Origin of the sequence: Chelativorans multitrophicus, assembly GCF_011317445.1 — a bacterium.
Lineage (GTDB): Bacteria > Pseudomonadota > Alphaproteobacteria > Rhizobiales > Rhizobiaceae > Chelativorans > Chelativorans multitrophicus.
In genome coordinates this window covers 341,902-453,189 of record NZ_JAAAPL010000003.1, presented here as the reverse complement: position 1 = coordinate 453,189, position 111,288 = coordinate 341,902, and the positions used below count along the sequence as shown (strand labels likewise).

The following is a 111,288-nucleotide window of genomic DNA, read 5'->3' as shown; positions in this document are numbered from 1 at the left end:
GCCCGGTCATCCATTTTCCGCGCTGATCTCATAGCGATCAATGAGATCACGATCCAGCAGCTTTGCATGAAACATAAGCAGGATAAGCTCCGCATCCTGGCCCTCGCCCGCTTCCAGCGCCAGTTCAAGCCGTTTTATCGCGCTCTCCAGCCGAGCCTCGCCGTTGTGCCTAGCAAATTCTTCCCGGCCGACCATGCAGAAAGCCATGAGGTCGCCCACGGATGGATAGGCTTCCGCCGGCGGCTCGGTGCCGTTCTGGGCCATTAGACTAACGGTCGCGAGTTTGACGCCTTCCGGCACACTGCCCGGATGAATGCCTGACCGCCGCAACGCCTCGTCCAGCCGGCGCATATCCTCCGACCGGCCAAAAATGCCGAAAAGGCCTATGGACGCTCCGCGCTTGACCATCAGGTTGAGCCAAGACATCCGACATAGCCGCCGGCCCGCTGCGCGCGAGCCTCGACGACGGAAGCAAGCCGCCTCAAAGCAGCTGAGGGCTGGGCGGGATTGCGCTCGCTCGGGTTTGGCAGCGTTACGGCAAGAAGAGCTGCCTCACGCCTTGACAGATCCCTGGACGGGCGGCCGAAATAATGTTGCGCTGCCGCCTCCACTCCATAGATGCCCGGCCCCCACTCGGCGATGTTGAGGTAAATTTCCATGATCCTGTGTTTGGGCATAACGGCGTCGAGGTAAATGGCAAGGGGAGCCTCGATTGCCTTTCGCAGAAACGATCGGCCGGGCCAAAGATAGAGGTTTTTCACCGTCTGCATGGGGATTGTAGAGGCGCCGCGAGTTCTTTCGCCCGAAAGAGCTTCATTGATGGCTGCTTTCAGTTCGCCCAAATCGATGCCCCGGTGGCTGCAAAACTGCCCGTCTTCCGACATCATTACAGAATGGATGACGTTCCTGCCCGCCTCCTCGAGCGGTGTCCATTGCCGCTCATAGCCGCGAAGCGTCGCAAGATCGGCAAGCATCAAAGTGGAAACGGGGTGCACGAACGGCAGACAATAAATAAGCGTGAGAACCAGCGGGACAATAGCGACAAGAACCGCCGCGCGGACGAGCCGGTTCGCAAAGCGCCCCGCCAACCCCGACCGCCGGCGCCGCCGGACTGGACCAGGCCGCCTTTCCGCTTCCACTGCCGGTGCCTCCAAGCCGTGCTCCTGCATTTTCTTCGTTCCGGCATACCGGCAGCCCATTCCACTGGCAACTATAAACAACCCGGAGCATCTTGACCGCCTCGCAGAATGCGGTCATCGCTCCGGAATGGAAGAGATGACAATCCCCACCTTCGAAAGCCTGCTGGCCTTGAACGCGCAATCGGTCGAGGACCTTCTGCGCCACCTCCTTGACGAGCGCGTGCGCGAGGGGGAAATTCTGCGTCCCAGCCACTTGTTGGCGGCGATGCGCCATGGCGTACTGAACGGGGGCAAGCGGCTCCGGCCATTCCTTGTACTGGAAAGCGCGGCGCTCTTCGAAGCACAAGGGATGGCCTCCCTGCGCGTCGCGGCAGCGCTTGAATGCGTGCACTGCTATTCATTGATTCATGACGACCTGCCGGCGATGGACGATGATGACCTCCGCCGGGGCCAGCCCACCGTGCACCGCGCCTTCGATGAAGCAACGGCCATCCTCGCGGGTGACAGTCTGCTCACATACGCCTTTGACATCATCGCCGACGCGGAAACGGATCTTCGGCCGGAAATAAGGGCGGATTTGGTGGTGAAATTGGCCACAGCGGCGGGCATGGGCGGCATGGCAGGCGGGCAGGCACTTGATCTGCTGGCCGAGAAGGTCCCGCCCGACGAAGTCGGGATTGTGCAGCTCCAGGCCATGAAGACGGGAGCGCTGTTTCGGTTCGCTTGCGAAGCGGGTGCAATTGTTGCTGATGCCAGCAGCGCCGATCGCGAGCGGATGTCCTCTTTCGGCGCGGCGATCGGTCTCGCATTTCAGCTGGCCGACGATCTGCTGGACCTTACGGCAAGTGCCGATGCCGTGGGCAAGGCGACCGGGAAGGACGCCGCAGCCGGCAAGGCCACTCTCGCTGCCCTGCACGGTGAGGAGTGGGTACGCGCGCAGCTTGTAGGCTTGGTGGCACAGGCGGAAGGTCTGCTTGAGCCCTATGGAGAAAGAGCGGCCGTGCTGCGCCACGCCGCACGCTTCGTAGCCCAGCGAAACCGATGAACCCAGCCGTTGAGAGACGTTATTGCAGCACTAACTCGCCTGTGACATTGCGCCATTCCGTCGGAGAGATAAGCTGGCGGTGCGTGTAGATTACTGAGTGTAACGGCCCGTCAAGCGTATCGCGCCAGAACGAGATAAACCGGTGCAGTGCGGGAAATTTGGGAGCCACATCATAGTGCTGCCAGACGAACATCTGGAGCAGATGTGGATGATCGGGAAGGTGATACAGAAACTTCGCGGTTGTCAGGCCGTAGCCTTCCAGCATCAATTCGGTCTCGCGTGTGTTCCGCATTTCTTTCCTTTCAAATGCAGTTACGTCTCAAGTGTGTATCGTGACGGGTTGACCGTCCAGTGGAAAAATGCTTCACGAAACCGAATGTTCCTTGCATTTCAGCATGTTAGCAGCACATGCACTAGAGTGCTACTAGGCGTTCTGCACTGCGGAAGCGCAACAATCCTGTCAAATCGACGAATATTGCCCTCTCACGCAGTATGGTAATAATGCGCCCGACGAAACGAGGAGGCGCGGCGTCCAATCAGGACGAAGCTGTGGTCCGAGACCTTACCGGAGGAAACAGATGTCCGATGTGCATATTCACCGTGTGAAAGCGGCGTGGAAGAAGCGCGCGCTGATCGACGGCGAAACCTATAGGAAGTGGTACCGGGACAGCATCAAGGATCCAGATAAGTTCTGGGGCAAGCACGGCAAGCGTATCGACTGGTTCAAGCCTTACACCAAGGTGAAGAACGCTTCCTTCGGGGGCAAGGTGTCGATCAAATGGTTCGAGGATGGCCTCACCAATGTCGCCCATAATTGTATTGATCGGCACCTGAAGAAACGCGGAGACCAGGTGGCCATCATCTGGGAAGGCGATAACCCGTACGACGACCGGAAGATCACCTATCGGCAACTTTATGAGCATGTCTGCCGGCTTGCCAATGTGCTGAAGGAGCGCGGCGTCAAGAAGGGTGACCGCGTGACCATCTATATGCCGATGATCCCGGAGGCAGCCTATGCCATGCTCGCCTGCGCACGCATCGGCGCAGTCCACTCGGTCGTCTTCGGCGGCTTCTCGCCCGATTCGCTTGCCGGCCGCATTGAGGACGGCAAATCGGATTTCGTCATCACCGCGGATCAGGGCCTGCGCGGCGGCAAGACGATCCCGCTCAAGGAAAACACGGACAAGGCGATCGCCATCGCCGAGAAGGCAGGCGCCAAGGTGCGCCACGTGCTGGTGGTGCGGCGCACGGGCGGAAAGATCAATTGGGTCGAAGGCCGCGACCTCTGGTACCATGAGGAAATTCGCGACGCGAAGACCCAGTGCAAGCCAGAACCGATGAATGCTGAAGACCCGCTCTTCATTCTCTACACTTCGGGCTCCACGGGAAAACCCAAAGGCGTGCTCCACACGACGGGCGGGTACCTCGTCTTTGCGTCCATGACGCACCAATACGTGTTCGACTATCAGGATGGCGACATTTATTGGTGCACGGCCGATGTGGGCTGGGTGACCGGCCATAGCTACATCGTCTACGGTCCGCTTGCCAACGGTGCCACGACACTGATGTTCGAGGGTGTGCCGAACTATCCGGATGCTTCCCGCTTATGGGAGGTGGTGGACAAGCACCAGGTCAACATCTTTTACACCGCGCCGACCGCAATCCGCGCACTCATGGGCGCCGGCGATCATTTCGTCACCAGAACTTCGCGCAAATCCTTGCGCTTGCTCGGCTCCGTTGGAGAGCCGATCAATCCGGAAGCCTGGGAATGGTATTACAACGTGGTGGGGGAGAAACGCTCTCCTGTGGTGGACACCTGGTGGCAAACCGAAACGGGCGGCATAATGATCACGCCGTTGCCAGGAGCGATCGACCTCAAAGCAGGCTCCGCGACGCTTCCCTTTTTCGGCGTCCAGCCGCAGCTTGTCGACGGCGACGGGAAGCCGATCGAAGGTGCCGGTTCCGGCAATCTCTGTATCGCCGAATCCTGGCCGGGGCAGATGCGCACGGTCTATGGCGATCATGAGCGCTTCGTGCAGACCTATTTTTCCACCTATAAGGGGAAATACTTTACGGGAGACGGCTGCCGGCGCGATGAGGACGGGTATTACTGGATCACCGGCCGAGTCGACGACGTTCTCAACGTCTCCGGCCACAGGCTGGGGACAGCCGAGGTGGAATCGGCCCTTGTCTCACATCAGAAAGTGTCAGAGGCGGCGGTCGTGGGCTATCCGCATGACATCAAGGGGCAGGGCATCTACTGCTATGTCACGCTGATGGCAGGCGAGAAGGGGTCCGACGCGCTCAAGAAAGAGCTGGTCGAACACGTGCGTCGTGAGATCGGACCCATCGCCACCCCGGACAAGATTCAGTTTGCGCCCGGCCTGCCCAAGACGCGCTCCGGCAAGATCATGCGCCGCATCCTGCGCAAGATTGCCGAAGACGATTTCGGCGCTCTGGGCGATACCTCGACGCTCGCCGATCCGGCTGTGGTAGAAGATCTCGTCGAGAACCGGCAAAACAAGAGAACGGTGGAAGCCTAGCGCAGGCAGCTAGTCAAATTTCACGTCCCGGCCCCTTGCACATTCTTTTGCTGCCATCCACATTGGGCGCAACTGCAACAACATGAAAGGAGGTGATCCGATGTCGAGTGATTTCAATTCCAGCGTGGCCTCGGCGGATTGCCTTTTCCGGGAGCAGCCTCTCGGTTGAAGCGCATGACGCGCGGCGCGGCGTGATTGCTCAAGCCGCTGGCCGCGTCAAGGAATGGAATGCACGGGGCTGTCCGAAAGGGCAGCCCTTTTCCTTGGGCGTTGCAGCCTACCCGTGCCCATTGCCGCCGATCTCGTGCATTTCCATGCGGCGGTAAAAATCGGCCAGTTGCTTGCCTCGCTCAGGCTTGAACCCACGGCCGGCGTCCCCCATCGCGACAATCCGATCAAGGCGGAAGGTGCGGAAATCATCGCGCAGCTCGCAGCAGGCGACAAGCGTCCAGACCTTTCCCCAGAACCAGAGCCCCAGCGGGCGCACATCGCGCTGGGTAACCTGGCCCACCTCATCGCGGTAATCGAGCGAAAGCGCGCGGCGCTGCTCCACGGCTCGTTCCATCACGTCGATCGCCTGGCGTTCCGCCTCGCTGATTCCCCAATTGGGCGTGTGGATTTCCGTGCGCGAGATCCGATCACGCTCATTTTGCGGCAATACGGTGCCAATTTTGATCAGCGCCTCTTCAGCTGCGCGAGCCATCGCCGCGCCGCCAAACGCGCGCACCATGCGGGCGCCGGCGACGAGAGCAACGATCTCATCACGCGTGAACATCAGCGGCGGCAGCTCGAAGCCTTCGCGCATCAGATAGCCAACACCAGCCTCGCCGTCGATCGGCACGCCTGTCGATTGCAGGTCTGCGATGTCGCGATAGATCGTGCGTTCGGAAACTTCGAGCCGCTCCGAAAGAATGCGCGCTGTCACCAACCTGCCGCCACGCAAATGCTGGACGATCTGAAAAAGACGGTCGGCGCGCCGCATATAGGCTGCTCCTCAAGTAAAGAGCCCGAAGCTGTTGCCGTCAGGATCGAGACAATACACGAACCGTCCGGCAGGAATAGGGATGATGGGTGATACCACCCTACCGCCATTGGCGGCCACACGCTCCATGGCTTCCTCCAGTGGAGCCGCAACCGCCAGATGGATGGTCGGCCCCGTCCCTTCCGGAGCAGGCTTGCCGGGATATAGATGGCCGGCAACTGAATCCTCGTCACGCGCTGCGAAGCGCGCCATGGGATTGGGTCCGCCTTCCATGTCCGCAAGGTCGTTCTGCAACACGGCCCCGTAAAAGCGTCGGGCGCGTTCCATATCCGTCACGGGTATTTCGAACCATACGGCTGCATCATTAGGCAGGAAAGATGACATTGGAGATTCCCTCATTTTCAAAGATGATCGCACAGCGCTCCTGACAGCATTGCGTCAGGAGCCGCGGCTCCGTTCAAAGCGGCGGAGCCGCTCGGGCCAGTAGGTTTCCGAACAGCGGCTGCGAAGTGCCTGGCGCTGCCGCTACGAAAGCCGTTTCTTCATATCAGCCGCGACGCATCGGCCACCCCGGTGTCCAGTCGATGTCCCGCTGCAGGCTCGGAGGCAGTTCGTTCATTACCCGCTCCCCAAACCTGCGGCGTTTGCGCTGCCGGTAGGTTTCCGTCCAGCGCTCCAGCGTCCGCGTGATCGAATTTCTCGCAACAACCATAGCTCTACCTCCATCATTCATCGCGGAGGATTATCTCAGGTCCGTAATGACAGCGTTTCGTCAGGAGGCTTTGGCGGCGAAGGCTTAATCCTCGGACCGAACGGAGACGGTGTAGTTTAGCGGCAAGCGTCCACCATCGGCATAAATTGTCTGGCCAGTAATATAGCTTGCTTCGTCAGAGGCCAGGAATGCTGCAATAGATGCGATCTCTTGAGGATCACCAATGCGGCCAAGCGGAGTTCTCGAGAGAATGCGTTCCCGAGCATCTGGATCATCATTAACGCTCGTAAGCATGTCGGTCATGATGGAGCCGGGTCCGATCGCATTGACCCGTATGCCATGTGGCGCAAGCGCGAGCGCCATCACCTTGGTGAGCTGGTTCACGCCGCCCTTCGAGATCGAATAGGGCACCTGATCGGCGATTGCGAAAACCGCGTTGACGGAGGACATGTTGATGATTGCCCCGGCCGGCCCGCCATTTTGCACCTTCTCGACCATAAATCGGGCCGCAGCCTGTCCGACGAGAAAAGCGCCCTTGAGGTTCACGCGCAAAACGCGATCGAAATCCTCCTCCCTCAGATCGAGGAAGTCTGCGCCGTGAGCGATCCCGGCATTATTCACAAGGACATCAATGTCCCCCAGCGCATCAATGGTGAAAGCAATCAGATTATGGACATCCAGGCTCCTCCCGACGTCCGCCTTGGCAAACCAGGCTTCGCCCAGTTTCTCAAGGCTCTTCAGTGAACGGGTGCCCTTTTCTCCGTCAATATCGGCGATTACGACGCGCATGCCTTCTCGCAAAAACCGCTCCGCAACGGCATAGCCGATCCCGCCGGCCCCGCCTGTGACAACCGCCGTTTTCCCGTCCAGAGCCATGGCACCACTCCTTAGCCTTGCCCCGAGAAAACTGGTCTTGCCGCGACGCCCGGTCAAGCATTCCTTTAGGGCAACGGCGCTCTCACGTCCGCGGCAACATCAAGGGTGCCATTTTGGGCGAGCCGATCCGCGAATCCGACTTACGAGAGTAACAACGCTCTTTGACAGGGCGCTGGAAATAGGATCAAACCCCGTGATCGCTATCTGCCGGCCTACAAATGACCAAGATTCTATCACTGTTGATCGTGGCCGCCATGATTCTGCACATCATCCGGCCGCTCGGGCTGCCCGGCCTAAAACAGCGTCGCGATTTTTGGAAACTCGCGATAATCGCGCTCGCTGCGATGGCGGCAACGGTTGGCTTGAGCCATCTCCGTGGCTAGGCAGGCGGCCGGCTGCCCAGCCGCCTGCCGCGACCTTTAAGCAGCCACTTCCAGCTCTTGCTTCCAGTCACCTCGAGCGGCGAGAGCATTCATACGCGCGCGGTGCGCAAAGGCGCGCTGGCCAGCAGCGACATTCTCGCTTTTGCCGCCCCAAGCCTTGAGTGCCGCGGCCTGCAGAGCACGCCCGTAAGAGAAGGTCAGCTTCCATGGCATCGAGTGGGATGCATTCATGAGAGAGAGATGCGCCGTCGCCTCTTCGTCGGACTGGCCGCCTGAGAGGAAGGCGATACCCGGCACCGCCGCAGGAACGGTCGCCTTGAGGCAGCGAACGGTCTTTTCAGCCACCTCCTCCCGTGACGCCTTGCGCGCGTTCTTGCCGTCAATAACCATATTCGGCTTCAACACCATGCCTTCGAGCGCGACACGGGCATCGAACAGCTCGGTGAAGACCGTCTTCAGCACCCACTCGGTAACCTCGTAGCACCGATCGATGGAGTGGGTTGCGGGCGTGCCGTCCATCAGCACTTCCGGCTCCACGATCGGTACAATCCCGGCTTCCTGGCAAAGGGCGGCGTAGCGAGCCAGCGCTTGCGCGTTCTGCTTCACCGAACCCCAGGTCGGAAGATCGTCGGAAACAGCGATCACGCCGCGCCACTTTGCGAAGCGTGCGCCAAGTTCGTAATATTCCTTCAGGCGCTCGCGCAGACCATCGAGGCCCTCCGTAATGGTCTCGCCCGGGAAGCCTGCCAGCGGCTTGGCGCCTGCATCCACTTTAATCCCCGGCACCGCGCCGGAACGGCTGATGATCTCCACGAGGGGCGTTCCGTCCTTCGCCTGCTGGCGCAGGGTCTCATCGTAGAGAATAACGCCCGAAATGGAGTTCCGCATGGCCTCGTCGGCGCGAAACAACATCTCGCGATAGTCGCGGCGGTTGTCTGCGGTCGATTCGAGGCCGATCGAGTCGAAGCGCTTCTTGATCGTGCCGCTGCTTTCGTCCGCCGCGAGAATCCCTTTGCCGTCGGCCACCATCCGGGCCGCTATATCTTCCAGCCTCTCGCTCATTCTTGCCTCCTGTGTGAACACATGCCGAATATCAGATGGCTCAAAAAAACGGAATGCCGGACAAAGCTCCCTAATCGATTGAAATGTAAAGAATTATTTCCCCGGCGCAACGACTCACTTCTGAAGCGCTGCAACGCCCGGAAGGTCCTTGCCTTCCATCCACTCAAGGAAAGCGCCACCGGCGGTCGAGACATAGCTGAAGTCATCAGACACATCCGCCTGGTTGAGTGCTGCTACCGTATCGCCGCCGCCTGCGACCGACACCAGGAGGCTCTCACGGGTTCGCCGGGCGGCATACTTTGCTACCTCCATGGTAGCCTTGTCGAAAGGCGAAAGCTCGAAAGCGCCGAGAGGCCCATTCCAAACCAGCGTGTCGGCCCGGTCCAGCCACTCTTTCACCTTTTCGACCGACTTCGGCCCGACATCGAGGATCATAGCATCTTCCGGCACGGCGTCGATGTCGACCGTCTCGGTTTCCGCCCCAGCTTCGAATTTCCGTGCCACCACCGCGTCGACTGGCAGGATGATCGCACAGCCGGCCTCAGCCGCATCGATCATGATCTGTTTGGCTGTTTCCCTAAGATCGTGCTCGCATAACGACTTGCCGACGGAAGTGCCGCGCGCTGCAAGGAAGGTGTTGGCCATCCCGCCTCCGATAACGAGACAGTCGACCTTCTTCACGAGATTGGTGAGCAGATCGATTTTGGTGGAGACTTTCGCGCCGCCGACGATCGCCACCACAGGGCGTTTCGGATCTCCAAGACCGCGCTGGAGAGCTTCGAGCTCCGCCTGGATGGTGCGTCCCGCATAAGCGGGAAGGAGATGCGCCAGCCCTTCCGTCGAGGCATGCGCGCGATGGGCGGCAGAAAAGGCATCGTTGACATAGATGTCGCCATTTGCCGCGAGCGCCTTCGTAAATTCCGGGTCGTTCTTTTCCTCGCCCGCGTGAAAGCGGGTGTTTTCCAGAAGCAGGATGTCCCCGCCCGTCATTTCGTCCACGGCCTTCTTCGCCGGTTCGCCTATGCAGCTGGATGCGAAGTGGACGCGCCGATCGAGGACTGCTTCCACCGCATGTGCAATCGGCTGTAGAGAAGCCTCTGCATCCGGCTTGCCCTTGGGCCGACCGAAATGGGCAAGCAAGATAACCTTGGCACCCTTGTCGGAAAGCTCCGTAATGGTCGGCGCAACACGCTCGATGCGGGTCGTGTCCGTAACCTCCCCATCCTTTACCGGCACATTCAAGTCCACGCGCAGAAGCACACGCTTTCCCGCTACATCCTTCAAATCGTCCAATGTCTTGAAACCGGCCATGACTTGCTCTCCTCGAACTGGCAACGCGCGGGAAAATACAGCCCGCCCGGCATCACGCAAGGCGGGATTTACTCCTGAATGCCTTCCTCTGCTTTCGTGGCCGAACGACCCGGTTTTCGGCGGCGCTGAAAAAAGCCCCAAAGGCGGCTCAGCGCCTCACCGGCACTAATGAAAACCGGCACCTGAGGCGGCCGCAGCGGCGGATCGACGGAGAGGCCGATGGAGGTGATATGGCCATTTTCATCAACGTCGCGCACGATGAGTTCCACACTACCGAGCGGCACCCGGTCACCATATTCCGCGCGCCCGCCCAAGCGCATGCGCACGAAATCGCTGATAAGAAGCGCTTGGTCTTCCTCACTCAGCCCCAATGCATAAGCTGCCTCGATATCGGCCATCGGCCTTTTCGGATCCACCGCGAAAGCGCCGAAGAAATCGGCGTCCTCTGGATCGACATCGGTGGGGCTTGCGAAGAGGCGATCGAGAAGTCGCGGATAGCGGTCCGGCACAAAAATATACACGCGGTCGCCGGCCATCAGCCGGCCTGCATATTGATACGCCATCGAACGGCCGTCGCGCACCACGAGAGACGGGCGTGCCCAGCGCGGAATGCGCTCGCCGCGCTCGACAGGACTTCCCGCCACGACGCGGTAGGCGAGGAGCTCATGATGGGCCGAACCCGGCAGTTCCAATTCCACCTTGTCCACAGGGCCGATGCGCGGTGGCAGGATCATGCCGAGCCGGCGCGCAACCGGGCCGATGCTCCAGCCCTGCAGGACCAGCGACACAAGCACCACTATAAAGACGATGTTGAAGATGGCCCGCCCGTTCTCGACCTCCTGCAAGATCGGCAGGAGTGCAAGCAGGATGGAAACAGCTCCGCGCAGACCTACCCAGGAAATGAAGGCCGTCTCCGCTTTGGTGAAACGAAAGGGCGCAAGGCAGAGCGCCACCGCAACTGGACGGGCGACGAAGATAAGGAACAAGCCAATGAAAAGAGCTGGCAACAGAATATCGGCGAACTGGGATGGCGTTGCAAAAAGGCCGAGCACCAGGAACATGATGATCTGCGCCAGCCATGTCACGCCATCCTGGAAGCGCTTCAGCATCCCTGTGGAGCGCATGCGAGCATTGCCGGCGACCATACCGGCCACATAGACCGCAAGAAACCCGGAACCGCCTATGGCTCCCGTAAGCGCAAAGACAAGGAGGGACAGCGCCAGGACGAAGATAGGGAGGAGCCCCTGTTCCAGGCGAAGCCGCAGAACCAGGCGCACAATGAGATATCCGCCGAGCAGACCGACAACGAGGCCGATAACCATCTGCTGGAGAAATCCCAGAACGATTTCTCCAGCGAGTGCGCCCGGCTCGAGAACCTCACCGGAAGCGACGAGGCTCACGAGCGAAAGCGTAAGGAAGATGGCCATCGGGTCGTTGGAGCCCGACTCCACCTCAAGGGTCGAGCGGACCCGGTCTCGCACTGATATATTACCGACACGCAAGAGGAAGAACACCGCAGCCGCGTCCGTAGAGGCCACTGCCGCGCCCAGCAGGAACGACTCAAGCCAAGCGAATCCCGCCACATAGTGGCTGGCGACCGCAATAAGGCCCGTGGTTGCGATGACGCCGACCGTGGCCAAGACGATGGCTGGCGCGGATGCCGAACGGAAACTGGCAAAGCTCGTGCCGAAACCGGAATCGAATAGGATCACCGCAAGAGCAAGGGAGCCAATAAAGAAGGCGATAGGAGCGTTGTCGAAATCGATGCCGCCAAAGCCGTCCGTTCCGGCCGCCAATCCGATTCCAAGAAAGATGAGAAGGAGGGGTGCGCCAAAGCGAAACGCTATTAGGCTTGAAAAGGCCGCGATGAGGACAAGCGCGGTGCCAACGAGTGTTATCAAATAGATGGTCGGATCCATAGACCTCTCTAAGACGTGTCATGCGGCTAAAGTGCGGTAAAACTATATGATTGCGCAAGCTGTTGCAGAAATAAAAAGGCCCGGCGGAGAGCCGGGCCTCTAACAAAAAACAGTTCCGTTTATCAGCGGAGCGTATTTGCGATGACCGCCGTGACATCGGCCATGCGATTTGAGAAGCCCCACTCGTTGTCATACCAGGACATGACCCGCACCAGATCGCCATCGATTACCTTGGTTTGGTCGAGCGCGAAGGTGGAGGAGGCTGGATCGTGGTTGAAATCGGACGAGACCAGCGGCTCCTTCGTGTAGGCAAGGACGCCTTTCAGCGGACCCTCGGTGGCCGCGGCAACGAGGGCCTCATTCACCTCCTGAACCGTGACTTTGCGCTTCGGCACAAATTTGAAATCGATGACCGAGACATTCGGCGTGGGAACGCGGATCGATACGCCGTCGAGTTTTCCATTGAGTTCTGGCAGGACGAGACCGACAGCTTTTGCAGCACCGGTTGATGTTGGGATCATCGACAGGGCTGCCGCGCGGGCGCGGTAAAGATCCTTGTGCATCGTGTCCAGCGTCGGCTGATCGCCCGTATAGGAATGCACGGTGGTCATGAAGCCCTTCTCGATGCCGAAGGCGTCATTCAGCACCTTGGCCACCGGCGCCAGGCAGTTGGTGGTGCAGGAGGCGTTGGAAAGGACGACATGGTCCTTGGTAATCTTGTCGTGGTTCACGCCATAGACCACCGTAATGTCGGCGCCATCCGCCGGTGCGGAGACGAGCACACGCTTGGCACCAGCGGCAAGATGCGCAGAAGCTTTGTCCTTGGACGTGAAGAGGCCCGTGCACTCGAGCACGATGTCCACGCCGAGATCCTTCCACGGCAGCTTGGAGGGATCGCGTTCTGCGAGCACCTTGAAGGAGTCGGCGCCGATGCTGATGCTATCGCCCTCGACCTTCACTTCGCCGGGAAAGCGGCCATGCACGCTGTCATAGCGCAACAGATGGGCGTTGCTCTCAACGGGCCCGAGGTCGTTGACGGCCACAACGTCGATATCCTTGCGGCCCGACTCATAGATGGCGCGTACGATGTTGCGGCCGATGCGGCCAAATCCGTTTACGGCTACTTTGACAGTCATGAACTACCTCCGGCGAGCGTGACACGATACATGGAAGCATAGCTGGACGCCGATTTCGCGGCGGCGTCCGCTAAAAAACCGACTGCGCCTCCCGGCGCAAATTTCTCAATCGGGCAGTCGCGCCTCCACCGCCTCAACAGCAGCTTCGGCGGTGATGCCGAAATGCTGGTAGAGCTCGGGCGCGGGTCCGCTGGCACCAAAGCCGTGCATGCCGATGAAGATGCCATCGACGCCAATAAAGCGATCCCAACCCTGCCGCACGCCGGCCTCAATGGCAATCCGCACCGGAGCATCACCAAGAATCGCCCGCTGATAATCCTGCGACTGCTCTTCAAACAGCTCGAAACAGGGCACCGAGACGACGCGCGTGGGGTATCCCCGCTCTTCGAGCATGACACGAGCCTTTACGGCGATTTCCACTTCCGAGCCGCTGGCGAAGATTGTCACCTTCGCTTCGTCGCTGGCGGGCAGAAGTTCGTAAGCTCCGCGGGCACACAGGTTCTCCTCCTCGAATTCAAGGCGCACGGGCTGAAGTTTCTGGCGCGTCAAGGCGATGGTGGAGGGCGTCTTCCTCGATTCAAGGGCAAGCTGCCAGCATTCAGCGGTTTCCGTAGCATCCGCGGGACGGAAAACATTGTGATTCGGGATAGCGCGCAGGGCAGCCAGATGCTCGACCGGTTGATGCGTTGGGCCGTCCTCGCCGAGACCGATGGAATCGTGCGTCATGACGAAGATGGAACGAATATGCATCAAGGAAGCAAGCCGCATGGCCGGCCGGGCATAATCGGAGAAAGTCAGAAAGGTGCCGCCGTAAGGGATCAAACCGCCATGCAAGGCAATTCCGTTCATGGCGGCCGCCATCGCGTGCTCGCGAATGCCGAAATGTATGTAGCGGCCTGAAAAGTCCGTAGGCGTGATTGGAGTCGTCTGGCTCGTTTTGGTGTTGTTGGAGCCAGTCAGGTCGGCGGAGCCACCCACCGTCTCGGGAATACAATCGTTGATCACCTCAAGCGCCATCTCGGAAGCGTTTCGGGTAGCAACGGCGGTATTCTGCTGCGCCAGCTTTTTCTTGTAATCGACGATGACGCCCGGAAAGGCCGCCGGGAGATCGCCGCGCATGCGCCGCTCGAACTGCGCGCGCGTCTCGGTATCGGCGGCGGCAAGGCGCTTTTCCCACGAGCCACGCTCTTTGGCCGAGCGAAGGCCGGCCAGCCGCCAGTCGTCTAGAACCTCAGACGGTACAACAAAGGGGGGTGAATCCCAGCCGAGAGCTGAGCGTGTCTTGGCGATCTCGTCGGCGCCGAGAGGAGAGCCATGCACCTTGTTCGTGCCGGCTTTGCTCGGCGAGCCGTAGCCGATAGTGGTGCGGAAGGCGATCAGCGTCGGCCGATCGGACTGGCGCGCAGTCTCGATGGCCGAAGCGATCGCGTCGGGATCATGCCCGTCGGCGCGCAGCGTATTCCAGCCCGAAGCGGCAAAGCGCGCGCACTGATCGGTGGAATCGGCAAGCGAGACAGGGCCGTCAATGGAGATATGGTTATCGTCGAAGAGGACGATTAGCTTGTTGAGCCTGAGGTGGCCGGCGAGCGTCAAGGCCTCCTGGCTGATGCCTTCCATCAGACAGCCATCGCCTACCAGGGCATAGGTAAAGTGATTGACAAGGTCGTCACCGTAGCGGGCGTTGAGCAGACGCTCGGCGATCGCCATGCCCACGGCATTGCCGAAGCCCTGGCCGAGAGGGCCGGTCGTCGTCTCGATGCCGGCAGCGAAGCCATATTCGGGATGACCTGCCGTACGCGAGCCGAGCTGGCGGAAATTCTTGATTTCCTCGATTGTGATGTCCTCGTAGCCCAGCAGGTGGAGCAGCGAGTAAAGCAGCATCGAGCCGTGGCCCGCCGAAAGGACGAAGCGATCGCGATCCGGCCAATGGGGCGTCTTCGGGTCATGTTTCATGAACCGCGTGAAAAGGACTGTCGCAATGTCAGCCGTCCCCATGGGAAGGCCCGGATGTCCGGACTTGGCCTTTTCGACGGCATCCATCGAAAGGAAACGGATCGCATTCGCCATCCGGTCGTGTTTTTCGCGTGAGATCATGTGCGCTCGCTGGGTCGGCTGCGGTCTGTCGGGCACTGGCGGGGCTCGCGCCCGCAAAAGCAGGCGACACATAGCAGTTGCGTTGCTCAAGTCAATAAACAGCCGCACATCGGAAAGGTTCGCCCCTTACCAGCCTCCATTTTTCGAGAAACCTCTTCTCTTGGCCAGCAAACCGGGGGATTTGACCGTCCGGCATGTTGACGGGTGATTCACCCACCGCGTAATCTTTTGCGGGTAAAATCTTCTGATTGCGCGTTATTCGCGGGCGGGGGCGGCCGGGGATGTTTGCGATGAGTGGGGAAGCCACGCTGAGAGAAGTTCTCATACGCCTCGGAAAGGCCATCGACAGCCTGGAGGCTGCGTCTGACGCCAGGCTTGAGCGAGAACGCGATTTCTCTGAAGCCGAAGCCGAAGTGCAGCGGATGGGCGCCGATCGTGCGCGCCTGGCGCAGGAGATCGACAAATCCGAGGCGCGGGCGGAACGGCTTTCGGAAGTCAATCGCGAAGTATCGCGCAGGCTGGTAGCGGCGATGGAAACGATCCGCGCCGTTCTGGATCGGTAGAAATATGGCCCAAGTTACAGTAACGATCGACGGCAAGGCATATCGTATGGCTTGTGAAGAGGGCCAGGAAGAACACCTCGTGGACCTCGCGCAACGGTTCGACCGCTATGTCGCCCATCTGAAGGACTCCTTTGGCGAGATCGGCGATCAGCGCGTCACCGTTATGGCGGGCATCATGGTCATGGACGAGCTTTCTGAGCTGCAGAGGCGGATGCGCGGCCTCGAAAGCGAGATTGCGACGTTGCGAAAGACGCGCGACGATGCACTGCTTAAGGCAGACCAAAATGATGCTGCGCTGACGGGTGCCCTCGCTCAAATCGCCGAGCGCATCGAGGCAGTTGCTGCAAAGCTGGCAGGCTCGTAAGAATGCGCCAGAAGCAACCGGCGCGCCGCCGGTGCGATGGAAACCCACATGGCCAAGCCAAAAGCTCCAGCAGGGATCGAGAACCCGGTACAGCTCGCCGTGATCGGCGCAGCCCACGGCATCAAAGGGGAAGTCCGGGTCAAGACCTTCACAGAGGATCCGATGGCGCTCGGCAGCTATGGCCCGCTCCATATGGTGGACGGGCGGGTGCTCCAAGTGGCGGCCATACGGCCAGCGAAAGAGGTAGTCATCGTCCGTTTCAAGGGCGTTGATGGCCGCAACGCGGCCGAGGCTCTCAATGGCGAGGCGCTCTTTGTGGATCGGTCGGCACTGCCGGAAAAGCTCGAAGAGGAGGAGTTCTATTACGCCGATCTCATCGGCATGGCGGTGCTGGACGAGAAGGGCGAAAACCTAGGGCGCGTGGTGGCGGTCCACAATTTCGGCGCCGGCGATCTCCTCGAGTTCAGGGAAAATTCCGGACCGACCGTAATAATCCCCTTCACGCGAGACGCAGTGCCCGATATCGACCTTTCCAACAACACGATCCGCATCGACAGCATCACCGCCGGGCTCGACAATGCGGAACTCTCTGGGGAGGAGGATGAGGCCGAAGGGCCTGAATCAGCCCGCGGTTCGCGTCCGCGCGGACCGAAGTCGGCCGGAGAACCCCGTTGACCTTTCGCGCCACCGTCCTGACGCTCTACCCCGAGATGTTTCCCGGGCCGTTGGACATTTCGCTTGCCGGCCGCGCCCGCTCTGCCGGCACCTGGTCGCTCGAAACGGTGCAGATCCGTGATTTTGCAACCGACAAGCACCGCAGTGTCGACGACACCCCCGCCGGCGGCGGCGCCGGCATGGTGATGCGCGCGGACGTGCTTGCCCGCGCCATTGATCACGCTTCGCCGGAAGAGGATGCACGGCCCCGCCTGCTTATGAGCCCGCGCGGCAAGCCGCTGACCCAGTCCTTCGTGCGGGAACTCGCCACTGGACCGGGCGCGGTGATCGTTTGCGGGCGTTTCGAGGGCGTGGACCAGCGTGTCATCGAAGCACGCTGCCTGCTTGAGGTTTCCGTTGGCGACTACATCCTGTCGGGCGGCGAGCCGGCGGCAATCGTGCTGCTCGACGCGGTGGTGCGGCTCCTGCCAGGCGTGATGGGGAACGAATCCTCGGGGGCGGAGGAGAGTTTTGAAAGCGGGCTGCTTGAGCATCCTCAATATACACGCCCTCAGACATTCGAAGGGCGTGAAATCCCGGAAGTCCTCACTTCCGGCAACCATCGAAAGATCGCGGAGTGGCGGTCGGCGGAGGCTGAGCAGCTGACCAGGGAGCGGCGGCCAGATCTCTGGCTCGGATATCATCGAGCCAAGGGCGGGACTTGAACCTGCTGTTTTCGCAAATGGATGGATGCGCGCACCCGTTCCGCAATCGCGGTCGGCCGGGCTGGCTTTGCCGGGCGGCCGGTTGATTCCCTTGATGATCTCGTGTATGTCCGCGCCCACGGTTGCCATGGAAGGTTCGTGGCCCGGCATTAACCAAAGAACGTGAATTCGCTCCTGCGCCGCTCGGCGCACTCTTCAGGCGGTTAGATCACTGCCGACGGGACGAGCGCTCTGACGCTTCGAGAAGAACAAGAGGATACGACGATGGACCTTATCCGTCAGCTCGAGGCCGAGCAGGCCCAGAAGATTGCCGCCAAGCGCACCCTTCCCGATTTTTCGCCCGGCGACACGCTTCGCGTTCAGGTGCGCGTGACGGAAGGCAATCGCACCCGCGTGCAGGCCTTCGAAGGCGTCTGCATCGCCCGTTCCGGTTCTGGCCTGCAAGAGAATTTCACCGTTCGCAAAATCTCTTACGGTGAAGGCGTCGAGCGCGTGTTTCCCGTCTATTCGCCGCTGGTGGAGGCGGTCGAGGTGGTGCGCCGCGGCAAAGTGCGCCGGGCCAAGCTCTACTACCTGCGCGACCGCCGCGGCAAATCCGCCCGCATCAGCGAGAACACGGGCGCCCGCGCACGCAAGCTGAATGATGCCGAGCGCGAAGCTGCTGCCCAGGAGAGGGCGCGGATCGAGGCCGAGAAGGTCGCCGCCGCGGAAGCACTGGCCGCGGAGAAGGCTGCAGCCGAAGCCGCAGAGGCCAAGAGCGAATAAGCCGCAGCGCTATCAGATCCCGAAGGGAGCGCGTGCGCTCCCTTTCAAGACTCTGCATGCCACTGAAAATTGCATCGTGTCTGTAGCGGGAACCCCTTTCGCTGCGCCACGTTGCAGGCGGTATGGATATTCTCCTCGAAGAATTCTCCGCGCGCACGAGCTTGCCCTGGCAGATCATCGCGGCCCGGTTGCTCGCCGCCGTCATTCTCGGCGGCGTTCTTGGTTTTGAGCGTGAGCTTGCGGAACGACCCGCAGGCTTGAGAACACACATGCTGGTGTGCCTGGCTTCTGCCACCTTCGCCGTCGTCTCGATCGAGATCGTTTCGATGGCCGCTTTTCAGGACGATCAGGTGCGAGCGGATCCAATCCGTCTGGTGGAAGCGATCACATCCGGCGTCGCGTTCCTTGCTGCCGGGTTTATCATCTTCCGGCGCGGCACGGTGCGCGGCCTTACCACCGGTGCCGGCATGTGGCTTGCTGCTTCAACAGGTTTGGCCGCGGGCCTTGGGCTTTGGACCATCGCCCTACTTTCATGCCTGCTCGGCGCGATCGTCCTTGCCGTTTTGCGCCGGCTTGAGGTGCGCTTTTCGCTGAAGGAGCCGCCAGGCGAGGAATGACGCGCCTGCCGCGATTGCCGATTGATTGAAACGCTGATAAATATCCGGCCCATGGAAGAACTTTTTGGACACCCGGCCTACAAAGGTTTCGTGCTGCAGGACGTGAAACGCCTGCCCGGACGCTTTTTCGCGCGCATCTCCGGCGCGCTGCTCTGCCGACTTCCTTAAGCGGATAAATGGCCGCATGGGCCTTCGCTAGACCTCCGCTTTCAGGGACTTACCGACAATGACCGCACCACGCACGCTCTACGACAAGATTTTCGATGACCATCTGGTCGATCGCCAGGACGACGGAACCTGTCTCCTCTATATCGACCGGCACTTGGTCCATGAAGTAACCAGCCCGCAGGCATTCGAGGGCCTGCGCATGGCGGGACGCGCCGTGCGCCATCCCGAAAAAACGCTTGCCGTCGTTGACCATAACGTGCCCACCTCGCCCGACCGCAAATTCGGCATCAAGAACGAGGAAAGCCGTATCCAGGTCGAGGCGCTGGCCAAAAACGCGGTCGATTTCGGCATTGAGTATTACAACGAGGCCGACCGCCGGCAGGGCATCGTGCATATCGTTGGACCCGAGCAGGGCTTCACCCTGCCGGGAATGACCATCGTCTGCGGTGACAGCCATACCTCTACCCACGGTGCTTTCGGAGCTCTTGCGCACGGCATCGGCACGTCCGAAGTCGAGCATGTGCTGGCCACGCAGACGCTCATCCAGCGCAAGGCCAAGAACATGCTTGTCCAGGTGGATGGCAAGCTGCCGGATGGCGTGACGGCCAAGGACATCATTCTTGCGATCATCGGCGAGATCGGCACTGCCGGCGGAACGGGCCACGTGATCGAATATGCCGGCGAGGCGATCCGCTCGCTATCCATGGAAGGCCGCATGACGGTCTGCAACATGTCGATCGAAGGCGGCGCGCGCGCCGGCATGATCGCGCCGGACGAGACGACTTACGCCTATATCAAGGACCGGCCTCGCGCCCCGAAGGGGGCAGCCTGGGAGATGGCGCGAGCCTATTGGGAGACCCTCCACACGGATGAGGGAGCCCATTTCGACCGCGTGGTGAAGCTCGATGCGGCAAATCTCCCGCCAATCGTTACCTGGGGCTCCTCGCCGGAAGACGTGGTGTCGGTCACAGGTTACGTGCCCAATGCGGATGAAATCCAGGACGAGACGAAACGCCTTTCGAAGAAGCGGGCGCTCGAATATATGGGCCTGACCGCCGGCACCAAGATCACCGATATTGCGCTCGATCGCGTGTTCATCGGCTCCTGCACCAATGGCCGCATTGAAGACCTGCGCGCCGCGGCGAAAATCGCTGAGGGCCGCAAGGTGCATCCGCGGATCAACGCAATGATCGTGCCGGGCTCCGGCCTTGTGAAGGCGCAGGCGGAAGCGGAAGGCCTCGACAAGATATTCATTGAAGCCGGCTTTGATTGGCGCGAGCCGGGATGCTCGATGTGCCTCGCCATGAATGACGATCGCCTGAAGCCAGGCGAGCGCTGCGCCTCCACCTCGAATCGCAATTTCGAGGGCCGCCAGGGTTTCAAGGGGCGCACGCACCTGGTCTCGCCAGCCATGGCTGCCGCCGCTGCGATCGCCGGGCACTTCGTCGATATTCGAGAATGGAAGTAGAGCGGCATCATTATCTCTCCCCCGCGGGAGAGATAATGATGTAACGGCAGTTCCGCTTCGCTGCGGTCGAAAAAGGGGAGGTGTGACGCCGCTCTACCCGGCCAGGTGCCGAAAAGCCGCGACCACCTCCTCATAAACCTGTCGCTTGAACGGAACGATCAGCCTTGGCAGTTGCTCCATCGGCTTCCAAGCCCAGGCGTCGAATTCGGGTTCGTGATCGCCAGGGGGCGGATTGATGGCGATCTCGCTTTCCTCTCCCTCAAAGCGGAAGGCAAACCATTTCTGCTTCTGGCCGCGGAAACGGCCTTTGAGAGCCCTGCCGACCAAATGCTCAGGCAGGTCGTAAGTGATCCACTCGGGTGCTTCGGCAAGCAAGGAAACGCTTCGGATTCCTGTTTCCTCATAAAGTTCACGACGGGCGGCGGTAAGCGGATCTTCATTCTGATCGATACCGCCCTGCGGCATCTGCCACAGCATGGTGGTGCCATCCGTCTCGCTGGCGGTTTCGCGAATCCGCCTTCCGGCCCATACCTGCCCGGAACGGTTCAGCACCATAATGCCCACGCATGGCCTGTAAGGCAGATCCTCTGCCTTTATTTTCGCGGTCATCCCCCCTCGCCCCTTTCTGGATCAACGGCCACGGCGGAAATGGGCACGAGTTCGACGCCTCGTTTCCGGACCTCACCCGCCCAGGACGTAACAGCGTCGACTGTCGCGTTCAAAGCGATCCCGCTTCCCACCGCAAACCCTTTGGCGCGCGCGATGCGCTCCAGTTCATCGAGTTTCTTTAAGATGGCGCCGCGCTCACGCTCCTGATCGATGACATCGTCTCCGGCCACGAAGGGTACGCCCTTTGCAAGCGCGACCTCTTCGGCCAGGCTCCGCGCCGACATTCCATCGTCGAAGTAGAGTAGTCCGCGTTGGCTCAGCTCATCCATCAGCAGGTCCATGGCTTTCCGATCCGCGGTAAAGCGCGCTCCCATATAGTTCATGACGCCCGTATAGTTGGTAATGCGTGAGAGCACCCATCGCAGATTTCTGATGTTCTTGTCGGCTCCTACATTCGTAAGCAGCGTATATCGCCCCGGATTCGTCGAAGGATAGCCGGCGGGCTCCAGCGGGACTTGCATAATGACCTCATGGCCGTCCCGTCGCGCCTCTTGCATCCAGCGCATGAGGCTGTTGCCGAGCGGCGCAAAGGCCAGCGTGATTTCCGGTGGCAGTTTCTCGATCGCTTCCTGAGTGCCGGTTTGCGAAATGCCAAGGCCGCCAATCACGATGGCAATTCTCGCGCCGCGCGCACCGGACCAGGGCCGCGCATAGGCGTCGAACGGTCTCAACCCGTCAGCGGCGCGGACGGGCAGCGGCCCGAGTTCCGATTCCTCTATCAACGCGCGATCCGGCAGATGTGCCACGCGCAGATTTTGCCCGCCTTCAGCCAAACTATCACGAAAAACGAGGCCTCTACGGAGGGGACCGACGTCATCAGAATCGAGGTGAGGGATAAAGGTGCTATGCAGGCGAGAGGCGCTGGCAGCCTCAAGCTGGGGTGCCGGCTTGGCTGTGGCCGAAGGCGACCGCTCGCGGTCCGGCGACATGAAGGAGAGAGAAACGGGAGAAATCCCCTCTCTGAACGCGACTGTTCCGAAAATGCCTATCGCTGCTACTGCACAAAGGAAAAGAAAGGCGGCAATCGCAATGAGCGCTCGTCTCGGCGCTGGCGGCGGCGCGCCGTCCTGACCCAGCGGCTCGTCGAGTTCACTGCGAGCAGAGTCCATACATCCCCGCGACCGCCCCTATGTCGCCCCCGAAAAGCGGATGCGGCGCACCCTTCCTGAGATGCGCCGCTGATTGTTACTGCTGCTGGTTCATCACCGCTTTATCTGGGCTGGCAGGATATGCAGGATCCGTCTTCACGCCGCGGATGAGATCGAGTGCGTAGGAAAGCTGCACGTCCTCTTTCGGGTCCTGCGGCACATATGCGATCGAGCCGGACCCTTCTTCGTCTTCCTCCGCGCCGCGAATATGACCGCGCAGGTCGGACTCGCCGCGCGAAAGATCGACATCCTGCAGATCCTCGGGCAAAGGCTGTTCCACCTTGATATCAGGCGTGATGCCTTTGCCTTGGATCGACTCGCCCGAAGGCGTGTAGTACAGGGCGGTCGTCAAACGCAGAGCACCATTTTCGCCGAGCGGAATGATCGTCTGCACGGAGCCCTTGCCGAACGATCGCGTGCCGACCAGCGTCGCCCGGCGATGGTCTTTCAACGCACCGGCCACAATTTCAGAGGCGCTTGCAGAACCGCCATTGATCAGGACGACCAGTGGCTTGCCGCCGGTGAGGTCACCAGCCTGAGAGCTGAATCGTGCGATATCCCCAGACTCGCGGCCTCGCGTTGAGACGACTTCACCGCGCTCCAGAAAAGCGTCCGATACATTGACCGCCTGATCGAGCAGACCGCCGGGATTGAGCCGCAGGTCGAGCACATAGCCCTTCAGCTTGTCTTCAGGCACCTGCTTGCGGATGTCCTCAATGGCCGCGCGCAGGTCGTCCGTCGTCTTCTCCGTGAAGGAGGTGATCTTGAGATATCCGATATCGTCGCCTTCAACCCTCGACTTGACGGCCTTCACCTTGATCGTGTCGCGAATGATCTTGAAGGTCAGGGGCTTGCTCTGCCCCTCCCGCAGGACGGTAAGCTCGATGGGTGTGTTGACGAGACCGCGCATCTTGTCGACCGCATCATTGAGCGTCATCCCACGTACTTCCTCGCCATCGATCTTCTCGATGAGGTCGCCCGAAAGGATTCCGGCGCGCGAAGCGGGTGTGTCGTCGATCGGAGCCACGACCTTGACCAGCTCGTTCTCCATCGTGACCTCGATGCCAAGGCCCCCGAACTCGCCTTTGGTCTGCACGCGCATATCCTGCGCCGCCTCGGCATTGAGGTAGGAGGAGTGCGGATCGAGCGAGGTGAGCATGCCGTTGATGGCATTCTCGATCAATTTTTTGTCATCCGGCGGTGTCACATACTGCGCGCGCACACGTTCGAAGATGTCGCCGAAGATGGCAAGCTGTCTGTATGTGTCGGTGTCCGCCGCGATCGCTGCCGTGCCATTCGTCCCGTAGACGAGGCTCATGGCGGATGCGCCCATCAACGCACCGGCGAACAAGAGCGACAATTTACGAATCATTTCCCGTCCTTCCAGAGAATTCCCGAACCCACCAGAGCTTCGGGTCTATCGGTTTCCCGTCTTTCCTGAATTCTACATATAGTTCCGGCACCGCGCCATCCAATGTTGAAGCCGCAATACTTGCCAGGCGCGCCTCGCCCATCATTCCTACCGGCTCCCCAGCTAGGACGGATTGCCCAAGCGATACGTTCAGCCGGTCCAGCCCTGCCAGCACGATATGATAACCATCGCCCGGGTTCAGTATCAATAGCTGACCATACGACCGGAAAGGCCCCGCATAGAGCACCGTTCCATCCACTGGAGCGGTGACGATTGCGCCTGATTGTGTTCTTAGAATGTCACCTTTCAGGCTGCTTCCGGCTCCGTCGTCCTCGCCGAAGCGCTTGGCAAACTGACCGGAAACCGGCAATGGGACGAGACCTGCTCGCTTCGCAAAGGGCAGAGCCTCCGACAGCAGATCGCCTTCGTTTGCCTGCTTCCGGGCTTCAAGCACCTTGCTAAGAGACTCGATCTCCTTTTCGAGGGAGGCGATCAACTCCTGTAGATTCGTAGCGCGCTCGGCCAGTTCAGCCGCTTGCTCTCGCTCGGCCGCCATGCGCATTTCCGCCACCGCCTGAACGCGCCGTTTTTCCTCGAGCAAGAGCTTCAACCGCTCCTTTTCTTCAGCCTGTTCCGTTTGTTTCTGCTGAAGATTTTCCTCTTCCACCTCGATCGAAGTCTTCACACGCGTAAGGTCATCCAGATCGGCAATGAGCATTTCCGTCTCCGACCGCAGCTCCGGCACTACGGCGCCGAGCAGAATGGCGCTGCGAACAGAGGCAAGCGCATCCTCCGGACGAACGAGAATCGCAGGCGGCGGGTTCAGCCCCATGCGCTGCAATGCGCCGAGCACTTCGGCCAGCGTGCCCCTGCGGCTGGCGAGCGAAAGCCTGATCTTCTGCTCCTGGATCCCAAGGTTCTGCAGCCGCCGATCAATCTCAGCGATATCTTCGCCGAGCTTTCTCTCGGTCTTGACCGCTTGGATGAGGGAGGCGGTCAGGGCAGCACTGTCGTCTTTGATGGCCGCGATCTCCGCGGCGATTTCGGCCTGCCGCTTTTCTGACAGGGAGATCTCCTGCGATAAGCGGCGAAATTCCTCGACGCTCTCCCTCTGCTTCAAGTCGAGGCTGTCCACCGATTGCGCGAGACAGGGCGTGGCGAGAAAACCAGCCAGCACGAGAGCCGGGAAAAGGGCTCGCCCCACATGGCCGCTCGGTGGCACCTTCACCTCTCCATCGCAAGAATCTCACACAACCCTAAAAATAGATCGTTAACGAAGCATCAACCATGCAGAGGCGCTGCTTCAATCACATTTGACACAGAATGACGGATTCTCGAGCGGCATGCTTTCCATGCCACACACCTTGCTAGTCCCGGTGATACGGGTGGCCGGAAAGGATGGTTATCAGACGGTACAGCTGCTCGGCCAACATGACACGAACGAGCTGGTGCGGCCATGTCTGCGCACCAAAGCTGATGCTGAGGTCGGCCGCCGCCCTGACGGCATCGTCGTGTCCATCAGGCCCGCCGATCGCCATCACGATTTGCCGAAAGCCTGAATCGCGAAAAGACGCAAAGCGGTCGCCAAGCTCCCGCGAGGACAAATTCTTTCCTCGCTCGTCAAGCAATATCAACGCTCCGCCTTGTGCAAAGTCGAGGAGCTTGCGGCCCTCCTCCCTCTTTCGCTCGAGGGTGGATCTGGCGCGGCTCTCCGGTATTTCGCTCACACCGGCCAATTCCATTCCGATGGCCGGTCCGGCCTTTGCCGCGCGATCCAGATAGCGATCGGCCAGTTCCCTTTCGGGTCCAGCTTTCATACGGCCAACAGCATGTATGACGATACGAATGAAACCCTCACTCGTCAGCGTATCAGCATAACGCCTGAACAAATGACGCAGACGCTATCGGTCCCGGTAAATCGGAACCGCGAATATGGCGAATTCCATTCGCCTCAGCAGCTGCAGCGGCCTCGCCAGCCGGAGGGAGCCGGCGGGCTCTCAGCAAAGCCGCGACCGCTTAATGGAGCGTCTCGTCCTCCAGATCCGGAGTCTGCCACATCTTTTCGATGTTATAGAACTCTCGGACCTCCGGGCGAAACACGTGGACGACAATGTCACCCGCGTCGATCAACACCCAGTCGGCGCCTGACAGGCCTTCGACGCGTGCGTTGCCGAAGCCGGCATCCTTCAAGGCGCGGATAAGATGCTCCGATACCGCTGCGACATGACGGTGGGACCGGCCAGAAGCTACGATCATGTAGTCTGCCAGCGGAGACTTGCCTTGAATGTCGATGGGAACGATGTTTTCCGCCTTCGAGTCTTCCAGACTCTGGAGCGCTGTTTCTAGGGCGCGAGACAGGCTATCTTCACGTGTCCCGGCCGGCGAAGGCACAATTGCTGCCTTCTTCTGCAGTGCTGTTCTCAGTGTCTTTCCTTTCCAATAAGAACAACGAGACCGCGCAGCAATCACTGCGCGACAACCTATAGATAGTCAGACAAGCTTGTCAGTTTCAAGACAGCTTCTGCGCTGCGAAGAGGAAACTCCGGTAAAGAAAAGGTGTTCCTCTGCATTTTTCTCCCGGCCTTGCCAGAGAACTCCACCGTCGGGAGTAATCATGGCGGCCACTAAGCGCCCTTAAGGCTTAGCCGGCTCCACCGATTCGGGATCCTTCCCTCCCGCTTCGCCTCGAAGCGCTGTCGAGGACAGGGAAGAACGTGGACCATGAATGAAGGTCCAAGCCGGCGGCCAAAGTCGAGCAAGAAGCGGCGCATCCGTCTCGTCAATGCGGGCGTGGTCGAAAGTCTTGGCCATGGTGGAAGAAAGAAAGGAAAGGGTCGAGCCCGGCCGATCGATCACCGCGATCGGCACGCTGCGGACGATCTCGCGCCAGCGCTCCCATTTATGAAATGTGCGCAGGCTGTCGGCCCCCATGATCCAGACAAAGTGGATACCCCGGTTACGCTGCAGGACCAGATGAATCATATCCGCTGTGTAGCGGATATGGTGAGCCGCCTCGAAGGCCGTCACCTTTACGCGCGGATCCTTTGCGTACGCCTTCGACAGCGCAATGCGCTCGCCAAGTGGCGCAAGCTTGCTATGGTCCTTCAGCGGATTGCCGGGGGAGACGATCCACCACAGCTGATCGAGTTTCAGCCGGCGCAGCGCCGTTTCTGCCACAAGCGCGTGCCCCGCATGCGGAGGATTGAAGGAGCCGCCGAACAGGCCCACCGTCATATCCTTTTCGGCAAAGGGCATGCGCAAATAATGCGCCGCTACGTCTTCCCCGCCTGAAAGCATTCCCTCAGGGCCTCGTTTGGCCGCTGCCATGCACGCGGTATTTGAAGGAGGTGAGTTGCTCAACACCAACGGGTCCGCGCGCATGCATCTTGCCCGTCGCGATGCCGATCTCCGCGCCCATGCCGAACTCGCCACCGTCGGCAAATTGAGTGGAGGCATTGTGGAGAAGGATGGCGGAGTCGATCTCATTAAGAAAACGCTGCACAGCAACGGGATCTTCCGCCACGATCGCCTCCGTATGATGCGAGGAATAGGTCCCTATATGCTCGATCGCTTCGAAGACGCCATCCACCAGTTTAACGGAGATGATCGCATCCAGATATTCCGTGCGCCAATCTTCCTCACTTGCGGAGATCGCCGAGGGGAAGCGCGCCCGTACATCTTCGCCGCCACGGATCTCGCAGCCCGCTGCTGCCAGTGCCTCCAAAATCGGCACCAGGTGGGTACCAGCCACCGCGCGGTCGACAAGCAGCGTCTCGGCAGCTCCGCATACGCCTGTTCGCCGCATCTTTGCATTAAGGGCAAGTGCCACGGCCATGTCGAGCTTGGCAGAGCGGTCCACGTATAGATGGCAGATGCCTTCGAGATGGGCAAAGACCGGCACGCGCGCTTCATTCTGGACCCGCTCCACGAGGCTGCGCCCGCCGCGCGGGACGATCACGTCAAGATTACCGCCCAAGCCCCTCAGCATCTCGCCTACCGCTTCACGATCGGTAACCGGCACGCGCTGGATCGCATCCTCGGGAAGGCCCGCCTTTCGCAATCCTTCAACGAGACAGGAATGGATCGCCGCGGACGAAGCGGCCGAATCGGAACCGCCACGGAGGATCACCGCATTGCCTGCCTTCAGGCAGAGCGCGCCAGCATCTGCTGTCACATTGGGCCGGCTTTCATAGATAACGCCGATGACGCCGAGCGGCGTGCGCACGCGCTCGATATGGAGACCATTCGGCCGATCCCATTCGGCGATCACCGTTCCGACCGGATCATCAAGATCGGCGATGGCGCGTATTCCCTCGGCAATTGCCCTGACTCGCTTCTCGTCGAGCTTCAACCGGTCGAGAATGGCGGCGGAAAGACCGGCGGCCTCTCCCTTCTCCATGTCGGTTTTATTGGCCGCGAGAATCCTGCCCGTGTTTGCCTCAAGAGCCTCGGCCATGGCGAGGAGGGCTGCGTTTTTCCGTTCCGTGCTCGCAACGGCGAGCGGCCGGGCAGCAGCACGGCCGCGCCTGCCAAGCTCTGCCATGAGGGTAACGATATCGTGCTCCGACGGCTCACGCACCTGCAACATCGATTCCTTCCACCTTGCGATCCATGAGCTCGCCAGTAGGCCCGGAAAGGACCAGGTCGTCCCGGTGCACCATGGCCGCTCGCGCTTCGTAACCCAGGATTCCAGCAATATCGCCCGTTTTCAGCCCAGCGATCTTTACGGCATCGGCGGCATCATAGGCAACCAGCCCCCGGCCAATCTCACGCCCCGCGGAATCAACGATCGCCACGGTGTCGCCACGGGAGAAGACACCCTCGACCCGCCTCACACCTGCCGGTAGCAGGCTCTTGCCCTGAAGCAGCGCCCTCAACGCGCCGTCATCGATCCCGATACGGCCGGCGGGCTCGAGTTGACCCGCGATCCAGGTCTTGTAGGCGCGAACCGGCGTGGGGCTCGGCTTGAAGAGGGTAGCGCGCGCGCCGCGCTCGATCGCGGACAGCGGGCCGCGCTCCTTCCCCGATGCGATGATCATTGCCGTACCCGCCGCGGTGGCGATCCGCCCGGCATCGAGCTTGGTGCGCATGCCCCCTCGGGATAGCTCCGAGGCGGCAGCCCCGCCCATAGCCATAATTTCCGGCGTGATGGCATCCACGACCGGGATGAACTTTGCCGCAGGATCGCGCTCGGGCGGAGCCGTGTAAAGCCCATCCACATCGGACAGGAGTATGAGGAGGTCGCCGCCCATCATAGTGGCGACGCGCGCAGCCAACCGGTCGTTGTCCCCGTATCGGATTTCGCTGGTCGCCACGGTGTCGTTCTCATTGATGACTGGAACGGCCTTCATTTTGAGAAGCGTCGAGATCGTTGCCCGGGCGTTGAGGTAGCGGCGGCGTTCTTCCGTATCACCCAATGTAACCAGCACCTGGCCGGAGATGAGCCCGTGGCGGCCGAGCTCGCCCGACCACGCGCCCGCAAGTGCGATCTGCCCCACGGCCGCCGCGGCCTGGCTCTCCTCGAGCCTTAATGTGCGCTTTCCAAGGCCCAGCACCGTGCGTCCCAGGGCAATGGCGCCGGAGGATACAACGAGCACTTCCGTGCCAGCCGACATGAGCCGGGCAATATCGTCAACAAGGGCGGCGAGCCACTCACGCTTCAACCCTGCCGCGCGATCGACCAGCAGGGCAGAGCCGATCTTCACGGTCACGCGGCGATAAGAGGAAAGCGAAATTCCACTCATGAGTCGGCCTGTTTCTGCCAGCGTTCGTTTGCGGTCTCAGCGGCGCGCTCTTCTTCACGGGCCGCTTGCACCACACGCATCAGCGCCCGAAGCACGTCCTGAACTCCTTCTCCGGTTGCAGAGGAAAGGGGAAGGGCAGCGCGGCGCGCTGCCTTTTTGAGGGCAGCGAGTTTTTCCCTGCGCTCTTCCTCGTCCAGCAGGTCAATCTGGCTCAACGCAACCACTTCCGGCTTCTCCGAAAGGCCATGGCCATAAGCCTTGAGCTCCCGGCGCACGGTCTTGTAGGTGGCCGCGACATCTTCTTCCCGGGCGGATATCAGGTGCAGAAGCACGCCGGTGCGTTCCACATGGCCCAGGAACCGATCTCCAATGCCCACCCCCATATGCGCCCCCTCGATCAAACCTGGAATGTCCGCAAGAACGAACTCCCGCGCGTCAATCCGCACCACGCCCAGGTTGGGGTGCAGCGTCGTGAAGGGATAATCGGCGATCTTCGGTTTCGCGGCCGTAACAGTTGCAAGGAAGGTCGACTTTCCCGCATTGGGAAGACCGATCAGACCGGCGTCGGCAATCAGCTTAAGCCGGAGCCATATCCACAGCTCCTCGCCTGGTAGGCCGGGATTGGCACGGCGCGGCGCCTGGTTGGTCGAACTTTTGAAGTGCTGGTTTCCGAATCCGCCGTTTCCGCCTTTAAGAAGGAGAAAGCGCTGGCCGACTTCGGTCAGGTCACAGATCAGCGTTTCGTTGTCTTCCTCATAGACCTGCGTACCCACCGGTACTTTCAGGACCACATCGTCGCCCTTGGCGCCCGTGCGATTTCGCCCCATCCCATGTATGCCGGGTTTTGCCTTGAAGTGCTGCTGGTAGCGATAATCGATAAGCGTGTTGAGCCCCTCCACCGCTTCGATCCAGACATCGCCGCCGCGGCCGCCGTCACCACCGTCGGGCCCGCCGAACTCGATGAATTTCTCGCGGCGAAACGAAACCGCGCCGGCACCGCCATCGCCGGCGCGGATGTAAACCTTGGCTTGGTCGAGAAACTTCATCGTACAGCTCTTTCTTTGCGAGCCTCATCTAGCGCATAGCGCGCCCAAGAGCGAGAGTGCTGACGAAAACGCGCGGGTTTTGAAGCAACCCGCGCGTCTCTTGATGCCCGCATTCTATTTCCCTGCCCCCCAGCTTCTGAGGCTTACCCATGTCCTGCGGTCAAGCTGGTACCTCTCGATCGGCACCTTGCCGGCCACGAGCGAGTCCATCATCCCTTGGCCGACATACTGGAAACCGCATTTATGGATCACCCCGCGCGAGGCCTCGTTGATGACACGGCAGGCGACATTCAGCTTATCGATATCCGTCGCCCTGAAGGCGAGATCGACAAGCGCATGCGCTATCTCGGTCGCGTAACCATGTCCCCAATAGCGCTCGCCGATCCAGTAGCCCAGCTCCAGCCCGTATTCGCGGATATCCAGACCGGCGCATCCGATAAATGCACCGCTGTCGGCGAGTGCGACCGCATAATGGCAACCGGAGCGATCCCTCGACCGACTGCCGCGAACGAAGGCGGTAGCATCAGCTTCGGAATAGGGGTGCGGCATGCGCGAGAGCATTTCCGCGACGCGACGATTGTTCGCCAGGTCAGCCATCTCGGGAATATCATCCTCATGCGGCGGACGCAGGACCAACCGCTCGGTCACGAGAACGGGGCATTCGATTCTTAAACTCTCGCCCTCTGCCTCTTCAGTTTCGGCAACCATTGCTATTCCTCCGGACAAAAAATTAGGGGAGATGGCGACCCATCTCCCCTGAACCTTTTCCGGATTTTGCCGGACACCGGGCTCCCAGATGGGCCGCCGGTGTCTTGGTACGGAACCGGCTACTCCGCTGCTTCCAGAATCGGGTTTACCGACACGTAGGTTCGCCCGTTCGCCTTTTTGGCGAAGGATACGGCACCGGCTTGGAGTGCAAAGAGCGTGTGATCCTTGCCCATGCCGACATTCGCGCCGGGATGCCACTTCGTACCGCGTTGGCGAATAATGATGTTGCCGGCAAGCACAGCCTCGCCGCCGAACTTCTTCACGCCAAGGCGCTTGGATTCAGAGTCGCGACCGTTGCGCGACGAACCGCCAGCTTTTTTGTGTGCCATGACTAAAACTCCTTCGCGTCACCGGGACGCATTCGTTTGCTATATGAACGCTTGCGCGCCCAAATGCAATTCCGTTTTACTGGGGTCAAACCCCGAACTACTTCGCAACCTCTTTGGCCTGCTCGCGCCAGTCCTTGATCTGGTCGGTGCTGAAGGGCATCGCCTCGTCAATGCGTGCGATATCCTCGTCACTAAGGGCGGCCAACTGAGCGAAAGTGGTAAGCCCCTGCTCCTTAAGCTGGCCCGCGGCCACCGGGCCGATACCCTTGATGACCGTCAGGTTGTCCGGCTCACCCTCAGGCGCACTGAAGAGAGGCGCAGCTTTGGTCTCCCGTGGCGAAGCTCCCTTTTCAGCGGCTTCCTTCTTGGCCTTCGCGGGCTTTTCCTCTGCCGCCTTCTCTTCGCTCGTTGCTGGCTTGGCGGCGACCTTCTTGGAAGGCTTCGCTCCATCGAGCAGGATCTCGGCAATTCGCACGGTGGTCAAAAGCTGACGATGGCCACGCTTACGGCGCGAATTCTGCCGCCGGCGCTTCTTAAACGCGATGACCTTCGGACCGCGGCCCTGCTCCACCACTTCCGCCGCTACGCTGGCGCCCTCGACAAAGGGGGCCCCAATCGTAACATTCTCGCCCTCGCCAACGGCAAGCACGTTGCCGATCTGGACAATCTCGCCGACCTCGCCCGCGATACGCTCGATCAGGAGCGTATCGTTAGCGGCGACGCGGTATTGCTTGCCGCCGGTTTTTATGACTGCGAACATCTTTCTGCCTTTCAGTGCTCGGTCCGGCATGGCCTAAGGTGGCCTGCCGTCTTTTTATCAGTCGTTGAACAGAAGCGCCCTGCGCCCCACGAAAACAGCGGCGCGGAGACTCTCCCCACGCCGCAGGTAGCGGCTCAATACCGGAAGAGGAAAAAATGGTCAAGATGAAGCGCCAAAAATGCGCTGGTTCGGCCTTGTGTCGCGGCAACAACGCCGCTATCTAAGCGCCGCTGCATTCGGACGTGCAAGCGTCCGCGCGGAGAGGTGGCTGAGTGGTTGAAAGCACCGCACTCGAAATGCGGCATACTCGCAAGGGTATCGGGGGTTCGAATCCCTCCCTCTCCGCCATTATCTCGCTCACCGCAGTTTCGCTTCGCTCAACGCCACCGCGGGGCGGCCTGACCGGCCGACGGGCGGTCTCCCGCGATGATGAGAGTTCGAAGGTCCCCTTTCTCTCCGCACCTTTTTAGCCATGATGCGATCTCGCCGATGCCCCCCGCGCCCCTGCAGAGCCAAGGATCGGCGGCCATCACCGCGATAAAGCTCTAACGGGAACGATGTGACGGCGCTTTCCGTTCTCCGGTGAGGCGAATCCGCGAGAGCACCCAATGGCGAAGCGAGGGACAATCCGGGTCGGCATTTCGGGCTGGACGTATAAGCCCTGGCGAGGCGTCTTCTACCCTGCCGGCCTGCCCCATAAGCAGGAGCTTTCCTATGCCGCGCAGCACTTCCGCTCAGTGGAGATCAACGGGACCTTCTACAGTATGCAGTGGCCCGAAAGCTTCGCTCGCTGGAACGAACAGACTCCGGATGACTTCGTCTTTGCCGTGAAGGGCTCACGCTACATCACCCATATGAAGCGGCTCAAGGACGTGGAGACGCCGCTTGCGAATTTCCTTGCCTCCGGAGTTCTCCGGCTCGGCGCAAAGCTTGGCCCGATCCTCTGGCAGTTTCCTCCGCAGATGCGGTTCGATCCGGAGCGTTTCGAGCCGTTTTTCAAGCTTCTGCCCAAAACCTCGGAGGAGGCAGCGGAATTGGCAAAGCGGCATGACGAGCGGCTTGAAGGCCGGGAGTGGACGAGGGCTTTGGGGCGGCGGCCGCTTCGGCACGCCGTGGAAATCCGGCATGAGAGTTTCTGCACTGGGAAATTCATCGAACTTCTGCGGCGCTACAACATCGCATTGGTTTGCGCTGATACGCCGGAATGGCCGCTGCTCATGGATCTGACTGCGGATTTTGTCTATTGCCGTCTTCACGGCGCCGAACAGCTTTATTCCAGCGGCTATGACGACGACGCGCTGAACTGCTGGTCAATTCGAATGGACGCCTGGGCCAAAGGCCACGAGCCGGCGGATGCCAATCGGGTACTTGCGCCGACAAAGCCACGGGTGGGTGGCCGTGATGTCTACGTCTATTTCGATAACGACGCCAAAGTACACGCCCCATTCGACGCGGCGAATTTGGCGGCGCGATTGGGAACAGGTGAGCGTTTGCATCGCGAAAAGGCGGAAAAAGGGGAGCGGCGTAGCCGGGAACCCGCTGCCGAAGGGATCGCGCAAACGTGAGGTTGCGCAGCTTTCCCCAAATCTTGCGCGCGCGTATTCTTGGGTGGCCGGCAATTGGCTGAACCCGCCGGCCTCGAGGAGGATACAGATGATGTTACGTTCTGCAGTCTTCGCTTTTGCCTTACTTGCAACCCCTGTGGCAGCGCTCGCAAACCAATGCCCCGCGCTTATGTCAGAAATCGACGCGGCCTTGCAAACCGCCCAGCTCTCCGAGGCCGACCGGGCCAAGGTTATGGAGCTTCGCGCCAAAGGAGAACAGGAACACCAGGCGGGTGATCACGCGGCATCCGAGGCTTCCTTGGGTGAAGCAAAAGCCATTCTCGGGATTTGAGGAATCCCGCGGGCGCGTTGTGGCCAAATGGCCATAGCGCGCCTGTTTCAATCGGCTATTTGTTTCTGAAACAATAGGTTAGGGGTTCTGATGATGCGAGGCTACGGTCAAGCCGCGGCAACGCGCGCATTGCTCTCGGTTGATAAATCGCTGCTCGACCACGGAACGAGAAGGCCTCGACTAAACCGCAGCCGACCTCGAAGCTAAGTTCCGTATCGAAATTTACGGTGGCCTCGTCCATCAGTTGCCTGGTCCATGATTTGGCCCAGCCTTGACCTCGACCGGGCTTAGGATTAAGGCGCCAAGCTCGCGCTGGACAAGGGGAGGTTCGAACCCCACATGGTTCTAGGCTGCGTAATGGCAGCCATGGTTGCGCACCTTTTCTCAGTCAGGGCAAAAATCCAGAATAGTAATCCTTTAGCTCTGCACCTTTTTGAAATAGTCGATAGCCATGTTGCCAGTGTCATAGGCCGCCAAAGAGGAAGAAGAATGAGCACTGCCGCGCTGCAAAATGTTGAAGCCGCCGACAAGCTGGAGTTCCCGATCCCAGCCGGCGTCTACGCCGAGCGCGTGGTCGCGGTGAAGCATTATACGGACCGGCTCTTCTCTTTTCGTATCACTCGGCCGCAAACTTTCCGCTTCCGCTCCGGCGAGTTCGTAATGATCGGCTTGCCAAATGCGGAAAAACCGGTTTTTCGCGCCTATTCGATCGCGAGCCCCGCATGGGATGAAGAATTGGAGTTTTTCTCCATCAAGGTACCGGACGGCCCGCTCACCCAGCACCTGCAAAAGATCACGCCGGGCGATATCGTGCTGATGCGTCAAAAATCCACGGGAACGCTGGTGAACGACGCGCTTACGCCGGCAAAGCGCCTCTACATGATTTCCACGGGCACCGGCATTGCGCCTTTCGCAAGTCTTATCCGTGACCCGGAGACCTACGAAAAATTTGAGCAGGTCATTCTGACCCACACCTGCCGCGACGTGGCTGAGCTTACTTATGGTGAGGAACTGGTGGCTGCCACCCGTGAGGACCCGTTGATCGGGGAGTTCACGCTCGGGCGGCTGCACCATTTTACCTCCACAACCCGCGAAGCCTCAGATCACGTGGGCCGCATCACGACGCTTGTGGAGAATGGCAAGTTGTTCCAGGCACTCGGGACTGAGCCGTTCAATCCGGCCAATGACCGCATCATGATCTGCGGTTCCATGGCAATGCTGAAAGACGTGAAGGCGCTTGCGGAAAAGGCCGGCCTCAAAGAAGGCTCCAATGCGGAGCCGGCCGACTTTGTCGTCGAGCGCGCATTCGTCGGCTAGCAGCCTTGGATTTGTGCAGGCGCAGTGCCTGCCCGGCATCAAGTTCCAGTACGAAAGTCACGCAGCCATCGCGTGCTTGTAAGAAAGACGGCGGTCCCCGTTGATTTCACGCGGCATCGACCGTGCTGCACCCTGGCGAGGCACGTCAAGACGCCTCCAGAGCCAACCTATGCCGCCGTGCCGACTGAGCGCCGCGCCGATGAAGGCTGTGACGGATCCTGGAACCGTCGGCCTCTGAATTCAACCGATGGTCAAAGGAAATCCATCCCCGGGCTTAATCGGGATCGATCATCATTCGGGGAGGACAAAGCTCTGCCGCGTCGGAAGCGGTTTTGAAGTGCCCGCCCACAACAGCACATGGGAGACGGAAGAAGGTGGCAACCTGTATGGCCACATCACCGTGAAGTGAGCATCTTCTTTTTCAACTTCGTTTTTTGGATCGAAACCGGTTCTCCCACATTAGGATAGAGCATTGGAGGCTGTTATGGACGTCATTCGAATACTTCTCGCTATCGTCCTGCCACCGCTCGGCGTGTTCCTTCAGGTGGGTATTGGTCTGCAGTTCTGGATCAATATCCTATTGACCTTGATGGGATACATACCCGGAATTATCCATGCTATATGGGTTATCACGAGGCGCTGATGACCCGCAAAGCGGCCGATCCGCTCACCGAAGCTCGATATCTTCTCGACTCGCAATGTTGTTGCTGGAAGCGCGGTTCGGTCTGGTGTGGATGGGCGGTGTTGAACGCCATCCTGCTCGCTCGATCTCCTTTGCGGAGGGGAACAACCACCTTCTCCGTTCCCTCGGGCGTCATCTGGGACAGAAGCCTCGATCCATGGGTGGCAGAGACGATTAAGCTTGCCCACTGATTGCCGGCGCGCGATTATGGGGCGCCCCCGAAACACTGGGATTAGGTATGGCCGAGACTTTCGTCATCGCACAAGGTGGTGGTCCCACTGCCGTTATCAACCAGACCGTGGCGGGCATCGTAATGGAAACGCGAAAGCTTTATCCCGGCGCACGGGTGCTCGGCGCGCGTTATGGGATACGTGGCATCCGTGACGGGAATTTCGTTAACCTGTCCGATTTGCCGGATGAAACCCTGCTCGCCATGGCCACCACGCCCAGTGCCGCCCTCGGCAGCACGCGGGATAAGCCGGATGCAGCCTATTGCGACGCAATCCTGGAAGGCCTTCGCAATGTCGGCGCGGACGCGTTCATTAATATTGGCGGCAACGACACGGCGGGAACGCAGGCCATCCTTGCCGAAGCGTCGGGCGGCAGCATTGCCTTTATTCATGCTCCAAAGACCATTGACAACGATTTGATGGAGAACGATCACACGCCTGGCTTCATTTCCGCGGCGGAGTTCGTAGCTGGAGCGTTTCTGAGCATCGATCTCGATTTCCGCGCTTTGCCCGGCATCTATGTTGGTATCGTCATGGGTAGACATGCCGGCTTCCTGACAGCCGCCGCCTCTGCTTGGTCTTTGGACGAAGAAGGCGGCCCTCATCTAATTTATGTGCCGGAGCGCCCTTTCGAACGCGCTCGCTTTATCGAAGACGTCCGCGCGCAAATCTCGCGCCACGGGCGTTGCATAGTGGCGATGTCGGAGGGTGTTTCCGGATCAGACGGCCGATCCCTTGTCGAGCACATCGTTCCACCTGAAACGCTGGAGCGAGATCAACACGGAAATGTTCGCCTCTCCGGCACTGATCTTGGGAGGGCCATTGAACACATGCTCGCAGAAAGCCTACCAGGAACCCGCGCGCGGGTGGATACGTTCGGTTATCTCCCGCGTGGAAACATCGCCACGATTAACGAGGTGGATGCGCAGGAAGCATTCGAGGCCGGAGCCTTTGCTGTCCGCGCTGTAGAGCGGCTGGGTGGTTCAGTCGCGTTAAAATACAACGATACGGAAACCACATGCCAGCTGGTGCCGCTTGTGGACGTGGCCGGAAAGACGCGGCAAATGCCCGAAAATTTCCTTCATCCAGCGGAAAATAAGGTCTCTGGTGCTTGCCGGAACTATCTTTCCAGGCTGGTGCCCCGCAAATACAGGGTTGCACGACCATTCGTGTAGCGAGTGACCGGCAGAAGTGTCGATTACTCGGGGCTATCAGCGCTGCAACAAGCGGCAGAGCTCGTCCAGTTGCTCCAGAGAGCGGTAGGAAATACGCATCTCCCCGCCCCGATCCTTATGGCTGATCGAAACTTTCAGACCAGTGTGATCCGTGAGGAGCTTTTCAAGCGAAAGCGTGTCCGCATCCTTCTCCCTGCGCTCTTTTGGCTTTGTAACACCCACCTCCTGTGCGCTTGCCAGCGCCTCAGCCTGGCGAACGGACAATCCCTCCTCGATGATACGCTTTGCAAGGCCGGCGGGATCGGCGGCGGTTACCAGGGTTCGTGCATGGCCCGCGGTTAGCGAGCCGTCGACAATAAGATCGAGCACCGCATCAGGCAGCTTTAGAAGGCGCAGGGTGTTTGCTACATGACTGCGGCTCTTGCCGATGACCTGCGCAAGATCCGCCTGGGTGTAGTTATGTTCATCCATAAGCTGCTGGTAGCCGCGCGCCTCCTCGATTGGATTGAGATCGGCGCGCTGGACATTCTCGATAATGGCCAGTTCGAGCGCCGCCCTGTCGTCCACCTCGCGAATAATGACGGGTATTTCCGTGAGACCTGCTTTCTGCGCGGCACGCCAGCGGCGCTCTCCTGCTATGATCTCGTATCGCCCGGCAGCGGGCGCCGGTCGCACCACCACCGGCTGAACGATGCCATGCTCTCGGATCGAGTGTGCCAGCTCCGCCAGATCCCCCTCGGCAAAATTGCGCCGCGGATTGCGCGGATTCGGCGAAATAAATTCGATCGGCACCAAACGGTCCGCGCGCACGGTTTCCTGCTCGCGCATAACCGGTCTGTCGATTTCGCCAATAAGGGCGGCGAGGCCGCGGCCAAGGCGCTTGCGAGAAGGATCTTCATTCATGGCTGAGCCTGGCTCCTTTAGTTCGAACAAATCAAGCGGCGCGCAAACGCCGCTCCCTGCGGATCACTTCCGAGGCGAGTTGCAGGTATGCTTGGCTGCCCGAGCATTTGAGGTCGTAGAGAATTGCAGGCTTTCCATATGAAGGCGCCTCGGAGACCCGAACGTTCCGGGGAATGACGGTTTCATACACCGTCTCTCCCATATGAGCCCGCACATCCTCAACCACTTGATTTGCCAGGTTGTTGCGTCCATCGAACATCGTTAGCACGATGCCCTGTATGGTTAAGGCCGGGTTAATGGAGCCGCGGATCTGCTCTACCGTCTCCAGAAGCTGGCTTAGACCCTCAAGTGCAAAAAACTCACATTGCAGGGGGACCAACACGGAATCTGCCGCCGCCATTGCATTGAGCGTAAGAAGATTCAACGAAGGCGGACAATCAATCAAAACATAGGAAAAACCCTTTTTCGAGGGTGTCTCCCGTAATGCGCGACGCAGCTTCAGCACGCGATCCTGGGCGCCGGATATCTCCATCTCGATGCCGAGGAGATCGAGTGTGGAAGGAACAATGGCGAGACCGGGCACGGCTGTCTCCATTGCCGCATTGTCGATGTCTGAAGCGCCGATCAACACGTCGTAGGAAGAAATGTTTCTGATTTTTCGCTCTACACCGAGCCCTGTGCTCGCATTACCCTGAGGATCCAGATCGACGATCAGCACGCGCTCGCCGATTGCGGCGAGCGCAGTGGCCAGATTGATCGCCGTTGTGGTCTTTCCTACACCACCTTTCTGATTCGCCACGGTGATGATGCGTGAAGGCTTGCTCATAGGCCCCTGCCAATCAAAAACACCAAGAACCAGCAGTCGTTAGAGGCGGCGAAGATCGCTTATTTCAAGAATCACGCCGTCGCCCCCGACCTCATTGCCATGTTCTAACAGATTGAATCCCCAAGCGTCACGGCTTTCTTCAATTTCACGGCGGTAATCCCGGCCTTTATGAAGCAAAGCGCGCGCGCCGGCTTTCATCCATGGCTCCGCCAATCCAAAAAGCACAGGCAGGGGAGCAAGAGCCCTAGCCGTGATCACCTCAGGGGGAGGAATTTGGCCATAGCAATCCTCAATTCGTTGAGGATGGATCATACAAGGCGCTTTTAGCGACGCGAGGCTGGTCTGTAGAAACGCTGCTTTTTTGCGATTGCTCTCTACCAGATCAACTTGAGCTGGAGCATGTTCCTTCATCAAAATTGCAATAACCGCACCCGGAAAGCCTCCCCCAGATCCCAAATCCAGCCATCGCCTGGCCGCCGGCGCGATGCGAATCAGCTGAGCGCTATCGAGAATGTGACGCTCCCACAGGTGCGGCAGCGTTGAAGGGGCTGTTAAGTTGATTCGCGCAGACCACTTCCTAAACTCGCCTTCAAAAGCCACTAACCCGTCAAATGTTTCACGTGAAACCGGGCCAGCGACAGCCTGCAGGGCAGAGAACCGCTCCGCCATCATGCAGCGCCCCGAATCTTCTCACCTTGTCGAATAGCAACCAAAATGAGGGCCAGGGCGGCGGGGGTCATTCCATCGATTCGCTGCGCCTCGGCTAAGGTGCGCGGTCTGCGTTGACGAAGCTTATACTTCAACTCGTTCGACAGGCCGGGAACCGAATCGAAATCAATCCCGTCGGGAATTGACCTGCCCTCTTCGCGGCGAACTCGCTCCGCGTCGGCGACTTGGCGATCAAGGTATACCGCGTAACGAGCCTCTGTCTCCAGGCGTTCACAAGTTTTGGGGGCAATGGAACCAAGTTCCGGCCAGATCGCCTTCAGCCTTTCTATGTTGATGTCGGCGAACGAAAGCAGGTCATACGCACTTCGCCGAACCCCATCCTGATTGACGGCAATTCCGTGACGGGCTGCCTCATTGGGCGTTAGTCCGCGTGCCTTCGTAAGTTCCCGCGCATCGCTAAGTTCTTGTTCTGCTTTATAGAAACGATCGCGCCGCACCTTCGAGGCCACACCCCACTCAATCGCCCGCGGCGTGAGCCGCTCGTCAGCATTGTCGGCCCTGAGAGACAGTCGGAACTCAGCACGGGATGTGAACATGCGGTAGGGTTCGGTCACTCCCCGTGTGACCAGGTCATCGATCATGACACCGATATAGGCATCGGTTCGGCTCGGAACGACAGTCGTGCTCCCCGATGCAACGCTTGCTGCATTGATGCCGGCAATTACGCCCTGAGCGGCAGCTTCCTCGTAACCGGTCGTGCCATTGATCTGCCCGGCAAGAAATAAACCCCTGACGCGACGCGTTTCAAGCGACGGCTCAAGCTCGCGCGGATCCACGTGATCATACTCGATGGCATATCCCGGCTGCAGCACGTGCGCGTTGGCGAGTCCGGGTATTGTCTTAAGAAATGCGTGCTGAACCTCTTCAGGCAGCGAGGTCGAGAGGCCATTTGGATACACGGTGTGGTCATCGAGCCCCTCGGGCTCAAGAAAAATCTGGTGACCGTCCCTCTCCCCAAACTTCACGATCTTATCCTCGATCGAGGGACAGTAACGCGGCCCAATTCCCTCAATCTGGCCAGAATACATTGCGGATTTGTCGAGGTTCTCTTGAATGATACGGTGCGTGTCCGTTGTCGTTCGCGTTATTCCACATGTGATTTGCGGGTTTTGGATTTTTTCGCTCAGCAGTGAAAACGGAACCGGATCCTCATCTGCTTTCTGAAATCCGAGCATGTTCCATTCGATCGTCCGCCCATCGAGGCGAGGGGGCGTCCCGGTCTTCAGTCGTCCAAGTTTAAAGCCAGCCGCCTCCATGGAAGCCGAAAGACCCTTCGCAGCCGGTTCATTGACCCGGCCAGCAGGAATTTTCTTCTGGCCAATATGGATCAATCCGCGCAAAAAGGTTCCCGTCGTCAGGACTACAGCCGCGCAGTTGATCTGCGAGTCTCCGGAGAGGCCGACATGCGTGATTCGGCCATGTTCCATTCCCAGCGTATGCACTTCAGCTTCGATAACCTGAAGATTCTCTTGTTCGGAAATGACGGCCTGCATAGCCTGGCGGTAAAGTTTGCGATCCGCCTGCGTTCGTGGCCCTCGCACCGCTGGCCCCTTGCGCCGATTCAAGAGACGGAACTGGATTCCAGCTGCATCGGCAACCCGCCCCATGAGGCCATCCAAGGCATCGACTTCGCGCACCAGCTGTCCCTTGCCGATCCCGCCGATTGCGGGATTGCAGGACATTACGCCGATCGTATCGCGCCGCATTGTGACAAGCGCTGTCCTTGCGCCGGCCCGAGCAGCCGCCGCCGCTGCCTCACAACCGGCGTGGCCTCCACCAACCACAACGACATCGAATTTATGAATCATCTGGCTCTTTCCAACATTCGCTCCAGATGAGCGTATCGGTCTGTTTAGTCAAGACGGGCTCTGTTTCACGTGAAACGGCAGCGGCGCATGGATTGCTGTTTCACGTGAATCACTTTGCCGACGACCCAATGTTTCACGTGAATCATTTTCCAATGCAGAAAGTGGAGAAGATCGCATCGAGCAAATCTTCAACATCGATCTCACCGGAGATGCGGCCCAAAGCAAGCGAGCTTAAACGCAGGCATTCAGCTCTCAGCTCAAGCCCAATATTTTCGCCGTCAATTCCAGCCTCAAGCGCGTCTGCCGCCTGGCCTAAAAGTGCCACATGCCGCTCGCGAAAGGGCAAGATCTCCCCTGCGAAATTCGAGTAGCCTGCGCTGGCTTGACTTATCAGCTCCATCAGGCGGTCCAGTCCCAATCCGGTTTTGGCGGAAATCAAACAATTGTATGAAGCGGCTGGTGTATCCGTGATCAAATCGGCTTTGTTCCCTATTGTGATCACCGGCTTGCCCTGCGGCACCTCCGGTGTCGACGGATTTGTGACGTCTTCCAGAAGCAGCACCAAGTCGGCCTCATTGGCACGCCTCAGAGAACGTTCGATACCAAGCGCTTCTACTCGGCCGGCCGCCTCGCGGATGCCAGCCGTGTCGGCAAGGACTACTTTCGTCCCGTCAATGTCCAAGCTGACCTCGAGAATATCCCGCGTCGTGCCAGGCTCCTCCGTTACAATGGCTACGTCACGCCGCGCCAGCGCATTGAGAAGGCTGGACTTTCCCGCATTTGGTGCGCCCAGGATAACGATTTGGAACCCGTCCCTGATGATCTCAGCCTTGCGGTAGGAAGAAGCATGTTCAACAATTTCCTGCCGAAGCCGGCGAATGTCCTCCCACACGGTAGCGCCAGCAGAGCCAGGCACATCCGATTCATCGGCAAAATCAAGCTCTGCCTCTATCATGGCTCGGGCATGGATGAGGCGGCGGCGCCATCCGTCATAGAGGCGCTTGTGCATATCACTGCTGTTCACGAGTGCGAAGCGCCTCTGAGCTTCCGTTTCTGCAGCAATTAGATCGGAAAGCGCTTCAGCCTCGGTAAGGTTCATTTTTCCGTTCAGAAAAGCCCGTTTCGTGAACTCACCAGCCTCGGCCATCCGTAGTCCAGGAAATGCGGCAAGCTCGTTCAGCACGGCCGCCACTACGGCCCGCCCGCCATGCAAATGCAATTCCGCGCAATCCTCCCCCGTAAAGCTGGCGGGAGCAGGAAAGAAGAGGCAGAGTGCTCGGTCGAGGACCTCTCTTTCGGCGCTGTAGATGCTGGTCAGCTTGGCGAATCTGGCTTCCGAAAGGCCGCCAGCCATTCGTTCCAGGACAGCTCTCGTATCTGCACCGGAGATCCGTATCACGGCGATACCGGAAGGCAACGAGCCGCTCGAAAGCGCAAAGATTGTATCACGAACTGGTATTTGATCCGGCACGGCAAGCGCTCTAGGTTCTAAGGTTGTAAATGGCCAATATAGGAGATTGATGTGCTCTTACCCGAAAAGAACCTGCTCGGCGAGCAGGCGAGCCCTTATCTCCTTCAACACAGGGACAATCCCGTACATTGGCGTCCGTGGTCGCGCGAGGCGCTGGACGAGGCTCGCGAGCTCAACCGGCCGATCCTCCTATCCGTCGGATATGCGGCGTGTCACTGGTGCCATGTCATGGCTCACGAATGCTTTGAAGACAACGAAGTTGCCGAATTGATGAACAGCCTCTTCGTCAATATCAAGGTTGATCGGGAAGAGCGCCCCGATATCGATCAGATCTATATGACCGCGCTTTCGGCCATGGGTGAACAGGGTGGTTGGCCGTTGACGATGTTTCTCACACCCGAAGCAAAGCCCTTTTGGGGAGGGACCTATTTTCCCAAACGATCTCGCTACGGAAGGCCCGGCTTCATTGATGTTCTGAAAGCAGTACATTCCGCATGGCAGACTAAGGAAGACGAGCTGCTGCGCAGCGCCGACACCCTTTCTATACATGTCCGAACTCACCTGGCGCCGATGCAAGGTACGACCAGTAATGAGGTCCCCCTAAGGGCTCTCGCCGAGAAGATCCGCGCGGTCTTTGATCCCCAGCTCGGCGGCCTGCGCGGGGCTCCTAAATTTCCCAATGCGCCATTCCTTGATCTGCTATGGCTCAACTGGCTTGAAAATGGCGCCGAAAGCGATCGGGACACGGTGCTACTCACGCTCCGATCGATGCTTGCCGGGGGCATTTATGACCATGTAGGCGGTGGCCTTGCCCGCTATTCGGTGGACGCACAATGGTTGGTGCCTCATTTTGAAAAAATGCTCTACGACAACGCACAGCTTATTCGCCTGTGCAGCTATGCATATGGGGGTACCCACGACCGACTGTTCCGGGTGCGAATCGAAGACACCGTAAAATGGCTTCTTCGCGAGATGACTGTAGAGGGCGGAGGATTCGCTTCCAGCCTCGACGCGGATTCGGAAGGAGAGGAAGGCAAGTTCTACTTGTGGACCCGCGCAGAGATCGAGGACGTCCTCGGTGTTGGAGATGCGCGTGAGCTGCTTGCGATCTATGATCTCGCGAACCCCGAGGAATGGGAAGGAAACCCGATCCTTCATCGCCGACGCCATCCGGAAGTTCTGGACGATTCCTCAGAACAGCGGCTTCGAACGCTTCTCGACCGCCTTATGGCCGCCCGTGAAGCCCGCACTCGTCCAGGTCGGGACGACAAGGTCCTTGTGGATTGGAACGGGCTCGCAATCGCCGCTATCGCCGTAGCTGGCCGGCAGTTCGCTCGCCCGGAGTGGATTGAAGCGGCAGCTAGAGCATTTCGTTTCGTCCTCGAATCGATGGAAGAAGGGCGTCTCCCCCACAGTATTCGAGGGGAAAAGCGGCTCTTCCCCGCGCTCTCCAGCGACTATGCTGCGATGATCTCGGCGGCGATAGCGCTCTACGGCGCGACACATGACGATAGTTACGTGGATCAGGCGCGCCAATGGCTGGATAAGCTTGATGCCTGGTACTTGGACGATGCGGGAAGCGGTTATTTCCTTACGGCTTCCGACAGTGCCGACACACCGATGCGCATCCGCGGAGACATGGATGATCCAATTCCTTCAGCAACGGCTCAAATTGTCACCGCGCTGGTTCATCTCGCCGCAGTCTCCGGTAGCCATGAGCTTTACCAGCATGGGGTCCGGGTTTCGGAAGCCGCATTGGCGCGGGCTCAAAACCAAGCCTATGGTCAGTTAGGAATTATCTGCGCAGCGGCATTGGCGCAACGCCCCATGAAGCTGCTGATTAATGATCCTGCCGGAGAAACGTTCATTCCGGTCGCGAATCAAATTCCCGACCCCAGGCGCGTGGATATTATTGTCGGACTGCAGGAAAACGCTGCCGAACGTGACGCAGGCGTAAAAATTGACCGCTCGACCGCAGGTGCATGGCTCTGCACCGGTCAAATCTGCCTGCCACCCATTCATAATGCGGACAGCCTGGCAGCGACGCTGAGAACGCCGCACCAAAGTACAAACAGTAGGTAGAAGCGCTCGACAGACGGTCGCTAGCTACGTATTCATGGAATCGAAGAATTCGGCGTTGCCCTTGGTCTGCTTGAGCTTGTCGATGAGGAACTCGATGGCATCCGTTGTTCCCATCGGAGCCAGGATCCTGCGCAAAACGAAGATCTTTTGCAAATCCTGACGCGGCACGAGGAGATCCTCCTTGCGCGTGCCGGATTTCAAGATGTCCATGGCTGGATAGATGCGCTTATCAGCGACCTTGCGGTCGAGCACAATTTCCGAGTTGCCCGTACCCTTGAATTCTTCAAAGATCACCTCGTCCATACGGCTGCCCGTATCGATTAGCGCGGTGGCGATAATCGTAAGCGAGCCACCCTCCTCAATATTGCGAGCCGCGCCGAAAAAGCGCTTCGGACGCTGCAGCGCATTGGCGTCCACACCGCCGGTCAACACCTTTCCGGAGGAGGGCACCACCGTATTGTAGGCGCGGCCGAGGCGCGTGATCGAGTCAAGCAGGATCACAACGTCACGCCCATGCTCCACGAGGCGCTTTGCTTTTTCAATGACCATCTCTGCTACCTGGACATGCCGGGCAGCCGGTTCGTCAAAGGTCGAGGAAATCACTTCCCCCTTCACAGACCTCTGCATGTCGGTCACCTCTTCCGGCCGCTCGTCGATAAGCAGCACGATGAGATAGCATTCCGGGTGGTTCGTGGTGATTGAGTGGGCGATGTTCTGGAGCAGAACGGTCTTACCGGTTCGTGGCGGAGCAACGATAAGCCCGCGTTGTCCTTTTCCAAGGGGAGCCACCAAGTCGATCACCCGCGGTGAGAGATCCTTTGTAGTCGGATTCTCAATCTCCATCCTCAGCCGCTCATCCGGATAAAGCGGCGTAAGGTTATCGAAGTGGATTTTATGCCGGATCTTCTCCGGGTCCTCGAAGTTGATGGTGTTCACCTTAAGCAGGGCGAAATAACGTTCACCCTCCTTGGGGCTGCGAATGGGACCCTCTACCGTATCGCCTGTCTTCAGAGAAAACCGCCGGATCTGCGAAGGAGAAATATAAATGTCGTCCGGGCCCGGCAAGTAATTGGCGGTGGCTGAACGCAAAAAGCCAAAGCCATCCTGCAGCACCTCTACGACGCCATCCCCAACAATCTCTATGTCCTGCATTGAGAGCTTTTTGAGGATCGCAAACATCAGCTCCTGCTTGCGCATAATGCTGGCGTTCTCGACCTCGAGCGATTCAGCAAACGCGATCAGGTCGGTCGGCGATTTGCTCTTCAGCTCTTGGAGTTTCATTTCCTGCATAGGGGCGGACTCTGCTTGTAGCATATGGATACCGTGATTGATTGCTGGGCGCTCTTGCGGGCCTACAGCGTCCGAGACTTCGGTAAAGAACGGCACCGGACATGAAGGGAGGGAAAAGCCCTTTTATCGCTCTGACACGGAAAGAGCAAGGTGGGTTTTTCGTTTCCAATCAAACCGGCGTCGATGTGAGACAAGCGGGCCTCGCGCCGTCAAAAAGGCTTCACGATCACCAAAATCACAATGAGAATCATGAGAGCGGTCGGTACCTCATTCATCAAGCGCCAGTGACGCGTCGGTTTGAGATTCCGATCCGCCTGGAACATACGCTGCGAACGGGACAGATAGCCATGAAACGCTGATAACAGCAGAACCAGGCCTATCTTGGCGTGCAGCCACCCACCTGAAAAATCGAACCCCTTCCAAGCGAGCCAAAGGCCCAAAACCCAGGTGGCGATCATGGCTGGATTGATGATGAACCGTAGTAGCCGCACCTCCATCATCTTGAATGTCTCGCTTTGAGCAGAGCCTGTTTCGACTTGAGAATGGTAAACGAAAAGCCGCGGCAGATAGAGCATTCCCGCCATCCAGGAGATCACAGCGACAACATGAAAAGCCTTTATCCAAAGGTAAAGCCCGTCAGGCGCGGCCGCAAAAAGAAGCACCGTCAGCGCTGCAACGATCACCAGTGAGAGTGTGGCACGCCGCGCGACAGCCTTTCCATTAGTCCCGCTAGCCACCGTCACAGTCTGCCCTCCCGCACTTGCTGTATCATCGCCTCAACATGCCCGATAGGCGTCTCGGGCGTAATTCCATGACCAAGATTGAAGATGAAAGGCGCGCCGCCCAACGCGCTTAGGATATCCTCAACACCCTTCGAAAGCGCCTGTCCACCCGCCACCAATCGCATCGGGTCCAGGTTGCCCTGAACTGGGCCTTCGGCCTGCAGCCGGCTTGCTTCGCTGAGCGGAACTGTCCAATCAAGACCAAGCGCCGTCACCCCCGTTTGCTGCCGGTAGCGGCTGTAAAGCCATCCTGCACCCTTCGGGAAGCCAATGATCGGCACATTCGGGTGCCTTTCCCGCACTCTTCGCACGATCTCGGCAACCGGCCGGAGACACCATTGATCGAAACTCGTCTCGTCAAGGATTCCGGCCCAGGAATCGAATATCTGCACCGCGTCCGCGCCTTCATCAATCTGGCGAATGAGATAATCGGCGGACGCGGCCGAGATGGTGTCCAGAAGTTCAGAGAATTCCTTTGGATGCCTGTACCCGAACAACCTCGCCGGCGCCTGGTCAGGCGTTCCACGGCCGGCAATCATATAAGTGGCGACAGTCCAGGGCGCACCGCAAAAGCCGATCAAAGCGGTCTCTTCAGATAATTCGCTCCGTAACCGCCGGACCGTTTCATAGACGGGCTGCAGACGGTTGTGAATGAGGTTCGGATCAAGCCCCGGTATTTCATTTGCTTGGATAGGAGACATCAAGGGACCTGCGCCTTCTTCAAAGCGTAGGTCGCGGCCAAGCGCATGTGGAATGACCAAAATGTCGGAAAACAAAATAGCCGCGTCGAAGCCGAACCGCCGAATGGGCTGCAGCGTAACCTCCACCGCAAGCTCCGGATTATAGCAAAGATCGAGGAAACTTCCGGCCTTCTTCCGTGTTTCCCGATATTCCGGAAGGTATCGCCCAGCCTGACGCATCAACCAGATGGGAGGAGGAAATACCGTGCGTCCGTTCAGCGCTTCCAGGAGTTTCCGTTCTGCCACGTTCCAGGTCTCCAAATCAAATAATTAAAGAACTCTAAAGAGATTCTGATTCTACGACTCTGTTTGGAGTGTGGATTAAATCCTGTCCACTGGCTCCTGTTCCCGCAGAAGGAGCATATTGACGCGTGGCAAGCTTTTGCACTGTGGACAATTCCGGCAAGTCAGGAAAGAAGCCCTAATATCTCCATAACCTTAGCTATTTCGATCTGTGAGCAGCATGATGTGGAGTTATGTGGATATAATCCGCCTTCAACATTGTTCTGCACAGTCGAACTTCCTTTTCCCTATCCAGCTGGGATGTGGATGAATCGCCCCCTTTTTCCCGACTCCAATCTCGCCAAGCGCCATTCGCCGCGCTATCAACATTTCTCCACAGACCGGGTCTGAATTTGTGCATAAGCCGCAAAGCTTCTTTCATCTCCATCTGATTTCCGACGCCACCGGGGAAACGCTGCTGGCCGCCGGCAGGGCGGCAGCGGCTCAGTACAAGAACGCTCGCGCTATCGAGCATATCTATCCGCTGGTGCGTACCGAGAAGCAGCTCGAGAAGGTCTTTGCCTCAATCGATGAGGAACCCGGCATAGTGCTTTATACAATTGTGGATCAGAAGCTTGCGCGCCAGGTGGATGAGCGCTGTCAGGCAATGGGGCTGCCCTGTGTTTCGGTCCTCGAGCCGGTGCTGGCCGTTTTCCAGTCTTATCTTGGAACGCCCGCCGGCCGGCGCGTCGGCGCACAGCACGTGCTGGATGCGGAATATTTTCGGCGCATAGATGCGCTGAACTTCACGATGGAGCATGACGATGGCCAACTTCCACATAATGTGGAGGAAGCAGATATCGTCCTGGTCGGCGTGTCCCGAACATCAAAGACACCAACGAGCATCTATCTTGCCAATCGCGGTATAAAGACCGCAAACGTGCCCATCGTTCTTGATGCGCCGCTGCCGGAGCCGTTGTTGAACGCAAAACGGCCTTTGGTCGTTGGACTGATAGCCTCCGCGGAACGTATTTCCCAGGTACGGCAAAATCGCCTTCTCGGGGCATCTCACGTCGATTTCGACGCTTATGTCGACCGGGCGGAGATCGCCCGCGAGCTGGCCTATGCCCGCCAGCTTTGCAACCGGCACAACTGGCCTGTGATAGACGTCACGCGCCGGTCGATCGAAGAGACCGCAGCGGCCATTTTGGCCTTGCGAGGAAAGTCTTGGTAATTCCCTTTTGAGAGAATATTTTATGCCGACGGAAAGCTCCACAATCATCCTTGCTTCCAAAAGTCCCTTTCGCAGGCGGCTTATGGAGGATGCAGGACTGTCGATAATGCCCGAAGCACCTCGGGTAGACGAGCGTGCGTTGGAAGCGCCGCTGGAAGGTACCGGCGTCACGCCCGACGAAGTTGCTCTCGTTCTTGCGGAAGCGAAGGCGACGGAGGTCTCCGCGCGGTATCCCGATGTTTGGGTGATTGGCGGCGACCAGACCCTTTCGTTGGATGACCTAATTTTTCATAAGCCGAAGGATATGGATGGTGCGCGTCGGCATCTCCTGGCGCTTTCAGGCAAAACCCATTTTTTGAATAGCGCAATAGTGCTCGCCCGTGGCGGCGAAGCGGTCTGGACCCACGTTTCGATCGCAAGAATGACCATGCGGCCTGTCAAGCCAGCTTTTATTGGCCGATATCTCGCGCGCGTTGGAGAAAAAGCGCTGGAAAGCGTTGGAGCCTATCAGATCGAGGGCGAAGGGATACAGCTCTTCGAATCGATCGAAGGTGACTATTTTACTGTCGTCGGCGTGCCACTCCTGCCGCTCTTGGCAAAGCTACGCGAGTTGAAGGCAATCGATGGCTGAGTCACTTCACCGTGCCTTTATCTGCGGCCATCCGGTGGCCCACTCTCGTTCCCCGGTCATTCACAATTTTTGGCTGAAGCAGCACGGGATAGAGGGGAGTTATGAGCGTCGCGACATTGCGCCCGAGGCGTTCTCGCTTTTTATCCGGGAGTTTCCGCGTTTCTATATGGGTGGCAATGTTACCATCCCGCATAAGGAGAGCGCCTGGCGCTTGGTGGAGACCCGCGACGAAGCTGCGGAGACAATAGGCGCGGTTAACACGCTTTGGCTTCAAGACGGCAGGATTATGGGCGGCAATACCGATACCTACGGCTTTGCCGCCAACCTCGATATGGAATTAGCGGGCTGGGAGAAGAATGCGGTGGCAACCGTGCTCGGCGCCGGCGGTGCGGCTCTCGCGGTGGTGCATGCGCTTCAGAGCCGGGGAATTCGCGATATCCGGATCGTCAATCGCACGGTTTCGCGTGCCCGGGCTGTTGTGGACCGGTTCAAGGGCGGCACCAGCGCGCATGCATGGGAAGCGGTCCCAGACCTGCTTTCGGATACCTCGCTCCTTGTCAATACCACTTCGCTCGGGATGCATGGCGGGCCGGAAGGCCATATCGATCTTGCGCCGCTCCCGGATTCGGCGATCGTGACGGATATTGTCTATGTGCCCTTGCGCACGCCTCTTCTCGCTTCGGCGGCAGCAAGGGGCCTGCGTACCGTGGATGGGCTGGGCATGCTACTGCACCAGGCAGTTCCAGGGTTTGAGCGATGGTTCGGTGTGCGGCCCGAGGTCACGCCTCACCTCCGCGAAATCGTGGTTGCGGATCTCGAGGCCGGAAAATGATTATTCTCGGTCTGACCGGCTCTGTCGGCATGGGCAAATCGACCACTGCGCGCATGTTCGAGGAGGAAGGGGTGCCGGTGCATGATTCTGACGCGGCCGTGCACAGGCTCTATGAAGGCGAGGCTGTCTCCCTGGTTGAAGAACATTTCCCGGGTTCGACGGCGAACGGCAAAGTGGATCGCGGGCGCCTGGCCGAAGCAGTGGTGGGCAATCCTGAAGCGCTGAAAAAACTTGAGAGGTTGATCCACCCGCTGGTAAGGCGGGACGCGGACCGCTTCGTCGAGAAACATCGCAAGAAGGGGACGCCTCTCGTCGTCCTTGATATTCCGCTTTTGTTTGAAACGGGCGGCGTCGACCGTGTCGACAAGATCCTTGTCATTACAGCTCCGGCTAATGTGCAGCGGGAACGTGTGCTTTCCCGGCCAGGCATGACTGAGGAAAAGTTCGAGAAAATCCTTGCCCGGCAGCTGCCGGATGAGGAAAAACGAAAGCGGGCCGACTTCATCATAGACACGAGCAAAGGCATGGAGCCTGCGCGCGTGGCGGTGCGGAGCATTAAAAGGCAGCTGACGGCGGGCTGACAGCTTATTCACGAATAGCTCTTGCGAAGCTGATAATGTCGAGCCCATGCTTCGGCGCGGGGAGTGATTCGAATGCGCGAGATCATCTTCGATACGGAAACGACGGGCCTGGATCCGCGCGAGGACAGGGTTATCGAGCTCGGCTGCGTTGAGCTGGCAAACCGCTTCCCCACCGGGCGAACGCTACATTATTTCATCAACCCGCAGGGCCGCTCCGTTCATCCCGATGCCCAGGCTGTGCATGGCATTTCCGATGCCGACCTTGCCGGTAAGCCCGTTTTCGCCGAGATTCTTGATGAGTTTCTTGAGTTCATCGACGGCGCGAAGCTTGTCGCCCATAATGCCAATTTCGACATCGGTTTCATCAATGCCGAGTTTCAAAGGGTGGGTCAGCCCTATATAGATCCGGCGCGCGTGATCGATACGTTGGCAATTGCCCGGCGAAAGCATCCCATGGGGCCGAACTCGCTCGATGCGCTCTGCCGGCGTTACGGAATTGACAATTCCCATCGCACCAAGCACGGCGCGCTTCTGGACGCCGAACTCCTGGCCGAGGTTTACATTGAATTGGCCGGCGGCAAGCAGGCCAGTTTTGGGCTCGAGATTGCAACGCAAGGCGTTGCAGAAGAAACAAGCAGCAGCGTCATTGTCGCACTCCCGCCCCGGCCACGCCCGCTTCGTTCGCGGCTTACCCCCGAGGAACAACAAGCCCATGAAGCGCTCGTTGCCGGTATCGGCGAAAATGCGCTCTGGCGGAAGCTGATGCCTGCGGAAGCCGCTGAGCGCGTGGAAACTGCTTAATTCGGTTCAAAAAAAGCCGGGTCATGACCCGGCTTTCGTTTTGAGGTGAAGTATCTTCAGGAAACCTGAACTTTCCTCCGGGCTTCTTCCTCGGCCAGCCTCTGCTGGAACATGCGCGCAAAATCGATCGGGTCAATCATGAGGGGCGGGAAGCCTCCATTTCGCGTCGCATCCGCAATGATTTGCCGCGCGAACGGGAAAAGCAATCGCGGACATTCAATGAAGAGAAGCGGCAGCATATGCTCCTGGGGGAATCCCTGAATGCGAAACACGCCCCCGTAGATCAACTCGACATTGAAAAGCACCACATTGTCGGCTTCTGCCTTTGCCGTAAGCGTCAGCAAGACATCATAGTCTGTGCCGCCCAGCGGATTTGCATTGACATTCACATTGATGTTGATCGAAGGCGCTTTGTCCCGAGCACGCAAGGACTGAGGCGCTCCGGGGCTCTCGAAAGAGAGGTCCTTGATATACTGCGTCAGCACGTTCAGGCTCGCCGGAACGGTATTTCCGTTCGTTTCCGCCTGCTTTGCGTCGTTATTTCCGCTGGGCTGGTCAGCCATCCGCTTCGATCCTCTGGAATGTTGGGCTGCCCGCTTGGGCTGCAAAATCGTGGCGTTCGCTAGCACGCTGGTCCTGGCAACACAAGTTTGGATTGTCTACGAGGTCTCCCCTCTTCCTATTTGCCCCGCCACGGTGAATCCTTCCCATCGGAGCTTGTGTAGTCGCTCATATCGAGGTCAATCGTTCTGCTCGACGGCCGATGCTCGCCGGCACTTGCGTCGCCAGGCGTGACGAGGACCATATGGCTGCGGATAAAGCGCCAAACCAGATCGCGTATCGCGGGAATAAAAAGCAGCAGGCCGAGCGTGTCGGTGACGAAGCCCGGTGTCAGCAAAAGGAGACCAGCAACGAGAATCATCACGCCATGTACCAGCTCTCGCCCCGGTAGACGGTGCTGCGCGAGCTCGCGCTGCATACGCGAAAGAAGGTTAAAACCCTGTATGCGAAGCAGGATGGATCCTGCTACCGCCGTGATAAGCACCAGCGCCAATGTGGGAAAAAGCCCGATCTGTTGCCCGACCACCACAAAAACGGCGATTTCGGCAAGCGGAATGGCGAGTAGAAGGAATGGAATGATGGAGAAACGCACGGTTTTGGTCTAACCTCTTGGTACACGGAACTTGGAGCCTCGCCTTCAAAGATAGGAATGCAAGCGGACGATTTGAACGATGGCATTCTGAGTTCTATATGAGTGTAATCGCGGCAGCGTCACGTCCTTGCTTTCGGGCTGATCCCTATTAGGCTGGCGCAACACGACAGAGCGGCTTTGGCGGACATCATGGAATTCTTTGATTTTGGCACGATCTTTTTCTTAGTCGCGGCGGTCGTGATCTTCTTTCAATTGCGCAATGTGCTGGGCCGGCGGACCGGAAGTGAAAGGCCGCCTTTTGACCCCTATACGGCCGGCCGATCCCGTCCCGCGGAAGCAGAGAAGTCGGTCAAGAACGACACGGTGGTTGCCTTGCCCAGGCGTAAAGGCCTCGTGGATGAGGAACGCTACAATATCATCGACAAGGTTGCGCAGCCCGGCACCGAGCTGAACCGTGGCTTGCGAGCGATAAAGGATGCGGACCCTTCCTTCGATCCGAATACCTTTGTGGATGGCGCCAAACTGGCATACGAGATGATCGTTATGGCGTTTGCCGACGGGGACCGGCGCACGCTCAAAAATCTCCTGTCGCGCGAGGTCTATGAGGGCTTTGTCTCGGCCATAGACGAACGTGAAAGGCGATCGGAGAAGATCGAGTCTTCTTTCGTCGGCATCGACAAGGCCACCATCATCAGTGCCGAGATGAAGGGCAGTGAAGCCCACGTTACGCTTCGTATTGTAAGCGAGCTGATCTCTGCCACACGCGACAGCGGAGGCAGCATTATTGATGGCGATCCCGAGACTGTCGCTGAGGTGAAGGATATCTGGACCTTTGCCCGTGATACGCGCTCGCGCGATCCCAACTGGAAGCTGGTGGCGACCGAAGCGGAAGAGTAAGCCGTGGCTTTCCCGGTGGGCGTGGAGAGGTGCCTATGAGCCTTTCCGAAATGTTGCGCCCGGTCACCTATGATCATCTGCCCGGATGGACCGCGGATGAGGGCATTTCGGAAGCCTTTGCTGCGTTCTCGCGGTCGGCCTGCCAGGCAGCAACGCGACCTTACCGTACAGGTGGCCTTGGCATAGCATTCGAAAGTTTTGCTGCCGCCTACGCTCAGGCCCGGTCCGGGAAACCCTCTGTCCGCCCCGGAGAGGCGCGCGAATTTTTCGAACAGCACTTCCTTCCCTTTCAGGTTCGGCCTGATGCCGGCGGGCGCGGACTCGTGACCGGCTATTACGAGCCTGAGGCCGAGGCCTCGCGTGTTCGCTCCGAACGTTTCTTGGTGCCGCTCTACCGCCGCCCCGATGATCTCGTCGATGTGGACGATGAGAACCGGCCACAAGGCCTCGATCCCTACTTTGCCTTTGCCCGGCGCTCCGGCGACTCCCTAGAGCCCTATTGGGACCGGGAAGCCATTGATCGCGGCGCTCTCCAGGGCCGAGGTCTCGAGCTTTGTTGGCTGGCGGACCGTGTGGATACCTTTTTCATCCACGTTCAGGGGGCGGCTCGGCTGCGCTTTCTGGAAGGAGGTCAAATACGCGTCACCTACGCTGCCAAATCCGGCCATCGCTTCACGGGCATCGGGCGGGTGCTGGCAGATCTCGGCGAAATCCCGCTTGAGAAAGTATCTATGCAGACGATCCGCGCCTGGCTGAACCGGAACCCGCAGAGACAGGACGAGATCCTGTGGCGTAACCGCTCATATATATTCTTTCGCGAGACCCAGCTCGGTGATCCAGCCTTGGGACCAGTTGCTGCGGCCAAAGTCCAGCTTCAGCCCGCGCGGTCGATCGCAGTCGACCGCACTCTCCACACTTTTGGCACGCCTTTCTTCGTCCATGCGCCCGAACTTCGGCATGTCGACGGTGCGCCTTTCCGGCGGCTGATGATTGCGCAGGACACCGGTTCTGCCATAACAGGCACCGCGCGGGGCGATCTTTTCATCGGCACCGGCGTAGCAGCGGGCGAGATTGCCGGCACAATTCGCCATCCCGCCGACTTTTATGTGTTGCTGCCAAAATCGCTGGTGGCCGGGGCATGAGACGGGCAAAAGCAAAAGAGCTCTCGACGGAGGACAGGATCCTCTGGAGTCATGTTGCTCGCTCGGCAAGGCCCCTTCCGGGAAAGACCGTTCCTGAAGAAACTCAGTCTTCCCTCAAAGCGGATGTGCCCCAGCCACCTGCTCCGCCGTCGGCAGCGAGTTCTAAGCAGAGTTTGCCTCCGGTAGCATCCTCGCACAGGCATCCGCGCAGGCTCGATACACCGACGCGAGAGAGGCTGGCCCGTGGACGGCTCGATATAACCGGACGCGTGGACCTGCATGGCCTCACCCAGGCCGAAGCGCATGGGCTTCTCTTAGCTTTTCTGCGTCAGGCGTTCGCTGCCGACCGTCGATACGTGCTTGTGATCACCGGCAAGGGCAAGAGCATCCCAGAAGGCGTTCTCCGCGGCGCCGTGCCCCGGTGGTTTTCCACCCCGCCTTTCGCAGAGATTGTAAGCGGTTTCGAGGAAGCAGCGCGCCATCATGGTGGTGGTGGGGCACTTTATGTGCGTCTTCGTCGCAGAGAAAATCGTCGATGACTCCATTTGCTGCAAGGATACGTGCGCTCCGCCGCGCCCGTGGAGTAAGTCAAAGGGAGATGGCGGCCGCCCTGGGCGTGAGCCCGGCTTATCTATCGGCTCTTGAACATGGTCGGCGCAGTCCACCCAATTGGGCCATGGTCCAGAAAGTCATTGGCTATTTCAATGTCATCTGGGACGAGGCGGATGAACTTCAACGTCTCGCCGAACTATCTCATCCGCGCGTCGTTGTAGATACTGCGGGCCTTCCCGAAAAAGCCACGGCCATTGCCAATCTGCTGGCTCAGAATATCGCGGATCTGAATGAGCAAGAGCTTGAACAGCTTCATCGCACGCTGCACGATGTTTTGGGACGGAAGCATAAGCGGTCTGAATAGGCGCCCGGACTCGTTCAGGCACTTAGGATTCGCCGGCGAGCGCCTCCAACTCCTCCAGCTTGTCGTTAACGAGCCAGCCATAGTAATTCTCTTCCGGCAGCTTCGGCTCTAAGCCCTGCTGGCTGCGAAGACGATTTTGGGCAGCCAGCTTCTTCGCGCGGGTCTCAGGATTTCCCAGATTATACAGTGTGGCAGTCAGACCGGGATTTTTGCTGATGTCGAAGTCGGCAATCTCAGAATAAGCATCGATCGATTTCCTGATCATCGCCGCTACATAGTCGAGCGAAACGTCGGGATCCATAATTGCCCGGTAGACCTGCTGCGGGTCGCGGTGGTCGATTCTCTCGTGACCGGATATCCGGTGAACCATATCTGTCAATTGCAGTGCGGTAAGAGGATTTAGCTGGCCGATGCCGAATGTCTGTCCGGCAAAAAACGGCTGCAGAAAAACGGCGCTGAAGCGGTCCTTCGGAAAGGACTTACCTTCAACGGTCTTGCCACGGAAGCTGTTGTCCCAAATGGTTTCGCGGCAGCTCCACAGGCTGTAGCTCTCGGTGAATTTCGCACAGGGCGCAAATTGCGGGCGTTGAATAAAGTCGTCCAGCGGCTCACCTTCGAAGGAAAAGGTGAAGCTGCTGCGAAGATAGGAAACCGCCTTGACGTAATAGGTCTGGAGTTGGTCGTAAGCATCGACATTGTAGGTGTGCTCGCCAACAATCGCACCGATAATGTGGATGGGGTCTATTTTATATTGCGTTGCGGATTCGCGTATCTTGGCGCGAAGGCTTCGATCATTTTTGAGAAGCCTGTGAACCCGTTGGTACTTGGCTTCGAAAGTGGTTTTGGCTGCGCCGGTGCGCCGGGCAGAAGCGCCGGGTATAGGCGGTTGCTCAGCATTGCGGTTGCCGCTGGGTACTGTTGTGGCGGCCACGGCCGCTGGAGTCACAAGAGTCAGAATTAAGACGCAAACGATGCCACGCCGAAAAGCCATCCGCCCACTCGGTTGTAATGAGTTTTTGCGGGAACCTACGGAAAGCGGGGGCTTGAGTCGAGCGAATTAAAATTCGCCCGAAAGCGCCCGCCTTGGCCGTGTCATACAGGTCACAGAATAAAGCGCGAGAGGTCCGTGTTCTTGGCAAGATCGCCCACATGCTGGTCTACATAGGCAGCATCGATCACCATCTTGCTGCCTGAACGATCCGGCGCGTTGTAGGAAATCTCGTCAAGCACCCGTTCCATCACGGTCTGCAGCCGCCGAGCGCCGATATTCTCGACGCTTGCATTGAGGTCGACAGCGACTTCCGCCAATCTGACGATGGCATCTTCGGTGAATTCGAGTTCGACGCCCTCCGTCTCCATCAAGGCGATGTACTGCTTTATGAGGCTCGCTTCAGTTTCGGTGAGGATCCTGCGAAAATCCTCCTTCTCCAAGGCCCGCAACTCGACTCTTATAGGCAGGCGGCCCTGCAGTTCGGGAAGCAGGTCCGAGGGCTTTGCCACATGGAATGCGCCGGAGGCGATGAATAGGACATGGTCAGTCTTGACCGGTCCGTATTTGGTCGCGACCGTCGTGCCTTCGACAAGCGGCAGGAGGTCTCGCTGCACGCCTTCGCGGGACACACCGGCGCCCATGCCGCCTTCGCGCGAGGCAATTTTGTCGATCTCGTCAATGAAAACGATGCCGTCATTCTCGGCGGAAGAGAGCGCCCGCCGCACGACCTCGTCCTGGTCGAGCAGCTTGTCCGACTCATCATTGATGAGGAATTTATACGAATCCTTGACGGTGGTCTTGACGGTCTTGGTTCGCCCGCCGCCCATGGCCTTCTGCAGCATGTCGTTGATATTCAGAACACCGATATTGGCTCCGGGCATGCCGGGAATTTCGAAACTGCCCATACCGCCGCCCGCATCAGCCACTTGGATCTCGATCTCTTTGTCGTCCAGCTCGCCGCTCCTGAGCTTTTGGCGAAAGCTGTCGCGTGTGGCGGGGCTTGCGGTGCGGCCCACCAGCGCCTCCAGCACGCGTTCCTCGGCGTTCAGATGCGCACGTGCCTCCACGCCCTCGCGCATCTTCTCGCGCGTAAGCGCGATCGCCACCTCGACCAGGTCGCGCACGATCTGCTCAACATCGCGGCCCACATAGCCGACTTCAGTGAATTTGGTTGCCTCCACCTTCACGAAAGGTGCCCCGGCGAGTTTGGCCAGGCGCCTCGAGATTTCGGTCTTGCCGACGCCTGTCGGCCCGATCATCAGGATGTTCTTCGGCATCACCTCTTCGCGCAGGCCAGGCTCGAGCTGCTGGCGTCTCCAGCGGTTCCGCAGTGCAATCGCGACCGCTCGCTTCGCCTCCTTCTGGCCGATAATGTAGCGGTCGAGCTCGGAAACGATCTCACGGGGTGAAAAATTGCTCATATCGTTGTCTCGTCTGTATTGGGATCGTATTGCATGATCAGGGCGTTGCCGGAGCGCCCTTCGAGCCAAGGAACAGGCCTAAAACCTGCTTTCCGATAGGCACCAACCGCGCGAAGATTATCCGGGTCCGGATCGATCAGGATTGTCTCAAACCCATCATCGCGCAGCTTGCGGACGAATGCTGCCAGCGCCTTCGAGCCGATGCCCTTCGACAGCTTATCCGGATGCCCTATGGATAGATCGACGCCCACTGCCCCGGCGGGAAGCTCCGCAAGCCACGGGTGATCGTCGATCCATTCCGCATTCTGGTGGTGGCCTAGGAACCAGTATTGAATGTAGCCTACCGGCTCATCGCCGAGGACAATGATGAAGGGCCGTGTCGAATCTCGCCCTTCGATCATGTCGCGGATAAAGCCCAGTTCTTCCTCAGGTTCGCCCCACCATTCCCGCATATGCGGCTGCTTCAACCAGTGGCGAAGCATCGGCAGATGCTCCGCCGTGACCGGCTCGAAGCGGATGGTGGGCTCAGCCGGCATCCAGCGTTTCCACGATGATATTGCTGTTTGTGTAGACGCAGATGCTTGCGGCAATCTCCATCGCCTTGCGGGCAATCTCCTCCGCGCTCTTGTCCGTGTCGATAAGCGCGCGTGCGGCCGCGAGCGCATAATTCCCGCCCGACCCGATTGCCATCACCCCCTCTTCCGGCTCCAGCACATCGCCGGTTCCGGTGAGCGCCAGCGTCACGTTCTTGTCGGCCACGAGCATCATTGCCTCCAGCCGACGCAAATAGCGGTCCGTCCGCCAGTCCTTTGCCAGCTCCACGCTCGCCCGCATGAGCTGGTCGGGATACTGCTCCAGCTTCTTCTCCAGCCTTTCGAGCAGCGTGAAAGCATCGGCCGTCGCCCCCGCGAAGCCTGCGATCACATTGCCCTTGCCGATCCGGCGCACCTTCCGGGCGTTGCCCTTCATAACGGTTTGTCCGAGGCTCACCTGTCCGTCGCCGGCAATCACGACCTTCCCGCCCTTCCGAACGGTGACAATGGTGGTTCCGTGCATTGTCAGATTATCGCTCATGGAAATTTTGCTCCTGGACGCCTCTCGCGGGCGCCGTTTCGAGCGTTTATGTAAGAGACAGGCAAAGGAATGCAAATGCCGCGGGTTCATGATCTCCCCGCTTCTGGTATTCGCGGCCGACTTGCTCTAAAAGGCGGGCCTTCTTGGAAAGCAAAGGAAAAGCCATGGCTGCCAGCAATCCGCGCCAGGCCGAAATCAGCCGCAAGACGAACGAGACCGACATCTCCGTCACCGTCGATCTCGATGGCGAGGGACGCTCCGACATTTCGACTGGCGTGGGCTTCTTCGACCACATGCTGGATCAGCTCTCTCGCCATTCCCTGATCGACATGAAAGTGTCCGCGCTCGGCGACCTCCATATCGATGATCACCACACAGTGGAGGATTGCGGCATCGCCATCGGACAGGCCATTGCGAAAGCGCTGGGTGACCGCCGCGGCATAACCCGCTATGCCTCGCTTGACCTTGCTATGGACGAGGCGTTGACGCGCGCCGCCGTGGACGTTTCCGGCCGTCCTTTCCTAGTCTGGCAGGTCACCTTTCCCTCGCCCAAGATCGGCAGCTTCGACACGGAGCTGGTGCGCGAGTTCTTTCAGGCGCTGGCGCAAAATGCCGGCATCACCTTACATGTCACGAACCTTTATGGCGCGAACGCGCACCATATCGCCGAGACATGTTTCAAGGCGGTGGCTCGTGTCCTTCGCGCGGCCCTCTCGCCCGATCCACGGCAGCTCAACGCGATCCCCTCCACCAAGGGCACGCTGAACGGTTGAAGCACAATGGCCAGCTATATCGTTCTTGAGCCGGCGGGCAACCGGCCAGACAAGGGGGAAAAGGCGCTTGTCATTCGTGACGGCTTTTCCTTCCTGGCACTTATCATGCCGTTATTCTGGTTTCTCTGGCACCGCATGTGGCTCGAGGCGCTTGCCTTCCTGTGCATCGGTCTTCTGCTTGCCGGCCTTGGCACAATGTCAGGCTTTTCAATTACTGCGCCGCTTCTTTCCTTTATTCTTTACCTCTTCATAGGGCTTGAAGCCCAGGGGCTCAGGATCGCCTCTCTTCGCCGGCGGGGCTGGAAGGTCTGGGGCGTGGTAGAAGGAGCCAACCGAAATGAGGCTGAGCTCCGCTATTCAGCGGAGATCGCGCAGGCGCCGGTGCAGAGGCCTTCGGCAGCGGCTCTTCCCGTAGCAGTGTCCCGCGCTGCTCCCGCCAGCCAAAGACCTTCACCGACTTTTGGTCTGGTTGAATATCCACGAAAGGGCTGAGGATGCGCGTTGCCATCATCGACTACGGCTCCGGCAATCTGCGCTCCGCGACCAAGGCGTTCGAGCGCGCGGCGCGCGAATCGGGAATCGCGGCTGAGATAGATCTTACCAATGACGCTGAGCGGGTCCGCAAGGCCGATCGCATCGTTCTGCCCGGGGTGGGGGCATATGCGGATTGCCGGGCGGGGCTCGATGCAGTGCCGGGCATGGTGGAAGCAATCGAAGAAGTTGCCATTGGACGGGCACGCCCCTTCTTTGGGATTTGCGTCGGCATGCAGCTTATGTCGGAACGCGGGCTGGAGAAGACCACGACGAATGGCTTCGGCTGGATCGCGGGAGACGTGAAGGAGATCACCCCCAGCGATCCGTCACTGAAAATCCCGCAAATCGGGTGGAACACGATTCACGTGAAACATCGCCACCCGCTCTTTGAGGGTATTCCGACGGGGCGCGAGGGGCTGCACGCCTATTTCGTCCATTCCTATCATATTGATGCGACGCGAAGGGAGGATGTCCTGGCCGTAACCGACTATGGGGGCGAGATCACCGCGGCGGTGGCCCGTGGCAACCTCGCCGGAACGCAGTTCCATCCGGAAAAGAGCCAGATGCTCGGCCTTGGCCTTATCGCGAATTTCCTGAGATGGCGGCCATGATTCTTTATCCGGCCATCGATCTGAAAGACGGTGAATGCGTGCGGCTCAAGCTCGGAGAGATGAGCGAGGCCACGGTCTATAACCGCGATCCGGCCGCTCAGGCAAAAGCCTTCGAGGAGCAGGGTTTTGAGTGGTTGCACGTGGTGGACCTCAACGGCGCCTTCGCCGGTGCGAGCGTCAATGGCGCAGCCGTCGAAGCCATCCTGAAGGCTACGCGCAATCCGGTTCAGCTTGGCGGCGGCATTCGCTCGCTTGAGCAGATCGAGGCTTGGCTGGAGAGAGGGCTTGCCCGCGTAATCCTTGGTACGGTCGCGGTACGTGATCCGGCTCTGGTCCGTGAAGCCTGCGGAAAATTCCCCGGCAAGATCGCCGTTGGCATCGATGCTCGCGGCGGCAAAGTCGCGGTAGAAGGTTGGGCCGAGACGTCGGACCTTACCGCTGCCGAACTGGCCAAGCGTTTTGAGGGTGCCGGCGTAGCCGCGATCATCTATACCGATATTGACCGGGACGGCGTGCTGACCGGCATCAACTGGGAAGCGACAATCGCCCTGGCTGATGCAGTGTCGATCCCCATCATTGCCTCTGGCGGCCTTGCCTCGATGGCTGATATCGAGCGGATGGTTAAGCCTGACGCCGCAAAGCTCGAAGGCGCGATCTCCGGCCGCGCTCTCTATGACGGCCGCATCGATCCGAAAGAGGCGCTCGCAATGCTTCGGAAGGCGCGCGCATGACCCTGAAGGCCCGCGTCATCCCATGTCTGGACGTAAAAGACGGTCGCGTCGTCAAGGGCGTCCAGTTCGTTGATCTGATCGATGCCGGCGATCCCGTGGAAGCCGCAACGGCCTATGACGCGGCTGGCGCCGATGAACTTTGTTTTCTGGACATTACCGCAAGCCACGAAAACCGTGAGACCATCTTCGACGTCATCGCGCGCACCGCGGAGCAATGCTTCATGCCCCTTACGGTGGGCGGAGGCGTTCGCCAAATTCCGGATATACGCCGGCTGCTCCTGGCTGGCGCCGACAAGGTTTCGATCAACACGGCAGCGGTGAAGGAACCTGAATTTGTGGCCCGCGCGGCGGACAAATTCGGTGACCAGTGCATCGTCGTGGCGATCGATGCCAAGAAAGTTTCCCCGCCGGGCCAGGCGGACCGCTGGGAGATATTCACCCATGGCGGCCGCAATCCCACCGGTATCGATGCCGTGGAGTTCGCCCGGCGGGTGGTGGATCTCGGCGCCGGTGAGATCCTGCTCACGTCCATGGATCGTGACGGCACGAAAGCCGGCTATGACATCGCACTGACGCAGGCGGTGGCTGATGCGGTGCGCGCGCCGGTCATCGCTTCGGGCGGCGTTGGCACTCTGGACCACCTTGTGGAGGGCATTCGCGACGGGCACGCGACAGCTGTCCTTGCTGCCTCGATCTTCCATTTTGGCACTTACACGGTGGCCGAAGCAAAGCGATATATGGCCGATGCCGGTATTCCGATGCGGCTGGATGCGGCGAACGCAGAAGGGAACGCGCATGAATGAGTTCGATCTCTCTAGGCTCGAAGGCATCATCGCCGAGCGTGCAAATAGCGGCGACACGCAGTCATGGACGGCTCGGCTCATCTCAGCGGGCATGGACAAGGCGGCCAAGAAGCTCGGAGAAGAGGCGGTGGAGACGGTCATCGCCGCGGTTGCACGGGACAAGAAGGCGCTCATTGCCGAAAGTGCGGACCTTGTTTACCACTGGCTGGTGGTACTGAAAATTGCCGGCGTGCGGCTTGATGAGGTGATGTTGGAGCTTGAATCCCGAACCGGCCGTTCGGGCATCGCCGAAAAGGAATCGCGTGGCAAGCCGCCGGAGAGCGCCGCTTAGAGATGCGATGGGCCGGAAAGCAGGCACGGAAAAGACGCTGATGGACCAGTTGGTACCCGCCGAACGCTACTCCCCTTATCGCTTCTTTTCGGCGGAGGATTGGGCGAAGTTTCGCGCCGACACCCCGCTCACGCTGACTGAGGACGAGGTTCGCCGGCTGCGCTCTCTGAACGATCCCGTCAACCTGGAAGAGGTTCGGCGTATCTACCTCTCCATGTCCCGATTGCTCTCGGCCCATGTGGAGGCAAGCCAGCTTCTTTTTCAGCAGCGTCAGGTCTTCTTTGATTCCGACCATGCGGTGAAGACACCCTTCATCATCGGCATTGCTGGTTCGGTGGCGGTGGGCAAATCCACCACAGCCCGTGTGCTGAAGGAACTGCTCACACGATGGCCGTCCAGCCCGAAGGTTGATCTCATAACGACGGACGGATTTCTTCTTCCAAACGCCGTGCTGAGCCATGAAGGTTTGATGGAACGGAAAGGTTTCCCGGAAAGCTATGACGTGGGCGCCATCCTGCGCTTTCTGTCAGGCATCAAGGCTGGGCTGCCGAATATGCGAGCGCCGATTTATTCGCACCTGACCTATGATGTTGTACCCGGCGAATTCGCCGTCATCGACCGGCCTGATATCCTCATCTTCGAAGGCATCAACGTGCTGCAGACCCGGGATCTTCCGAGGGATGGCAAGGCAGTGCCCTTCGTTTCGGATTTCTTCGACTTCTCGATATATATCGATGCGCCCGAGGAACTCATTCACGAGTGGTATGTCGATCGCTTCATGCGCCTGCGCGAGACGGCGTTCCGCGACCCAAATTCCTTCTTTCACCGCTATTCCACCCTCCCCGAGGTGGAGGCGAGGACTATCGCGGAGGAGCTTTGGACAAATATCAACCTGAAGAACCTGCGTGAGAACATTCTGCCGACCCGTCCGCGCGCAGACCTCATTTTGAGAAAAGGCACAAATCATCTGGTCCAGGAAGTGGCGCTCAGGAAACTTTAAGGCAGATTCACCCGGCGCAGCGTGAGGTTGATGCGCCCGCCATTTTTCAGAAGATCGGACGTGTGGGGATAGATCCGGTCCACCCCATGGAAGGCAAGCCGCCCTTCCCCGCCGAGCACCACCACGTCCCCACTCGACAGCCGAAACGAGGCGGTGCCGCTTTCGCGATCATTGCCGCCGACGCGAAACAGGCAATCGTCGCCCAATGAGACGGAGACTACGGGTGCTGCGAAGTTTTTCTCGTCGCGATCCTGGTGTAGCCCCATCTTGGCGTCTTGCGAATAGAAATTGATGAGGCATGCCTCCGGCGAATGAGGATAACCGGACACTTCATCCCAAAGTTCTAGCAGACGCTGCGGGATCAGCGGCCATCGCTTTCCCGTGGCGGGATGCGTTTCCTGATAACGGTATCCCCTCTCCTTGTCGGTCACCCAGCCGAGCACGCCGCAATTCGTCATGCGCACGCTCATGGGCTTTCCCGTGCGTGGCATGGTCGGCACATAAAGCGGTGCCGCAATCACCACCGCGCGGATTTCGGTGAGCAAAGCCGCCTGTTCGGTGGGTGACAGGAGGCCTGGCATATGCCTTATTCCGGGAGGGAGGGAGAGCATGTGCTATCGGGTGAACCTTGCCCTAAGTCGAACTGCAATCAACGGCACAGCCTTCTTCAGTCGAAAGAGACTCTCCCGCGCATCTTCTTTACGGTGGAACGGCCAGCCTTTTCCTTGAGCCGGCGCTCGACCGCGCCCTTCGAGGGCTTGGTCTTCTTCCGTGGCTTGGGTGGAGGCTCAGATGCCTTGAGAAGGAGTTCGGTCAATCGCCGGCGGGCATCTGACCGATTCTGCTCCTGTGTGCGGAAGCGCCCCGCTTCAATGACGATCTCGCCTTCCTTGGTGGCGCGGCTCCCGGCCAGCTTCAGGGCTTGCGCTCTTACGCGCTCCGGCAGGTGCCGCGCATTCGCAACGTCGAAACGCAGCTGCACCGCCGTCGCCACCTTGTTGACGTTCTGCCCGCCAGGGCCGGAGGAGCGGATGAACTGTTCCTCCAGCTCGTCTTCCTCGACGAAAATGCCGGGCCGAATTTCGAGGCCGTCGTCCATAGCTACCCGCTCTGACGTTCCGGAGCGGCGGACTAAGCTGCCAGCCGCGATTCACATCGAAAGATGGTCCGCCAACGCCGCGGGAGCAAGCCTATTCAGCAGCCTGCCGGATCTGAGGCGATGCATTCATCACGTCTGCTTCCACGTGATTCTCGAATTTCCCGAAATTGGCGACGAACATGGAAACAAGCCGCTCGGCCTGCACATCATAGGCGGCCTTATCTGCCCAGGTTGAGCGCGGATCGAGGATGGTGCCGTCTACGCCCGGCACCGCCACGGGTACGGCAAAGCCAAAATTGGGGTCGGTACGGAACTGGGCTGTTCGAAGCGAGCCGTCGAGTGCAGCGGAGAGCAGGGCGCGTGTCACCTTGATGGGCATGCGGTGGCCAGTGCCGTAGGCGCCGCCGGTCCAACCAGTATTGACTAGCCAGCAGTCGACCTCGTGCTCTGCGATCAGGTCTCTGAGAAGATTTCCGTAGACCGAAGGATGGCGGGGCATGAAGGGTGCGCCGAAACAGGTGGAGAAGGTGGCCTCCGGCTCGGTGACGCCTTTTTCCGTTCCCGCCACTTTCGCCGTGTAGCCCGACAGGAAATGGTACATGGCCTGGGCAGGGGTAAGCTTGGCGATGGGTGGCATCACGCCAAAGGCATCCGCCGTCAGCATGATGACGTTCTTTGGCTGCCCTGCCCTGCCCGTCTCGCTGGCATTGGAGATGAAGTGCAGCGGATATGCGCAGCGCGTGTTCTCGGTCCGGCTGCCATCGTCGAAATCGGGAACGCCGTGCTCGTCGACGACCACATTTTCCAGCACCGTGCCGAAGCGTTCCGTGGTGGCGAAAATCTCCGGCTCCGCCTCCCGGCTGAGCTTGATCGTCTTGGCGTAGCACCCGCCTTCGAAATTGAAGATGCCGTGCGGCCCCCACCCGTGCTCGTCATCGCCGATAAGCGTGCGCGAAGGTTCGGCGGAAAGGGTCGTCTTTCCCGTGCCCGACAGGCCGAAGAAGATCGCAACGTCGCCCTCGGATCCCTCATTGGCCGAGCAGTGCATGGGCATCACGCCCTTGGCCGGAAGCAGGTAATTGAGCGCAGTGAAGACGGATTTTTTCATTTCCCCCGCATAGGACGTGCCGCCGATCAGCACGATCATGCGCTTCAGATCCATCGCGATAATGGTTTCCGTGCGGCAGCCATGCCGCTTCGGATCGGCGCGGAAGGACGGCAGATCGATCACCGTCATCTGCGGCACGAAGCTCTTGAGCTCCGAGCGCATCGGGCGGATCAGCAGATTGCGGATGAAGAGCGAATGCCAGGCATATTCCGTGACGACGCGCACCGGCAGCGCGTTTTCCGGATCAGCCCCGCCGACGAGATCCTGTACGAAAAGGTCAAGGCTCTCGGCGTGACGCTTGAAGTCCTCGTAGAGTGCTTCAAAATGTTCGCCCGATAGCGGCTTATTGTTGTCCCACCAGATCTCGTTTTCCGTGCTGGCATCTCGCACAATGAACTTGTCCTTGGGCGAGCGGCCGGTGTGCTGTCCCGTCTCGGCAACGAGGGCCCCGTGAGCGGAAATCCGCGCCTCGGCGCGCCGGATCGCCTCCTCATAAAGTTGCGGCTCGGTGAGATTGAAGAAAACGGTCCCGCTGGTCTTCAAACCACTGGTCTCGATGCCGTTGGTGGGGTTGCGGAGGCCGGTCTCTTGCATAAGTCACTCCAGGAACAGGCGTTAATCGGAACAAGCCGGCCTGAGGTGACCGACGGACGGGGTTAAATAGGCTATGTCTGTCTTCAGGACCAGAAAAGCAAAAAGATTTCAATTCTTTAATCGATTTAAAAAATTCAACAAATCACTAAATCGTTTAAACGCGTTCGCTCCCACTGCCCGATTGAAGCTGTTCCTCACAGCTCGCGCAGCAACTCGGCTGCGAGCTGGAACGACCTGACACGTGCGCGGTGATCATGAATCTGACCTGTGATGATCACTTCGTCCGGGCTGTAACGCTCGATGAAGCACTTGAGTTGGCCTCGCACCGTTTCCGGCGAGCCTGCTGCCGAACAGGCAAGCGCTTGATCGATGTACGGCATGATGGCCGAATCCACATGCTCGGAAATATCCTTCACCGGCCGCGGCAGCGGGCCCGGCCTGCCGGTACGCAGATTGGCAAAGGCGAGCTGCATGGAGGTTTTCAGGAAAAGCCCTTCTTCGTCCGTATCGGCTGCGAACACGTTGAGAGCCAGCATGAAATGCGGCTGCTCAAGATGCTTTGAAGGCCGGAAAGTCTCGCGATAGACCGAGAGCGCATGCTCAAGTGCTGCCGGCGCGAAATGTGAGGCGAAGGCATAGGGCAGGCCAAGATGGGCGGCGAGCTGCGCGCCATAAAGGCTTGATCCGAGAATCCACACCGGAACGCGTGTGCTCATCCCCGGTATGGCTCTTACCTGCTGTCCCGGCACAGGATCGTCGAGATAGGCGATCAGCTCGAGCACGTCCTGCGGAAAGCCTTCGCCGTTGTCGAGGCCGCGTCTCAGCGCCCGCGCAGTCCCCATGTCGGTTCCGGGAGCACGGCCAAGCCCCAAATCGATCCGGTCCGGATAAAGCGTGGCAAGTGTGCCGAACTGTTCCGCCACCATCAAAGGAGCGTGGTTGGGAAGCATGATGCCTCCGGCACCGACGCGGATGGTGGAGGTCTTTGCCGCTACCTGTCCGATAAGCACGGCGGTCGCGGCACTCGCAATGCCCGGCATGTTGTGGTGCTCCGCCAGCCAGTACCGGTGATAGCCCCAACGCTCCGCATGCTGCGCGATGTCTACGGTGTTTTGCAGCGCATTGGCCGGGGAGGCGCCCTCCGGAATGGGGGCGAGGTCAAGCACGGAAAAGGGGATCATCGCGACGCGCTCCGGGTGAATTGTTTTCGTTCATATGGTGATTTCGAGCTAGAGGAAGCTGACTGCACGCCGAATGGCGCTCCAGTTGGGCATCAGCGGTTGATGAGCCAGAGCACGAGGCTCAGCACGATGCTGATCAGGATGGACGTTGTGATTGGGATATAGACGCGGAAATTCTCGCCGCCGAAGGCGAGATCCCCCGGCAGCCTTCCAAGACCGGCCTTTTGGATCAGCGGCCAGAGAAGCCCTGCGGCGACGAGGACGATCCCGAATGTGATCAGCAGCCGGCTCATTTTACGCGCTCGAGCACCGATACATAATTGGCCACGGCCGCCCCGCCCATGTTGAAAACGCCGGCCAGCTTGGCGCCTGCGATCTGCATATCGCCGGCCTCGCCCATTAGCTGCATGGCGGCCAGGATATGCATGGAAACGCCGGTGGCGCCGATCGGATGGCCTTTGGCCTTGAGCCCGCCGGAGGGGTTGACGGGCAGTCTTCCGCCCTTGGCGGCGATCCCTTCCCGCACAACGCGAAAGCCCTCTCCAGGTTTGGCAAGCCCCATAGCCTCGTATTCGATCAGTTCGGCGATCGTAAAGCAGTCGTGGGTTTCCACGAGCGACAGGTCGTGCAGGGAGACGCCGGCATTTTCCAGCGCTCTCGCCCAGGCGCGCCGCGCGCCTTCGAAAGTGGTCGCATCCCGGCGGCTCAAGGCGAGGATGTCGTTTGCATGACTCCGGGCGCGAAACGCGATCGCCCGCTCCATCTGCGCGGCGGCGTCCTCGTCCGCCAGAATCAGCGCAGCCGCCCCATCGGAGATGAGGGAGCAGTCTGTCCGGCGTAGCGGCTCTGCCACATAGGGGTTTTTTTCAGAAACCGTGTTGCAGAAAGCGAAGCCGAAATCCCGGCGCATATGGGCGTAAGGATTAGAGACGCCGTTGGCGTGGTTCTTGGCGGCGATGAGGGCAAGCTCCTCCGAGCGGTCGCCGTAACGTTGAAAGTAACTCCGCGCAATGCGCGCGAAAAGTCCTGCAAAACCCCCGTCTATGTCCGCTTCTTCCTTACGGAAGCTCGCACCGAGCAGAATATCGCCCACCTCCGCGGTTGGGGTGCTGGTCATCTTCTCCGCACCGACGACGAGAGCGATTCGCCCTCGTCCGGATTCGATGAAGTCCATTGCCGTATAGATCGCGGCAGAGCCGGTGGCGCAGGCGTTTTCCAGACGGACGGCTGGCACATGCGCAAGATGTTCATTGTTCATGGCGAGCAGCGCGCCTTGGAAATCCTGCTTGGAAAAACCGTTATTCATGACGCCGACGAAAATCCCGTCCACTTCGCCCGCTTCGATACCGGCATGCGCCAGCGCCGGCGTCGTGACGGAGGCCATCAGCGCCTCGGTGTCTTCCAGTTCCGATTTTCCAAAGAGCGAATGCGCCCAGCCGACGATCCGTGCCTTGCCCATATGCCTTCTTCCTTTTCAGGAAACATAGGCGCAGTTTCGCCTTATCCAAGCCTACCAGATTTCCGGCGGTCGTGCGATCATCAGCCAAAAGATGCCCAGAACGGCGGCAAAGGCGGGGAAACCGAACGCAAACCAAAGCCGGAAAAGCTGGTGGTAGCGCTTCGGCAAAGTCGCTGCCCCGTCTTCGTTCGCCTTGGTTGCGAGCCGCCGCATCTCCATTTGCATCCACACGACCGGAAGCCAGAACACGCCGGTAACGAGATAGAGCAGGATTGAAAGCACGATCCAATGTTCCCATGGCGAATAGCCGATATACCACACGAGCGCGAGGCCGGTGATCGGCTGCGCCACCACAGCCGTAGCGGTGAAAAGGAAATCGGCGAGGACGACAATCTTCGCAGTGCCCGCAATCACCGCCGGGTTGCCCGTCCGATGGGCCATCAGCATGAAGAATGCGATGCCTGCGCCGGTTCCCAGAAGCACGGCCGCACCGATCACATGGAGGAATTTCAGGAAGAAGTAGAGCATTGCCTCTTACCGCTCCTTGTAAATCGCGAGCGCCACGAAATGGAGTACAAGGATCGGCCATATCTTTGCCAAGGGACCCAGCGGCTCGGCCCATAGCGACGGCAGGAGAATCGTCCCGGAGATTATATAGAAAACCGACAAAGCGATCGCCCCATATAGGCCGTGGCGGGTGGTTGGCCGGTAAGCGATGGCGAGCCCAACCAGGATATCCGCGATTGCTCCCGCCACCACACCGGAGGCTGAAAGCGGCCCCGCGCCGGTACGCAGCATCAATTCGATGCCTTCGCGATAGCCGATCGTCAGGGAGACGATGCCGGTGCCTATCCAAAACAGCGGCAGCACTATGAAAATAACTGGTTTCAAGAAGTAGAGCTGCGCAAACCAGCGATCCTGCACTGTTACAGGATCGCGGATCAATGCCATTGAAAGCGATGTGGGCAGGATCCCCGTCATCGATCGCCAGGGGCCCGGATTGCCGACGGCGCCGCGCTCGATCTCCTTTCGTGCCGTGCTGCGCACCGGCGGCCGCCAGCCGAGAAAGCTGATGAGATCGCCTGCGCGGTAGAAAAGGCTTGCCGCCTTGTCCGATAAGCTGAACCGGCGGGCAGGCTGCCAGCCGTGCCATTGCCTGTATCGTGCGACCACCTCGTCCATGGGCAGTCGTTCCGGCCCGGCCAGCTCCAATGTCACCTGGACGGGTGCGGTCGGCTGTATGAAGAATGCAACCGTGGCGGCCACATCGTCGAGCTGGACAACCTGGAGGGGGGCAGTGCGACCGAGGGAGAGCGCGAACGGCAGGGCTGACAGGCCGCGGATAAGGGCACTCGCACCAAAGACGTTTCTCCCCAGCACCACTGAGGGTCGGAGAATCACCCAGTCCAGATCCCGCTCCATCAACAAATGGTCGCCCTCAAGCTTAGTCGCGGAAAAAGCGGAGGGCTGGGCGCGGTCGACGCCAATTGCGGAAAAATGGATGACGCGTCTTATGCTCAGCCTTTCACAGGCCCGGAAAAGGGCTGCTGCCCCAGTGACATGAACGCCTTCCGTGTCCTCCCGCGCGCTGTCCTGCAGCGCGCCAACGCAGTTGACGACCGCTTCTACACCGAAAAGATGCTCCGCCCAGATTTGCACCCCGGTGGCCCGGGCCATGTCGATTTCTACGATCTGGGCCGCTCCCGAAGGGAGTGGATTGCTGCCCGGCCGCACCACGGCAATCACGTGGTGACCCTCCGACATTAGCCGGGCGCAAACTGTGCTGCCGATAAGCCCCGTTGCGCCTGTGACAAGAACCTTCATGGTCCCCCTTTTTCCAAATCCCGAATATCGCGCGGTTTCAGCGCAGAAACTGCCGGCCCCGCGATCACCTCTCCCCATTCATCGAAACGCGAGCCGTGGCACGGGCAATCCCAAGTGCGATCGATCTCGTTCCAGCCGACGATGCAGCCCATATGCGTGCATGTGGCTGATAAGGTAATTAGCGATCCGTCTTCTTGGCGGCACACGGCGAGCTGCTCACCATTGTGGGCAATAATGCCACCTTCGCCCGGCGCGATGCTGTCGAGGGGAACGGTGGCACGTTTTAGCAACCGATCCCGGATCAGGTGTCCGGCCGCCTCGACATTGCCCTTCGTAAATTCTGCTGCCCCAGCCAGCGGCTTTACGCGCGTGGCGTCGAAGAGGTCTGCGGCGGGAAGCGTGCGCCCTAAAATGCGCTCGGCAAGTATTCCGCCCCCCACCACGCCCTGGGTTATCCCCCAGGCATCGAAACCAGTGGCAACGAGGAGGTTTTCATGACGGCTGTTTGCCGGGCCGATAAAAGCTGCTCCGTCCATGGGGCGGAAATCCTCGTTTGTCCAAAGATGTGTGAGTGCGTTCATTCCGAAATGCTGCGAAAGGAAAGAGCGTAGGTCTTCCACCATTTCCCGCTCCTTGTCGGGTTCGCCGCTCTTGAACTCGCCGCCTGCCGCGATGAGATAGGTTTGTCCATCCTTCACCGCGGTTCTTAGTGAATGGGAAGGAGTGCCGGCACTGATGAACATTCCGTCCAGACCGTGACCTTCCGGCAGCGGTGCGGCGGCTACGGGATGAGCGAAGGGGAATGCCTTGGCGAAGAACTTGCCTTCGTTCACCACCGGCATTTGCGTTGCGACAACCACATGACCCGCGCTAACCGACCTTCCGTTGACGCTGAGCCGGATCGGGCCGCCGCCGGAGATGTCCGTGACGCGGCTCTGCTCGTAGATGGGGATCTCGCGCGTCACCTGCTCGGCTAGCCCGAGAAGGTATAGGTAGGGGTTGAACTGATATTGACCGTGATATTTGAGCAGTGCCGTCGTCTTGAACGGCAGCCCGGCATAGGGAACGATTTTCGCGGGCAGCCCCAGCTCTCGTGCGATTTCCCCTTCTTTTTCGAGCTGTTCCGCCTGCTTGTCGTCCGTTGCATAGATATAGGCGGACCGCGGCTCAAGCCCTGCCTGCCCTTCCATGCTCTTGGCAAGCGCCATGATTTCGCCGACTGCCGCCTGGTTCGCTTCTGCGTAAATGCGCGCCCTCTCCTCCCCGAACTTTTTCTTTAAGCTCGTATATCTTTGCCCATGCTGAGACGTGACTTTCGCGGTTGATCGTCCCGTCGCCTGCCGCCCGATCCGCCGCGCCTCCAGAATGACTACCTTTAGTCCCGAACCTGCCAGCCGATGGGCGCAGTGCAGGCCCACAATGCCACCGCCAATGATTGCCACGTCCACGGACAGGTCCTCGGCGAGCGTCGGAAAGCTTTTGGGGATCACGCCGTCGAACCAGAACGGAAAACCGGTTTTCATACGCGTCTCCTCGCGGTGATATTGTCTTCAGCATCGGCAGATGTCCCGCCGCTGAAAATGCTCTTCGAGGCACCTTCCAGCTCGTTGAGGCCCGCGGCGAGTGCGGCGCCCCAGATGACATGGGCTGCGAGCATGAGCAGATTCCGCGCGGCGGGGTGTCGCGTCGCCGGCTTCAGCATTCCCAAGGCTGGAATCCATCCGAAATAGCTGCCGGCCCAGACGGCAAGCCCGTACAGAACGCCGTTGGGCCGGCGCGGTGTCAAACACGCGTATATCCCGCCGGCCAGGGCGCCGAACCCGAAATGGGCAAGAAGCGTCTGAATCCGGCTCGCGCTCTCGCCCCCGATGGGTTTCACCTGCTCGATGATTTCACGCGGCGGCAGCGGATAGCGGGTATCCGCGCGCAGGCGCGGCCACAAATGCCTCATAGCGGCCGTCATCGCCATTGTGGCCGACAATCCGGCCAATGCGCCGCACACAAGCCTTTCCAATCCTGTCTCCTTGCCGCGATGGTGCACCCAACATGAGGGACCAGGGAAAGTTCCAGGATTTTTCTTTCTTTATGGGAACTTAACCAACCTTAGCGCGGAACGATGCTGATATTTCCGCCGATCTCCAGTACCGCAAACTTGATCTGCTCGAGCCGCTCCAACCCGTGCTGCTCTCGGGCGGCTTCCATCACCTCGTCGAGGCTTACACGAGTGCGCTTAAGCGCCTCCTTGTCTGCTTTGCCGAGGCTGATCAGCACGGTGGGCGTGCCGTCGATGAGCGTTGCCGCGCCGGGCGACCATTCCTTGAAATATGAAAGGGCAATATCCACCACGAAAAGCGTGATGATCAGAAGAACGGCGTTGATCAGCGAAAAATCGTCGCCAAGCAGGGCCTGCTGTGTGGTTTCCGCGATGATCAGCAGGAGGACGAAATCGAAGGCTGTGATCTCCGCGAGGGACCTTCGCCCCGACAGCCGGATGACAATCAGGAGGAAAAGATAGATGACGATTCCCCGAACGACGGAGTCCATCCGCATCCTCCTATGGCAAAATCAGGGTCGAGGCGTCGGTACTGGCCCCGTCAAGGGCGATGCGGTAGCTGACGCGGCCGGCGTGAAGCGAACGTGTGTAGACGATCACTTTCGCCGGAGCTCCTTCTTCGGCCGCGAACTCCATCGCCACGCCATCCGGCAGCGTCAGCATGCGTTCCGGCTCCGGCTGGATGCCCTCCACCTCGAAATATTCGAAAAAGCTGTAGCTGATATCCAGGCGGTGTTTCTCAGCGCCCCCTTCGAAGCTCACCCGCAATTCGTCCGAGGCTTCCCAGCGGGCAATGCGCGGATGCTCCACCTGGCCTGTCGAAAGTGATTGGGTTGCCGTCGAAAAGTACCCTCCTGATCCTGTGAGGCCAGCAAGCGCCAGGATGAGGATAAGAGCAAACACCACCCAAGCCACCCGCTCCACGATCCAGAAGAGGCGGTGAAAATTTCGTTTTTCCTCAAGCTGTAAGCCGTCTTTGCGGACTGGCGGGACCTGCATCGCAACCTGCTTCGCTGTTGAGCGAAGTGTCAATCCGTAAGCGCGGATAAGGTTCCCCCCGCGCCAACCCTCAGCGGATCGCCTTGAGAACTGTTATCGTTGCCGCTGCGCAGCCCAAGCGCCGGCAGCGAGCCCTATCGCCATCGCCGCAAATGCACCCGCGACTGACCGCTTGGATATTGCGAGCTCCCACCCCGGCGTTATCCGCCGGGGCAGCACGCCATAATCTAGAAGCGCGGCAAAGGCCGAGACCACCGAAGCACCGCAAAGAAGGCGTGGCAAGCTTTGCGGTTCCCTCCGCGATGCCCAAAACGCGAAAGGCAACGCCCAGAACATTGCCGAAGCCAAGTTGGTGACTGCTCCAAGTCCGGTGTGCCGCATGTCGACCGTTGCTCTCCTGGCCACCGAATCGCCATGCAGCCAATGGCTTGTCGCGTTGACCGGCTGGAGCATTCCCCGGCCTTCGCCCTTTGCCGAAGTCATAATGGAAAGAAGCGCAGCGAACCCTGCCATCGAACCGCTATAGAAAGCATATCGTACTGTATTCATGCGTTGCTCCGGATCTGCGGACGCATCAGCGAACAATCGAGAATGCCGCTGGTTCCATTGCTATTCGTCCCCGGCTTGACCAAATAAGAAGGCGGAACAAGCACCAGGAGGCAGCGTTTTGCTGCAAAACGCGCATTGTGGGCGGAGGCGTGGTTGATCGCCAAGGAGCTGCTTGTGAGTGCCCGCGAAGACATGCCGCCGGCGGAGCCGGTCGCCCCACGTTCATCGCGCATCGTCATTGTTGGCGCCGGTTTTGCCGGCCTTGAGGCGGCAAAAGAGCTTGGCAGGGCGGGCATTCCCGTCGTCTTGCTTGACCGCCAAAACCATCATCTCTTTCAGCCGCTGCTCTACCAGGTGGCAACCGCAGCACTTTCTGCCGCGGATATAGCCGAGCCGATCCGCAAAATTCTAAGGCCCTACGAAAGCGTACAGGTGCTTCTTGGCGAGGTGACGAGCATCGACATGGCCGCCCGGGTGCTGCATCTGGCGGACGGCTCATGTTTGAATTTTGACTATCTGATTCTCGCGACCGGCGCCTCGCACAGCTATTTCGGTCATCCTGATTGGGCGCGTTTTGCACCCGGCCTGAAAACGATCGCTGATGCTCGGCGAATTCGTGCCAAAGCACTGCTCGCCTTTGAGCGCGCCGAACGCACTCTCGATCCAGATGAACAGGCTCGCCAGATGACCATAGCCATCGTAGGCGGTGGGCCGACGGGCGTGGAGCTTGCAGGATCCCTGGCTGAGCTTAGCCGCCTCACGCTTGCCCGCGATTTTCGCAGCGCCCGGCCCGAGGCGGCAAGGATAATGCTGATCGAGGCGGGACCGCGCATCCTCCCTGCTTTTTCCGAAAAAATCTCTGCCTACGCGCACGAACGCCTTGAAAGGCTGGGTGTGGAGGTGCACACGAGCACTCCGGTGGAGGACATCCAAAAGGATAGCATCACTTTTGGCGGCAGCACCGTCCCCGTCGGTCTGGTTCTTTGGGCCGCGGGCGTGGCTGCCTCGCCTCTAGCCGCGCAACTCGGCGCTGAAACCGATCGGGCAGGGCGCGTGATTGTCGACGGGGCCATGCGGGTCAGGGGCCTCCGCAATGTCTTCGCCATGGGCGATGCGGCTCTGTTCGCGGGACAGGACGGGAAGCCTCTGCCGGGCCTCGCACAGGTTGCGAAGCAACAGGGCCGGCATCTCGGCCGCATGCTCGCCCGCCATCTACGCGACGGAAAGCCGCTCGACGAATTCGTCTATCACGGCCGCGGGAATACGGCCATTGTCGGCCGCCACGCCGCGGTGTTCGAGCAAGGTCGTTTCAAGCTCACCGGCTGGCTCGCCTGGCTCTCCTGGGCGATCATCCATGTCTATCTGCTGGTGGGATTTCAACATCGCCTGACGGTGTCAGTTCAATGGCTCTGGCGCTACCTCACCTTCGAACGCGGCGCGAGGCTGATAACGGACGAATCCCTGGTATCCGATCGGTCGCCAATGCTTGAAGAAGCCGAAACCGTCGCCGCTGAAGCTAAGGCGCGAACAGCCGCTTCTGTGTCTTTGCCAAAGGAACGAGCACCATGAGCCACGCGTTGTGAGGTATGCTCACCTCCGGCTCGACTATCCCGGCTCTCCGCGCTGTTGATAGCAGCCTTGCGCTTTGGCGCGAAGGCTATCTCTTCGTGACCAAACGCTGCAACGAGATCGGTGCCGATGCGTTCCGCACACGCATAATGATGCGGGAAGTGATCTTCATGCGTGGGCCGGCGGCAGCAGAGCAGTTCTACCGCCCAGGTCGCTTCACGCGCCGCGCCGCCATTCCGCGTACAGCGCTCGCCCTCCTTCAGGATTGGGGCAGCGTGCAGACCCTCGATGGCGAGGCGCACCATCATCGCAAGCAGATGTTCATGGACATGATGGATGCGGCCGGCCTTGGCCGCGCGATTTCCATCTTCCGTGCGCAGTGGCAGGCGGCGCTCCGCCGCGCACCCACGCGCGTGAGGCTGCATGACCTTGCGCGTGAGGCTCTGACATACACCGCACTTTTGTGGTGCGGCTTGCCGCTCGACCGGGCAGACCCGAAGCGGAGAACGGCTGAGCTTGCCGCCATGATCGAGGGTGCCGGAAGTTTTGGGCCAGGCCACTTGCGTGCCCGCCTGATGCGCCTGAGCTGCGAAGCATGGGCTCGGGGAATGATTGAGGCGATCCGAAGAGACGAATTACCTCTCCAAGACAACTGCCCTGCCGCGCAAATTGCCCTGCACCGGGATCTTTCGGGCGCCGAGCTTGCCCCTGAGGTAGCCGCTGTGGAGCTGATCAACCTCTTGCGTCCCATCGTGGCGGTCGCTCGATACGTCACCTTTGTCGGCCATGCGCTCCATGTTCACTCGAATGCTGCAGAGCATCTCGCGGCAGGCGCGCCAGACGCAGAAGTGGAAGCCTTCGTCCAGGAAGTTCGCCGCTATTATCCCTTTTTTCCGATGGTGGGAGGCCGGGTGCTGCAACCCTTTTCCTGGTGTGGTCACAGTTTTGGCGCCGGCGACTGGGTGCTGCTCGATCTTTATGGCACCAATCACCATCCGGATGCTTGGCAGGATGCCGAGGTCTTCGACCCCCACCGCTTTCGCGGGTGGCAGGGTGATGGCTACGGTTTTATTCCTCAGGGCGGGGGAGGATTCATAACCGGCCATCGCTGCCCTGGCGAGTGGCTCACCATCGGGCTCATGGTCGAGGCTGTCCGCCAGCTCCTCGCCACGCATTACACGGTGCCGGAGCAGGATCTGCGCATCGCGATGAATCGCCTTCCGGCGCTCCCGGAAAGCGGTTTCGTCATGGAACTGCCGCCCACGCCCTAGTTTGCCGATCCGCCAAGGAACATGCGCGCAGTCTCGCCGTTCGGCGTTCGAGGCAATACGCACTCCAAGGAGGAATTCCAATGCATCGCCGACTTCTATTGGCCACAGCGGCACTTGCGCTTGCAGTTGGCAGCCCGGCCCTATCGCAGGATTCCGGCAGCGATCCGGCATCGCCTGCCGAGCCTCAACTCTCGGAACAGAATGATCAGCCGGCTGGAAGCGAGGCCACCGCCTCCACGCCTCAGGAATTTGCCACTATGGCTGCCCAATCCAATATGTTGGAGATCGAATCGAGCCGGGTTGCCCTCGAAAAGGCGCAGAGCGACGAGGTTCGTGAATTCGCTCAAAAGATGGTGGATGACCATACCAAGGCCGGCGAAGAAATGACGCAGGCTGCGGCGGGCGATGGCGTCAACGATGTCCCGAAATCGCTCGATGCCGCGCACGAGCAGATGCTTACTCAGCTTGAGCAAGCTTCGGCCGATCAGTTCGACAGTCAGTATTTGCAAATGCAGCTGGCAGCGCATCAACGGGCTGTCGCGCTTTTCTCAAGCTACGCTGAACAGCAGGGAAGCCTGGCGGATTTTGCCGAGAAGACATTGCCGACCCTGCAAGAACATCTCGAGCAAGTGCAGCAGCTTGCTCAGCAATAGCCGTGGGAGTGAGATTGATGGCTGATATGGACGAGAGGCTGAACCAATGGCTTCGCGATGCGCACGCCATGGAGTTGCAAGCCGAGCATATGCTCAACGGCTTGGCGGGCCGTATCGAGAGTTATCCGGAGCTCGGCACCCGCATAGACCAGCATATCGTCGAGACGCAGTCACAAAAGCAACGACTGGAAGCCTGCCTGCAAAGGCGCGGGACATCTCCCTCGGGAATGAAGGATTTCGCCGGCCAATTCACGGCGCTGATGCAAACAGCAGGCGGTGTGCTGGCCGGCGACGAGGTGGTGAAAGGTTTGCTTGCGGGTTACACGTTTGAACATATGGAAATCGGCTCTTACCGTATCTTGGCGGCAGGAGCGGAAGCTGCGGGCGACATGGAGACTGCGCGCGTATGCGAAGAAATTTGTCGCGAAGAGGAGGCGATGGCTTCTTGGCTGCTGGATCATTGCCGTGAGATCACGCAGGCCCACCTCATGCGTCACGCGACCGAGTCGGAAACGGCCAAACGCTAGCATTAGCCAGCGCCCTGTGCACTGAAGAACGATTGCCGGCGCTGGCCGATTGCTTTTCCCTTTCGCCTTGGATCCCCGCTGCAGGAAGACGGGGAGCGTAGCGTTCGCGCGATGCCATTACCAGCGCTGCGCACCGCCTTTCCAAATCAGAGGCGGTGAAGCGTTACCTGAAAAATCGATTTTTCCATAAGCTCGATTGGTTCGATATGGAGTCATTTTCATTCAGAAGCTAAATTCTGATCAGGCTGAAGGATTATGCATGCTTCCTGCAAGTATTGGAAACCTTAATTCTTTATCGGTGAATTACAGAAGCACCAATATTACGCACCTTCGGCCAATCCACCAGAAAACCCTTTCCGAAAACTTTAAGGCGCCTGCTCATTATTCCCCTGATCCGCAGGCAACGGCCGAGTGGGACCGCAGGATAGAAGAAGCCAAAGAGCACTTAAAGTCGCTGTTTCCAGACTGGAGTGCAGCCGACAGCGAAACCGAAAGTCCGGCTGACAAAGAAATGTCGGGTAAGCCGAAGAAGGCCGGAGAGTCTCGCAAGGCGCGCGCTATCGGCACTTGGCTCCGGGTCGTAGGAAATGCCAACCGTCTGCTTTTAACTGCGCGTCCACACGAGGCCTATGCCGCACATTTGGACATTCTCGATGATCTACCGTTCAGGCGAGAGATCTTTTCTCGAGAACTGATCAAATCCAAACTCGATCCCGATAGGCGCATACCGATTGTCCAGACCATGCCAGGCGGAATAAAGGGGGTGCCGCCAAAGGTGGTCCATACAGAAAAATCGCTGATCGACATTTGCCTCGATAATCAGCTTTCTACCTTCCCGTTAAATTTTGCTACCTCAGAACGTGAATACTTAAAGCACTGTCCTGATAATAAAATATTCTTTGATCAGTTCCAGACATACTGGCAGAAGCAACTAAGGGAAATCGCGCAAATAGTAACCTCTCGGCTTTCAGCGCTCGGCGTCGATTTCAACACGAGCAATGCGGCGATCTATCAACCCGTTGCATGCTGCCGCTCGGTCAAGGTGCATGTTGGTGACGGACAACTCGGAGAGCCGGATTTTATCACTGAAAGAATATCGGTTGCGGCACACCGTGGCTTTATCGTCTATGTCGAGCAGGGCAAGCAAGCCTTCTCGATTTCGTTGGCGGAAGAGCGGCTGGAAATAAAAAGAGTTCCTCTGGACGATTTTCAACAGCTAGCCGGTCATCACAGTTTCACAATCCATGTTGCGCCGGGAAACCAAGCTTTCTCCATTCTGCTGGCTGAGGGCGAACTGGAGATAGAACGAATTCCAGTCGAAGAGCTCAATAAAACCCAGGCGGATTCAGGGCATAGCTGGATATCCGATAATAAAGGCAGTTTCTTTTCGAAGCAGACAATCGAGCAGCTGGAGAAAGAAAAGTTCTACGCAACGCGCATGACGGAACCCGCACCGATACGGAAGACAGTCAATGATCTTTCCAAAGCGTTGCTTATTCCCCGGGAACCTATCCTGAAACAGTATGCCTATGGCGAGACGAATGTGGAGGCCACCATTCACAGCGCCAGGGAGATGCTGGTCCCCTGCTATGTCAAGACGCGCGATGAGCTAATCGAAAAATGCGCCGTGGATATCATCTCCCTTGTCGCGGATGTGGCAGACTATTTCCGGCTCGCCAAGGGAGCAATGACGCCCGCGAAAGCAGCGGGAGGTTTGAAACAAACCATACCGTTGAAGACAAAGGCGCGTTTGCTCGACGACGGCATCGCGCCCGGCCAAACGCCGCTCGGAACTCACCAGCAGCTTGGGAGTGCACTTCCGGCGCGGGGGCGAATGCCTTTGAGCCGTGCTCAAACATCTGCAAGACCCGTGGAGCTTATCAGGAGGTTTCCGAATGGTGCAGCTATGCCTAACTCGCCGGTGGTGCGAAACGAGCTTGAAAAACTGAACCGCCTGATAAGATCCGATCATCAATTGGAACGGTTCATCTGCAAACCCGCCGATCGCTGCGCAGAATCACTCGAGCCTGTCGTTGCCGCCCTGAAAAACGCCGGATACGAAACACGCAGCCGTGCAATGTACTGGTGGGAGGATGCAGATGACTTCCTGCCGGAGAACCACTTTCTTGTATTGGCGAGGAAAGACAACGTTGAATATGCAATCGATCTAACCGCGGGGCAATATAGCGCCTACGGCATTACCGATATGATCATAGATACAGAGGCAGCCTGGGCGAAGCGTTTCCAGGAGATAGCAAAAGGTAAGCTTGTAAAGTACAAAGACTTCCAAAATCCTATTCAGGCAAAAAATGCCTTTTATTCAGGTATTCCTGTCAGGCCAAACGACATAATAAAAAATGCGGAAGATGCGGTCGTCCTATCTAAGCCCGCTTGGTACGGCAAACACAGGAGATTCAGATCAGTTTATAAATATGCGGAGCCAGAGGGCGGGATAATTGAGCGTATCGGCCGGCGCTATCTTATCAAAGCCAAGCATAATCGCCCCAGCAATGGGATCGCCCATCCCCGGCAACATACTTCACCGGTGGAGAGGGTTGCGGCCTTCGTGGAGAAGCGGGGCAATTGGAACAGTGGTGCCGGGGATCTCGCGGTACAGGCGGTTGTCAACATTCTGCGCCGCGAGATTGAGATCTTTTATCCTGACCCCAATCGAATACCCACTCGATTAATCCCGATGCCCTCGCGTGGCGGGGCGATGGGAGATCCAATTCAGCTCTATTATACGGGAAATCATTATGATGCCCTGATCGAGGGGAAGCGAATTCCGGTAGCCCCTGATGGAGATTGCCTGTTCCGCGCGGTGTTGAGGGGTCTTGGCCGCGAAGACACTCACCAGGACATACAGTACCTGCGCAAGATCGCGGCCCAGGACATTCGAAGCCATGCCGATGAATTTAGGGCTTTGTGACCTGATAGCCTCGAACGGTTGTTCGTACGGCATTGAAAATCTCAAATACTGGCAATTTTTGCTCAGATCATTAACCTGAGACCGTTATCTTGCCAGAAGATCCTGATGTCTAAAGCAGGTCTTGAACAAGATCGGCGATTATGGCCCAATCAGCGATTGCTTTGTAAATGTTCTGAAAGCAAGAACTCCGTGTAAAGAGGGTGACATGATGGATGGATGCTCGCGTCGCATGTTGCTGTTGGGCGGGATGGCAGCAGTACTGTCAGGCTGCGCAAATACGCGACAGTTGGCCCCGCAGCCGGCACCTGGCCGGGCGAATCGCATCGAAATAGACCCGCAATTCCGCCGTCAGCGCGTTCCCTATGCGGGAGGAGAAAAGCCCGGCACGATCATCGTCAATCGTGACGAGCGCTTTCTCTACTACGTCGAGGGAGACGGTTGGGCGACCCGGTATGGTGTCGGTGTCGGCAAGGAGGGGCGCACCTTATCAGGGCGAGCTGTTGTGGGACGTAAGGCTGAATGGCCTTCATGGACCCCTACCGCGAACATGATGCGGCGCGAGCCTCGGTACCTGCAATATGCGGGGGGCGTATCCGGCGGGCCCCACAATCCGCTGGGGGCGAGGGCGCTTTATCTCTACCGCAACGGTCGCGATACAATGTATCGCCTGCACGGCACCAATGAACCGTGGTCTATCGGACAGGCTGTTTCAAGTGGATGCATTCGCCTGCTTAACGACGACATCATACATCTTTATGAGAGGGTTCCTGTCGGGACGGCTGTCATGATAATCTAGGTTTTGTATTCAAATTGAATGGACGGAATGTAATAGATTGTGTGATCATTGTTGCAATTCTGCACTAGTCTCGCACGCAAGTTGACCTATTCTCATGATCGTAAGTCTCGTCTACCAGGGAGAGGGAAGGATTTTTTGATGAAAAAGGTCTTCATCACACTGGTTGCAGTTTTTGCGGCAACCACTCTTGCCGCATGCGTGGGCAAGGGCAAGGGAAAGGCTCCTCCGCCTGCCCCTGTTGTGGCTGAGGAGCCAGCTCCGGCTCCTGTCTATAAGTAGCCTTTCAATTTAGGTTTGGCGGAGGAGCGTTCCTCCGCCAAACCTATTTGGCGCTTTTCAGTCGGCGTCGCAGATGGGCAGCGCTGCTGCTTATTGGGCAGAGGAAATAAATTGATCTGGTCGCTTGGTCGGCTCGTCCTGGTATTTTGCCTGGCTCTGGTCGTGGCTTCCTGCCAAAGCACAAGTGGCACCGGCAATTCTGTCGCCGCGAGTGCGGATGGGCAGCGGTCAACCACTCTTGCCGACATTGGGCTGACGGAGCAGCCCAGTGAGCAGAAGCGCCATTTTATCGAGTTCCGTTCGCGCTATGCGCTCAGTTACGGTCATTCTTATGTGATCTTCGGGCGTCTCGATCAGGCTGGCAATATGGTCGATCCCGAAGTGGCGGGGCTTCATCCGGCCTCCGATAGCGCCGTTCCCTATATGCTTGGCCATTTCCTGCCAGTACCCGCGGAAACGGGTTGGAGCGATGGCGATTTGGAAGAAGAGTACATGTCCGCAAATTGGCGCGTCATGCTCAGCGAGGATGAATACCGAAAGGTCGTCGCCAATATTCGCAGGCTTCAGTCCAAGTCAAAAGTGTGGCACGCGGCTGTTTACAACTGCAATGCCTTTGTGGCCGATATCGCTGCTTCGATGGGGTATAAGACGCCATTCATCTGGCTTCGGCCCCAGCAGTTTATTACGCGACTGCGCGAAATGAATGGCGGCCCGAATGCGATCGGCCGCACTGCACCTTACCCTGGTTGATCAAATGCAGCCTGGGCCTTTCAGGTGTCAAACCGTGAGCCATAAGAGCAGCAGCGTTATCTTTGTGTCGCCATGGCGGGAATTGGTCGACCAGGGTGATTGAACCAGGCCTTCTCGGAAAAGTGCTTTGGGTGCTGGGCATCATAGCCTGGTATATCATCCGATATCCCTTTCAGCGTCGCGCAAAGCGCACCAAGACTGTGCATCGAATGCGCTCGGGTTCCGAAATCATTGGACTTGGCTCCGCGCTGCTTGGTCTGGGAATTCTTCCTGGATTATATGTGGCGACCGGCTTTCCCGAGGCCGCTGGTCATCCGGCCCGATACTGGCTCGTTATTCCGGGCGGCCTTGTCTTTGCAATGGGTCTGGCAACATTTCGCTGGTCTCACAAGGCGCTAGGGCGCAACTGGTCCATTACCCTTGAAATAAGGGAGAAGCACAGGGTTGTTTGTTCCGGTCCTTACCGGTTCGTTCGGCATCCCATGTATTTGTCGTTTCTGCTCATGGGTATCGGGCAGGCAATGCTGCTGCCGAACTGGATATCAGGCATGGCGGGGGTGGTTGGATGTGCGGTATTGTTCTTCCTGCGCATCAATAAAGAAGAGCGTATGATGCAGGATGGTTTTGGACCCGAATATGCGCAGTACATGAAGCGGACAAAGAGGATCATCCCTTTTATTTATTAAGGTCCATCCATGAGAGGCCGTGCCATCAAGTTGTCCGGCCCCAGACGTCTTGTCGGGGACCTGATGAAGTTCTCAATGTCGGTGCCACGGGTCACCGTGCAGCGTCACATGAACATCGCGTCGCTTCTCCAAGCCAGATCTGAGGTGAATCCCCGTCCTTCCTGGACGGCCATTTTCCTTAAGGGCTATGGGCTCCTGGGGCAGGATTTTCCCGAGCTGCGCCGGGCTTACATAAAATTTCCTCTCCCTCACCTTTATGAGTATCCGAAGAGTGTCGCTTCTGTAGCCCATGAGCGGGAGCATGAAGGTGAACGGGCAGTCCTGCTCGCCCGTATCAGGGCGCCAGAGGAGCGCAAAATTCCCGAGATCGAGCGACTGCTGCACACCTACAGGAATAAGCCGGTTCTGCAGATTAAGGAGTTTCGACGCGCGCTCCGCCTTGCCCGCCTTCCCACGCCAGTAAGGCGGGCGGCTATTTGGCTTGGCCTCAATTTGGCGCGCCAGAGGGCAAACTTCTTCGGCACGTTTCAGTTTTCCGTATACTCCGCGCTGGGAGCCGAATCCCTTAATCCCCTCACTCCGCTGACCACATTATTCAACTATGGACAGATCAGCAGCGATGGATGGGTGACGGTGCGCATTCACTACGACCATCGAGTTATGGATGGCGCCAATGTCGCCCGGGCGCTGGTTCGTTTTGAAGAGATTCTCAACACCAAAGTGGTCGGGGAACTCAGAAACATGACGGAAGAGGCCCGCTGAACATTGCCTGGAAGATGATAATGGGCTTGCGCTGCGGCGCAGGCTCGCCCAATTCTTCAGGAGCTTACCTCCAAGGCACCCGTCGTGGAACGAACTCCGATTCTTGGTCTGAAGGTACTGTGCACCTGAACCCGCCGCGCAAAATCTTGCCTGCAACCGTCATAACCGGGGCTTCGTCCGGCATCGGCCGCTCGATCGCCAATATCGCTGCGCGCGAAAAGGGCGCGATCGTCCTGGTCGGCCGCTCGCTGGAGGGGTTGCAGGAGACGGCGGCTAGCGTGGAGAAAGCGGGCGGACGGCCATACATCTTGGATTTGGATCTCACGACCGAGGATGCATTGGCAGAGCTGGACCAGCTTCTGGAGCGGAATGCGCTCTTCTGCGAGGTGCTCGTCAACAGTGCCGGTCATGGGATAAGGGGTGCAGCTATAGCGCTTCCCCTTAGGCCGCAATTGTCCATCGTTGATCTTAACATCAGTGCCCTGGCTCGGCTGACACTTCATTATCTGCCGGGGATGGTAGAGCGGAAAAAGGGTGGGGTTATCAATTTCAGTTCGGTCGCCGGCTTTACCGCCGGCCCTTATATGTCGCTTTATTATGCCAGCAAAAGCTTCGTCCGCTCTTTTTCCGCTTCGCTTTACCAGGAAGTGAAAAAATCCGGCGTGACGGTAACCTGCGTTGCGCCTGGTCCCGTCCGCACCGGCTTTTTCGAAAATGCATCTGCCGAGCAAGCCGGGCTCTTCAACTTGCTTCCGAGGCTGGAGCCGGATTTTGTGGCGGAGCGTGCGTGGGAGGGATTCAAGTCGCGCAAACGCCTGGTGGTCCCCGGAATCTCTGCGAAATTGAGCGCTCTAGCGGCGACTGTTATTCCCTCTCCCCTTATGTTGCCTCTTATTGGAAGGTTACAGCGCAGCGGCAATGACCCGTGTCCATGCGGCTCGGGAAAGAAATTCAAGAGGTGCTGCGGCAGAAAGGCCGGCGTCAAACGCCTTGCGAATTTCCGACCGGAAGCATAGGCATTGCTCATACCTCGATGGCGGGAGAACCTGCGGAGGCTTAATAGGCGCGTGGGCGTACAAAGGTTTGCACGGCGTATACCTTGCTGCCGGACTGGGCAATTCCGAAGCCGAGCCGGTCAAATCTGGGATCCAGGATATTCCGCCTGTGGCCGGAGCTGCGCATCCATCCCGCCTGAAATTCTCTCACTCTGCCTAGATCTGCCACGCAATTCAGGCAGGTCGAGATATTCTCGCCGATAACGGACCACAGACCGCCGCCATTTGCCTGATATCTGTCGCCGATATCTTGTCGCTCGGGCGAGCGATGCGCGTAAAAGCCGCGTCGCGCCATATCTTCCGCATGCGCTTGAGCCGCGGCGGTAAGTGTTGGATCGAGGCGCAGCGGCGGTACGCCGCTTTGTCTGCGCGCCTGGTTGACCAGCGACAGCGCCTCAGCGCGAAGCCTGCCCAGGTCTTGAACTCCATCAAGGCTGTTGTTCTGGAGGGGAGTGCCCGCACAGGCCGCGCAGAAAAGAAGGATGCCTAAGAGTACTGCCGCACGCATTTTGTCAGTTATCACGCAAAACCCCCGATACCGCGGCTGGTTAGCATGGAAATGAGGCACATCTAGCCCCGCTTGGGTTTTTCCGGTTCGCGTGACTCTCCGGTCCTGTTCGTCTGCCGCGCCAGCGCATCGGCCTGAGCCTCGGTTCCGTAGGGGGAAGCCTGCCCTTCGCCTATGTCGCCGGCATCAGCAATGCGCCGGGCGCTGCCGCTGGTCGCTTGCTGCGCCTCATTTTCCGCTGGGGTGCGCTCTGCGTTTTGCCAAACCTCGTCCGCGTCGCTCAGGTCGTCAGCTTCCGGTTCGGCGTTCATGCGCTCATGGGCGATGTCGGCGCGGCTCGTTCCGGTAAGGTCCGTCTCCACCTTCACATGCTTCTTTGCATCATCCTCGGCCATGGTTATCTCCCGTGCTTCCGAGGGGTGAACCTGCCGCGCCTGCCATTGTTCCAGGCTTAATGCGGAGCTATTGCGGCAGTGCATAAGCGATAATCGAATCGCCCGCCTTTGTGCCGGTGGAACCGTGGCCGCCGGCGACCACGACCAGATATTGCCGGCCATCCTCGCCCACATAGGTGGAAGGCGTGGCTTGGCCGCCGGCGGGCAGCCGCTCACGCCACAGCTCCTCGCCGGTACGCAGGTCATAGCCGCGCACATAATAGTCGAGCGTGCCCGAGAGAAAGGCTACACCGCCAGCGGTAACGATCGGCCCGCCAATTCCCGGCACGCCCATTTCAAACGGCAGGGGAATGGGCGAAAGATCCCGCACTGTGCCGTTTACTTGCTTGTAAACGGTTTCGCCCGTGGTCAGGTCCACCGCTGCGATATAGCCCCAAGGCGGCCTTTGGCAGGGAAGCTGAAGGGGCGAATAAAACGGCCCCATCTGCGCCGCGTAAGGTGCACCGAAATTCTCGTTGAAGATCGCCTCGCCCTCCTGTGTCACAACCCGGGAAAGCTCGTTCTGCCGAGGAACCTGTTTCACCTCGAAGGCAAGATAGACGGGCATCGCAAACATGATGTCGCGGTTGGGGTCCACAGCCACAGAACCCCAGTTGAACGTGCCGAAATTGCCCGGATACACAATTGTGCCTTGGAGTGAAGGCGGCGTGTATCGGCCTTCGTAGCGAAGCTGGTGGAAACGAACCCGGCAATAGAGCTGATCGATCGGCGTCGCGCCCCACATATCGGCTTCTCTGAGGGGGGCCGGGCCGAACGAAATGGCTGAATGCGGCTGGGTGGGCGCTGTCCGGTCGCCCTCCACCGCGCCCTGCGGCGTTGGCCGCTCCTCGATAGGGAAAATGGGCTCGCCGGTTGCCCGGTTGAGCACGAAGATGTCGCCTTGTTTTGTGGCCTGCACCAGCGCTGGCACTGCCTGTCCATCGACCGTGAGGTCGATCAGGACAGGCTGAGCGGGCACGTCATAGTCCCAGATGTCGTGATGCACTGTCTGGAACACCCATGCCACCTCGCCGGTGTCAGCCCGCAGCGCCAGAACCGAGGAGGAGTAGCGTTCGGTATTTTCACCCCGATTTCCGCCGAACTGGTCCGGCGATTCGTTGCCCATCGGAAAATAGGCGAGGCCGAGATTAGGGTCGTAGCTCGCCACGCTCCAGGAATTTGGTGCGTTCTGGGAATATACGCCGTCTGGCGCGATCGGCTGCGTCGCTTCGGGATTCTTGCTGTCGAAATTCCAGACAAGTGCGCCGGTGTAGAGATCGAAGGCCCGGATTACGCCGGAGGGCGAGGTGATCGCTTCGTTATCGTTTACGGCCCCGCCGATGATGACAAGCCGGCCGGCAATCAGGGGAGGCGAGGTGGAATAGTAGGAGCCGGGCGTAACGTTCGGCATATTCGCCCAGAGATTGATCGTGCCGTCGCCGCCGAAGCCGGGGCAGATCTCCCCCGTATCGGCACTTATCGTGATCAGCCGCCCATCCGACGTGGGCACGAACAGCCGCTTCATGCACTGCTGGCTGAGCGTCACGCGCGCAGGCGGCTCTTCGCGCGTAACAACAAAGCTAAGTGCGCCGGGTTCTGCCTGTCCGGTAACGATGTTCTGCGGCACAGGTGCTGCCTGCGTCGTTATCTCATCCACGCTCGTCGCGATCTCCGCCGTTTCATCCGGTGCTCCGGCTTGGCCCGTCGGCGCGGTTTCCGGTGCAGCCTGAGCCGTGGGGCTGGTCGCAGGAAGATCCCCCGGCGCTGCCTCGTGATACGAAACGCCGCGGCAGGTCATATGCTGCGTTGTCTCGGTCGGCGGCTGTCTCAGTTGCGGGTCGAAGCGCCACTTTTCCTGGCCAGTAACAGGATCAAGCGCGATCACCGTGCTGAAGGGCGTACAGATATAGAGGGTGTTGTTCACCATCAGCGGCGTCACCTCATATGTCGTCTCGCCGGGATCGTTTTCATCGCGCATCTCTCCCGTCTGATAGCTCCATGCCACTTCCAACTGCGACACGTTTTCAGGCGTGATCTGGTCCAGTGGTGAATAGCGCTGGCCAAAGGAGGTGCGGCCATAGGCTGCCCATTCGCCAGGCGGCACATCGCCTTGCTGCGGCGCCGGGGACACGGCAATCCGCTGCTCGGGGAATGCGCCATCGATATCGTGCGGCTGTTGAAACATCGAATAGATGCCAACGATGGCTGCGATGAAGATCGAGGCCGCAAGCACGCCGCTGTTCATCCCGTAGCTCGCCCGTCGGCCTTCTGGAACGCGCATGGCCCGCAATATGGGCGGCAGTAGCAAAAGAACGCCCAGGACTAGGATGAGAGCACCGCGGGGAACCAAAGCCCACCAGTCGAAGCCCACTTCCCAAACACTCCAGGCAAGAGTGAGAAGAATGGTCAGGCCGTACAGAAGAAGCCCGCTTGCGCTGCGCCTCAAAAGCAAAGCGCCGGAAAGAACGAGAAGAAGCCCAAGCAGGATGTAGAACCAGGAGCCGCCAAGAACAGCGAGCCAAACGCCGCCGGCGGCAATGACAAGGCCAAGAACAGCAATGATTACTGATAGTATGATACGAAACACGGCGGCGCCTCTACGGTTTTGGGGGCATGGGTGGTTGGGCAGTATTGCGGACTACACGACAGTCCGGGCCAGCCGACCGTGCACAACTACGCTCGCAAACTAACGTTCCGCAAAATTCGCCGAGAAAGCGCCGACTGCTATGGCAGATTGAATGTCGAGTGGTGCGTCTTCGCCAGAAAGGCGGCCGGAGGACCGCCTTTCTGGGGGTAAATCCTGCGGCTCTTCACGCCGCTTTCTTGTTGGCTTGCGACTCGGCGAGCTTGGTGAGGAGTTCGTCAGTCCTCTTCTCCTCCTCCAGATTTTGCTCGAAGAGTTTTGCTGCATCCTCCATCCCGAGCTGTCGTGCCCAAGTGCGAAGTGTGCCATAGCGGGAAATCTCGTAATGCTCGATCGATTGGTTCGCTGAAACCAGGCCTGCGTCCAGGGCATCGGAGTCGGAGAACTCTTCCATGATCTCCTGCCCCTCGGCAACGAGTCCCTGCATCGCCTCGCAAGGCTTTCCGCGCGGCGCCCGATCCATCGCCTCGAAAACCTTCTCGAGGCGTTCGATCTGGCCCTCGGTTTCCTGCCGATGCTTTTCCAGCGCCTTTTTCAGTTCATCGGATTTCGCCGCCTTGGTCATCTTCGGCAGCGTCCTCAGCACTTGCTTTTCAGCGTGATAGATGTCCTTCAGCGTCTCCAGCATCAAATTCTCAAGCGTCCGGTTCTGGGCGGGCATTGTGCTCTCCTGTGTTCTCTTGGCGAAATCCTCGAACGGTGTTGACGCTTGCTGGTTCCAATTATCCTTGGAAATTGGGGGCAGTTTTCGAGGGCGCTTTTTCGCTCGCTCCCGCGAACAAACTTCCTTTCTTCAGGTTGGGGCCTTGAGCTGGGGTGAAAGCCCGAACCCAAAGCAAGGAAGGATTGGACCATGAGCTCCACCGGCCTCGACGTCTTGGACAAGAGCATTCAGACCACGCATATTTGGCTCAACGAGATTATGGCTGAGCATGGGGACGACCGTCAGGTTGCATGGCATATTCTCGGTGCGGTGCTGCGCGCCCTGCGCGATCGCCTGCCGGCGGAACTTGCCGCCCACCTTGCGGCCGAATTGCCGCTCGTCGTCCGCGGACTTTATTACGACCAGTACGAGCCCTCAAAGCAGCCGGACGTTACCCGGTCGCTCGATGATTTCTTGGAGCGCGTGCAAGAAGGGCTGAGGATGATCCGTCCCGTGGATTCGCGGGATGCAACTCGCACGGTTTTCAAAGTGATCGCTCATCACGTCGATCTCGGCCAGTCGGCCAAGGTTCGCGATGCCCTGCCGAAAGACATCCAGGCACTTTGGCCCGAAAGCGTGGGTGTCTGACGGGGCAGCGGATGATCGATGCTGCGGTCACTCAGCAAAACCGGGCGCGCGATGCCGAAGAGGCTGCGGTTTGGATCGGTCGCGCATGCCGGTCCTTGCCGCCGCCTGAAAAATGGGATGCGTTCGGTGAGGCGTTCGACCGGTTCGCGAATGCGCGTGTGGTGCTCCTTGGGGAGGCGACCCACGGCACCTCCGAGTTCTACAGGGGCCGCGCTGCTATAACGCAACGCCTCATCGAGAGGCATGGGTTCGATATTATCGCGATCGAAGCCGATTGGCCGGATGCGGCGCGCGTCGACCGGTATGTGCGACACCGCGTTTCGGGGCGTTACGCCGAGGATACATTTTCGCGCTTTCCAAGTTGGATGTGGCGAAACCGGGAGTTCGCCGATTTCGTCGAGTGGCTGCGCGCCTACAACAAGGATCTTCCTGCGGATCGGCGGGCAGAGCTGCGCGGCCTTGATGTCTATTCGCTCAATACTTCCATTCAGGCGGTGGTCGATTATCTCGACCGGGTCGATCCCGAGGCGGCGAAGGCGGCGCGCCGGCGTTACGGCTGTCTCACGCCTTGGCAGGATGACCCGGCGCAATACGGCCGCGCCATGCTGCGCGGCGGGCGCGATACCTGCGAAGAAGAGGCGGTGCAGCAATTGAGGGAGCTTCTGGCGCATCGCCTCGACTATCTGGCCCGCGACGGAGAGGACTTTTTCGATGCATCCCAGAATGCACGGATTGTGCGGGCCGCCGAGCACTACTACCGCATCATGTATCTCGGTTCGATCGATTCGTGGAATTTGCGCGACCGGCATATGTTCGACACGCTCAAGGCGCTCCTGGCGCGGCGAGGCCCTGAGGCAAAAGCAGTCGTTTGGGCGCATAACTCGCATATTGGAAACGCAGCCGCGACCGCAATGGGCTGGCAAGGTGAATTCAATATCGGCGAGCTCTGCCGGACTGCCTTTGGCGATGATGCGGTGCTGATCGGGTTTGGCACCGATCGCGGCACCGTTGCGGCGGCCGAGGATTGGGGTGGAGCCATGCGCGTCATGAATGTCGTGCCCTCGCGCCCCGACTCCTATGAGCATGTCTTCCGGCGATCGGGTGTTGCGCGCTCTCTCACGGATTTGCGCGGCCTGGCAAATACGGAACTGCGCAATGCGCTTTCAACTCCTCGCCTGGAGCGCGCTATCGGCGTTATCTATCGGCCGGAGTCGGAGCTTTATAGCCATTACTTCGAAGCAGTCCTGCCGGAGCAGTTCGATGCTTTCGTCTGGTTCGAGGATACAAGCGCCGTAACGCCCCTGCCTGCCGAAAGGCCGCATGGCGTGCCGGACACTTATCCGTTCGCAACATAGGTCCCCACGGAGCCGCCATGCCCACTCAAATCCAGCTCGAACGAAGTGACGAGGCAGGTGCCGAGGTGGCAGGAGGGCTGGTGGAAATACGACCGGATCTTGCCTATCGGCGCCTGACCATGGTCAATGTGCTCTTCTTCGGCGAGCCCAGCAGCAAGGATTGGGTGCTGATTGATACCGGAGTGGCGGGCTCGGCCGGCGCCATCCAGGAATCAGCGGCAGCGCGGTTTGGAGATGGCAAGCCGCCGTCGGCGATTGTTCTTACTCACGGCCACTTTGATCACGTCGGCGCACTCCAGTCGCTGCTGCACCAATGGGATATTCCTGTCTATGCGCATCCTCTGGAGCATCCCTATCTCAACGGCAGCCGTTCCTACCCATCCGCTGATCCTTGGGTGGGTGGTGGATTGATGGCGCTTCTCTCGCCATTGTTCCCCACAAGTCCGATAGATGTAAGCGCGAATCTGAGGACATTGCCGGACGATGGTACCATCCCCGGCATGCCCGGGTGGTGCTGGATACACACCCCGGGCCACACACAGGGGCATGTCTCCTTGTGGCGCGAGGAAGATTCCACCATTATAGCGGGAGACGCTGTGGTCACGACTGGGCAGGAATCGGCCTACGATATCGCTGTCCAGTCGCCGGCAATGCATGGACCGCCCCGCTATTTCACGCCGGATTGGCAGGATGCCTGGGCCTCCGTGCGCAAGCTCGCGGCTCTTGAACCCGAGCTGCTGGTTACCGGGCATGGACGCGCCATGGCCGGCACGAACATGCGTGCGGGGCTTCGCCGGCTGGCGGACGAGTTCGACAGCATCGCCTTTCCGTCGGATATGCGAGCCGTATGACCGCCTAGCACATCGCACTGGAGTCCTCGCTATGTTGGGGAGAAAAGTTGAATTCAGGGATCGTCAGGAGGCGGGGCAGCGGCTGGCGGCCGAGCTGGGCCACCTGAAGGAGGAGAAGCCAGTCATTCTAGCCCTGCCGCGGGGTGGCGTGCCCGTTGCCTTCGAAATCGCTAAGGCTCTCTCTGCGCCGCTGGATCTCCTCATGGTCCGAAAACTCGGTGCGCCCGGCCATTCTGAACTGGGCATCGGGGCTGTGGTGGATGGAAGCGATCCTCAGCTCGTACTCAACGATGAAGCGATGGAGATCATCAGGCCTTCGTCGGACTATGTCCAAACCGAAATGGAGCGGCAGCTTGCCGAAATCGAGCGTCGGCGCGCATCCTATTTCGCCGACCACAGCCCCACATCCGTCACCGGCCGCACCGTGATTCTGGTGGACGACGGGATAGCAACAGGAGGCACCGTTCGCGTCGCGCTGAAGGCTTTGCGGAGGTCAAGCGCTGCTCGTATCGTGCTCGCCGTTCCGGTCGCGCCGCGTGACACGCTCGATTCCCTACACGACGATGCAGATGAGGTGGTGTGCCTCAGTACACCTACAGATTTCCATGCCGTCGGCCTGCATTACGAAAATTTCGATCAGACGACCGATTCAGATGTGATCCGCTACTTAAGGAACGCCCGCGATTGGCAGCCGGGCGAGTGAGTTGGGAAAGGGATGCTGAAATGCTGCCCCATATTTGGGTTCATCGCTATCATTCCGCCTGTGGCTATAAAATGGAGAAGAAGATGACACCTGGTGAACATGACCCCCGCCACCACACCCGGAGAATGAAAGCTAGGCTGCAGGAAATGGTGCAATTCCTTCGCGAGGACATCGAGAAGGTTGATGAGCCTCAGCTAAAGGCAATTTTCGAGACTTCCGCGGAGGTGCTAACCGGCCTTGCAACTGCCTTGGACCACTATGAGAAGAAGAGCGAAAGCGCCTGGCGTACCTGAGCGGCCGTTCGCGAGCAGAAACGATGTTGGTTCCTATTTGTTACAAGTCAGGAGACATAAATTCCTGCATACATGGTGGCGCAAATACGCTCGGACTGAAGTTGAAACTCTACCATTGAATTATGTTTACGTGTTCAATTTCTTCCGTCTCTGTCGGTTATAGAAGGGCGCGAGTGCTGCCTTGGTGCGCAAGTGGCCGTGATCAGCCATCAGCAAGCTTGACGAGCGAACTATCTGTTTATGCCCTCTTGACTGACAATTGATTGGCGCATATTCAATGCATGTCTGTGGTTCTCCGGGGCGGTTTTGCCGTTCCGGAGCTAAGAGGGAAGCCGGTGCGCGATGTTGCAAAGCCGGCGCTGCCCCCGCAACTGTAAACGGCGAGCCGAAATCCACCGGTGTCACTGAGGTGATAAGCCTTGGGAAGACGGATTGAAGCGAAGACCCGCGAGCCAGGAGACCTGCCACGGCAAGAAGAAACGTCCACAGGCGGGGTGTTCCTGTGGCTGTGGCGATGGGCTTTGTGTCCTTCTGCCACGTCCGCTACCCCGTCGCCAGCTGTCGGGGTTATATATGTTTTCTCAAAAAACTATTCCTGTCGCGACATTCGTGCGCCACATATTGTCCAGCGCCGCGAAGTGAGCTTCGTAATCCAATATTCATGACCGGACAAATCGCCGGAAGCTGAAGGTCCTGCGTCGGATTTCTCAGGCAGGCACGACCGCGTATTCGTGCCCGCCGCTACGCTCGGCCATGTTTCTAGGTTCTGTCGTCGCAGAAAGTGCCTCGCGGCCGCTGCGGCCGAGTAAGCTCGTTTAAATGGCAAAGGTCGCCATCTAGCGGTCTTGGAAAGGTCATGATGAGTGATGCTGCAGGAGTCGGGAGGGTATACCTCAAGCCATAAAATAGAACATGCAAATAGATCGCACCGTATCACTTTTAAATTCATTTTAGGTGGGGGTAAAGCTTGAAAAATCCTAAAAATGCTATTTCGACTGAGATCTATTCTCATGGTGCCGTCGAGACAGCGGTGCCGGCAAGTGCTCATCGTCCCGCGTTTCATTCAACGCTGCATATGCTTGCGCGCTCCCCAAGTCTGGCGCCTATCCGGCGTCTGCGATCCGGTGTCTCTTGTGCAGCGGTTGCGGCGGCCTGCATATTCCCGCTCCCGGCCCTGGGCGGCAGTTATTTCGTCTCCAATGAAACCGAGCTTCGCCAAGCCATTGCCGATGCGAACGCCGACGGTGATCCAGATGCAAGGATCACGCTCACCGCCGACGTAACCTTACCCACCTCCATCTCTTTTCCGTCGCTCACTAAACCCGTAACCATAGACACAGGCGAATTCGTGCTGCGGGGCGACAGCGGCACCGTTTGGGGGCAGCAGTACACACTATATTTTCCCAGCGGCCACTTGATCATCGATGGCACGGTTCAGGCGGGTAACGCCCCCGGTGGCTATTCAAGTGGAGACGGCATTGCCGGTGTCGCGGTCGCCATGGACAAGGACGGCACTATCGAAAACAACGGCACGGTCATAGGAGGCAGCGGCGCAATCATCAGCGGCACTGGCGCTTCCGGCTTCTATGGGGGCCCCGGCATCTTCGTATGGGACGACGGCGTCACTGTCATTAACAATGGCGAAGCGCGGGGCGGAAAAGGCGAAGATATCGACGTCGGCGGCGAAAACGACGATACGGTGGATACGCGCGCTGGCACAGGTGGCGCAGGGCTGGTTTTCCGGAAGAGCAGCAGCTCCGTAAACAACGGCACGCTCCTTGGCGGTGAGGGCGGAAGTATCAGAAATCCTGGTTCCAACAGGCAGTTCGGTGGCAATGGGGGCGTCGGTGCGGCATTTCTGGGCGGCGGCGTCCACGTCAACAATGGTACCATTCAAGGAGGGGCCGGCGGTCGTGGGATCAACGGTGCCGAGTCCGGCCATGGTGCAGGTGGCACAGGCGTGCGGCTCGTCGGCGGCTCGCTCACCAATAGCGCCAGCGGCCGCATCGTCGGTGCGAATGGCCAGGCGGGCGGCGGTGCCGGTGATCGCGGGGGTAGTCGGGGAGGGACTGGCCTCGTTCTGACGAACGCCAGTTTCGTCAATATGGGCGTGGTTCAGGCGGGTGATAGCGGCGCCAATGCCCAAGCCGGCACAGGTATCGTGGCCTCAAACGCCACCATAATCAACAGCGGAACAATCAGCGCCGGCACGAATGACGTGGGCACGCGCGGCGTTGCCATTGAATTCACGGAGAACACCACCAACACGCTCGAGCTGCGTGCAGGATCGAATGTTGCCGGCTTGGTCTCGGCGCGCGGAGCCGACATGCTGGTGCTCGGCGGAGAAGCCGACGCCACCTTCGACGCAGGCCGCATCGGCGGCGCATTGAATCCGGCTGGCCAGTTTCAGCAGTTCGAAAGCTTCAAAAAGACGGGAGCGAGCACCTGGACACTGACTGGGACGACCCCCGAGCTCACCCCCTGGGAACTCGACGAGGGGGTGCTGTCGGTCTCCAGCGACGGCAGTCTCGGCGCGGCCGGGGGAACGCTTACCTTCAACGGCGGGACGCTGCGGGTGACGGGTACGGAAATGGCATATACGCCGCGGAACCTGGTGTGGGGAGAAAAAGGTGGCAGTATCGACATCGCCGCCGCTGGGCATACATTCATGCTCGCGCAGCAGCTCACCGGCGGAGGTTCGTTGACAAAGCTAGGCGCGGGTACGCTGGCGCTGACCGGGGCTGGCCAACACACCGGCGGTACGACAATTGCGTCGGGTACACTGCAAATCGGCGCCGGCGGCGCCTCGGGTAGCCTTTCCGGCGATGTCGTGAATAACGGCACGCTCGCTTTCAACCGGTCGAACAATGCGATCTTCGCCGGCATCGTCTCCGGCAGCGGCGGCCTGCGCCAGATCGGCTCAGGCAGCACGAGCTTGACCGGCGCCAACAGCTATGCCGGTGCAACGAGTGTCGAGGCGGGAAGCCTGTTCGTCAACGGCGATCAATCGGCGGCAACGGGGCGCACCACCGTGCATTCCGCAGCCACGCTCGGCGGCACAGGCATACTCGGCGGGGGAGCGACGATAGCCGATGGTGGCGCGCTCGATCCGGGTGAGTTAGGCAGCGCCCCCGGCACACTGACAGTCAAGGGTGATCTCGCGCTCGCGCAGGGCTCGATCCTCAACTACAACTTTGGCCAGGCGGGCGTCGTCGGCGGTCCGCTCAACGACCTTGTCGAAATCAGCGGCGATCTCGTGCTCGATGGCACGCTCAACGTCGCCACCTCCTCTGGCGGAAGCTTCAGTCCTGGCGTCTACCGCGTCATCAATTACGGCGGCACGTTGACTGACAACGGTCTTTTGCTCGGTACCCTCCCTTCCGCCGGGGTTTCCTTGCAGCTGTCCGTTGCAAATCAGGTCAATCTCATCAATGCGGGTGACATGAAATTGAACTTCTGGGACGGCTCAGCCGGCCCGAAGGATGACGGCGCGATTGATGGCGGCGACGGAGTTTGGCAGAACTCCGCCGGCAACGATAACTGGACCGATGCCGCTGGCGCGGTCAACGCACCATTCGAGGATGGCGCCTTTGCCACCTTCATGGGCACGCCCGGCAAGGTAGTGGTGGACGAAAGCCTGGGCGCTGTTTCCGCAGCCGGCATGCAGTTTGCCACCGACGGTTATCGCATCGAGGGCGACAGGCTGACTTTGGTCGGGCCCACCTCGACCATTCGCGTCGGAGTCGGCACAGCAGCCGGTAAGGGAATGACCGCGACGATTGCATCCGAACTCTCCGGTAGCCCAGAACTCGTCAAGGAGGATGCGGGGATCCTCGTGCTGACCGGCAGCAACAGCTATAATGGCGGCACCAGGATCACCGGCGGCACGCTCAGGATTGCGAGCGACGGCAATCTGGGCGCTGCGGCGGGCGGCGTGATCCTCGACGGCGGCACTCTCAACACGACGGCGGATATCGCCACAGACCGTGCGTTTACGCTCGAGGGTGGTGGCGCGCTGTCGACGGACTTGGGCACTCGTCTGACCCTGGGCGGATCGCTCACCGGAGCCGGCAACCTCTTCAAGACAGGTGCAGGCACCCTTCTGTTGGCAGGGGACGCCAACTATACTGGCGGCACGATACTTGAGGCTGGCACGCTCAAGGCAGCAGCAGCCGACATGTTCAGCGCCGGCTCGGCCCACACGGTTCTGCAGGCCGGAACGCTCCACCTTTCTGGCTTTGATCAGACGGTGGCTTGGCTCGATAATGCGGGCGACGTGGTGATGGGCGGCGCGCCAGGCACCACGTTGAGCATAACGGGTGACTACAAAGGCAGCGGCGGCACCATCCGTTTCAATACGGCTTTAGGCGAAGATGCCTCGAAGACCGACAGGCTGGTCGTCGGCGGCGCCACCTCCGGTTCCACCAACCTCAAGGTCGTCAATGCCGGCGGCAGAGGAGCGCCAACGAGGGAAGGCATCAAGGTGGTCGACGTAGAGGGGGCATCGGAAGGCACCTTCAGCCTCGTCGGAGATTACCTCTACAAGGGCGAGCAGGCCGTGGTCGCCGGCGCCTACGCCTACCGGCTGTTCAAGAACGGCATCAGCACGCCGACGGACGGTGACTGGTATTTGCGCTCGGCTTTGGCCGGCGACCCCACCAACCCGCAGTACCAGCCGGGCGTGCCCCTCTACGAGGTCTATCCGCAGTCCCTGCAGAGCTTCAACAGCTTGGGCACGCTGCGAGAGCGCGTAGGCAACAGATCGTGGGCAGACGAAAGGGGGCAGGCTTCGGCCGGGTACGGCCTATCGCAGAGCGATGCGTTACAGAGCGACGACGTTGACCTTAGCGGCAACTGGGCTCGTATCGAGGCGGCGCACGGAGCCTTTTCACCGGAGATCACCACCGCAGGTGCCGATTACACTCTATCCACATGGAAGATTCAGGGCGGTGCCGACAGGCTGGTGCATCAGGACGGAAACGGCAAGCTGGTCGCGGGATTTTCCCTCCACGCCGGATCGATCTCGGCCGATATTACATCAGTGCATGGCGACGGCACGATCAATACCATCGGTTACGGTTTCACCGGCACACTGACTTGGTACGGCGAGAGTGGCTTCTACATTGACGGTCAGGGCCGGGCGAGTTGGTTCAACAGCGACATCAACTCCACGACGGCCAACAGAGAACTCGGTCAAGACAACACCGCCTTCGGTTACTCGGTAAGCATCGAGGGAGGCAAACGGATGGCGATTGGCGATAACTGGTCGCTCACGCCTCAGGTCCAGCTCGCCTATTCGTCGGTTGATTTCAACGCCTTCACAGATACCTTTGGTTCCGCCGTATCGCTCGATCGCAGTGACAGTCTGCTGGGCCGGCTCAGTCTTTCCGCCGACTACGAAAATACATGGATTACCGGAACAGGGCGAAAAAGCCGCGCCAACGTCTATGGTATTGCCAGCCTCTATAACGAATTTCTCAACGGCTCGACAGTCGCGGTTTCGGGGGAGAAATTCACCAGCAAGAACGAGCCGCTCTGGGGCGGCATCGGCTTTGGCGGATCATACAACTGGGCCGACGACAGCTACGCGGTTTACGGTGAGGTTTTGGCCAAAGGCAGCCTTGAGAACTTAGGTGATAATTATTCGCTCAACTGGACAGCCGGCTTCCGCGCGATATGGTAATATCGCGGCATCCTCTAGCCAGTAATATTTGACCGAGTTTGTTTACAACAGAAGATAATTAGGGCCAGCAAGCCGCTGGCCCGCCCCTCAGAAGGTCGTCCTCCGCGCGATAACAATCGAGCCGTTGTGCGGTGCTCCAGTCTACCTCATGCGGCTGTGCAGGTCGAACATGATCCAAAAACTGCCGCCCAGCATGATGAGGATGAGAATGGCCGCAAAAGCGAATGCCAGGATATTCTCACGCGGCGTAGTCGAGAAATTCATGTGCAGGAAATACCACAGATGTACGAACACCTGCACAACGGCCGCGACGGTAACTACGGCGAGGCTCTGCGCGCGGGGCGCGGCACCCGTGGCGACGATCGCGAAGGGGATTGCCGTTAGCACCAGCGCCAGCACGAAGCCCGTCAGGTACTGTGTTAAAGACCGGCCGGTGCTTGCCTGCTGTTTCATTCGATCAATCCCGGAAGGTAGACGACGGAGAAGATGCCGATCCAGATGATGTCCAGAAAGTGCCAGAACAGCCCCAGCCGCTCGAGGCGCGAAACGACCGGAACCGAGAGCCCCTTCAGCGCCACCTGGGCCATCATGACAAGGATCCAAACGAGGCCGATGCTCACGTGAAGGCCGTGCGTGCCGACAAGGGTGAAAAAGGCCGAGAGTGCGCCGCTCTGGTCCGGCCCCGCGCCCGCCGCGATCATGCTCCGAAACTCGGTCAATTCCATAAGTACGAAGCCGAGGCCAAGCGCGAAGGTGACGAGCAGCCATAGCTGAACAGCCGGGCGTCGGCCCGTCCCGATCGCCACCGTGGCGAAGCCGAAGGTAATGCTGCTCGCAAGCAGGATCATGGTTTCGGCAAAAACATGGGTGAGGTCGAATTGGCTGTGCGGCGGCGGTGCATCGGCAACATTGCCGGCCATCACCACGTAAGTGGCGAAGAGCAAGGCGAAGATGATCGCGTCGCTCATCAGATAGAGCCAGAACCCAAACGCCTTTTCTTCCCGCGGAGTGGAATGGGAATGCGCGTCGCTGGCTGCGGCGGCGGCTTCTGTCATGCAGCGCTTCCTGGAAGCGGTTCGGCGGCGGTTGAAGGTTGATCCACGCTCTTGGGCACCGCCCTGGCAAGTGCACCATAACGCGCGTTCTCGATCTCCTCGACCTCGGCGGCAGAGATGCGGAACTCAGTGTCGTCGTTGAAGGCACGCGCGATGAGCGCGGCTGCCACGCCAAGGAGCGACGCAAGCGCCAGCCACCAGATATGCCAGACGACGCCGAAGCCGAGCACGAAACCAAGGCCGCCCAGCAGGATACCGACCGCGGTGTTTTTGGGCATTTCAATATCGGCATAATGCTTGGGCCGCTTATAGGCCACGCCGCGCTTCCTCATCTCATGGAAGGCGTCGATCTCGTCCGCCCGCGGCAGAACGGCGAAATTATATGGCGCGGGCGGCGACGAGGTTAGCCATTCCAGCGTGCGCCCGTTCCACGGGTCTCCCGTAAGCTCGCGCGTCTCATGGCGCCGTCGGATGCTGACGATGAGTTGCACGATCAGGCAAACGATGCCGAGGAGGATGACCATGGCTCCAAGTGCTGCGACGATCAGGAGCGGCTGCCATTCGGGAGCGTTGTAGTGTTCCATGCGGCGCGGCATGCCCATGAAGCCCAACGCGTAGAGCGGCATGAAGGCGAGATAGAAGCCCACGAGCCAGCACCAGAAGGAGCGCGCGCCCCAACGCTCGTCGAGGGTGAAGCCGAAGGCCTTGGGGAACCAGTACATGTAGCCCGCAAGGAAGCCGAAAAGGACCCCGGGTATGAGCATGTTGTGGAAATGGGCGACCAGAAAGGTCGTGTTGTGCATCAGATAGTCGGCCGGCGGCAGAGCCAGGAGCACGCCGGTCATGCCGCCAATGACGAAGGTCACGATGAAGCCGACGGTCCACAGCATCGGCGGGGTGAACTCGATGCGCCCGCGATACATGGTGAAGAGCCAGTCGAAGACCTTCACCCCCGTCGGCACGGCGATAATCATGGTGGCCACGCCAAAGAAGGCGTTGACGCTGGCGCTGGAGCCCATGGTGAAGAAGTGGTGCAGCCACACCGTGAAGGAGAGGAGGGCGATGGCCGCAGTCGCGTAGACGAGAGAGCGATAGCCGAACAGTCGCTTGCGTGAGAAGGTTGCCACCACCTCCGAGAAGACGCCGAAAGCCGGCAGGATGAGGATATACACCTCCGGGTGTCCCCAGATCCAGAACAGGTTGATGTAGTTCATCATGTTGCCGCCCGCCTCATTGGTGAAGAAATGCATGCCGAGCAGGCGGTCGAGCGCCAGCATCGAACAGACAACCGTGAGGGCAGGAAAGGCGAAGATCATCAGGATCGAGGAGCACAGCGCCGTCCATGTGAAGAGCGGCATGCGCATCAGCTTCATGCCGGGAGCGCGGCGCTTCAGGATCGTGACGACAAAGTTGATGCCGGTGAGCGTCGATCCGACGCCGCTGATCAGCAGCGCCCAGATCCAGTAATCGACGCCCACATCCGGGCTGTAGGCGATGCCCGAATAGGGGGGATAGCCGGTCCAGCCAGCGGTGGAGAAGGTTCCGATCACCAGCGAAATCATAACCAGCCCGGCGCCGGCAGAAGTTAGCCAGAAGCTTACCGAATTGAGGAACGGGAAGGCAACGTCGCGCGCACCGATCTGCTGGGGCACGACGATATTGACGAGACCGGTCATGAACGGCATCGCCATGAAGAAGATCATGATCGTGCCATGGGAAGAGAAGATCTGGTCGAAGTGGTCGGGCGGCAGATAACCATCGGAGTTGAGCGCGAAGGCCTGTTGCGCCCGCATCATGAGGGCGTCGATGAAGCCGCGCAGCAACATTGCAAGCGCCAGCATCACATACATAACGCCGATGCGTTTATGGTCGACGCTGGTCAGCCACTCCTTCCAGACATAACGCCATGCGCCGAGCCAGGTTATGACGCCCAGAAAGAGGAGCCCGCACAGCACTGTGACAGCCGCTCCGCCCATGGCCACCCAGCTGTAGAAGGGCAGCGCGTCGATCGTCAGTTTGCCAAGCATTAAACGACCTCCCTCGGCCCTATTCGTGGCCTGAATGGCCGGCAGCGGGATGCGCGGCGTATTTTGCAATGACGCTTTCGAACAGGCCCGGCTGGACGCCCGAATAGTAGGTAACGGGATGACCGATGCTAGGCTTCGCCAGGCTTTCGTACGCTGCCGCGTCGAGGCGGCCGGGTGATTGCCTGACCCGCTGCAGCCACGCCTCGAAACCTGCCGGCGTTTCGGCCATGACGGAGAAATGCTGATCGGCGAAGCCGTCGCCGCTGTATTGCGTGTTGCGGCCCGTGAACGTGCCCGGCGCATTGGCCAGGAAATTGAGCCGTGTCTGGATCCCCGCCATGGCGTAGATCTGCCCGGCGAGCGCCGGCACGTAGAAGGAATTCATCACAGTGTCGGAGGTGATCCTGAGATTCACCGGTCTGCCACTGGGGAAGACCAATTCATTGACCGCTGCCACGCCCTGGCTGGGATAGATGAACAGCCATTTCCAATCCTGGGCGATGACCAGGACCTCCAATGGTTCGGCCTTGGCGGCAAGCGTCCTGTATGGATCGAGCTTGTGCGTGGCATTCCACAGAAGCACGCCGAGCGCGATCACAATCAGGGCGGGCACGACCCAAACGACGGTTTCGATGGCTGGAGAAAAGGACCAGTCGGGCGCGTAACGCGCCTTCTTGTTGGAGGCGCGGTAGCGGGTGACGAACAGAAAGGTCATGAGGAAGACCGGGATGACCACGATCAGCATCACCGCGAGCGCGGTGAACAGCAGATCGCGCTCGGCCAATGCGATCGGACCCTTCGGGTCGATCACCGGAGATCTGCTGAACACGCAGCCTCCGAGCGGCAACGCCGCGATGGCGGCTAGCAAACCTCTGGATCGGCTGAAGATCGCCTGCCGCTTTGTCATTCCGGCGCTGCCGCAAACTCGATATTCACTCGGATTCCGGTCAGCTACCAATCGTCACCTGAGTGCTGGGGATTCCGCTCCATACGCTCCCTTCGAAGCCCCCAAAGAAAGCGACTCAGCACCAAACTATGCCACAGAGAAGCATTCCGAAACAGCCTGCTGGTTTCCCGGTCCAGGCCTGCTCGATCATTTGCCCATCAAGCTCATCTGCTTCTCACATGTCCAATGCCGACGTCAGCTGGTTTGTGGGAGTGCTGTTACAACAATTGGCGAACATGGGGAGAGCCGCCGCGATATACAGCGATCATCGATTTCCGATCGAAATCGTTTGCCCGCTCCTCCTGGTGGATTGCTGGTTCGATGTGCGCCCGCGCGAAGTCGAAGAGGTTCTGCTCGACCGCTGGTTAACGTAACATCTCCCCGTTAAGCCTCGCGGGCTCCTTCAAGCTGATTTTTCAGGTCCGGATCGAAACGCCCGTCGATGAGAATGAAGGCGATCAAGCACGGCTCCTTGGATCGGTTCGACCATGCATGGTTCGTGCCGCATTGGACCACGATGTCTCCAGCTTTGAGATGCACGTCCTCATCGTCCAGCAGCATCGTGATTTCTCCGGAAAGAACGATCGCGTAATCTATCGTCTCGGTGCGGTGCATGAGCGGGTGGCGCGAGCCAGCCGAAACGCCGTGGGCGTTTCCAAGCTCTGTGAAGAGCTGCGTAGACTCCTGCGGTGTCATCCTCGCGATCGTCTCGGATTCCGGAGGGAAATGGTTGATACGCAGCACGGATCCGCCGGGTGTCGGACGCTGGCGCCGCGGGCCGAGTGTTGGCTCCCCGGGCTGCGCCACGATATTTGCCGGCGTCTCGAAGGTGCGCCAGACATCGACGGAGAAGAAGTCCGGATCGCGCGGATTGAGGTGAACGAATGGCGCAGGACCATCGGAAATGACGATGGCACGCCCGGCCGCATTGTGACCCGTTACCACGCGACGTACCTGCTTCTGCATTGGCTTATCCTTCAACGCTTCTCGTCTTTGGAGCCATCGTGTTGTTGTGATGCCGGAACACCCGCCGCGGCGGCGAAGGACAGGATGCGCTCGGCTCGCTTTGCGTTCGCAAGATCGACCATCATGCCTTCGAAGCGGATGGCGCCTTGCCCCCTCGCTTCTGCTTCGCGGTATGCATCCAACAACCGGCGGGCCTTCTCGATTTCGTCAGTGCTTGGCATGAAGGCGCGATTGATCACGGGGACCTGGCGCGGATGGATAGCAATCTTCCCGGTGAAGCCTAACATGCGGGCGCGGCTCACCTCTGCCTCCAGGGCATCGTCGCTCCCCAGATTCATGAAGGCTCCATCGACCAGCCATTCCGCTTTCGCCGCGCGGGCGTCACATACGAACTTGCCGCGCGCATAGGCAAGCGCATCTCCCGCCGCCGTCCAATAGCCGCCGATGTCCATCATCAGGTCGCCCTCCTCCGCGCTGGCAAGTCCAGCGCCGCGAACCCGAGGCATATTCTGCAGAATTTCGAACATGTTGCGCAGTCCGAGACACGTCTCGACCACGATCATGATCCCAATCGCACCGCTTGCGAGCCCTGCGCGCTGTTCAAACTTGGTCAACGCGCGATCCACATCGAGCAGATCCTTGGCATCATCCACCTTGGGCACCATTAGCGCTTGTGACGGATGGGGCGCCAGCACCGAAATATCCTCATCGACAAGTCCTGAGGACGGGTGGTTGATGCGAACGAATGTCAGCCGATGCGCGGACCTCGCCAACGCGTCGGCGACGTGTTGCCGGGCCTCCCCCTTCATGTCTGTGGAGACCGAATCTTCAAGGTCCAGGACGAGGGCGTCCGCTCCGGTAGCTTCCGCCTTGGCAAACAGGTCCCGTCGTGCGCCCGGCACGAACAGGATGCTGCGCAGTGTCGAAATCCGGTCCAAGGTCATCTAGTCCTCCAGCCAATCCTCATGAGGCCGAAGCCGAAAGCGGCCAGCGTCGCAAAATCGCGCGCTCGAGCCCCGAGAAAGCGGCAGTAAGGCCGTAGCCAAAGAGACCCATCACGGCCAGAAGGCCGAATACCTCCGCCGCGTTGAAGTTGCGCTGGGCCGCGATCATCAGGCTGCCGATGCCGGATTCGCCGGTGAACATCTCGACCACCAGCGTGACGACTACGCTTTGTGGAAGCGCGATTCGAATGCCCAGGAGCAGAGACGGGATGGTTGCCGGCAACACGACCTTGGACAGCGTTTCGAACCAGGTCATCCGGAGCGAGCGGGCAACGTCGAAAGTGAGGTTGTGAATCTGCGAGACCCCGGCGATCGTGTTCAACATCACGGGCCAGAACGCTGCAAAGGCAATCACCGACACCTTCATCGTCATGGTATAGCCGAGCAGCAGGACAGCAAGCGGTATGATCACCGGTGGAGGAAGCGCGCGCAGGTATTCGAGCACAAGGCTTGTCCAATGACGGAAGCCCGGCAAGGTGCCTATGACAAGGCCGAGGACAAAACCGACCAATGAGGCCGCCGCCAGGCTCAGGCCGATGAGGGAAAGCGTGGCGTTCAGCGCCGGGAAAAACGTATCCGCGGCGATGAGATCGGCAATGGCCGGCCACCAGGTTGCGGGTGGCGGAAAAAGCGCGGACTCCTTGTCTCCGGCATACTGCCAGACGCCGATAGCTATAACCAGTGGCAGGAATCCCTTCGCCGCATTCGCCAGTGCTAGCATAGCCCTCACCTCCCCATCAGCGAATTTGGCCGCCGGAACTCACCTGGCAGCAATATCTTGCTCGCGACGACGAGGAAGTGGTTGAAGAGAACGCCCAGAAGGCCGATCAGTATGATATAGGCGAACATGAGGTTGGGATTGAGAGCCTGTGCCTCGCGGACCACCGCATACCCCAGCCCTTCCGGATTGCCGATCATTTCGACGACGATGGCGAGGACCAGCGAGAGTGACATGCTCAGCCGGCAACCCACAAGAACCGAGGGAGCGGCGGCGGGAATCAGAATCTTGAAGAGAATTTCGCTGCGGTGCAGCTTCAGCGACCTCGCCACTTCCCTGAGCCGTGTCGATGTGGAGAGGACGCCGCCCATCGTGCCGACCAGGATCGGCCAGATGGCGGGGATCGCAATGACAAAAAGCTCGGTCTTCAAGGAAAAGCCGAACATCAGCAGTGCCACCGGGATGAGCGCTACGGGAGGCAGTGGCCGCAGTACCTCGATGCTTGTCATGGTATAGGTACGCAGAGACTTTGAGAGGCCGAGCGCCGCTCCCAAAACAATTCCGATCATGGCCGCGATAACCCAGGAGCCCAAAGCCGCACCGATCGTATGCATCATTTCCGCATACATCGTCGGAGTTGCTATGAGCTCGTTGAAGGCAATCGCTATCGCCGACGGCGGAGGAAGATATTGGAAGCGGATCATTCCGGACTGAATCAGAAACTCCCACGCCAGTACAAAAACCAGCAGACCTCCGATTCCCCGCAGAAGCGGACTGAGCTTCACGAATGTCCTCCAATCGCGTCATGAATCTGATGACGCAAGGCAAGGAACTCAGGCAATTCCCTCGTCGTGATCTGGTTGCGCGGCTTTGGCAGCGCAATATCGAACAGCTGCTCCACGGTACTCGGCGTCCCCCTCAGGACGGCGACGCGATCCCCGAGATAAACGGCCTCCTCGATGTCATGTGTAATAAACACGATGTTTGCGCCGGTCTTGTCGCGAATGTTCAGCAGTTCGTCCTGAAGCGACGCTTTGGTCATCGCATCAAGTGCCGCGAAAGGTTCGTCCATAAGCAGGACGGATGGCTTGAGCGCCAGTGCCCGGGCGATCTGGACGCGCTGTTGCATGCCACCCGAAAGCTGCCATGGATAATCGTTGACGTTTTTCTCAAGGCCGACCAGCCGCAGCGCGTCCATCACGCGGTCTTTCAGTTCCGTCCCCTTGAGCGTCCTCTCTATGCCCAACGCGACATTCCGGCCGACCGTTCGCCATTGCAAAAGGGCGTTGGAATAGTCCTGAAAAACGATGGCGACGTCATTAGCCGGACCATCGATGGGAGCACCGCGAAAATTCGCGGTGCCGCCCGTCTGCCTGGTCAGTCCAGCCATGATCCGCAGCAGCGACGTCTTGCCGGTGCCGGATGCCCCACAGAAAGTAAGTATTTCGCCGTCGGATACGGTGAAGCTTATATTCCGCAGGACGTTCCGGGCTCCCCCAGCGAGTTCATAGGAGAGCGAGACGTCCTCGAGTTCGAAAATGGGCACCATGCGTCTCTATTTTACGGTCGCGATAAGATTCGACGCATCGATCTGTTCTTGCAACTGATCGAGTTCGCGCAGAACCTGAGCCCACACGTCGATTTCTTGTGCTTCCAGTTTCGTTTCGAAATGAGGAAGCTCAAGGGATTGCACGACGGGGGCAGGAAGCTTGGTGTATTTGGCGAGGATCTCGCGGGCCCCATCCGGGTCATTGGCGATGAAGTCCTTCGACTGCTGCAATGCGGCATTCCATTTGGCCGCTGCCTCCTTGTTCTCCTCGGCCCAGCCACGTTCGGAAATCCAGAGTGTAGCCAATACCGGGTTCGCGATCTGCAGCAGCGGGTTTCCGAGCGACAGGTTTCCGGCAGCAAGCATGCGATCCGCAAAGGGCTGCGCGCCGACCGCTACGTCGATGCGGGCGGCCTCAAGTTGGTCGGGCATATTGGAAAAGGGTACCTCGACGGCTCGGATCGAGTTGGCAGGGATGCCTTCCTTCTTCATCCAGTGCAGGAGCGCTACGTGAAGAATGGCGCCCACAGTCGGGGTGCCGACGGTCTTACCGGATATGTCCTTGATGCTGGAAATGCCTGCGTCCTTGCGTGCCACAAGAACATTAGTCGTGCTTCCTTCGACCTCGATATGGCCCCCTGAGATGGCCACCACGTCAAGCCCGCCGGCAGACGCCTTGATCAGGTCGGGAACCGTCACCATTCCCACATCGAGCTGCTTGCCGATGGCCCCCGGCACGAGAGAAATGTTCTGCAGGGGAACGAAGGAGACATCCAGTCCTTGCTCGGCGAAAAATCCCTTATCCTGCGCCACCCATACGACAAGCCCTGGCGCGGCCGGAACGTAGGCAACTCTTAGCGGAAGCTTCTCCTGCGCCATGCTCGGCGCCGAAAGAGCCAATCCCGCGAACAGCGTCACTATCGACGCACGCAACAAGTTCCTGAACATCTGGATCCTCCCATTTCTGTCCATTCGGCGCTTCGATTCCTCGATAGAAGCGCCCTCCTCCAACGTGGTCGAAAAACCACGATTTCTATCATGAGCGCATTCTAACTCAGCAGCTGGGTTTAAATAACCCGGCCATCATAAGGTTCAGTGCATACACGGTATTCGCGCTGTGCATACTGGCATGCTCTTCAACCAACTTTTCCGCCGCCCCGAACACCGCTCACCGCCACTCGATCGCATAGGGATGCGGATAGTGGCCCATCACCTGCGCGATACGTCTGTCCACTTCGGGTTGTTCCTCCTTCGGAACACCCTCGACGGCGATCGAAATCGCGATCCCGAGATTGGCCGAGTTGAGGGCTTTGACCTCCAGCATGCCGGGCTCTGCACTCCCTTCGAAAATGTCCGACAAGACGGAGCGGAATTCTTCCTCGGCGCTGCGCCGTCGAAGCTCGGTTTTCAGAGGCTTCCCGACATCCGTCAGCGGCAACATGTCGACGATTGTGATGCTTTTGGGGAGAGCAGCACGCTCGACTATGCAGTCCTTGAGATAGGCCATCAGGCTCTCCGGCGTCGCCGATGAGCCCGGCACGAGCTGGACGTAAGCGACGGGCAGTTCACCGGCATAGCTATCGGGCTTGCCGACCGCTGCCGCATGGAGAACGGCGGGCAGCTTCAACAGCGGCTCTTCGATCAGGGCCGGATCTATGTTGTGCCCGCCGCGGATGATCACGTCCTTTGCGCGCCCCGTGACGAAAACATATCCGTCCTCATCTATGCGGCCGAGATCGCCGGTGATCAGCCAACCATCCTCCGTACGGCTTGCGGCTGCGTGAGCCGCGTTGACATAGCCTGACGCGACACCAGGTCCTCTGATTTGCAGCATGCCGACCGCTGCCGTATCGGACGGGGACGAATCGTCGGCCTTTCCATCCAAGGGAACGACACGTATCTGCGTATAGGGCAGCCGGATTCCGGAGCTCCCATCCTTTCGCGGACCATCGCGGGGATCGATGGCGATGCTCGCCGTGTTCTCGGTCATGCCGTAGGAGTTGAGGACGCGGACGCCGGAAACTCTTTCGAACTCTGCGCGAACCGATACAGGCAGGGCTGTGGATCCGGTGATGAAGTAGGGGGCGAGCGACGTTAGATTTACCCCC

General features: G+C 59.3%; 119 protein-coding genes, 1 tRNA gene and 1 riboswitch (1 of these 121 only partly in view). Of the genes, 53 read left to right on the top strand and 67 right to left on the bottom strand.

Features of this window, described 5'->3' with window-relative positions; genetic code table 11:
• Positions 1–6 precede the first annotated feature (6 nt).
• Together GNP00_RS16620 and GNP00_RS16615 are read right to left on the bottom strand one after the other, a co-directional pair.
• The gene (locus tag GNP00_RS16620; protein WP_011582739.1) at positions 7–426 is read right to left on the bottom strand and encodes a hypothetical protein; all 420 of its coding nucleotides are present in this window, start codon (positions 424–426) and stop codon (positions 7–9) included.
• Positions 408–1,169 (bottom strand): biosynthetic peptidoglycan transglycosylase, encoded by a 762-nt coding sequence (locus GNP00_RS16615; protein WP_049764841.1) that lies wholly within the window; start codon positions 1,167–1,169, stop codon positions 408–410. The genes GNP00_RS16620 and GNP00_RS16615 overlap by 19 nt, the downstream gene beginning before the upstream one ends.
• A gap of 97 nt (positions 1,170–1,266) precedes the next feature.
• Here GNP00_RS16615 and GNP00_RS16610 point away from each other — a divergent pair, with 97 nt between their 5' ends.
• A complete protein-coding gene (locus GNP00_RS16610) occupies positions 1,267–2,184 on the top strand; it encodes a polyprenyl synthetase family protein (protein WP_011582741.1) in 918 nt (305 codons plus the stop codon).
• A gap of 19 nt (positions 2,185–2,203) precedes the next feature.
• Here the strand turns inward: GNP00_RS16610 and GNP00_RS16605 are convergent, their stop codons facing one another.
• The gene (locus GNP00_RS16605; RefSeq protein ID WP_011582742.1) at positions 2,204–2,476 is read right to left on the bottom strand and encodes an usg protein; all 273 of its coding nucleotides are present in this window, start codon (positions 2,474–2,476) and stop codon (positions 2,204–2,206) included.
• A 286-nt stretch (positions 2,477–2,762) separates the two neighbouring features.
• Between GNP00_RS16605 and acs the strand changes: the two genes are divergently transcribed.
• Positions 2,763–4,727, top strand: a complete 1,965-nt coding sequence (gene acs, locus GNP00_RS16600) for an acetate--CoA ligase (protein WP_011582743.1) — start codon at positions 2,763–2,765, stop codon at positions 4,725–4,727.
• Positions 4,728–5,004: 277 nt separating this feature from the next.
• On the opposite strand, the gene GNP00_RS16595 is transcribed toward acs, so the two are convergent.
• The 4 genes from GNP00_RS16595 to GNP00_RS16580 form a co-directional block, all read right to left on the bottom strand.
• Complete coding sequence (locus tag GNP00_RS16595; protein ID WP_011582744.1) at positions 5,005–5,709, bottom strand: helix-turn-helix transcriptional regulator; 705 nt, start codon at positions 5,707–5,709, stop codon at positions 5,005–5,007.
• A 12-nt stretch (positions 5,710–5,721) separates the two neighbouring features.
• The gene (locus tag GNP00_RS16590) at positions 5,722–6,093 is read right to left on the bottom strand and encodes a VOC family protein (RefSeq protein ID WP_011582745.1); all 372 of its coding nucleotides are present in this window, start codon (positions 6,091–6,093) and stop codon (positions 5,722–5,724) included.
• A gap of 163 nt (positions 6,094–6,256) precedes the next feature.
• Positions 6,257–6,421, bottom strand: a complete 165-nt coding sequence (locus GNP00_RS16585; protein ID WP_157038122.1) for a hypothetical protein — start codon at positions 6,419–6,421, stop codon at positions 6,257–6,259.
• 84 nt (positions 6,422–6,505) lie between these two features.
• Positions 6,506–7,297: an SDR family NAD(P)-dependent oxidoreductase gene (locus GNP00_RS16580; RefSeq protein WP_011582746.1), complete on the bottom strand. Its 792-nt coding sequence runs from the start codon at positions 7,295–7,297 to the stop codon at positions 6,506–6,508.
• A gap of 218 nt (positions 7,298–7,515) precedes the next feature.
• On the opposite strand from GNP00_RS16580, the gene GNP00_RS16575 reads away from it, so the two are divergent.
• Positions 7,516–7,680 (top strand): hypothetical protein, encoded by a 165-nt coding sequence (locus GNP00_RS16575; RefSeq protein ID WP_011582747.1) that lies wholly within the window; start codon positions 7,516–7,518, stop codon positions 7,678–7,680.
• Between the two features lie 36 nt (positions 7,681–7,716).
• Here the strand turns inward: GNP00_RS16575 and GNP00_RS16570 are convergent, their stop codons facing one another.
• The 5 genes from GNP00_RS16570 to tkt form a co-directional block, all read right to left on the bottom strand.
• Positions 7,717–8,742, bottom strand: coding sequence for a class I fructose-bisphosphate aldolase (locus GNP00_RS16570; RefSeq protein WP_011582748.1), 1,026 nt, complete (start codon positions 8,740–8,742; stop codon positions 7,717–7,719).
• A gap of 114 nt (positions 8,743–8,856) precedes the next feature.
• The gene (locus GNP00_RS16565) at positions 8,857–10,053 is read right to left on the bottom strand and encodes a phosphoglycerate kinase (RefSeq protein ID WP_011582749.1); all 1,197 of its coding nucleotides are present in this window, start codon (positions 10,051–10,053) and stop codon (positions 8,857–8,859) included.
• A 68-nt stretch (positions 10,054–10,121) separates the two neighbouring features.
• Positions 10,122–11,972: a potassium/proton antiporter gene (locus GNP00_RS16560; RefSeq protein ID WP_011582750.1), complete on the bottom strand. Its 1,851-nt coding sequence runs from the start codon at positions 11,970–11,972 to the stop codon at positions 10,122–10,124.
• Positions 11,973–12,094: 122 nt separating this feature from the next.
• Positions 12,095–13,108, bottom strand: a complete 1,014-nt coding sequence (gene gap, locus GNP00_RS16555) for a type I glyceraldehyde-3-phosphate dehydrogenase (protein WP_011582751.1) — start codon at positions 13,106–13,108, stop codon at positions 12,095–12,097.
• Positions 13,109–13,213: 105 nt separating this feature from the next.
• Positions 13,214–15,202 carry a transketolase gene (gene tkt, locus GNP00_RS16550; RefSeq protein ID WP_041544858.1) on the bottom strand — a complete coding sequence of 663 codons (1,989 nt, stop codon included), beginning with the start codon at positions 15,200–15,202 and terminating at the stop codon, positions 13,214–13,216.
• 290 nt (positions 15,203–15,492) lie between these two features.
• Here tkt and GNP00_RS16545 point away from each other — a divergent pair, with 290 nt between their 5' ends.
• The 8 genes from GNP00_RS16545 (at position 15,493) to leuC (ending at position 20,526) form a co-directional block, all read left to right on the top strand.
• Positions 15,493–15,765, top strand: coding sequence for a DUF4164 domain-containing protein (locus tag GNP00_RS16545; RefSeq protein WP_011582753.1), 273 nt, complete (start codon positions 15,493–15,495; stop codon positions 15,763–15,765).
• A gap of 4 nt (positions 15,766–15,769) precedes the next feature.
• The gene (locus tag GNP00_RS16540) at positions 15,770–16,129 is read left to right on the top strand and encodes a cell division protein ZapA (RefSeq protein ID WP_011582754.1); all 360 of its coding nucleotides are present in this window, start codon (positions 15,770–15,772) and stop codon (positions 16,127–16,129) included.
• A 48-nt stretch (positions 16,130–16,177) separates the two neighbouring features.
• Positions 16,178–16,804 carry a ribosome maturation factor RimM gene (gene rimM / locus GNP00_RS16535; RefSeq protein ID WP_041544859.1) on the top strand — a complete coding sequence of 209 codons (627 nt, stop codon included), beginning with the start codon at positions 16,178–16,180 and terminating at the stop codon, positions 16,802–16,804.
• Positions 16,801–17,508: a tRNA (guanosine(37)-N1)-methyltransferase TrmD gene (gene trmD, locus GNP00_RS16530; protein WP_011582756.1), complete on the top strand. Its 708-nt coding sequence runs from the start codon at positions 16,801–16,803 to the stop codon at positions 17,506–17,508. Before rimM ends, trmD begins: the two co-directional genes overlap by 4 nt.
• A gap of 264 nt (positions 17,509–17,772) precedes the next feature.
• The gene (gene rplS, locus GNP00_RS16525; RefSeq protein WP_011582757.1) at positions 17,773–18,273 is read left to right on the top strand and encodes a 50S ribosomal protein L19; all 501 of its coding nucleotides are present in this window, start codon (positions 17,773–17,775) and stop codon (positions 18,271–18,273) included.
• A gap of 122 nt (positions 18,274–18,395) precedes the next feature.
• Positions 18,396–18,890, top strand: coding sequence for an MgtC/SapB family protein (locus tag GNP00_RS16520; protein WP_011582758.1), 495 nt, complete (start codon positions 18,396–18,398; stop codon positions 18,888–18,890).
• A gap of 21 nt (positions 18,891–18,911) precedes the next feature.
• On the top strand, positions 18,912–19,058 hold the full coding sequence (locus tag GNP00_RS16515) for a hypothetical protein (protein WP_011582759.1): 147 nt from the start codon (positions 18,912–18,914) through the stop codon (positions 19,056–19,058).
• Between the two features lie 58 nt (positions 19,059–19,116).
• Complete coding sequence (gene leuC, locus GNP00_RS16510) at positions 19,117–20,526, top strand: 3-isopropylmalate dehydratase large subunit (protein WP_011582760.1); 1,410 nt, start codon at positions 19,117–19,119, stop codon at positions 20,524–20,526.
• 93 nt (positions 20,527–20,619) lie between these two features.
• Here leuC and GNP00_RS16505 read toward each other — a convergent pair whose 3' ends face one another.
• The 13 genes from GNP00_RS16505 to GNP00_RS16445 form a co-directional block, all read right to left on the bottom strand.
• Positions 20,620–21,135 (bottom strand): RNA pyrophosphohydrolase, encoded by a 516-nt coding sequence (locus tag GNP00_RS16505; protein ID WP_011582761.1) that lies wholly within the window; start codon positions 21,133–21,135, stop codon positions 20,620–20,622.
• Complete coding sequence (locus GNP00_RS16500; protein ID WP_343034287.1) at positions 21,132–21,941, bottom strand: divergent polysaccharide deacetylase family protein; 810 nt, start codon at positions 21,939–21,941, stop codon at positions 21,132–21,134. Before GNP00_RS16500 ends, GNP00_RS16505 begins: the two co-directional genes overlap by 4 nt.
• 439 nt (positions 21,942–22,380) lie before the next feature.
• Entirely contained in the window at positions 22,381–23,715 is a 1,335-nt protein-coding gene (locus GNP00_RS16495) for a S41 family peptidase (protein WP_011582763.1), read from the bottom strand.
• Positions 23,705–24,976 carry a peptidoglycan DD-metalloendopeptidase family protein gene (locus tag GNP00_RS16490; protein ID WP_011582764.1) on the bottom strand — a complete coding sequence of 424 codons (1,272 nt, stop codon included), beginning with the start codon at positions 24,974–24,976 and terminating at the stop codon, positions 23,705–23,707. The genes GNP00_RS16495 and GNP00_RS16490 overlap by 11 nt, the downstream gene beginning before the upstream one ends.
• Before the next feature lie 145 nt (positions 24,977–25,121).
• Complete coding sequence (rlmH, locus tag GNP00_RS16485) at positions 25,122–25,601, bottom strand: 23S rRNA (pseudouridine(1915)-N(3))-methyltransferase RlmH (RefSeq protein ID WP_011582765.1); 480 nt, start codon at positions 25,599–25,601, stop codon at positions 25,122–25,124.
• Positions 25,602–25,770: 169 nt separating this feature from the next.
• Positions 25,771–26,145, bottom strand: coding sequence for a ribosome silencing factor (gene rsfS / locus GNP00_RS16480; RefSeq protein WP_041544861.1), 375 nt, complete (start codon positions 26,143–26,145; stop codon positions 25,771–25,773).
• Positions 26,146–26,388: 243 nt separating this feature from the next.
• On the bottom strand, positions 26,389–27,051 hold the full coding sequence (locus GNP00_RS16475; RefSeq protein ID WP_011582767.1) for a nicotinate-nucleotide adenylyltransferase: 663 nt from the start codon (positions 27,049–27,051) through the stop codon (positions 26,389–26,391).
• Positions 27,052–27,055: 4 nt separating this feature from the next.
• Complete coding sequence (locus GNP00_RS16470; RefSeq protein ID WP_011582768.1) at positions 27,056–28,342, bottom strand: glutamate-5-semialdehyde dehydrogenase; 1,287 nt, start codon at positions 28,340–28,342, stop codon at positions 27,056–27,058.
• Entirely contained in the window at positions 28,326–29,498 is a 1,173-nt protein-coding gene (proB, locus tag GNP00_RS16465; protein WP_011582769.1) for a glutamate 5-kinase, read from the bottom strand. Before proB ends, GNP00_RS16470 begins: the two co-directional genes overlap by 17 nt.
• Complete coding sequence (obgE, locus tag GNP00_RS16460; RefSeq protein WP_011582770.1) at positions 29,495–30,544, bottom strand: GTPase ObgE; 1,050 nt, start codon at positions 30,542–30,544, stop codon at positions 29,495–29,497. The genes proB and obgE overlap by 4 nt, the downstream gene beginning before the upstream one ends.
• Before the next feature lie 114 nt (positions 30,545–30,658).
• Positions 30,659–31,252, bottom strand: coding sequence for a GNAT family N-acetyltransferase (locus GNP00_RS16455; RefSeq protein ID WP_011582771.1), 594 nt, complete (start codon positions 31,250–31,252; stop codon positions 30,659–30,661).
• Positions 31,253–31,371: 119 nt separating this feature from the next.
• Positions 31,372–31,641, bottom strand: coding sequence for a 50S ribosomal protein L27 (gene rpmA, locus GNP00_RS16450; RefSeq protein WP_011582772.1), 270 nt, complete (start codon positions 31,639–31,641; stop codon positions 31,372–31,374).
• Positions 31,642–31,738: 97 nt separating this feature from the next.
• Complete coding sequence (locus GNP00_RS16445) at positions 31,739–32,401, bottom strand: 50S ribosomal protein L21 (protein WP_041544862.1); 663 nt, start codon at positions 32,399–32,401, stop codon at positions 31,739–31,741.
• A 258-nt stretch (positions 32,402–32,659) separates the two neighbouring features.
• On the opposite strand from GNP00_RS16445, the gene GNP00_RS16440 reads away from it, so the two are divergent.
• The 7 genes from GNP00_RS16440 (at position 32,660) to GNP00_RS16410 (ending at position 37,701) form a co-directional block, all read left to right on the top strand.
• A tRNA-Ser gene (locus GNP00_RS16440) sits at positions 32,660–32,749 on the top strand.
• Positions 32,750–33,009: 260 nt separating this feature from the next.
• Positions 33,010–33,966 (top strand): DUF72 domain-containing protein, encoded by a 957-nt coding sequence (locus GNP00_RS16435; RefSeq protein WP_011582774.1) that lies wholly within the window; start codon positions 33,010–33,012, stop codon positions 33,964–33,966.
• 88 nt (positions 33,967–34,054) lie between these two features.
• Positions 34,055–34,297, top strand: coding sequence for a hypothetical protein (locus GNP00_RS16430; protein WP_011582775.1), 243 nt, complete (start codon positions 34,055–34,057; stop codon positions 34,295–34,297).
• Between the two features lie 489 nt (positions 34,298–34,786).
• Complete coding sequence (locus GNP00_RS16425) at positions 34,787–35,614, top strand: ferredoxin--NADP reductase (protein WP_011582776.1); 828 nt, start codon at positions 34,787–34,789, stop codon at positions 35,612–35,614.
• Between the two features lie 484 nt (positions 35,615–36,098).
• Positions 36,099–36,257 carry a YqaE/Pmp3 family membrane protein gene (locus tag GNP00_RS16420; protein ID WP_011582777.1) on the top strand — a complete coding sequence of 53 codons (159 nt, stop codon included), beginning with the start codon at positions 36,099–36,101 and terminating at the stop codon, positions 36,255–36,257.
• Entirely contained in the window at positions 36,257–36,487 is a 231-nt protein-coding gene (locus tag GNP00_RS16415) for a hypothetical protein (protein ID WP_011582778.1), read from the top strand. Before GNP00_RS16420 ends, GNP00_RS16415 begins: the two co-directional genes overlap by 1 nt.
• A gap of 47 nt (positions 36,488–36,534) precedes the next feature.
• Complete coding sequence (locus GNP00_RS16410; RefSeq protein ID WP_011582779.1) at positions 36,535–37,701, top strand: 6-phosphofructokinase; 1,167 nt, start codon at positions 36,535–36,537, stop codon at positions 37,699–37,701.
• A gap of 36 nt (positions 37,702–37,737) precedes the next feature.
• On the opposite strand, the gene GNP00_RS16405 is transcribed toward GNP00_RS16410, so the two are convergent.
• The 5 genes from GNP00_RS16405 to mnmE form a co-directional block, all read right to left on the bottom strand.
• The gene (locus GNP00_RS16405; RefSeq protein ID WP_011582780.1) at positions 37,738–38,604 is read right to left on the bottom strand and encodes a ParB/RepB/Spo0J family partition protein; all 867 of its coding nucleotides are present in this window, start codon (positions 38,602–38,604) and stop codon (positions 37,738–37,740) included.
• 31 nt (positions 38,605–38,635) lie between these two features.
• On the bottom strand, positions 38,636–39,430 hold the full coding sequence (locus tag GNP00_RS16400; RefSeq protein WP_011582781.1) for a ParA family protein: 795 nt from the start codon (positions 39,428–39,430) through the stop codon (positions 38,636–38,638).
• A 39-nt stretch (positions 39,431–39,469) separates the two neighbouring features.
• A complete protein-coding gene (rsmG, locus tag GNP00_RS16395; protein WP_011582782.1) occupies positions 39,470–40,102 on the bottom strand; it encodes a 16S rRNA (guanine(527)-N(7))-methyltransferase RsmG in 633 nt (210 codons plus the stop codon).
• Complete coding sequence (mnmG, locus tag GNP00_RS16390) at positions 40,099–41,967, bottom strand: tRNA uridine-5-carboxymethylaminomethyl(34) synthesis enzyme MnmG (RefSeq protein ID WP_011582783.1); 1,869 nt, start codon at positions 41,965–41,967, stop codon at positions 40,099–40,101. The genes rsmG and mnmG overlap by 4 nt, the downstream gene beginning before the upstream one ends.
• Positions 41,968–42,109: 142 nt before the next feature.
• Positions 42,110–43,438, bottom strand: coding sequence for a tRNA uridine-5-carboxymethylaminomethyl(34) synthesis GTPase MnmE (mnmE, locus tag GNP00_RS16385; RefSeq protein ID WP_425482921.1), 1,329 nt, complete (start codon positions 43,436–43,438; stop codon positions 42,110–42,112).
• Between the two features lie 51 nt (positions 43,439–43,489).
• On the opposite strand from mnmE, the gene GNP00_RS16380 reads away from it, so the two are divergent.
• A complete protein-coding gene (locus tag GNP00_RS16380; protein ID WP_011582785.1) occupies positions 43,490–45,520 on the top strand; it encodes a DUF255 domain-containing protein in 2,031 nt (676 codons plus the stop codon).
• Positions 45,521–45,544: 24 nt separating this feature from the next.
• Here GNP00_RS16380 and rho read toward each other — a convergent pair whose 3' ends face one another.
• The 3 genes from rho to hemE form a co-directional block, all read right to left on the bottom strand.
• Positions 45,545–46,810 carry a transcription termination factor Rho gene (gene rho / locus GNP00_RS16375; RefSeq protein ID WP_085953099.1) on the bottom strand — a complete coding sequence of 422 codons (1,266 nt, stop codon included), beginning with the start codon at positions 46,808–46,810 and terminating at the stop codon, positions 45,545–45,547.
• Between the two features lie 209 nt (positions 46,811–47,019).
• Positions 47,020–47,553, bottom strand: a complete 534-nt coding sequence (gene hemJ / locus GNP00_RS16370) for a protoporphyrinogen oxidase HemJ (protein ID WP_011582787.1) — start codon at positions 47,551–47,553, stop codon at positions 47,020–47,022.
• Positions 47,550–48,578, bottom strand: a complete 1,029-nt coding sequence (gene hemE, locus GNP00_RS16365; RefSeq protein ID WP_011582788.1) for a uroporphyrinogen decarboxylase — start codon at positions 48,576–48,578, stop codon at positions 47,550–47,552. The genes hemJ and hemE overlap by 4 nt, the downstream gene beginning before the upstream one ends.
• Before the next feature lie 307 nt (positions 48,579–48,885).
• Between hemE and GNP00_RS16360 the strand changes: the two genes are divergently transcribed.
• The 5 genes from GNP00_RS16360 to dnaQ all read left to right on the top strand — a co-directional run bounded on the left by GNP00_RS16360 (position 48,886) and on the right by dnaQ (position 52,633).
• On the top strand, positions 48,886–49,788 hold the full coding sequence (locus GNP00_RS16360) for a pyruvate, water dikinase regulatory protein (protein ID WP_425482923.1): 903 nt from the start codon (positions 48,886–48,888) through the stop codon (positions 49,786–49,788).
• Positions 49,789–49,810: 22 nt separating this feature from the next.
• Positions 49,811–50,419 carry a Maf-like protein gene (locus tag GNP00_RS16355; RefSeq protein WP_011582791.1) on the top strand — a complete coding sequence of 203 codons (609 nt, stop codon included), beginning with the start codon at positions 49,811–49,813 and terminating at the stop codon, positions 50,417–50,419.
• Positions 50,412–51,251: a shikimate dehydrogenase gene (locus GNP00_RS16350; protein WP_011582792.1), complete on the top strand. Its 840-nt coding sequence runs from the start codon at positions 50,412–50,414 to the stop codon at positions 51,249–51,251. Before GNP00_RS16355 ends, GNP00_RS16350 begins: the two co-directional genes overlap by 8 nt.
• Entirely contained in the window at positions 51,248–51,832 is a 585-nt protein-coding gene (gene coaE / locus GNP00_RS16345; protein WP_011582793.1) for a dephospho-CoA kinase, read from the top strand. Before GNP00_RS16350 ends, coaE begins: the two co-directional genes overlap by 4 nt.
• A 72-nt stretch (positions 51,833–51,904) precedes the next feature.
• Positions 51,905–52,633 carry a DNA polymerase III subunit epsilon gene (dnaQ, locus tag GNP00_RS16340; protein WP_011582794.1) on the top strand — a complete coding sequence of 243 codons (729 nt, stop codon included), beginning with the start codon at positions 51,905–51,907 and terminating at the stop codon, positions 52,631–52,633.
• A gap of 56 nt (positions 52,634–52,689) precedes the next feature.
• On the opposite strand, the gene secB is transcribed toward dnaQ, so the two are convergent.
• Positions 52,690–53,196 (bottom strand): protein-export chaperone SecB, encoded by a 507-nt coding sequence (secB, locus tag GNP00_RS16335; protein WP_011582795.1) that lies wholly within the window; start codon positions 53,194–53,196, stop codon positions 52,690–52,692.
• A gap of 116 nt (positions 53,197–53,312) precedes the next feature.
• Positions 53,313–53,786, bottom strand: a complete 474-nt coding sequence (locus GNP00_RS16330; RefSeq protein WP_011582796.1) for an FxsA family protein — start codon at positions 53,784–53,786, stop codon at positions 53,313–53,315.
• A gap of 189 nt (positions 53,787–53,975) precedes the next feature.
• Here GNP00_RS16330 and GNP00_RS16325 point away from each other — a divergent pair, with 189 nt between their 5' ends.
• The 4 genes from GNP00_RS16325 to GNP00_RS16310 are packed head-to-tail and all read left to right on the top strand — an operon-like array spanning position 53,976 to position 56,741.
• Entirely contained in the window at positions 53,976–54,683 is a 708-nt protein-coding gene (locus tag GNP00_RS16325) for a Tim44/TimA family putative adaptor protein (protein WP_011582797.1), read from the top strand.
• 35 nt (positions 54,684–54,718) lie between these two features.
• Entirely contained in the window at positions 54,719–55,825 is a 1,107-nt protein-coding gene (mltA, locus tag GNP00_RS16320; protein ID WP_011582798.1) for a murein transglycosylase A, read from the top strand.
• Complete coding sequence (locus GNP00_RS16315; protein WP_011582799.1) at positions 55,822–56,364, top strand: Smr/MutS family protein; 543 nt, start codon at positions 55,822–55,824, stop codon at positions 56,362–56,364. Before mltA ends, GNP00_RS16315 begins: the two co-directional genes overlap by 4 nt.
• Positions 56,361–56,741, top strand: a complete 381-nt coding sequence (locus tag GNP00_RS16310; protein ID WP_011582800.1) for a helix-turn-helix domain-containing protein — start codon at positions 56,361–56,363, stop codon at positions 56,739–56,741. The genes GNP00_RS16315 and GNP00_RS16310 overlap by 4 nt, the downstream gene beginning before the upstream one ends.
• 22 nt (positions 56,742–56,763) lie before the next feature.
• Here the strand turns inward: GNP00_RS16310 and GNP00_RS16305 are convergent, their stop codons facing one another.
• The 4 genes from GNP00_RS16305 to hslV all read right to left on the bottom strand — a co-directional run bounded on the left by GNP00_RS16305 (position 56,764) and on the right by hslV (position 60,227).
• Positions 56,764–57,732 carry a DUF1402 family protein gene (locus GNP00_RS16305; RefSeq protein ID WP_011582801.1) on the bottom strand — a complete coding sequence of 323 codons (969 nt, stop codon included), beginning with the start codon at positions 57,730–57,732 and terminating at the stop codon, positions 56,764–56,766.
• Between the two features lie 110 nt (positions 57,733–57,842).
• A complete protein-coding gene (gene hslU, locus GNP00_RS16300; RefSeq protein WP_011582802.1) occupies positions 57,843–59,153 on the bottom strand; it encodes an ATP-dependent protease ATPase subunit HslU in 1,311 nt (436 codons plus the stop codon).
• Positions 59,150–59,689 carry a GNAT family N-acetyltransferase gene (locus GNP00_RS16295; RefSeq protein ID WP_011582803.1) on the bottom strand — a complete coding sequence of 180 codons (540 nt, stop codon included), beginning with the start codon at positions 59,687–59,689 and terminating at the stop codon, positions 59,150–59,152. Before GNP00_RS16295 ends, hslU begins: the two co-directional genes overlap by 4 nt.
• Positions 59,679–60,227, bottom strand: coding sequence for an ATP-dependent protease subunit HslV (hslV, locus tag GNP00_RS16290; RefSeq protein ID WP_011582804.1), 549 nt, complete (start codon positions 60,225–60,227; stop codon positions 59,679–59,681). The genes GNP00_RS16295 and hslV overlap by 11 nt, the downstream gene beginning before the upstream one ends.
• Before the next feature lie 164 nt (positions 60,228–60,391).
• On the opposite strand from hslV, the gene hisB reads away from it, so the two are divergent.
• Genes hisB through coaA form a run of 7 tightly spaced genes read left to right on the top strand, consistent with a single transcriptional unit; the run spans position 60,392 to position 65,010 of the window.
• The gene (gene hisB, locus GNP00_RS16285; protein ID WP_011582805.1) at positions 60,392–61,000 is read left to right on the top strand and encodes an imidazoleglycerol-phosphate dehydratase HisB; all 609 of its coding nucleotides are present in this window, start codon (positions 60,392–60,394) and stop codon (positions 60,998–61,000) included.
• Between the two features lie 6 nt (positions 61,001–61,006).
• Positions 61,007–61,492 carry a DUF2628 domain-containing protein gene (locus GNP00_RS16280; RefSeq protein ID WP_011582806.1) on the top strand — a complete coding sequence of 162 codons (486 nt, stop codon included), beginning with the start codon at positions 61,007–61,009 and terminating at the stop codon, positions 61,490–61,492.
• Positions 61,493–61,494: 2 nt separating this feature from the next.
• Positions 61,495–62,145 (top strand): imidazole glycerol phosphate synthase subunit HisH, encoded by a 651-nt coding sequence (gene hisH / locus GNP00_RS16275; RefSeq protein WP_011582807.1) that lies wholly within the window; start codon positions 61,495–61,497, stop codon positions 62,143–62,145.
• A complete protein-coding gene (hisA, locus tag GNP00_RS16270) occupies positions 62,142–62,876 on the top strand; it encodes a 1-(5-phosphoribosyl)-5-[(5-phosphoribosylamino)methylideneamino]imidazole-4-carboxamide isomerase (protein ID WP_041545668.1) in 735 nt (244 codons plus the stop codon). Before hisH ends, hisA begins: the two co-directional genes overlap by 4 nt.
• Positions 62,873–63,679, top strand: coding sequence for an imidazole glycerol phosphate synthase subunit HisF (hisF, locus tag GNP00_RS16265; protein WP_011582809.1), 807 nt, complete (start codon positions 62,873–62,875; stop codon positions 63,677–63,679). The genes hisA and hisF overlap by 4 nt, the downstream gene beginning before the upstream one ends.
• On the top strand, positions 63,672–64,010 hold the full coding sequence (locus tag GNP00_RS16260) for a phosphoribosyl-ATP diphosphatase (protein ID WP_011582810.1): 339 nt from the start codon (positions 63,672–63,674) through the stop codon (positions 64,008–64,010). Before hisF ends, GNP00_RS16260 begins: the two co-directional genes overlap by 8 nt.
• 40 nt (positions 64,011–64,050) lie before the next feature.
• Positions 64,051–65,010, top strand: a complete 960-nt coding sequence (gene coaA / locus GNP00_RS16255; RefSeq protein WP_041545670.1) for a type I pantothenate kinase — start codon at positions 64,051–64,053, stop codon at positions 65,008–65,010.
• On the opposite strand, the gene GNP00_RS16250 is transcribed toward coaA, so the two are convergent.
• The 13 genes from GNP00_RS16250 to GNP00_RS16190 form a co-directional block, all read right to left on the bottom strand.
• Positions 65,007–65,621 (bottom strand): alpha-ketoglutarate-dependent dioxygenase AlkB family protein, encoded by a 615-nt coding sequence (locus GNP00_RS16250; RefSeq protein WP_011582812.1) that lies wholly within the window; start codon positions 65,619–65,621, stop codon positions 65,007–65,009. The genes coaA and GNP00_RS16250 overlap by 4 nt on opposite strands.
• A 56-nt stretch (positions 65,622–65,677) precedes the next feature.
• On the bottom strand, positions 65,678–66,109 hold the full coding sequence (gene arfB, locus GNP00_RS16245) for an alternative ribosome rescue aminoacyl-tRNA hydrolase ArfB (protein WP_011582813.1): 432 nt from the start codon (positions 66,107–66,109) through the stop codon (positions 65,678–65,680).
• A 91-nt stretch (positions 66,110–66,200) separates the two neighbouring features.
• Positions 66,201–67,811 carry a phosphoenolpyruvate carboxykinase gene (locus tag GNP00_RS16240; RefSeq protein WP_011582814.1) on the bottom strand — a complete coding sequence of 537 codons (1,611 nt, stop codon included), beginning with the start codon at positions 67,809–67,811 and terminating at the stop codon, positions 66,201–66,203.
• A 194-nt stretch (positions 67,812–68,005) separates the two neighbouring features.
• Positions 68,006–68,992, bottom strand: coding sequence for an LLM class flavin-dependent oxidoreductase (locus GNP00_RS16235; RefSeq protein ID WP_011582815.1), 987 nt, complete (start codon positions 68,990–68,992; stop codon positions 68,006–68,008).
• 92 nt (positions 68,993–69,084) lie between these two features.
• Positions 69,085–69,285 carry a DUF2905 domain-containing protein gene (locus GNP00_RS16230; RefSeq protein ID WP_011582816.1) on the bottom strand — a complete coding sequence of 67 codons (201 nt, stop codon included), beginning with the start codon at positions 69,283–69,285 and terminating at the stop codon, positions 69,085–69,087.
• Positions 69,282–70,451 (bottom strand): acetyl-CoA acetyltransferase, encoded by a 1,170-nt coding sequence (locus GNP00_RS16225; RefSeq protein WP_011582817.1) that lies wholly within the window; start codon positions 70,449–70,451, stop codon positions 69,282–69,284. The genes GNP00_RS16230 and GNP00_RS16225 overlap by 4 nt, the downstream gene beginning before the upstream one ends.
• Positions 70,452–70,502: 51 nt before the next feature.
• The gene (locus GNP00_RS16220; protein ID WP_011582818.1) at positions 70,503–70,979 is read right to left on the bottom strand and encodes a DUF2269 family protein; all 477 of its coding nucleotides are present in this window, start codon (positions 70,977–70,979) and stop codon (positions 70,503–70,505) included.
• 6 nt (positions 70,980–70,985) lie between these two features.
• Positions 70,986–72,275 carry an SDR family oxidoreductase gene (locus GNP00_RS16215; RefSeq protein WP_011582819.1) on the bottom strand — a complete coding sequence of 430 codons (1,290 nt, stop codon included), beginning with the start codon at positions 72,273–72,275 and terminating at the stop codon, positions 70,986–70,988.
• Positions 72,272–73,798: an FAD-dependent oxidoreductase gene (locus tag GNP00_RS16210; protein ID WP_011582820.1), complete on the bottom strand. Its 1,527-nt coding sequence runs from the start codon at positions 73,796–73,798 to the stop codon at positions 72,272–72,274. The genes GNP00_RS16215 and GNP00_RS16210 overlap by 4 nt, the downstream gene beginning before the upstream one ends.
• On the bottom strand, positions 73,795–74,289 hold the full coding sequence (locus GNP00_RS16205; RefSeq protein WP_011582821.1) for a hypothetical protein: 495 nt from the start codon (positions 74,287–74,289) through the stop codon (positions 73,795–73,797). The genes GNP00_RS16210 and GNP00_RS16205 overlap by 4 nt, the downstream gene beginning before the upstream one ends.
• A gap of 89 nt (positions 74,290–74,378) precedes the next feature.
• Positions 74,379–74,819 (bottom strand): DUF421 domain-containing protein, encoded by a 441-nt coding sequence (locus GNP00_RS16200; protein WP_011582822.1) that lies wholly within the window; start codon positions 74,817–74,819, stop codon positions 74,379–74,381.
• A gap of 10 nt (positions 74,820–74,829) precedes the next feature.
• On the bottom strand, positions 74,830–75,327 hold the full coding sequence (locus GNP00_RS16195; RefSeq protein ID WP_011582823.1) for a hypothetical protein: 498 nt from the start codon (positions 75,325–75,327) through the stop codon (positions 74,830–74,832).
• A gap of 93 nt (positions 75,328–75,420) precedes the next feature.
• Positions 75,421–75,876 (bottom strand): hypothetical protein, encoded by a 456-nt coding sequence (locus tag GNP00_RS16190; protein WP_011582824.1) that lies wholly within the window; start codon positions 75,874–75,876, stop codon positions 75,421–75,423.
• Between the two features lie 153 nt (positions 75,877–76,029).
• Here GNP00_RS16190 and GNP00_RS16185 point away from each other — a divergent pair, with 153 nt between their 5' ends.
• The 11 genes from GNP00_RS16185 (at position 76,030) to GNP00_RS16140 (ending at position 87,114) form a co-directional block, all read left to right on the top strand.
• Positions 76,030–77,445, top strand: coding sequence for an NAD(P)/FAD-dependent oxidoreductase (locus GNP00_RS16185; RefSeq protein ID WP_011582825.1), 1,416 nt, complete (start codon positions 76,030–76,032; stop codon positions 77,443–77,445).
• A gap of 98 nt (positions 77,446–77,543) precedes the next feature.
• Entirely contained in the window at positions 77,544–78,716 is a 1,173-nt protein-coding gene (locus GNP00_RS16180) for a cytochrome P450 (protein WP_343034288.1), read from the top strand.
• 80 nt (positions 78,717–78,796) lie between these two features.
• Positions 78,797–79,369: a DUF4142 domain-containing protein gene (locus GNP00_RS16175; RefSeq protein ID WP_011582827.1), complete on the top strand. Its 573-nt coding sequence runs from the start codon at positions 78,797–78,799 to the stop codon at positions 79,367–79,369.
• Positions 79,370–79,386: 17 nt separating this feature from the next.
• Positions 79,387–79,896 (top strand): ferritin-like domain-containing protein, encoded by a 510-nt coding sequence (locus tag GNP00_RS16170; RefSeq protein WP_011582828.1) that lies wholly within the window; start codon positions 79,387–79,389, stop codon positions 79,894–79,896.
• A 259-nt stretch (positions 79,897–80,155) separates the two neighbouring features.
• Positions 80,156–82,825: a hypothetical protein gene (locus tag GNP00_RS16165; RefSeq protein WP_011582829.1), complete on the top strand. Its 2,670-nt coding sequence runs from the start codon at positions 80,156–80,158 to the stop codon at positions 82,823–82,825.
• Between the two features lie 208 nt (positions 82,826–83,033).
• Positions 83,034–83,621 (top strand): L,D-transpeptidase, encoded by a 588-nt coding sequence (locus tag GNP00_RS16160; RefSeq protein WP_011582830.1) that lies wholly within the window; start codon positions 83,034–83,036, stop codon positions 83,619–83,621.
• A gap of 138 nt (positions 83,622–83,759) precedes the next feature.
• On the top strand, positions 83,760–83,900 hold the full coding sequence (locus GNP00_RS23425) for a lipoprotein (RefSeq protein ID WP_041544865.1): 141 nt from the start codon (positions 83,760–83,762) through the stop codon (positions 83,898–83,900).
• Positions 83,901–84,011: 111 nt separating this feature from the next.
• Complete coding sequence (locus GNP00_RS16155; protein WP_011582831.1) at positions 84,012–84,650, top strand: hypothetical protein; 639 nt, start codon at positions 84,012–84,014, stop codon at positions 84,648–84,650.
• Positions 84,651–84,745: 95 nt separating this feature from the next.
• Complete coding sequence (locus GNP00_RS16150) at positions 84,746–85,336, top strand: protein-S-isoprenylcysteine O-methyltransferase (RefSeq protein WP_011582832.1); 591 nt, start codon at positions 84,746–84,748, stop codon at positions 85,334–85,336.
• A gap of 9 nt (positions 85,337–85,345) precedes the next feature.
• The gene (locus tag GNP00_RS16145; RefSeq protein ID WP_041544866.1) at positions 85,346–86,098 is read left to right on the top strand and encodes a hypothetical protein; all 753 of its coding nucleotides are present in this window, start codon (positions 85,346–85,348) and stop codon (positions 86,096–86,098) included.
• Positions 86,099–86,223: 125 nt separating this feature from the next.
• Positions 86,224–87,114: an SDR family NAD(P)-dependent oxidoreductase gene (locus GNP00_RS16140; protein ID WP_041545677.1), complete on the top strand. Its 891-nt coding sequence runs from the start codon at positions 86,224–86,226 to the stop codon at positions 87,112–87,114.
• A 40-nt stretch (positions 87,115–87,154) separates the two neighbouring features.
• On the opposite strand, the gene GNP00_RS16135 is transcribed toward GNP00_RS16140, so the two are convergent.
• The 4 genes from GNP00_RS16135 to GNP00_RS16120 all read right to left on the bottom strand — a co-directional run bounded on the left by GNP00_RS16135 (position 87,155) and on the right by GNP00_RS16120 (position 91,400).
• Positions 87,155–87,676 carry a CAP domain-containing protein gene (locus GNP00_RS16135; RefSeq protein ID WP_157038125.1) on the bottom strand — a complete coding sequence of 174 codons (522 nt, stop codon included), beginning with the start codon at positions 87,674–87,676 and terminating at the stop codon, positions 87,155–87,157.
• A gap of 47 nt (positions 87,677–87,723) precedes the next feature.
• Entirely contained in the window at positions 87,724–88,056 is a 333-nt protein-coding gene (locus GNP00_RS16130) for a hypothetical protein (protein WP_041544867.1), read from the bottom strand.
• Positions 88,057–88,123: 67 nt separating this feature from the next.
• Positions 88,124–90,682 (bottom strand): PQQ-binding-like beta-propeller repeat protein, encoded by a 2,559-nt coding sequence (locus GNP00_RS16125; RefSeq protein ID WP_011582837.1) that lies wholly within the window; start codon positions 90,680–90,682, stop codon positions 88,124–88,126.
• Positions 90,683–90,905: 223 nt separating this feature from the next.
• Positions 90,906–91,400: a YciE/YciF ferroxidase family protein gene (locus tag GNP00_RS16120; RefSeq protein WP_011582838.1), complete on the bottom strand. Its 495-nt coding sequence runs from the start codon at positions 91,398–91,400 to the stop codon at positions 90,906–90,908.
• A gap of 192 nt (positions 91,401–91,592) precedes the next feature.
• Here GNP00_RS16120 and GNP00_RS16115 point away from each other — a divergent pair, with 192 nt between their 5' ends.
• The 6 genes from GNP00_RS16115 to GNP00_RS23745 all read left to right on the top strand — a co-directional run bounded on the left by GNP00_RS16115 (position 91,593) and on the right by GNP00_RS23745 (position 100,915).
• Positions 91,593–92,030, top strand: a complete 438-nt coding sequence (locus GNP00_RS16115; RefSeq protein WP_011582839.1) for a DUF2267 domain-containing protein — start codon at positions 91,593–91,595, stop codon at positions 92,028–92,030.
• An 11-nt stretch (positions 92,031–92,041) separates the two neighbouring features.
• Complete coding sequence (locus GNP00_RS16110) at positions 92,042–93,385, top strand: erythromycin esterase family protein (RefSeq protein WP_011582840.1); 1,344 nt, start codon at positions 92,042–92,044, stop codon at positions 93,383–93,385.
• A gap of 17 nt (positions 93,386–93,402) precedes the next feature.
• Positions 93,403–94,236 (top strand): MBL fold metallo-hydrolase, encoded by an 834-nt coding sequence (locus GNP00_RS16105; protein WP_011582841.1) that lies wholly within the window; start codon positions 93,403–93,405, stop codon positions 94,234–94,236.
• 31 nt (positions 94,237–94,267) lie between these two features.
• Positions 94,268–94,939, top strand: a complete 672-nt coding sequence (locus GNP00_RS16100; RefSeq protein WP_011582842.1) for a phosphoribosyltransferase — start codon at positions 94,268–94,270, stop codon at positions 94,937–94,939.
• Between the two features lie 20 nt (positions 94,940–94,959).
• On the top strand, positions 94,960–95,232 hold the full coding sequence (locus GNP00_RS16095; RefSeq protein WP_011582843.1) for a hypothetical protein: 273 nt from the start codon (positions 94,960–94,962) through the stop codon (positions 95,230–95,232).
• A 271-nt stretch (positions 95,233–95,503) separates the two neighbouring features.
• A riboswitch (cobalamin riboswitch) is annotated at positions 95,504–95,715 on the top strand.
• 547 nt (positions 95,716–96,262) lie between these two features.
• The gene (locus GNP00_RS23745) at positions 96,263–100,915 is read left to right on the top strand and encodes an autotransporter outer membrane beta-barrel domain-containing protein (RefSeq protein ID WP_157038126.1); all 4,653 of its coding nucleotides are present in this window, start codon (positions 96,263–96,265) and stop codon (positions 100,913–100,915) included.
• Positions 100,916–101,056: 141 nt separating this feature from the next.
• On the opposite strand, the gene cyoD is transcribed toward GNP00_RS23745, so the two are convergent.
• From cyoD to cyoA, 4 genes are read right to left on the bottom strand one after another with little or no spacing between them, the layout of a single operon-like run.
• The gene (cyoD, locus tag GNP00_RS16085; protein WP_011582845.1) at positions 101,057–101,368 is read right to left on the bottom strand and encodes a cytochrome o ubiquinol oxidase subunit IV; all 312 of its coding nucleotides are present in this window, start codon (positions 101,366–101,368) and stop codon (positions 101,057–101,059) included.
• On the bottom strand, positions 101,365–101,970 hold the full coding sequence (gene cyoC / locus GNP00_RS16080; protein WP_011582846.1) for a cytochrome o ubiquinol oxidase subunit III: 606 nt from the start codon (positions 101,968–101,970) through the stop codon (positions 101,365–101,367). Before cyoC ends, cyoD begins: the two co-directional genes overlap by 4 nt.
• Positions 101,967–103,997, bottom strand: a complete 2,031-nt coding sequence (gene cyoB / locus GNP00_RS16075) for a cytochrome o ubiquinol oxidase subunit I (protein WP_011582847.1) — start codon at positions 103,995–103,997, stop codon at positions 101,967–101,969. Before cyoB ends, cyoC begins: the two co-directional genes overlap by 4 nt.
• A 19-nt stretch (positions 103,998–104,016) precedes the next feature.
• Positions 104,017–104,904, bottom strand: coding sequence for a ubiquinol oxidase subunit II (gene cyoA / locus GNP00_RS16070; protein ID WP_049764852.1), 888 nt, complete (start codon positions 104,902–104,904; stop codon positions 104,017–104,019).
• A 218-nt stretch (positions 104,905–105,122) separates the two neighbouring features.
• On the opposite strand from cyoA, the gene GNP00_RS16065 reads away from it, so the two are divergent.
• Entirely contained in the window at positions 105,123–105,317 is a 195-nt protein-coding gene (locus GNP00_RS16065; RefSeq protein WP_166016166.1) for a hypothetical protein, read from the top strand.
• A gap of 10 nt (positions 105,318–105,327) precedes the next feature.
• Here the strand turns inward: GNP00_RS16065 and GNP00_RS16060 are convergent, their stop codons facing one another.
• The 7 genes from GNP00_RS16060 to GNP00_RS16030 all read right to left on the bottom strand — a co-directional run.
• Positions 105,328–105,909 (bottom strand): cupin domain-containing protein, encoded by a 582-nt coding sequence (locus GNP00_RS16060; RefSeq protein WP_011582849.1) that lies wholly within the window; start codon positions 105,907–105,909, stop codon positions 105,328–105,330.
• Positions 105,910–105,920: 11 nt separating this feature from the next.
• Entirely contained in the window at positions 105,921–106,853 is a 933-nt protein-coding gene (locus GNP00_RS16055) for an HpcH/HpaI aldolase/citrate lyase family protein (protein ID WP_011582850.1), read from the bottom strand.
• A 19-nt stretch (positions 106,854–106,872) separates the two neighbouring features.
• On the bottom strand, positions 106,873–107,634 hold the full coding sequence (locus GNP00_RS16050) for an ABC transporter permease (protein WP_011582851.1): 762 nt from the start codon (positions 107,632–107,634) through the stop codon (positions 106,873–106,875).
• A 5-nt stretch (positions 107,635–107,639) separates the two neighbouring features.
• The gene (locus GNP00_RS23415) at positions 107,640–108,416 is read right to left on the bottom strand and encodes an ABC transporter permease subunit (protein ID WP_011582852.1); all 777 of its coding nucleotides are present in this window, start codon (positions 108,414–108,416) and stop codon (positions 107,640–107,642) included.
• A complete protein-coding gene (locus tag GNP00_RS16040; RefSeq protein ID WP_011582853.1) occupies positions 108,413–109,180 on the bottom strand; it encodes an ABC transporter ATP-binding protein in 768 nt (255 codons plus the stop codon). The genes GNP00_RS23415 and GNP00_RS16040 overlap by 4 nt, the downstream gene beginning before the upstream one ends.
• Positions 109,181–109,186: 6 nt before the next feature.
• Positions 109,187–110,128, bottom strand: a complete 942-nt coding sequence (locus GNP00_RS16035) for an ABC transporter substrate-binding protein (protein ID WP_011582854.1) — start codon at positions 110,126–110,128, stop codon at positions 109,187–109,189.
• A 220-nt stretch (positions 110,129–110,348) separates the two neighbouring features.
• Positions 110,349–111,288, bottom strand: partial view of an acyl-CoA synthetase gene (locus GNP00_RS16030; protein WP_166016162.1) — the 3' end only. 1,007 nt of this gene lie beyond the right edge of the window; only the last 940 of its 1,947 coding nucleotides appear in the window; its start codon lies off the right edge, out of view; it ends in the stop codon at positions 110,349–110,351.

What these genes read in the sequence shown, in the direction of transcription:
- GNP00_RS16620 (WP_011582739.1), bottom strand. Translation starts at nt 426, where the DNA reads ATGTCTTGGCTCAACCTGATGGTCAAGCGCGGAGCGTCCATAGGCCTT.
- GNP00_RS16615 (WP_049764841.1), bottom strand. Translation starts at nt 1,169, where the DNA reads ATGCAGGAGCACGGCTTGGAGGCACCGGCAGTGGAAGCGGAAAGGCGG.
- GNP00_RS16610 (WP_011582741.1), top strand. Translation starts at nt 1,267, where the DNA reads ATGGAAGAGATGACAATCCCCACCTTCGAAAGCCTGCTGGCCTTGAAC.
- GNP00_RS16605 (WP_011582742.1), bottom strand. Translation starts at nt 2,476, where the DNA reads ATGCGGAACACACGCGAGACCGAATTGATGCTGGAAGGCTACGGCCTG.
- acs (WP_011582743.1), top strand. Translation starts at nt 2,763, where the DNA reads ATGTCCGATGTGCATATTCACCGTGTGAAAGCGGCGTGGAAGAAGCGC.
- GNP00_RS16595 (WP_011582744.1), bottom strand. Translation starts at nt 5,709, where the DNA reads ATGCGGCGCGCCGACCGTCTTTTTCAGATCGTCCAGCATTTGCGTGGC.
- GNP00_RS16590 (WP_011582745.1), bottom strand. Translation starts at nt 6,093, where the DNA reads ATGTCATCTTTCCTGCCTAATGATGCAGCCGTATGGTTCGAAATACCC.
- GNP00_RS16585 (WP_157038122.1), bottom strand. Translation starts at nt 6,421, where the DNA reads ATGGTTGTTGCGAGAAATTCGATCACGCGGACGCTGGAGCGCTGGACG.
- GNP00_RS16580 (WP_011582746.1), bottom strand. Translation starts at nt 7,297, where the DNA reads ATGGCTCTGGACGGGAAAACGGCGGTTGTCACAGGCGGGGCCGGCGGG.
- GNP00_RS16575 (WP_011582747.1), top strand. Translation starts at nt 7,516, where the DNA reads ATGACCAAGATTCTATCACTGTTGATCGTGGCCGCCATGATTCTGCAC.
- GNP00_RS16570 (WP_011582748.1), bottom strand. Translation starts at nt 8,742, where the DNA reads ATGAGCGAGAGGCTGGAAGATATAGCGGCCCGGATGGTGGCCGACGGC.
- GNP00_RS16565 (WP_011582749.1), bottom strand. Translation starts at nt 10,053, where the DNA reads ATGGCCGGTTTCAAGACATTGGACGATTTGAAGGATGTAGCGGGAAAG.
- GNP00_RS16560 (WP_011582750.1), bottom strand. Translation starts at nt 11,972, where the DNA reads ATGGATCCGACCATCTATTTGATAACACTCGTTGGCACCGCGCTTGTC.
- gap (WP_011582751.1), bottom strand. Translation starts at nt 13,108, where the DNA reads ATGACTGTCAAAGTAGCCGTAAACGGATTTGGCCGCATCGGCCGCAAC.
- tkt (WP_041544858.1), bottom strand. Translation starts at nt 15,202, where the DNA reads ATGATCTCACGCGAAAAACACGACCGGATGGCGAATGCGATCCGTTTC.
- GNP00_RS16545 (WP_011582753.1), top strand. Translation starts at nt 15,493, where the DNA reads ATGAGTGGGGAAGCCACGCTGAGAGAAGTTCTCATACGCCTCGGAAAG.
- GNP00_RS16540 (WP_011582754.1), top strand. Translation starts at nt 15,770, where the DNA reads ATGGCCCAAGTTACAGTAACGATCGACGGCAAGGCATATCGTATGGCT.
- rimM (WP_041544859.1), top strand. Translation starts at nt 16,178, where the DNA reads ATGGCCAAGCCAAAAGCTCCAGCAGGGATCGAGAACCCGGTACAGCTC.
- rplS (WP_011582757.1), top strand. Translation starts at nt 17,773, where the DNA reads ATGGACCTTATCCGTCAGCTCGAGGCCGAGCAGGCCCAGAAGATTGCC.
- GNP00_RS16520 (WP_011582758.1), top strand. Translation starts at nt 18,396, where the DNA reads ATGGATATTCTCCTCGAAGAATTCTCCGCGCGCACGAGCTTGCCCTGG.
- leuC (WP_011582760.1), top strand. Translation starts at nt 19,117, where the DNA reads ATGACCGCACCACGCACGCTCTACGACAAGATTTTCGATGACCATCTG.
- GNP00_RS16505 (WP_011582761.1), bottom strand. Translation starts at nt 21,135, where the DNA reads ATGACCGCGAAAATAAAGGCAGAGGATCTGCCTTACAGGCCATGCGTG.
- GNP00_RS16495 (WP_011582763.1), bottom strand. Translation starts at nt 23,715, where the DNA reads ATGATTCGTAAATTGTCGCTCTTGTTCGCCGGTGCGTTGATGGGCGCA.
- GNP00_RS16475 (WP_011582767.1), bottom strand. Translation starts at nt 27,051, where the DNA reads ATGCTTTCAGGCGGGGAAGACGTAGCGGCGCATTATTTGCGCATGCCC.
- GNP00_RS16470 (WP_011582768.1), bottom strand. Translation starts at nt 28,342, where the DNA reads ATGTTGCAGGTGCGTGAGCCGTCGGAGCACGATATCGTTACCCTCATG.
- proB (WP_011582769.1), bottom strand. Translation starts at nt 29,498, where the DNA reads ATGAGTGGAATTTCGCTTTCCTCTTATCGCCGCGTGACCGTGAAGATC.
- obgE (WP_011582770.1), bottom strand. Translation starts at nt 30,544, where the DNA reads ATGAAGTTTCTCGACCAAGCCAAGGTTTACATCCGCGCCGGCGATGGC.
- GNP00_RS16455 (WP_011582771.1), bottom strand. Translation starts at nt 31,252, where the DNA reads ATGGTTGCCGAAACTGAAGAGGCAGAGGGCGAGAGTTTAAGAATCGAA.
- rpmA (WP_011582772.1), bottom strand. Translation starts at nt 31,641, where the DNA reads ATGGCACACAAAAAAGCTGGCGGTTCGTCGCGCAACGGTCGCGACTCT.
- GNP00_RS16445 (WP_041544862.1), bottom strand. Translation starts at nt 32,401, where the DNA reads ATGTTCGCAGTCATAAAAACCGGCGGCAAGCAATACCGCGTCGCCGCT.
- GNP00_RS16435 (WP_011582774.1), top strand. Translation starts at nt 33,010, where the DNA reads ATGGCGAAGCGAGGGACAATCCGGGTCGGCATTTCGGGCTGGACGTAT.
- GNP00_RS16430 (WP_011582775.1), top strand. Translation starts at nt 34,055, where the DNA reads ATGATGTTACGTTCTGCAGTCTTCGCTTTTGCCTTACTTGCAACCCCT.
- GNP00_RS16425 (WP_011582776.1), top strand. Translation starts at nt 34,787, where the DNA reads ATGAGCACTGCCGCGCTGCAAAATGTTGAAGCCGCCGACAAGCTGGAG.
- GNP00_RS16420 (WP_011582777.1), top strand. Translation starts at nt 36,099, where the DNA reads ATGGACGTCATTCGAATACTTCTCGCTATCGTCCTGCCACCGCTCGGC.
- GNP00_RS16415 (WP_011582778.1), top strand. Translation starts at nt 36,257, where the DNA reads ATGACCCGCAAAGCGGCCGATCCGCTCACCGAAGCTCGATATCTTCTC.
- GNP00_RS16410 (WP_011582779.1), top strand. Translation starts at nt 36,535, where the DNA reads ATGGCCGAGACTTTCGTCATCGCACAAGGTGGTGGTCCCACTGCCGTT.
- GNP00_RS16405 (WP_011582780.1), bottom strand. Translation starts at nt 38,604, where the DNA reads ATGAATGAAGATCCTTCTCGCAAGCGCCTTGGCCGCGGCCTCGCCGCC.
- GNP00_RS16400 (WP_011582781.1), bottom strand. Translation starts at nt 39,430, where the DNA reads ATGAGCAAGCCTTCACGCATCATCACCGTGGCGAATCAGAAAGGTGGT.
- rsmG (WP_011582782.1), bottom strand. Translation starts at nt 40,102, where the DNA reads ATGATGGCGGAGCGGTTCTCTGCCCTGCAGGCTGTCGCTGGCCCGGTT.
- mnmG (WP_011582783.1), bottom strand. Translation starts at nt 41,967, where the DNA reads ATGATTCATAAATTCGATGTCGTTGTGGTTGGTGGAGGCCACGCCGGT.
- rho (WP_085953099.1), bottom strand. Translation starts at nt 46,810, where the DNA reads ATGCAGGAAATGAAACTCCAAGAGCTGAAGAGCAAATCGCCGACCGAC.
- GNP00_RS16355 (WP_011582791.1), top strand. Translation starts at nt 49,811, where the DNA reads ATGCCGACGGAAAGCTCCACAATCATCCTTGCTTCCAAAAGTCCCTTT.
- GNP00_RS16350 (WP_011582792.1), top strand. Translation starts at nt 50,412, where the DNA reads ATGGCTGAGTCACTTCACCGTGCCTTTATCTGCGGCCATCCGGTGGCC.
- coaE (WP_011582793.1), top strand. Translation starts at nt 51,248, where the DNA reads ATGATTATTCTCGGTCTGACCGGCTCTGTCGGCATGGGCAAATCGACC.
- dnaQ (WP_011582794.1), top strand. Translation starts at nt 51,905, where the DNA reads ATGCGCGAGATCATCTTCGATACGGAAACGACGGGCCTGGATCCGCGC.
- secB (WP_011582795.1), bottom strand. Translation starts at nt 53,196, where the DNA reads ATGGCTGACCAGCCCAGCGGAAATAACGACGCAAAGCAGGCGGAAACG.
- GNP00_RS16325 (WP_011582797.1), top strand. Translation starts at nt 53,976, where the DNA reads ATGGAATTCTTTGATTTTGGCACGATCTTTTTCTTAGTCGCGGCGGTC.
- mltA (WP_011582798.1), top strand. Translation starts at nt 54,719, where the DNA reads ATGAGCCTTTCCGAAATGTTGCGCCCGGTCACCTATGATCATCTGCCC.
- GNP00_RS16315 (WP_011582799.1), top strand. Translation starts at nt 55,822, where the DNA reads ATGAGACGGGCAAAAGCAAAAGAGCTCTCGACGGAGGACAGGATCCTC.
- GNP00_RS16310 (WP_011582800.1), top strand. Translation starts at nt 56,361, where the DNA reads ATGACTCCATTTGCTGCAAGGATACGTGCGCTCCGCCGCGCCCGTGGA.
- GNP00_RS16305 (WP_011582801.1), bottom strand. Translation starts at nt 57,732, where the DNA reads ATGGCTTTTCGGCGTGGCATCGTTTGCGTCTTAATTCTGACTCTTGTG.
- hslU (WP_011582802.1), bottom strand. Translation starts at nt 59,153, where the DNA reads ATGAGCAATTTTTCACCCCGTGAGATCGTTTCCGAGCTCGACCGCTAC.
- GNP00_RS16295 (WP_011582803.1), bottom strand. Translation starts at nt 59,689, where the DNA reads ATGCCGGCTGAGCCCACCATCCGCTTCGAGCCGGTCACGGCGGAGCAT.
- hslV (WP_011582804.1), bottom strand. Translation starts at nt 60,227, where the DNA reads ATGAGCGATAATCTGACAATGCACGGAACCACCATTGTCACCGTTCGG.
- hisB (WP_011582805.1), top strand. Translation starts at nt 60,392, where the DNA reads ATGGCTGCCAGCAATCCGCGCCAGGCCGAAATCAGCCGCAAGACGAAC.
- GNP00_RS16280 (WP_011582806.1), top strand. Translation starts at nt 61,007, where the DNA reads ATGGCCAGCTATATCGTTCTTGAGCCGGCGGGCAACCGGCCAGACAAG.
- hisH (WP_011582807.1), top strand. Translation starts at nt 61,495, where the DNA reads ATGCGCGTTGCCATCATCGACTACGGCTCCGGCAATCTGCGCTCCGCG.
- hisA (WP_041545668.1), top strand. Translation starts at nt 62,142, where the DNA reads ATGATTCTTTATCCGGCCATCGATCTGAAAGACGGTGAATGCGTGCGG.
- hisF (WP_011582809.1), top strand. Translation starts at nt 62,873, where the DNA reads ATGACCCTGAAGGCCCGCGTCATCCCATGTCTGGACGTAAAAGACGGT.
- GNP00_RS16260 (WP_011582810.1), top strand. Translation starts at nt 63,672, where the DNA reads ATGAATGAGTTCGATCTCTCTAGGCTCGAAGGCATCATCGCCGAGCGT.
- coaA (WP_041545670.1), top strand. Translation starts at nt 64,051, where the DNA reads ATGGACCAGTTGGTACCCGCCGAACGCTACTCCCCTTATCGCTTCTTT.
- GNP00_RS16250 (WP_011582812.1), bottom strand. Translation starts at nt 65,621, where the DNA reads ATGCTCTCCCTCCCTCCCGGAATAAGGCATATGCCAGGCCTCCTGTCA.
- arfB (WP_011582813.1), bottom strand. Translation starts at nt 66,109, where the DNA reads ATGGACGACGGCCTCGAAATTCGGCCCGGCATTTTCGTCGAGGAAGAC.
- GNP00_RS16240 (WP_011582814.1), bottom strand. Translation starts at nt 67,811, where the DNA reads ATGCAAGAGACCGGCCTCCGCAACCCCACCAACGGCATCGAGACCAGT.
- GNP00_RS16235 (WP_011582815.1), bottom strand. Translation starts at nt 68,992, where the DNA reads ATGATCCCCTTTTCCGTGCTTGACCTCGCCCCCATTCCGGAGGGCGCC.
- GNP00_RS16230 (WP_011582816.1), bottom strand. Translation starts at nt 69,285, where the DNA reads ATGAGCCGGCTGCTGATCACATTCGGGATCGTCCTCGTCGCCGCAGGG.
- GNP00_RS16225 (WP_011582817.1), bottom strand. Translation starts at nt 70,451, where the DNA reads ATGGGCAAGGCACGGATCGTCGGCTGGGCGCATTCGCTCTTTGGAAAA.
- GNP00_RS16220 (WP_011582818.1), bottom strand. Translation starts at nt 70,979, where the DNA reads ATGCTCTACTTCTTCCTGAAATTCCTCCATGTGATCGGTGCGGCCGTG.
- GNP00_RS16215 (WP_011582819.1), bottom strand. Translation starts at nt 72,275, where the DNA reads ATGAAGGTTCTTGTCACAGGCGCAACGGGGCTTATCGGCAGCACAGTT.
- GNP00_RS16210 (WP_011582820.1), bottom strand. Translation starts at nt 73,798, where the DNA reads ATGAAAACCGGTTTTCCGTTCTGGTTCGACGGCGTGATCCCCAAAAGC.
- GNP00_RS16200 (WP_011582822.1), bottom strand. Translation starts at nt 74,819, where the DNA reads ATGGACTCCGTCGTTCGGGGAATCGTCATCTATCTTTTCCTCCTGATT.
- GNP00_RS16195 (WP_011582823.1), bottom strand. Translation starts at nt 75,327, where the DNA reads ATGCAGGTCCCGCCAGTCCGCAAAGACGGCTTACAGCTTGAGGAAAAA.
- GNP00_RS16190 (WP_011582824.1), bottom strand. Translation starts at nt 75,876, where the DNA reads ATGAATACAGTACGATATGCTTTCTATAGCGGTTCGATGGCAGGGTTC.
- GNP00_RS16175 (WP_011582827.1), top strand. Translation starts at nt 78,797, where the DNA reads ATGCATCGCCGACTTCTATTGGCCACAGCGGCACTTGCGCTTGCAGTT.
- GNP00_RS16170 (WP_011582828.1), top strand. Translation starts at nt 79,387, where the DNA reads ATGGCTGATATGGACGAGAGGCTGAACCAATGGCTTCGCGATGCGCAC.
- GNP00_RS16165 (WP_011582829.1), top strand. Translation starts at nt 80,156, where the DNA reads ATGCTTCCTGCAAGTATTGGAAACCTTAATTCTTTATCGGTGAATTAC.
- GNP00_RS16160 (WP_011582830.1), top strand. Translation starts at nt 83,034, where the DNA reads ATGGATGGATGCTCGCGTCGCATGTTGCTGTTGGGCGGGATGGCAGCA.
- GNP00_RS23425 (WP_041544865.1), top strand. Translation starts at nt 83,760, where the DNA reads ATGAAAAAGGTCTTCATCACACTGGTTGCAGTTTTTGCGGCAACCACT.
- GNP00_RS16145 (WP_041544866.1), top strand. Translation starts at nt 85,346, where the DNA reads ATGAGAGGCCGTGCCATCAAGTTGTCCGGCCCCAGACGTCTTGTCGGG.
- GNP00_RS16130 (WP_041544867.1), bottom strand. Translation starts at nt 88,056, where the DNA reads ATGGCCGAGGATGATGCAAAGAAGCATGTGAAGGTGGAGACGGACCTT.
- GNP00_RS16120 (WP_011582838.1), bottom strand. Translation starts at nt 91,400, where the DNA reads ATGCCCGCCCAGAACCGGACGCTTGAGAATTTGATGCTGGAGACGCTG.
- GNP00_RS16115 (WP_011582839.1), top strand. Translation starts at nt 91,593, where the DNA reads ATGAGCTCCACCGGCCTCGACGTCTTGGACAAGAGCATTCAGACCACG.
- GNP00_RS16110 (WP_011582840.1), top strand. Translation starts at nt 92,042, where the DNA reads ATGATCGATGCTGCGGTCACTCAGCAAAACCGGGCGCGCGATGCCGAA.
- GNP00_RS16105 (WP_011582841.1), top strand. Translation starts at nt 93,403, where the DNA reads ATGCCCACTCAAATCCAGCTCGAACGAAGTGACGAGGCAGGTGCCGAG.
- GNP00_RS16100 (WP_011582842.1), top strand. Translation starts at nt 94,268, where the DNA reads ATGTTGGGGAGAAAAGTTGAATTCAGGGATCGTCAGGAGGCGGGGCAG.
- GNP00_RS16095 (WP_011582843.1), top strand. Translation starts at nt 94,960, where the DNA reads ATGCTGCCCCATATTTGGGTTCATCGCTATCATTCCGCCTGTGGCTAT.
- cyoD (WP_011582845.1), bottom strand. Translation starts at nt 101,368, where the DNA reads ATGAAACAGCAGGCAAGCACCGGCCGGTCTTTAACACAGTACCTGACG.
- cyoC (WP_011582846.1), bottom strand. Translation starts at nt 101,970, where the DNA reads ATGACAGAAGCCGCCGCCGCAGCCAGCGACGCGCATTCCCATTCCACT.
- cyoB (WP_011582847.1), bottom strand. Translation starts at nt 103,997, where the DNA reads ATGCTTGGCAAACTGACGATCGACGCGCTGCCCTTCTACAGCTGGGTG.
- cyoA (WP_049764852.1), bottom strand. Translation starts at nt 104,904, where the DNA reads ATGACAAAGCGGCAGGCGATCTTCAGCCGATCCAGAGGTTTGCTAGCC.
- GNP00_RS16065 (WP_166016166.1), top strand. Translation starts at nt 105,123, where the DNA reads ATGTCCAATGCCGACGTCAGCTGGTTTGTGGGAGTGCTGTTACAACAA.
- GNP00_RS16060 (WP_011582849.1), bottom strand. Translation starts at nt 105,909, where the DNA reads ATGCAGAAGCAGGTACGTCGCGTGGTAACGGGTCACAATGCGGCCGGG.
- GNP00_RS16055 (WP_011582850.1), bottom strand. Translation starts at nt 106,853, where the DNA reads ATGACCTTGGACCGGATTTCGACACTGCGCAGCATCCTGTTCGTGCCG.
- GNP00_RS16050 (WP_011582851.1), bottom strand. Translation starts at nt 107,634, where the DNA reads ATGCTAGCACTGGCGAATGCGGCGAAGGGATTCCTGCCACTGGTTATA.
- GNP00_RS16040 (WP_011582853.1), bottom strand. Translation starts at nt 109,180, where the DNA reads ATGGTGCCCATTTTCGAACTCGAGGACGTCTCGCTCTCCTATGAACTC.
- GNP00_RS16035 (WP_011582854.1), bottom strand. Translation starts at nt 110,128, where the DNA reads ATGTTCAGGAACTTGTTGCGTGCGTCGATAGTGACGCTGTTCGCGGGA.